Genomic DNA, 115,343 nt, shown 5'->3' on the forward strand with positions numbered 1-115,343 from the left:
GCGGGAGGGGATGGCGCGGGCCGATCTGGCCCAGCTCATCCAGGAGCTCAACGACCAGATGCTGGCCGCCGCGCGGGAGTTGCAGTTCGAGCTGGCCGCCCGGATCCGCGACGAGGTCGCCGACCTCAAGAAGGAGTTGCGGGGGATGGACGCGGCCGGCGTGAAGTGACCGTCGGGCCCTTCCGGGGCCTCGGATTCCGTTGCCGTAAGCAAGCGAGGTATTGCAGCGAGTGATCGATCTGCGTACTCTCCGTCCTGGGGAGGCGGGGATGCCGTTGCCAACGAGTCCGGTGATTCGACGGGCGCGACTCGGAGCCGAGTTGCGCCAGCTGCGCAGGCGGGAGGAGCTGACGCTGGAGCAGGTCTGTGACCGGCTGGGTTGGGCGTCCACCTCCAAGCTGTCCCGCATCGAGCTGGGGCAGAGCCGGCCGGATCTCGCCGACGTGCTCGACCTGCTGGACGTCTACCGGGTCGCGCCGGACGAGCGTGACGCGCTGATCGTCATCGCCCGGGACGCGGCGACGGGCCGCGGCTGGTGGAAGACGCTCGGCGGGATGGGGGAGCGGCAACGCGCATACGCCGAGCTGGAGGCCGGGGCCGCCACCGTGGTGGAATACCAGCCCGCCGTGGTGCCCGGGCTGTTGCAGACCCCGGCGTACGCGCGGCTGCGGCTCGGGGTCGCCCGGCTGCTGCATCCCGACGTGGACGTGGAGGCCGACGTGCGGGCCCGGCTGGTCCGGCAGGAGGTGCTGCACCGGGCGGAGCCACCCCGCTACACGGCGCTGCTGGAGCTTGCGGCCTGTGATCCGGGCGGCGTGCCCGACGGCATCTGGCGTGAGCAGCTGCGCCACCTGGTCACCCTGGCGGGCCGGCCGAACGTGACGATCCGGGTGGTCCCGCCCGGCGTGACGGCCGGCGGCGCGCACCCGCTGACCCCGTTCACCCGATACTCGTTCCCCGACCCGGCCGACCCGCGCACGGTGATGCTGGAAGCCCTGACCACCGACGTGCGGCTCGTCTCCCCGTCGGACCTCGGCTGGTACGACGCGGTGATCGACCGGCTGCTCGACGCCGCGCTCCCGGCGACGGAGACGGCGGCGTTGCTGGCCCGGCTCGCCGACGACCCGTCGTTGCCGGCTGCGGCCGACCTCGGCGGTCAGCCGTCGGTGGGGGCCCGGCCGGAGGGTGCCGTGTTGCCCCGTCCCCGCCTGCCGCAGGACTGACCTCGCCCCCGGGGCCGACCCGCCGCACCGCGCCGGCCGGTGCCCGCACCGGCGGCGGGCGGGGTCACCGGTACCGGTTGAAGCCGCCCTCGGAGTCGATGACCTGACCGGTGATCCACCGGGCGTCGGCGGAGCACAGGAAGCGGACGAGCCGGGCGGCGTCCTCGGGGGTCCCCCAGCGGCCGCCGGGGAAGAGCCGCGCCACGAGGGCATGGGCGCCGGGCTCGGCGTACCCGGTGTCGGTGGGGCCGGGGTTGACGCAGTTGACCGTGATGCCCTTCGGCATGAGCAGCGGGCTGAGCTGGACGGTCAGGTTCTCCAGGGCCGCCTTGCTCGCCGCGTACGCGAGCTCGGTGGGCATCGGGCCCAGCCGCTGCCCGCTGGAGAAGAGCACCAGCCGGCCGCCGTCGGTGTCGCTACCGGCGGCGAACCCGGCGGCGAACGCCTCCGCCAGCAGCAGGGTGGCCCGGACGTTGACCAGCAGGTGCCGGTCGATCTCGGTGGCGTCGAGGCCGCCCAGCGGGGTCTGCGTCGAGTACGTGTGCGCCGCCACCACCGTGTCGAGGCGGCCGAACCGGTGGACGGCCTCGCCGACGAGGGCGGCCGGTGCGGACGGGTCGAGCAGGTCGGCCCGGACGTGGGCCGCGCGGTCGCCCAGCTCGGCGAGCAGCGCCGGCACGCCCTCGGGGTCGCCGCCGTAGGGCTGCGTGTCGTCGTAGTCGGGCAGGCCGGTCAACAGCAGCCGGTGGCCTGCCGAGGCCAGGGCGCGGGCGACCGCGGCTCCGATGCCGGCGCGCCGGCTGACGCCGGTCACGAGAGCGATGCGTTCCGTCATGGCTGACAAGCCAAGCCCGCAGAGGTGAGGACCGCCAGCGATTATCGCCGCGCGGCCACCGGGCCCGGCAACCCCGAGCCCGCCGGGACCGGTGGCCGCGCGCGCGAGCGCACCATAGCCGGGGGGTACGACACTCTCGGCACGACGGGGCGGGGACCGGCCGGGGCCGGGGCGTCGACCGAGGCGGCGACGCCGGCTCGGACGTGCCGGTTCAGGGGCGCCGGCTCAGGCCGGGACGTCGACGAAGTGCTCGACCAGCGGCGGGCCGGCGAAGTGCGGGCCGATCAGCGCCCGCCACTGCTGGAACCGCTCGGTCTCGCGGAAGTTCTCCTCGTGGGCGGCGACGGAATCCCACTCGACCAGCAGCACGAACCGCGTCGGCGACTCGACGCCCCGGGTCATCCGCACGGAGCGGCAGCCGGGCGTGCCGGCCAGGATCTCGTGCCCCCGCGCGTACGCGGCGGCGAAGTCGTCCTCGTGTCCGGGCGTCACGTCGATGAGCGCAACCTCAAGCACCATGCCCAGAGCCTCGCACGGTGCCGGCTGAGGCCGGGCCGCCGGGGTGGCCGTGTCCACCGCCGGCGTGGAGATCAGCGCCGGCACGACGCGGGATGGTCTCCTAGGAAGCCGGACGCGCGGAGAGATCCGTCACTGGAAGCCCGCTGAGAGCCCCCCGGGTGAAAGCAGGAGATGCGCTCCGGCCTCGCGATGGTGAACAATGGGTCGCGAAGGAGGGGAGTATTCCCCCGCGACGGAGTCGTCAGCACGGTCGACCGCCCCCGGCGGCGCGACCCGGCTCCGTAGGTTGTCGGCCCGCCCGCGGGTCGGCGACGGAAGAGACCTCCGACAGCCACCAGTGTCCGCGTCGCCACACCCACCCGCCCCGGCGGGCGTACGGTGTGCCCGACGCCGTGTGTCTGCCGGAGGATGGGATTGAACGTGTCCGGATTGGTGTGGGCGGGGACCCTCGTCGCACTGACAGCGGTTCTCGTCGTCGACCTGCTGATCATCGGCCGACGACCACACGAGCCGAGCGTCCGCGAGTCGAGCCTGTGGGTCGGCTTCTACGTCGGGCTGGCCCTGCTCTTCGGCGCCGGGTTGTGGGTCTTCTCCGGCCCCGGGGTGGCCGGTGAGTTCTACACCGGCTGGCTCACCGAGTACAGCCTCTCGGTGGACAACCTGTTCGTCTTCGTGATCATCATGGCCCGCTTCGGGGTGCCCCGGCAGTACCAGCAGAAGGTGCTGCTCATCGGCATCGTGCTGGCGCTGCTCATGCGCGGCGGGTTCATCGCCGCCGGTGCGGCCCTGATCACCCAGTTCTCCTGGGTCTTCTACATCTTCGGCGCGTTCCTCATCTACACGGCGGTCAACCTGGCCCGCCAGGGCGAGCCGGACGAGGACGAGTTCAGCGAGAACCTGCTGATCCGGTGGAGCCGCAAGGCGCTGCCGATCTCCAGGGACTACGACGGCGCGAAGATGACCACGCACGAGGCCGGCCGCCGGCTGTTCACCCCGATGCTGATCGTCATGATCGCCATCGGCACCACCGACCTGATCTTCGCGCTGGACTCGATCCCGGCGATCTTCGGTATCACCCAGGAGCCGTACCTGGTCTTCACTGCGAACGTCTTCGCGCTGATGGGCCTGCGCCAGCTCTACTTCCTGCTCGGCGGGCTGCTGGACCGGCTGATCTACCTCAGCTACGGCCTGGCGGTGGTGCTCGGCTTCATCGGCGTCAAGCTGGTGCTGGAGGCACTGGCCGACAACAACCTGCCGTTCGTCAACGGCGGCGACCCGGTGGCCTGGGCCCCGCACATCCCGATCTGGCTGTCCCTGACGGTCATCCTCGGCACCCTCTCGGTGGCGACCGTGGCCAGCCTGATCAAGTCGGCCCGGGACCGACGGCGAGAGCTGGCGTCGGCGCGCGGCTGATCCGACCACGGCAACGGGGGCGCTTCCGGCACCGGGAGCGCCCCTTCGGCGTGGTCGGGCGGCTCAGACCCGGTGCGCGCCGACCAGGGTGGCGGTCCGGTCGGCCGGCATCGCCTCCTCCAGGACCCGACGGTGCCGGTAGCAGGCGTGCAGGATGCGCCGGTCGGCGTCGCCGTCCGGGGCGGCGCTGACGAAGCCGATGTGGTGGATCTGTCGGCCCGGCCGGGCGAAGAAGTAGAGGTCGCCGACGCGTTCCGTGCCCAGGGGCAGCGGGGTGGTCGCGCCGGCCTGGTCGGCGGCGTCGCGGGGCAGCACCACGCCGAACCGCCGCCAGGCCAGGTGCACCAGGCCGGAGCAGTCGATCCCGTACGCCGACACCCCGCCCCACACGTAGGCCACGTCGCGCAGCCGGGCGGCGACGGTCAGCACGTCCGCCGGGGACGGGGGTGCGGTGGGCGGCGGCACGAGGTGCGCGTCGGGCAGCCAGAGCGGCCGGTCCTGGCCGGGGGCGTGCACCGGCCGCCAGCCGTCCACCGGGGGGCCGGCCAGGGTCAGTCGGGTGCCGAGGATGACCCCGGCGACGACCGGCTCGCCGGCCGGGGCGGCGTGCAGGGCGGTGACGGTCGCGTCGACGACCCAGGAGCCGACCGGGGCCCCCTGGTTGTCGGCCGGGGCGGGCGCGGCGTGGGCCGGCCGCGGGGTGAGCTGGGCTGCCGGGAGCCAGCCGGGGTAGCCGCGCGGGTCGAGCCGGGCCGCCGGTTGCTCGACGGCCACGACGTGCGCCCAGCCGTCCGGGCGCAGGGCGGTGACCAGCACCCGCTCGCCGAGCAGCAGCTGACTCAACACGCACTCGCCGACCTGCTGGTCGGCGTCCATGCCGGAGATCCAGGCGGCGACGTCGGCGGGCGCGTCGAGGGCGGGACGGTCGACGGGGCGTACCGCCTCGGGGCGGGACCAGAGGGTCGCGACCGCGACCCGGACGACGGCCTCGCGGCCCGGTTGCAGCTTCACGTCCACCCCCCAGTTCGCGGCGTCCCTGTCGCGACCCTATGAAAGAAAGCGCCACCTATCAACCAGTCGGTTGAATCTTTGCTTCAGACACGGAGTCGATGCCGAGGCCGGGCGCGTCCGGCAGCACGACGGTCGCCCCGTCGTACCGGATGCCGCCCCGCACCGGCGACCAGGCCAGCCACCAAGCGGCGTCGAGGTCGGAGACGGCGCTGGTCCCGTGGGCGGCGACCAGGCTGGCCGCGGCGCCGAGCCCGACCTGGCTCTCCATCATCGAGCCGACGACCGTGCCGACGCCGTGCTCGGCGGCGAGGTCCAGCAGCGTGCGGGCGGCGTGCAGGCCGCCGCACTTGGCCAGCTTGACGTTGACCATGTCGGCGGCCCGGCGGCGGATCACCTCGACCAGGTCACGCACGCCGAACACCGACTCGTCGGCGAGGACCGGCACGCCCACCCGGTCGCTGACCCAGGCCAGCCCGTCGAGGTCCCAGCGGGACACCGGCTGCTCCACCAGCTCGACGCCGAGGCCGGCGTCCTCGATGCCGCGGATCACCCGGACCGCCTCGCGGGGGGTCCAGCCCTGGTTGGCGTCGAGCCGGATGCGCACGTCGGGGCCGACGGCCGCCCGGACCGCCCGGACCCGTTCCAGGTCGCCGGCCGCGTCGGTGCCGACCTTCAGCTTGAGCACGGAGAACCCCTCGCCGCGCCGCTGCCGTGCGGCGGCGGCCAGGTCGGTGGCGTCGCCCGCGGCGAGGGTGACGTCCGTGGGCACGCGTAGGGCCGCGCCGCCGAGCAACCGCACCAGGGGTACGCCGAGCCGGCGCGCGGCCAGGTCGTGCAGGGCGGTGTCCACCGCCGCCTTGGCGGCCTCGTTGCCGGCCACCGCCCGGCGCACCTCGGCGCACCGGGCCACGAGGTCGTCGGCGTCCCGGCCGACCAGCCCCGGTGCCAGCATCTCCCGCACGCACGCCTCGGCCCCGGCCAGCGACGCCCCGGTCACCTGCCACACCTGCGGGGCCTCGCCGAAGCCGGAGCGCCCGTCGTCGTCGACGAGTTCCACGATCAGCGTGTCGGTGGTGGTGGTGCGGCGCAGCGCGGTGACGAACGGGGTGTGCAGGGGCGCGGAAAGCCGATGGGTGCGTACCGCGGTGATCGTCATGTGCGGCACCCTATAGGTGACCCGGCGACGACAGGGGAGGCCGAATGGGCGGGCGGGACTGGGAGCTGGTGGGGGCGCCGAACGCGCGCGACCTCGGTGGCATGGTGGGGCTCGACGGCCGCCGGGTGCGGGCCGGCCGGCTGGTCCGGACCCCGGCGCTGGGCCGGTTGACCGACGAGGACCTGCCGGTGCTGGGCAAGATCGCCCCGGCCTGCGTGGTGGACCTGCGCGACGATTCGGAGATCGCGGCGGCGCCGCCGAACCGGTTGCCCGGCGAGCCCCGGGTGGTGCGCCTGCCGGTGTACGACCCGGCGCACCCGGTCTTCACGGCCGTGTCGGAGGTGCTGCTCGGGCACGACCTGCGCGCGGAGACGGCGCTGGCCCTGCAGGGCAGCCCGGCGGCGATGGCGGAGATCTACCGCTGGTTCGTCACGGGCGAGGCGGCCCGCGCGGGCTTCGGCGGGGCGGCCCGGCTGGCCGCCGACGCGGGCAACCTGCCGCTGCTGTTCCACTGCTCGGCCGGCAAGGACCGCACGGGCTGGCTGTCGGTCGTGCTGCTCACCGCGCTGGGGGTGGACGAGGCGGCGATCCGGGCGGACTACCTGCGGACCAACGCGCAGACGGAGAGCCTCAAGGAGGTCGTCCTGGCCGCGATGCGGGCCCGGCAGCCGGATCTGGCGGAGGCGGCGATCCGGCCGCTGATGGAGGTGCGCGAGGAATACCTGGACGCCGCGTACGCGGAGGTCCGGCGGGTGCACGGCTCGTTCGACGCGTACCTGCGCGACGGGCTGGGGCTGACGCGGGCGCACCTGGCGGCGCTGCGGGACAACCTGCTGGACTGAGCCCCGTCGCTGCGGGGTGCCCGGCCGGCCGCTGTTGCCCGGCCCGCCGTTCGCTGGTTACGTGCGGTGACGACTGCGGGAGGCGAGACCGATTGCGGCCAATCTTTACTCTGCGTCAGGTCCCTGCGACCCGAACAGACCTTATGCGCTCCCTTTGCTCTGCACCCATCGACGCAACACATCGTTGAGCTGGGGAAAGCCTGGCGTGGAGGCGGCGGGCGGGAGCGGCGGTCCGATGCGCTGCGTGACTGCTGCGTCCGTGGGTGCAGAGCAAAGGGCGTGCGGCAGGTCGTCTCGACGTGCCGCGGCATTTCCCAGAGTTACCTGCCGACGCCGTGCCCGGCCCTCGGCTCGGTGCCGCGCCCGGCCACCGGCCCGGCTCGGCACCGGGCCGAGCCGAGGCCCTCAGGCCGCTGCGGCCGGGCGCAGGTCGTGGCGGGCCGCCCAGACCCGGGCGGAGATGTCGGCGAGGAGCCGGCAGGCGTCCCCGTCCGCCGCGCCGCCGCCGGCCGGGTCGCCGGTGGTGCAGACGACCAGCACGTACGGCGGGGCGTCGGCCGGGTGGACCACGCCGGCGCCGTGGCGCACGCCGCGTACCCAGCCGTTCTTGTGGGCGATGCGGACGCCGTCGGGCAGGCCGGCGGCGAGGTCCTCGCGGAACTCCTGCGCGAACAGGACGTCGAGCATGGCGGCGCAGCCGGCGGGGGAGGCGAGGGGGCCGGGGCGGGTCGCGCCGGCGGTCAGCCCGCCGAGCAGGGCGGCCAGGTCGGCCGCGGTGACCAGGTTGGTGATGCCGGCCTCGCGGGCGGCGAAGTCCTCGATGCCGCGCCCGGTGACGCTGTGCCGGGCGCCGGCGGCCGCCCACGCGTCGGCGACGGCGGGCAGACCGACGTGGCGCAGACAGAGGTTGGTGGCCAGGTTGCTGGAGCGCACGATCATCCGCTCGGCCAGCCAACGCAGGGGCGCGTGGCCGCCCTCCCGCTCCCAGACGGCCTCGTCGTTGTCGTAGTGCCGGGCGCAGGCGAACCGGGGGGCGTCGGGCAGGGCGGAGTCGAACTCGTTGCGCACGTCGACGGGGGCGTCGAGGTCGAGCGTGCCGGCCTCGGCGGCCCGGTGCAGGGCCAGCAGCACGGCGACCTTCATGGTGCTGGCCGCGTAGTGGGTGGCGTCGGGGTGCCGGGTCCAGCTCGCCGGGGCGTCGACCCGGCCCGCGTACGCCGAGACGGTGCCCGGCAGTGCGTCCAGGCGGGCGTCGAGCTCGTCCCAGATCATGCGGGTGACGGTAGCCGATCCGGCCCCCGGTCGTCCGGGGGCCGGCGGCAGGGGTCAGCCGGCGTGCTTGCGGCGGGCCGTGGCGCGGGCGCGCTGGGTCTGGTCGAGCACGACCTTGCGGATGCGGACGGCGGCGGGGGTGACCTCGACGCACTCGTCCTCGCGGCAGAACTCCAGGGCCTGCTCCAGCGACAGCTTGCGCGGCGGGATCAGCTTCTCGGTCTCGTCGGAGGTCGAGGCTCGCATGTTGGTGAGCTTCTTCTCCTTGGTGATGTTGACGTCCATGTCGTCGGAGCGGGAGTTCTCCCCGACGATCATGCCCTCGTACACCTCGGTGGTGGGCTCGACGAAGAGCTGACCGCGCTCCTGGAGGTTGATCATCGCGAAGGAGGTGACCGCGCCGGCCCGGTCGGCGACCAGCGAGCCGTTGTTGCGGGTACGCAGCTCGCCGAACCACGGCTCGTAGGACTCGAAGACGTGGTGCAGGATGCCGGTGCCCCGGGTGTCGGTGAGGAACTCGGTGCGGAAGCCGATCAGGCCGCGCGCCGGGACCAGCCACTCCATCCGGATCCAGCCGGTGCCGTGGTTGACCAGCTGCTCCATCCGGCCCTTGCGGGTGGCCAGGAGCTGGGTGATCGCGCCCAGGTACTCGTCGGGGGCGTCGATGGTCAGCCGCTCGACCGGCTCGCAGATCTTGCCGTCGATCTCCCGGGTGACGACCTGCGGCTTGCCGACGGTCAGCTCGTAGGACTCGCGGCGCATCTGCTCGACGAGGATGGCCAGGGCCAGCTCGCCGCGCCCCTGCACCTCCCAGGCGTCGGGGCGCTCGGTGGGCAGGACCCGCAGCGAGACGTTGCCGACCAGCTCCTTGTCGAGGCGGTCCTTGACCATCCGGGCGGTGACCTTGGCACCCTTGACGCGGCCGACCAGCGGCGAGGTGTTGGTGCCGATGGTCATCGAGATCGCCGGCTCGTCGACGGTGATCAGCGGCAGCGGGATCGGGTTCTCGGCGTCGGCCAGCGTCTCGCCGATCATGATCTCGGGGATGCCGGCGACGGCGATGATGTCACCGGGGCCGGCCGAGTCGGCGGGCTTGCGCTCCAGGCCCTCGGTCATCAGCAGCTCGGAGATGCGGACCCGCTGGGTGCTGCCGTCGGTGCGGCACCAGGCGACGGTCTGGCCCTTGGCGATGGTGCCCTGCCGGACCCGGCACAGCGCCAGCCGGCCGAGGAACGGCGACGCGTCGAGGTTGGTGACGTGGGCCTGCAGCGGCGCGTCCTGCTCGTAGGCGGGCGGCGGGATGGTGTCGAGCAGGGCGCGGAACAGCGGCTCCAGGCTCGTGCTGTCCTGTGGGACGGAGCCGTCGGCGGGCTGGGTGAGCGAGGCGATGCCGTCGCGGGCGCAGGCGTAGACGATCGGGAAGTCGATCTGCTCCTCGTCGGCGTCCAGGTCGAGGAAGAGCTCGTAGGTGTCGTCCACGACCTCCTTGATCCGGGCGTCGGGGCGGTCCACCTTGTTGATCACCAGGATGATCGGCATCCGGGCGCGCAGCGCCTTGCGCAGCACGAAGCGGGTCTGCGGCAGCGGGCCCTCGCTGGCGTCGACCAGCAGCACCACGCCGTCGACCATGGTGAGGCCGCGCTCGACCTCGCCGCCGAAGTCGGCGTGGCCCGGGGTGTCGATGATGTTGATGGTGACCGGCTCCGACCCGTCCGCCGGCAGGTAGCGCACGCCGGTGTTCTTGGCCAGGATGGTGATGCCCTTCTCCCTTTCGAGGTCCATCGAGTCCATCACCCGCTCGGTCGTCTCGCCGCGGGCGCCGTAGGCGCCGGCCTGCCGCAACATGGCGTCGACCAGGGTGGTCTTGCCGTGGTCGACGTGAGCGATGATGGCGACGTTGCGGAGGTCGGTGCGAAGCTGCATGGGCTCCATCCTCCCGCCTGCGCGGATCAGGCGCCGCGTCGGGGTCGCCCCCCGGCCGCCGGCCGGATCCGGTGGGTGCGTGGCTGTCGGTGCCGGCGGCCCGGCTGTCATGCTGGCCGCGTGAGCCGGGGGCCGTCGTGCACGATCTGCTGAACTCGGTGCAGGGCCTGCCGCCCCTGCTGGTCTACCTGGTCGCCGCGGCGATCGTGGCCGGCGAGACGGCGGTGATCGTCGGGCTGCTGGTGCCGGGCGAGGCGACGCTGCTGCTGGTCGGCTTCCTCACGTACACCGGCGCGCTGCGGCTCGGCCCCGCCCTGCTGGTGATGATTGTCGCAGCCGTGACCGGGGACACGTTGGCGTTCCGCGCGGGCCGCCGCTACGGTCCCCGGCTGCGCGCGTCCGGCTTCGGGGCGCGGGTGGGCCCGCACCGGTGGCGGCGCGCCGACGCGCTGCTGGAGCGGCTCGGCGGGCGGGGGGTCCTCACCGCCCGCTGGGTGGCGTTCGCCCGCACCCTCGCGCCCCGCCTGGCGGGGGCGGCCGGCATGCCGTACCGCCGGTTCGCGCCGTGGAATCTCGCCGGCGTGGTGACCTGGGTGGGCGGGTCGGTGCTGGCGGGCAACCTGGCCGGGGAGTCGTACGAGACGGTGTCGCGGCTGCTGGGCCGGGCCACCGGCGCGGTGCTGGTGCTGCTCGGCGGGGTGCTCGCCGTGGTGCTGGTGGGCCGCTGGCTGGGCCGCCACCCGGATCCGGCACGGGCGCTGCTGGCCCGGGCGGCGGCGCTGCCGCCGCTGCGCTGGCTCGCCGCCCGGTACGGGGTGCTGTTCTTCCTGCTGGCGATGCGCGTCGGCCCCGGCTGGACGCTGCTGATCAACCTGGCCGCGGGGCTGGTGCTGCTGTTCGTGGCCGGCGTGGCCATCGCCTGGCTGCTCGGGGCGGCGATGCGGTGGAGCGGGCTGGCGGTGGTCGACGACGCGATCGCCGGCTGGTTCGCCGACCGGCGTACCCCGGGCGCGGCGGAGGTCGCGCTGACCGTGGTGTCCGTGTCGCGCGGCTCGGTGCTGATCGCGCTGGTGGCGGTGGTGGCCGCCGGTCGGGCGTGGCGGCAGCGTCCGTGCCCGGGTCGCGGCGGGGCGCTGCCGCGGGCCGAGCTGCTCGACGTGGTGGGCACCGTCGGCGCGTTCCTGCCGCTGGTGGTGCTCGCCGTGGTCGCCGAGGTGGTGGCGCCGGGCCGGCTCGCCTCCGGCGAGGAGGGGGTCCTGTTCGCGACGCAGAACGCGGTGATGGCGGCGAGCCTGTGCACCCTGGCCTGGCTGCTGTCGCGGGGCTCGCCCTGGCCGGTGACGGTGGCGGCGTGGACGGCCGCGGCGGCCGGGGTGGCGGCGATCGGCGGCGCGCGGCTCTATCTGGGGCAGGGCACCGCCAGCAGCACGATCACCTCGGTGCTGCTCGGGGTGGCCTGGACGGCGCTGTTCATGGTCGCCTGGGCGACGCGGGACCGGGCGGTCGGCGCGGGCGGCCCGACCGACGGCCGGGCCGCCCCGGGGGCGCCGGGGTGAGCAGCGGGCCGGGTCCGTCGGCCCGGCGCGCTGCCCGGACCGGCGCGCGGGCGGCGGCGGTGGTCCCGTCCCCGCCGCCGCCCGCGCGGTCCTCAGCTCCGGGCCGCCGCCGGCTCGGCCCCGTCGCGCCCCGCCCGCCCCGCGTCGCCGGCGTCGGGTGCGTCGCCGTCGGGTGCGTCGCCGGTGGGTGCCGGCGGGATCCGGCCGGGCCACCAGAAGCGGTCGCCGAGCAGGAACACCAGCGCCGGCACGAGGACCGTGCGCACCAGCAGCGTGTCGAGCAGCACGCCGATGCAGACGATGACCCCGATCTGGGTCAGCAGGATCAGCGGCAGCACGCCGAGGACGGCGAAGACCGCCGCGAGCAGCACCCCCGCGCTGGTGATCACGCCGCCGGTGACGCGCAGGGCCGAGAGCATGCCGTCGCGGGTGCCGGTGCGGCGGGCGTCCTCGCGGGCCCGGGTGACGAGGAAGATGTTGTAGTCGACGCCGAGGGCCACGAGGAAGACGAAGGCGAGCAGCAGGACGCCGCTGTCGAGCGCCGGGAACCCGAGGACGAGGTCGAACAGCAGCCACGCCGCGCCGAGGCTGGCGAAGAACGAGGCGACGACGGTGAGCACGAGCAGGGCCGGGGCGACCAGGCCGCGCAGCAGCAGCACGAGCACCGCGGCGACGAGCAGCAGGATGATCGGAAGAATCAGCCGCAGGTCCCTGCCGTCGGCCTCCTTGGAGTCGTACGTGGCGGCGACCGTGCCGCCGACGACGGCGCCGTCGAACCGCTCGACGCCGTCGACGGCGGGCGGGGCGGAGCCGGGAACCGCGGCGACGGCGGCGCGCAGCGCCTCGATCGCGCGGTCCGAGTCGGCGCTGCCCGGCTCGGCCTCGAGCACCACGTCGACCTGGGCGACGGCGGTGCCGGCGTCCCCGGGGCGGGCGGAGGCCACCCCGGGTACGGCGGTGGCGGCCGCCACCACGGCCGGCGTCGCCGCCGGGGTGGTCAGGACGGCGACCGGCTGCGTCGTGCCGGCGGGGAAGGCCCGGGCGAGGGTTTCCGCGCCGGCGACGGCCTCGGGCTTCACCCGGAACTGTTCGGTCTCGGACAGGCCGGTGCGGATGCCGAGCCCGCCGAGGGCGAGGCCGGCGAGCAGCAGCGTCGCGAGCGCCGCGACCGGCAGCGGGCGGCGGACGACGGCGGTGCCGAGCCGGCCCCACAGCCGGCCCTCACGCGCGGGGCCGCCGACCCGGGGCACGAACGGCCAGAACAGCCCCCGGCCGAAGAGCACCAGCGCGGCGGGGAGGACGAACAGCGCCGACAGCATGGCGAACACGATGCCGGTGGCGCAGGCCACGGCGAGGGCCCGGTTGTTCTCCTGCTCCGACAGCAGCAGGGTGAGCACACCGAGCACGACGGTGCCGCCGCTGGCGAGGATGGGTTCGGCGGTGCGGCGCAGGGCGGCGCGCATCGCGGCGAAGCGGTCGGCCTCGCGGCGCAGTTCCTCCCGGTAGCGGGCGATGAGCAGCAGGGCGTAGTCGGTGGCGGCGCCGAAGACGAGGACGCTGGCGATGCCGGTGACCGCGCCCTCCTGGAGGTGGATGCCGAGGGCGGGGACGATGGTGTCGACGGCCCGCAGCGTGAGCTGTTCGGTGGCCCCGACGACGACGAGCGGCACGATCCACAGGAACGGGCTGCGGTAGGTGACGAGCAGCAGCAGCGCGACGACGCCCGCGGTGACGGCGAGCAGCGTGACGTCCGCGCCCTCGAAGACCTGCGTCAGGTCGGCGGTGAACGCGGGGGCGCCGGTGACCTGCGCGGTGAGGCCGGTGGGCAGGCCGTCGAGGGCCGCGCGCAGGTCGGCCACCGCGTCGGCGACGGCCGTCTGGCCGTCGGCGGTGGACATCGGTACGGCGAGCAGCGCCACCGTGCCGTCGGGTGAGGTCTGCGGCGGGCTGACCCGACCGCCGACGGCGAAGCGGCCCAGCTCGCCGGCGCGGGCGGTGATCGCCGCTCGGTCCGGCTCGGTGAGGGGGGCGCCGTCGGCGCGGCTGACGACGACGATCGCGGGTTGGACGTCGCGGGAGGGCAGCTCGTCCTGGAGCCGTTCGACCTGGGTGGACTGCCACTGCACGGACAGCCCGGTGGACGAGACGGAGGCGGGGTTGTCGGGCTTCGGGAGCCCGAAGACGACCGCGCTGAGGACGATCGCGGCGGCCACGGTGAGCCAGGCGGCGAGCCGGCCGCGGGCGACGCGGGTGAACACAGACATCGGGTTCCCTCGTGGTTGTCGGGGTGGGGCGCGGGGCACCGGTGGGCGGGCTCGGCCGGCGATCGCGAAGGACCCGATTGTCGCGCCTGCCGAGTATCTTGATAAGCGAGATTATCGACAGCTCGACTATGCTGCAACCGGCACGCACGGGGGGAGGGGAAGCGACGTCGTGGCAACGCACGGCATGTACCGGAGACGGGAAACGCGACGCGAGCAGCTCGTCGCCGACATCACCAACGATCTGCGGCGCTACTCGTCCGACGCCCAGCACATCGGGCACGCCTTCGCCGGCCTGCACGGCCTCAACGGCACCGACCTGCACGCGCTCATCGCCGTCATGGACGCCGAACTCGCCGGCGCCCCGATCACCCCGGGCCGGCTGGGGGAGAAGCTCAACCTGTCCTCCGGCTCGGTGACCGCCCTGATCGACCGGCTGGAGCGCGCCGGCCACGTCCGCCGTGACCGCGACACCGGCGACCGCCGCAAGGTCTTCCTGCGCTACGCCGACCGGGGCGCCGCGCTGGCCATGGAGTTCTTCCAGCCGCTCGGCCACCGCACCGACGCCGCGATGGCCGGCTTCAGCGACGACGAGCTGGAGGTGGTGCGCCGCTTCATGACGGTCATGGTGGCCACCATGCGGGAGCACCTCGACCAGGTCCGGGCGACCCGCCCGGAGCCGGCGCACCGCGAACCGCGCTGACCCGCCCGCCCGGCCGGCGGGCGACCGGGGCGGGTGACGTGCCCGCCGCCGGCAACGGAACTGCCTGGCAGAACAGAGAAAACGCCCGCCGCGCGGCGGAGTACGCCGGGCGCGGCGGGCGCGGGTGCGCTGCGGCGACGGCCGGGATCGTCGACCCGACCGCCGTCACCGGCACGGAGCTACATCGCGCGGACGTTGTCCGCCTGCGGGCCCTTCTGCCCCTGGGTCACCTCGAACTCGACCTTCTGGCCCTCGTTGAGTTCCCGGTAGCCGCTCGACGCGATGGCCGAGTAGTGGACGAACACGTCCGGACCTCCGCCGTCCTGCTCGATGAAGCCGAAGCCCTTTTCCGAGTTGAACCACTTGACCGTGCCGGTAGCCATGCATCTCTCCCTGTTCAAAGCGGGTGAGCACCGACCGCTGGTCGATGATCGCCCTGTACCTCCCCGAGAGTAACCGGCAAAACCCGGATCTGCTGGACGAAGTGCCGCAGGGCGTATCCGAAAATGCCCGCGCCCCGGGCGCAGCCCTGGGAAAACCCGCCCGGCGGCGCCCCGCCTGCGGCATGCTTGCCCCGATGACAAGTCCCGCAGCCACCGCGCTGGCCGTGCTGGAGCGGGAGATCGACGTGCCCGGCGAAGGGCTGGACCGGCTGCGGCTCGTCGCCACCCCCTTCGTGCCCGAGGTGCGGCTGCACCTCGCCGAGGACGCCATCGTCTGGTGGGCCCGGATGGAGGCCGCCGCCGGCCACGCCCTGCCGCCGCCGTACTGGGCCTCGGCCTGGGCCGGCGGCCAGGCCCTGGCCCGGCACCTGCTCGACCACCCCGAGCTGGCCGCCGGCCGCCGGGTGCTCGACCTGGCCGCCGGCTCGGGGCTCGTCGCGATCGCCGCCGCGCTGGCCGGCGCGGCCCGGGTCGTGGCCAACGACATCGACCCGTACGCCGTCGCGGCGGTCACCGTCAACGCCCGCGCCAACCGGGTCGCCGTCGCCGCGATGGGCGAGGACCTGCTCGACTCCGACGCGCCGGACGCGGACCTGCTCGTCGCCGGGGACGTCTTCTACGACCGGGAGATGGCGGGCCGGATGCTGCCGTTCCTGCGTCGCGCCGTGGCCCGGGGCGCGCGGGTGCTGGTGGGCGACCCCGGCCGGGGGCACCTGCCCCGCGACCTGCTGGACCCGGTGGCCAGCTACCGGGTGCCCACCACCGAGCCGGCCGTCGACTCCCCGGTGCGCCGGGTGGAGGTGCTGCGGCCCCGGGCCGGCGGGCCTGACCCCGAGACGGGATCAGGGTCGGCTGGGGGATCAAACCCGATGCCGGACGTGGCGGACCGGCCGTAGCGTACGGACCATGGCGGAATGGACGCACCAGGTCGGGGAGCTGCCCACCATCCTGTTGGTGGGGGTGCTCGGGGTGGTGATGCTCTTCGACGCCGTACCGCTGGTGGGGGTGCTGGTCCCCGGCGACGTCGCGGTCCTCGCCGCGGTCGGCGTCGGGCGGCCGGCCACCGCCGCGAGCACCGTCGCCGCCGTGGTCGCCGGCTGCGTGGCCGGCTGGTCGCTGAGCTTCCTCGTCGGCCGGCGCTACGGCGACCGGCTGCGGCACAGCCGCGTCGGCGGCTGGATCGGGGAGTCCCGCTGGGCGGCGGCCGAGTCCGTCCTGCGTCGGGGCGGCGGCCGGATGGTGCTGGTCGCGCCCTTCCTGCCGGTGTTCAACGCGCTGCTGCCGCTGGCCGCGGGCGGCCTGCGGATGTCGTACCGCAGGTTCCTGGCCTGCGCGAGCGTCGGGGCCGCGCTCTGGGCCGGCCTCTACGTGGCCCTCGGCACGCTGTCCCGCTCGCTGGCCGGGCTGCTGCCGGTGGACGTCTCGCCGCTGCTGGTCACCATGGCGGTGGGTCTGCTGCTGGCCGGCGTGGTGCTGCTCGTCACGCGCCGCGGGCTGCGCGGCGCCGTCCCCGCCGCCCCGGCGGCCTGAGCCCCGGGCGGGCGACGGCGCCGCCGCCGGTCACCAGCCGCGGGCCCGCCACTGCGGCAGCGACGGGCGCTCCGCGCCGAGGGTGCTGTCCCGGCCGTGCCCCGGGTAGAACCAGGTCTCGTCGGGCAGCCGGTCGAACAGCCGGTGCTCGACGTCGTCGACGAGCTGACCGAACCGCTGCGGGTCCCGGTCGGTGTTGCCGACCCCGCCGGGGAAGAGGCTGTCGCCGGTGAACAGGTGCGGCACGCCCGCCGGGTCGCGGTAGAGCAGGGCGATCGAGCCCGGCGTGTGCCCCCGCAGGTGGATCACCTCCAGCTCGCGGTCGCCGACGGCCACCGTGTCGCCGTCGGTCAGCGGCTGCGCCGGGATCGGCAGGCCCGCGGCGTCGTCGGCGTGCACCAGCGCCCGCGCGCCGGTCTTCGCGACGACCTCCTCCAGCGCGACCCAGTGGTCCATGTGCTGGTGGGTGGTGACCACGGTGGCCAGGCCGGCGTCGCCGACCAGCTCCAGCAGCCGGGGCGCCTCGTTGGCCGCGTCGATCAGCAGCTGCTCGCCGGTGTCGCGGCACCGCAGCAGGTAGGCGTTGTTGTCCATCGGCCCCACCGACACCTTGGTGATGGTGAGCCCGTCGAGCTCGCGTACGGCCGGCGCGCCGCCGGGGCTGACGTCTCCGCTGTAGGTCATGCGTCCTTACATCCATTCCGGTGGGGTCGGCAGGGGACCGTCGGGGGTGACGGCGAGCGTGTCGGCGCCGCCGCGGCCGGTCAGCCAGGCGGCGAGCCCGTGGGCGGGGCCGGTGACGGTGGGTGCGCCGTCGGGATCGCCGACGACCACCTCGTGGCTGCTGCCGTCGAAGCGCAGCACCAGCGCCGGGGCGTCGTCCCGGCCGGCGAGGCCGGCGGTGACCTCGTGCAGCAGCCGCTGGGCGAACGCCTCCGGCCAGTCGGCCGGCGTGTAGCCGGCGGCTAGGTCGACGTGGTGCACCTCGACCTCCCGCAGCCGCCCCCAGACCAGCATGGCCGCCGGCCACGGGCCGCGCCGGGTCTCCACGGTCGCCGCCCACGCCTGCACGGGCATCGCGGCGACCGCCTCGGCGAACCGCTCGGCCGAGCGGCGCAGGTCGTCCAGGAGCGCGGCGGGCGTTCGGGCCGCCCCGGTGGCGATGTCGGCGGCGCGGGCCGCGGTGCTGGCGTACATCGGGATCCGCTCGCCGGTGCGGGCGGAGGTGAGCAGGTTGACGAACCCGTCGGCGTTGCGGGCCAGGTGGGTCAGCACGTGCGCCCGGGTCCAGCCGGGCAGCAGCGACGGCGCGGCGACGTCCGCGTCGTCGAGGGCCGCGGCGGTGCGCAGCAGCCGGGCCGTGGCGTCGTCGAGGTCACCGGTCAGCAGCAGCGGGTCCGCGGTCACGCACCGAACCCTAGCCGCCCGCGGCCCCGGCGTCGCCGTGGAAATCGCTTTCGGCGCGTCGGCGCGGCCCCTACCGTCGGCGGTGCAACGCGACACCGGGGACTCGGAGGAGGTGGTGCCCATGCCGGTCGAAGCACGCGTGTCGCCCCACCGTATCCACCGACCCTGAAGAGGTTGCCATGTCCATCGAACTGACCGCCCTCGGCTGGGACGCCGAACGGGCGGCCCACGCCCGCACCCGCGCCGGCCGGACTCCGGGCCGGGTGGCCCGCGTCGACCGGGGCGTGTGCACCGTGCTCGGCGCGGACGGGCCGGTCCGCGCCACCCTCGGCGCGGCGGTGCTCGCCGACGCGGCCCGCGACCTGACCCGGCTGCCCTGCGCCGGCGACTGGGTGCTGCTGCACGCCTGGCCCGACGGGCCGGTCACCGTCGAGTCCGTGCTGCCCCGGCGCACGGCGCTGGTGCGTCGCACCGCCGGCAAGGACGCCAGCGGGCAGGTGCTCGCCGCCAACCTCGACGCCGCGGCCGTCGTCGAGCCGGTGCACCCCGAGCCGGACGTCGCCCGCATCGAGCGGCTGCTGTCCCTGGCGCACGAGTCCGGGGCCACGCCACTGGTGGTGCTCACCAAGGCCGACCTCGCCGCCGACCCGGCGGCGATCGCCCGGCAGCTCGCCGGCGTCGCGCCCGGGGTGCCGGTGCTGCCGGTCAGCGCCGAGCGCGGCGACGGCCTCGACGCGCTGCGCCCGCACGTCGCCCCGGGCCGCACCCTCGCCCTGCTCGGCCCGTCCGGGGCCGGCAAGTCGAGCCTGGTCAACGCACTGGCCGGGGCGGTGGTGATGCCGACCCAGGCGATCCGCCGGGTCGACGGCAAGGGCCGGCACACCACCACCTGGCGGGCGCTGGTGCCGGTGCCGGGCGGCGGCGCGGTGCTGGACACCCCGGGGGTACGCGCGGTCGGCCTGCTCGACGGCGCGGCGGGCCTGGACCGGGCCTTCGCCGACATCGCCGCGCTGGCCACGGGCTGCCGGTACGGCGACTGCGCGCACGACGCCGAGCCGGGCTGCGCCGTGCGCGACGCCCTCGCCGCCGGGGAGCTGGCCGTCCGGCGGTACGACAGCTGGCGCCGGTTGCAGCGGGAGGTCGCCTTCGAGAGCCGGCGTCGGGAGGCCCGGCTGGCCGCCGAGCGCCGGGGCGGCTGGCGCGGCGGGCGGCGACGGACGGCCCGGCCGTGACTGTCGGTGTTGCCGGGGTAGCGGGGAGCTGACCGCGGCGGCGGCCGGTCGCCGGGGTGTCGGTGCCGGGCGAGGGCGGTGGGCCGGGGCCGTGACGGGGCCCGGCGCGACCGGGTTGAGCTGGGGGAATGTGCGGGCGCGGAAAGTTGTCGTACCTCGGGGCTAGAGTTGCCGAGGCGCTTCTTCTGCGCCCGCACGACCGTTCGGGGCCGTCCCGGAAGCCTCCCGGCCGCCCCGAGCGCCCAGATCCTCCTCGCCTTCTTCACCGGGAGTACACGGACAGTGGCCGACCGACTGATCATCCGTGGCGCGCGCGAGCACAACCTGCGTGACGTCAGTCTCGACCTGCCCCGGGACGCCCTGATCGTCTTTACCGGGCTCTCCGGGTCCGGCAAGTCGAGCCTGGCCTTCGACACCATCTTCGCCGAGGGGCAGCGCCGCTACGTCGAGTCGCTGTCGTCGTACGCCCGGCAGTTCCTCGGCCAGATGGACAAGCCGGACGTCGACTTCATCGAGGGCCTCAGCCCCGCCGTCTCCATCGACCAGAAGTCCACCTCGCGCAACCCGCGCTCGACCGTCGGCACGATCACCGAGGTCTACGACTACCTGCGGCTGCTCTACGCGCGGGTCGGCGAGCCGCACTGCCCGGTCTGCGGCGAGCGGATCTCCCGGCAGAGCCCGCAGCAGATCGTCGACCGGGTCCTCGCGATGGCCGAGGGCACCCGGTTCATGGTGCTCGCCCCGGTGGTGCGCGGCCGCAAGGGCGAGTACGTCGACCTCTTCGCCGAGCTCCAGGGCAAGGGCTACGCGCGGGCCCGGGTCGACGGCGTGGTGCATCCGCTGACCGAGCCGCCGAAGCTCAAGAAGCAGGAGAAGCACACCATCGAGGTGGTGATCGACCGGCTCACCGTCAAGCCCAGCGCCAAGCAGCGGCTGACCGACTCGGTCGAGGCGGCGCTCGGCCTCTCCGGCGGCCTGGTCCTGCTCGACTTCGTCGACCTCGCCGAGGACGACCCCGACCGGGAACGCCGCTACTCCGAGCACCTGGCCTGCCCCAACGACCACCCCCTCGCGATCGAGGACCTGGAGCCCCGGGTCTTCTCGTTCAACGCGCCCTACGGCGCGTGCCCCGAGTGCACCGGCCTGGGCACCAAGAAGGAGGTCGACCCGGAGCTGGTCGTCCCCGACCCGGAGCGCACCCTGCGCGAGGGCGCGATCCAGCCCTGGTCGTCCGGGCACAACCTGGAATACTTCCTGCGCCTGCTGGAGGCGCTGGGCGAGGCCGAGCACTTCGACGTCGACACCCCGTGGCGGGCGCTGCCGGCGCGGGCGCAGAAGACGATCCTGCACGGCTCCGGCGACCAGGTGCACGTGCGCTACCGCAACAAGTTCGGCCGCGAGCGTTCCTACTACACCGGCTTCGAGGGCGTGGTGCAGTGGATCGAGCGCCGGCACACCGACACCGAGAGCGAGTGGTCGCGGGAGAAGTACGAGGGCTACATGCGCGACGTGCCCTGCGCGGCCTGCGGCGGCGCGCGGCTCAAGCCCGAGGTCCTCGCGGTCACCCTGGCCGGCAAGAGCATCGCCGAGGTGTGCAACCTGTCGGTGGGCGAGTGCGCCGAGCTGCTGGCCGGCATCGAGCTGACCGACCGGCAGAAGATGATCGCCGAGCGGGTGCTCAAGGAGATCAACGCCCGGCTGCGGTTCCTGCTCGACGTCGGGCTGGACTACCTCTCCCTGGACCGCCCGGCCGGCACCCTGTCCGGCGGCGAGGCGCAGCGCATCCGGCTGGCCACCCAGATCGGCTCCGGCCTGGTCGGCGTGCTCTACGTGCTCGACGAGCCGTCCATCGGCCTGCACCAGCGCGACAACCACCGGCTCATCGAGACGCTGGTGCGGCTGCGCGGGCTGGGCAACACCCTGATCGTCGTCGAGCACGACGAGGACACCATCCGCACCGCCGACTGGATCGTCGACATCGGGCCGGGCGCGGGCGAGCACGGCGGGCGCATCGTGCACTCCGGGTCGGTGCCGGACCTGCTGGCCAACCCGGAGTCGGTGACCGGGGCGTACCTGTCGGGCCGGCGGGAGATCCCGACGCCGACGGGCCGCCGGCCGCAGACCCCGGGCCGGGAGCTGGTGGTGCACGGCGCGCGGGAGCACAACCTGCGCAACCTGACCGTGTCGTTCCCGCTGGGCCAGCTCATCGCGGTCACCGGGGTCAGCGGCTCGGGCAAGTCGACGCTGGTCAACGACATCCTGCACGCGGTGCTGGCCAACCAGATCAACGGGGCGCGGCACGTGCCGGGCCGGCACACCCGGGTCAGCGGCCTGGAGCACGTGGACAAGGTCGTCGGCGTCGACCAGTCGCCGATCGGCCGCACGCCCCGGTCCAACCCGGCGACGTACACGGGGGTCTGGGACCACGTCCGCAAGCTGTTCGCCGAGACCACCGAGGCCAAGGTCCGGGGGTACGGTCCGGGCCGGTTCTCGTTCAACGTCAAGGGCGGCCGGTGCGAGGCGTGCTCCGGCGACGGCACCATCAAGATCGAGATGAACTTCCTGCCCGACGTCTACGTCCCGTGCGAGGTGTGCAAGGGGGCCCGGTACAACCGGGAGACCCTGGAGGTGCACTACAAGGGCAAGACGGTCTCCGACGTGCTGGAGATGCCGATCGAGGAGGCGGCGGAGTTCTTCTCCGCGATCCCGGCCATCCACCGGCACCTGAAGACGCTTGTCGACGTCGGCCTGGGCTACGTCCGGCTGGGCCAGCCCGCGCCGACGCTCTCCGGCGGCGAGGCGCAGCGGGTCAAGCTCGCCTCCGAGCTGCAGAAGCGTTCCACCGGCCGCACGGTCTACGTGCTGGACGAGCCGACCACCGGCCTGCACTTCGAGGACATCCGCAAGTTGCTGATGGTGCTGGAGGGGCTGGTCGACAAGGGCAACACGGTGATCACCATCGAGCACAACCTCGACGTGATCAAGACGGCCGACTGGCTGATCGACATGGGCCCCGAGGGCGGCCACCGGGGCGGCACGGTGCTGGCCACCGGCACCCCCGAGGAGGTCGCCGAGGTGCCCGAGAGCCACACCGGCCGGTTCCTGCGCCCGGTGCTCGGGCTCGACGGGGAGGCCCGGGGCGCGAAGGCGGCCACCGGGCGGGCCGCGAAGGCCAACGGCGCCCCGGCCCGCCCCCGGGCCCGCAAGGTCGCGGCGGCGGCCCGCTGAGGCTGCCGCGCACGCCGACAAGGGGCGTCCCGGTTCGTCCGGGGCGCCCCTTCGCGTCGCCGCCGCCCTGCTCCTGCTCCGAGCCCGCCCCGGCCGGCCCGTGGGCCCGCCGCCAAACGATCACTGTGGTCGATTTGTTGAACCTTCAGGCACAGTGATCCGTGGACCCCAACGAGGCCCGGGCCCCCTTCGGACCGGGCAGTCGACAGAGAGGCCAGACATGAGTGACGAGCAGGTGCAGACCGGGCCGGCCACGCAGACGCGGCGCGCCCTCCTCGCCGGTGCCGGCGCGCTGGGCGCGGCGGTCGTCCTGTCGGCGTGCGGCGACGACTCCGACGACTCCGCCGGCGGCGACCCCGCCCCGAGCGGCGGCGCGGCGGCGACCGGCGGCGCCGGCGACTCCGGCGCGCTGGCCAGCACCGCCGACGTCCCGGTCGGCGGCGGCCTGATCCTGGCCGCGAAGGGCGTGGTGATCACCCAGCCCGAGGCCGGCACGTTCAAGGGCTTCGACCCGATCTGCACCCACCAGGGCTGCCCGGTGTCGAACGTCGACGGCGGCACCATCAACTGCACCTGCCACATGAGCAAGTTCTCCATCACCGACGGCTCGGTGACGTCGGGCCCGGCGACGACGCCCCTCGCGGCCAAGGAGCTCAAGGTCGACGGCGACCAGATCACCCTCGCCTGAACGGCGGCGGCCGGCCCGGGTCACCCCGGACCGGCCGCCGCCGTCGTCGCCCGTCAGCGGGCGTAGACCGACATCTCCCACAGCGAGAAGCCGTAGGTCGTGGCCCGGGTCAGGCCCCGCATCCGCACGTACCGCGCGGTCTCGACCGGAAACGCGACCACGTCGGTGCCGCCGTCGCCGGCCGTGGTGGACCACACCGTGCGCCAGGTCGTGCCGTCGGCGGAGACCTCGATCCGGTACGACTTCGCGTACGCCGACTCCCAGGCCAGCGCGACCCGGCCCACCGACCGGGCCGAGCCCAGGTCGACGGTCAGCGTCTGGTCGTCGGCCCAGGAGCTGGCCCACCGGGTGCCCAGGTCCCCGTCGACGGCCTTGCCGGCGGCGTAGCCGAGCTGGGCGCTCGACGCGGTCACCGCCTTGCCGGCGGCGAGGTTCGACACGTCGTCGCCGCGCCGGGCCGGGAACGACACCACCTGCTGGTAGGTGGGCCGGTTCTGCCAGGCGATCGTGGCGTGCTTGATCCCGCCCAGCGGCGACTGGACGATCGCGTCGGCGCACCACTGGTCCCCGGCGGAGCAGGTGGAGTCGCCCGGGTACGTGGTGGTGGCCGGGGTCGCGGCGGCCGCCTTCAGCGTGTCGAGCAGGATCTGCCGGCAGCCGGCGAGGGCGCCGCCGCCGCAGTAGGTGCGGCCGAGGCCCCCGGCGACGGGGTCGCCGAGGACCGCCCGCAGGTCCTTGTCGACGTACCCCCACCAGCCGTACTGGAACGACGAGCCCTTGTGCGCCTGGGCCTCGTTGGCGGACGTGGGCAGGTTCGACTTGTCGCCCTGCTGGTGGCCGGAGGGGGACTCGTTGATCTGGAGGGCGTTGATCAGCGCCTGGTAGAGGTCGGGGCCGAGCTGGTCGCGGAACACGCCCCGCACCAGCAGCGGCCACCAGGCGTCGAAGGTGCGGATGGCGTCGGCGTGCTGGTACACCTTCGAGCCCTTGGCCGTCTCCACCCGCAGCGCGCCGGCCTGCCGCCACGCCTTCAGCTTCGCGATCTCGGCGGCCAGGGTGGCGTCGCCGACGGGCTGGCTCTCCAGCACCCGGATCAGCTCGTCGAGCACCTCGACCCCGCGCAGGTCGGTCAGGCCGGCCCGCTCCACCAGCTCGGTCAGCGTCGCCCGGTCGTACTTCTTCCCGGCGGCGATGCCGGCCTTCAGCGGCTTGTCCAGCAGGTCGCCCCGGTGCACCGCGCCGAAGCTGAAGTTGCCGTCGGCCCCGCCGAAGTCCTTGGCCTGCTTGTTGTTCCAGCTGACGTAGTAGTCCTGGTCCACGGAGTTGGGGTGGGCCGAGCGCGGCGCGTAGCTGGCGGTGTTCGTGTCGGGCTGGAAACCCTGCCACTCGTACGCGGGCTCGGCCTTCATCGGCAGGTTCGGGTTGGACCCGGCGGCCCGCAGCGGGTTGAGCCCGGAGTTGAAGTACGCCGACTGGGTGGAGTTGACGTAGAACCAGTTGAACGCGTACTCGACGTTGCCCGCCGAGGCGACGAAGGCGTCGGCGGTGCCCATCTGCGTCGGGTCGTTGAACATCTGGAAGCCGATCGCGGAGTCCGCCTCGTGCCGGTAGGTGGAGCGGAGCTGGGTGAAGGCGTGCGGCTTGCCGCCGACGGTGCCGCGCCAGGCGACCAGGCCCAGCTTGGTGCGCCACGCCACCAGCTTGTACGACCCGGCGGGCGTGGTGTCGGCCGCCGTCGGCTTCCACTTGTTGGTGTGGGCGAGCTGCTCCATCGCCACGCACTGCCCCCGGAACAGGTAGTGGTCGCTGGCCAGCGTCGGCGCGCTGCCGTCGGTGGTGCACAGCGGCACCGCGTACGTGTCGGTGATGTCGTGGATCGACGAGGTGGCGCTCCAGGCGTAGTCCTGGCCCCGGCCGAGCAGCACGTAGAGGTTGAGGCCGGCGAACGCCGCGCCCCGGGCGCTGATGCCGGGGCCCTGCAGCTCCTGGATCATCAGCAGCTGGGGGGAGAAGTATCCGGTCTGCGGCCCGAACACCGCCACCGGGTGCCCGGTCGCGGAGTTGGCGGCGGAGACCACGGCCGCGTTGGACATGCCCCGGTGGGCCGGGTCGATGGTCAGCCCGGACAGCGCGGCGGCCAGCTCCGAGCCGGTGCTGCCGGTGGCCCGGCTGGCGGCGGAGCCGGTGGGGTCGGTGAAGATCGGCTCCACCTTGGCCGTGCCGGCGTCGGGCAGCGCCACGCTCGCCGCGTCGGGGGAGGCGGAGCCGTAGGGGAAGCTCTGCCCGTCGTGCAGGGTCAGCACCGTCTCCGGGTCGTTCTGGTTGCGGAAGCCCGCCCACACCTTGTCGCCCTCGGTCGGGCCGTACTTGGCGCGGGCGGCGATGCGGACCAGCGCGGACTGCATCTCGGTGCCGCCACCGCCGCCGAACAGGCCGCCGACGACGCCGGCGATGGCGATGAGGTCGGTCATCGTGAACGGCTCCGGGCCACCCTCGTTGGTGATCGCGTCGAGGTGTCCGGTGAGGACGTACTCGCCGGGGCAGTTGCGGTTGGCCATGCAGAAGCCGATGTAGGCGTTGACGCCCGCGATGTACTCCTGGACGTCGGCGTAGAGCTGCTCGCCGCGCGGGCCCTTGGCGCGCAGCGCCTCGACCTGCGCCGCCAGGTCCGCCTCGGTGTACGGCGAGTTGCGCCAGACGCTCTGCTCCAGCTCCCGGTTGCTGGGGGCCCCGCCGGCGAACGGGGTGAGGGTGCCCCGGCCGACGTGGCGCATCAGGTCCATGGTGAACAGCCGGTCCTCGGCGCCGGCGTAGCCGGCCCCGTACATGGTGCCGCCCCGGGTGGTGCCGGTGACGTGCGGGACGCCGGTGGCCCGGTCGCGCACGATCCGCACGTCGGCGCGGGGCGAGTAGTCCCGCTCGACCTGCCCGGACGGCACGCCGAAGGAGGCGTCGTTGAAGAAGGTGCCGATCTGCTCGGGGCGCAGCCCGGCGTAGCCGTAGACGAGGTCGGCGTACTTGCCGAGCTGGTCGGCGGAGTGCCGGGGCAGCGTGCCGAGGGTCTGGTTGGCGAGGATCTCGACGAGGGTGGCGCTGCCGTTCTGGCCGGGCGGGACGATGTCGCCGCACTCGCCGAGGCAGTAGTCGTTGGCGGCGAAGGTGCTGGCGGCTGCCTTCGCGGCGGCGGCGCTCGCGGGCGTCGTGGTCGGGGTGGGGGTGGCGACGAGCAGGGCGGCGACGCCGACGGCGGCGGTCGCGCCGGCCAGCAGGCGACGCGGGGCGGTGGGACGGGGCATGGTGATCCTCCGAGCGGTGGGGATCATGACGGGGGGGTGACGATCATTACATGAAGAACATTCAGTTACCGGATGGTAGGCGTCCCGCCGCGAGATTGGAAGACGTCAATCAGCATGTCGCGCGCCGGTTACCCGCGAGTATTGAACCGGCCGGGTTCCTTGGATAACCTTCGATCCCCCGGGCTGGTGCCGGCCACACCGGACCACACTGTCTGGAAGGGACGTCGGATGAGACCCACCCGCCTGCTCGCGTCCGCGGCGCTGCTGGCCGCCCTGCTGCCCCCGGCCGCGCCCGCCGTCGCTGCCCCCGCCGGGGCCGCGCCCGCCCCCACCGCCGTCGCCTCGGGCGGCTTCTCGGTGCTCACCTACAACGTCGCCGGCCTGCCCGAGCCACTGTCCAGCGGCAACCCGGCGACCAACACCCGGCCCATCGGCGAACGGGTCAACGGCTACGACATCGTGCACGTCCAGGAGGACTTCAACTACCACGCCGACCTGTACGCCACCGACCGGCACCCGTACCGCACCGCCACCAGCGGGGGCGTGCCCTTCGGCGACGGCCTCAACACGATGTCCAACTACCCGGTGTCGGACTTCGTCCGGGTGCGCTGGGACGACTGCCACGGCACCGACTGCCTCACCCCGAAGGGCTTCAGCCGGTCCCGGATCCGGCTCGCCGAGGGCGTCTACGTCGACTTCTACGACGTGCACACCAACGCCGGCAGCGACGAGCCCGACCTCGCCGCCCGGCGGTCCAACATCGACCAGCTCTCCGCGTACGTGCAGGCGAACTCCGCCGGCAACGCGGTGATCGTGGCCGGCGACCTCAACGTCCGCTACACCCGCACCGGCGACAACATCCGCGATCTCGTGGCCGCCAACGGCCTCACCGACGTGTGGGTGCAGCAGGAGCGGGGCGGGGTGCCCCCGGCCGCCGGCAGCCCGGCGCTGACCTGCGACCCGGCCAACGTCACCAACGCCTGCGAGGTCGTCGACAAGATCCTCTACCGGGGCAACCGGCTGATCGACCTCGACCTCGACCGCTACCGCAACGAGCACGCCGCGTTCCTCGACCCGGTTGGCGCGCCGCTGTCCGACCACTACCCGCACGCCGCCTGGTTCACCTGGACCCTCGCCGACGGGCTGCGCGCCAGCGACACCTGGGGCGGCCCGCACGGCACCCCGTTCACCGACCTCGACGCCGTCGGCCCCCGGGTCACCGCCGTCTCGCTGCGCGCCGGCTCCCGCCTCGACCAGATCGGCGTACGCCTCGCCGACGGCGCGAGCCCCACCCACGGCGGCACGGGCGGCACCCCGGCCACCCTGACCCTGGCCGACGGCGAGTACGTCGACCAGGTCACCCTCACCCAGGGCAAGAAGGACGGCCGGACCCGGATCTTCTCCGCCCGGCTCACCACCAACCTCGGCCGCACCCTGGCCGGGGGCACCCCGACCGCGGACGCGGTGACCTTCACCGCCCCGTCCGGCGGCCGGCTCGCCGGGTTCTTCGGCCGCAGCGGCAGCGAGGTGGACCAGCTCGGCGTGCTCTGGAGTGTCGGGGCCGGCGGCTAGTCTTCGGAGCGTGGCTGACCCCTCGACCTACCGCCCCGCACCCGGCACCATCCCCGAGGCCCCGGGGGTCTACCGGTTCCGCGACGGCACCGGCCGGGTGATCTACGTCGGCAAGGCGAAGAACCTGCGCAGCAGGCTCAACTCCTACTTCGCCGACCTGTGGGGGCTGCACCAGCGCACCCAGCAGATGGTCACCACGGCCGAGTCGGTCGACTGGGTCACCGTGGGCACCGAGGTCGAGGCCCTCCAGCTCGAATACACCTGGATCAAGCAGTACGACCCCCGGTTCAACGTCCGCTACCGCGACGACAAGTCGTATCCGTACCTCGCCGTCACCCTCGACGAGGAGTTCCCCCGGCTCCAGGTGATGCGCGGGGCCAAACGCAAGGGCGTGCGCTACTTCGGGCCCTACTCGCACGCCTGGGCCATCCGCGAGACGCTCGACCTGCTGCTGCGGGTCTTCCCGGCGCGGACCTGCTCGGCCGGCGTGTTCAAGCGGGCCGGGCAGGTCGGCCGTCCCTGCCTGCTGGGCTACATCGGCAAGTGCTCCGCACCCTGCGTCGGCAGCGTCACGGCCGAGGAGCACCGGGGGATCGTCGACGGCTTCTGCGAGTTCATGGCCGGGCGCACCGACACCATGGTCCGCAAGCTCGAACGCGAGATGACCGAGGCCAGCGAGGCGCTGGAGTTCGAGAAGGCCGCCCGGCTGCGCGACGATGTCGCGGCGCTGCGCCGGGCCATGGAGAAGCAGACCGTGGTGCTCGGCGACGGCACCGACGCCGACGTGGTCGCGTTCGCCGACGACCCCCTGGAGGCCGCCGTCCAGGTCTTCCACGTCCGCGACGGCCGGGTGCGCGGCCAGCGCGGCTGGGTGGTGGAGAAGACCGAGGACCTGAGCCCCGGCGACCTGGTGCACCACTTCTGCACCCAGGTCTACGGCGGCGAGCAGGGCGAGGCCGACGTGCCCCGCGAGCTGCTGGTGCCCGCCCTGCCCGCCGACGCCGACGCGCTCGCCGACTGGCTGACCGGCCGCCGGGGCAGCCGGGTGTCGCTGCGGGTGCCGCAGCGCGGCGACAAGCGCTCCCTGCTGGAGACGGTGGAGCGCAACGCGAAGGACGCCCTGGCCCGGCACAAGCTCAAGCGCGGCAGCGACCTGACCACCCGGGGCAAGGCCCTCGACGAGATCAGCGACGCGCTGGGCATGCGCACCTCGCCGCTGCGCATCGAGTGCTACGACGTCTCCCAGATCCAGGGCACCGACGTGGTGGCCAGCATGGTCGTCTTCGAGGACGGCCTGCCCCGCAAGAGCGAATACCGCCGGTTCATCGTCCGGGGGGCCACCGACGACCTGTCCGCCATGTCGGAGGTGCTGCGCCGCCGCTTCGCCCGCTACCTGGAGGCCCGCGCCGAGACCGGGGAGCTGGGGGAGGAGACCGCCGCCGACCCCGACCGGCCGGGCATCGACCCGACGACGGGCCGGCCGCGCCGGTTCGCGTACCCCCCGCAGTTGGTGGTGGTCGACGGCGGCGCGCCGCAGGTCGCGGCGGCGGCCCAGGCGCTCGCGGAGCTGGGGGTCGACGACGTGGCGTTGTGCGGGCTGGCCAAGCGGTTGGAGGAGGTGTGGCTGCCCGACGACGAGTTCCCGGTCATCCTGCCGCGCACCTCCGAGGGGCTCTACCTGCTGCAACGGGTGCGCGACGAGGCGCACCGGTTCGCCATCACCTTCCACCGGCAGCGCCGCTCCAAGCGGATGACGGAGTCGGCCCTCGACTCGGTGCCCGGCCTCGGCGAGGTGCGGCGCAAGGCCCTGCTGCGCCACTTCGGCTCGCTCAAGCGGCTCGCGGCGGCCTCGACCGAGGAGATCACCGAGGTCCCCGGCGTCGGCCGGCGCACCGCCGAGGCGATCACGGCCGCCCTCAACCCCGGGGCGGACGCCCGGCCCGCCGGCTCCGACGCGGCCGACGGCAATTAGCACCCGCCGCAAATAATTGACGTCCATCTATGGCGTAGCGGGTGTCCGTGTGTCCATGATGTCGGCGGTACGGCCGTCCGCGCGTGCGCCCGACCCGTCGCCCGACGCGTGACGGGCCCAGGGCGCGTCGCGCATGTCGTCAGGGGAGGCACCATGACACCGGCAGGACGCCGCAGGACCTCCCTGCTCGGCACCGTGGCCGCAGCGACCCTGCTGGCCCTCACCGCGGCAGCCCCGGCGGTCGCCGCCCCGGCCGAGGGCGAGATCCTCGCCGCCGGCGGCCCGGACGCCGTTCCCGGCTCCTACGTCGTCGTGCTGCGCGACGCCGCCGTCACGGCCGACGCCGTGCCCGCCACCGCCCGCCGCCTCGCCTCCCGGCAGGGCGGCCACGTCGGCCTGGTCTACCGGCACGCCCTGCGCGGCTTCGAGGCCCGGCTCTCCGAGCGGGGCGCACGCCGGCTCGCCGCCGACCCGGCCGTGGCCTCCGTGACGCAGAACCGCACGGTGTCCGCGTCCGACGTGCAGACCCCGACCGCGTCCTGGGGCCTCGACCGGATCGACCAGCGCGCGCTGCCGCTCGACAACTCGTTCACCTACCCCCGCGCCACGGCGGCCGTGCGGGCCTACGTGATCGACTCGGGCATCAACCTCACCCACGGCGAGTTCGCCGGCCGGGCGGTGTCCGGCTGGGACTTCATGGACAACGACGCCGACGCCACCGACTGCCAGGGCCACGGCACCCACGTGGCCGGCACGCTCGGCGGGTCCACCTTCGGGGTGGCCAAGCACGTGCAACTGGTCGCCGTGCGCGTGCTGAGCTGCACCGGCGGCGCCTGGGCCTCCCAGGTCATCGCCGGGGTCGACTGGGTCACCGGCGACCACGACCCCGGAGAGCTGGCCGTGGCCAACATGAGCCTCGGCGGCGCGGCGTACGCGCCCATGGTCGAGGCCGTGCGGCGGTCCATCGCCGACGGCGTCACCTACGCGGTGGCCGCGGGCAACGAGAACGGCGCCGACGCGTGCACGACCACCCCGGCCTCCGTGCCGGAGGCGATCACGGTGGCCGCCACCGGGGCCAACGACGCGCGCGCCTCGTTCTCCAACATCGGCACCTGCGTGGACCTGTTCGCGCCGGGCGTCGACATCACCTCGGCGTACATCGGCGGCACCGCCACCACCCGCACGGCCTCCGGGACGTCGATGGCCAGCCCGCACGTCGCCGGGGCCGCCGCGCTGATCCTGGCCGAACACCCGACCTACACGCCGGCCCAGGTGACCCAGGCGCTCCTGGCCGACGCAGGCGTCGGGGTGGTGACCGACGCGGGCGTCGGCACGCCGAACCGGCTGCTGCACGTCGATCCCACCACCCCGGCCAACGACTTCACCCTGACCGCCACCCCGGCCAGCGTCACCGTCACCGCCGGTGGCACCGTCACCACCACCATCGCCGGCAGCGTCACCAGGGGCGCGTCCCAGCCGGTCGCGCTGGCGGTCCGGGGCCTGCCGGCGGGCGTCACGGCCACGTTCCAGTCCGCCAGCATCTCCTCGAACGCCGGCACCACGCTCACGGTCGGCACCGCGTCGACGACGCTGGCCGGCACGTACACCGTCACGGTGATCGGCACCGGGACCGCCGCGACCCGCGCGGTGGCCGTCCAGCTGCGCATCGACGACCCGGCCGCCTGCGTCCGCTCCGACGGCACCGACCGGGCGATCACCGACTTCCAGAACCTCTACGCCCCGATCACCGTCACCGGCTGCCCCGGCAACGCCGCCCGCAACAGCACGGTGGAGGTGCACATCGAGCACGCCGTGATCGGGGAGCTCGACGTGCGGCTGATCTCGCCCCGCGGCACCTGGTACTTCCTCATGGACCACACCGGCGGCGACAGCGACCGCATCGACTACACGTTCACCTACGACCTGTCGGCCGAGCCGGCGAACGGCACCTGGAACCTGTACGTCAGCGACAACCTGGCCCAGGGCACCGGGTTCCTCGACTCGTGGAAGATCAACGTGGCGGGCGCGGACCTGCCCGCGCCCGCGTGCGGCGGGGTCGCCACCGCCGACGTGCGGATCCCGGCCTCCGGCACGGTCGAGTCGCCGATCAGCGTGCCCGACTGCGGCCGGGCCCCGTCGACCACCAGCTACGTCGAGGTCAGCATCGCGCACCAGTTCGGCCGCGACCTCCAGATCTCCCTCGTCGCGCCCGGCGGGCAGGTGGTGCTGCTCAAGGAGAGCCCCGTGGGGTCGTACAAGGCGAACGCCCGCGAGGCCTACATCGCCGACCTGTCGGGCAGGCCGACCCTCGGCACCTGGAAGCTGCGGGTCGAGAACGTAGCCGGCTACGAGGGCCTGATCGAGGGCTGGAAGCTGACCCTCTGACGGCGCTTCAACGATGGCTGCTAGTCGCCGTCGCCCCAGCACAGCCCGCCGATGCCGGCCGCGCTGTGGAAGCCGGGGTGCCCGGTGACGTCCAGGCAGACCTCGCCGTCGGGGCCGATCCGGCCGCAGAACACCGGCTCGACGTGGTTCCAGGCGTCGGCCCGGGACAGCAGCGCGGCGCTCGCGGGCAGCTCGGGGCGCAGGATCGTCAGGCCCTCCGTGTAGACGACGGCCTGGTCGCGGGCCTCCCGCAGGTCGGGCGCCGGGTAGGACAGGTGCAGCGTCCACCGGCGGTGCATCTCGTACGCCCCGGCGGGCGGCCGGTTGCGCCCCGAGCCCCGCTCGCGGTCCGTCGTATAGCGGTTGACCAGGGAATTGACGTACGACGAGAGGGCGTCCGGCTTCGTCAGCGCGTGCGCGACGGCGGCCCGGACCCGCTCGGACACGTCGGCCCCGTCGAGCATGGCCGCCAGGTCACGATGAAAGTCGGACTCGGGCCACTGCGACGCTTGATCGTCAGTCACTGTCATGTACCTCTCCGTAATGGGTGAGTAGCAAGAGACTGACTCATCGGGCTCGGAAACGCAACGTCGCATTTTCATCCGTCGCGTTCTTGATCTGTGGTCGCCCTCGGGTGAGAATCGGTTACCCGCAGTGGAGGTGGTGTTGGCGATGGCGCAGGTGCCGAGTCCGACGATCAGAGCCCGTCGTCTGCGCCGCGAGCTGCGTCGCCTGCGGGACCGCACCGGGCGCACCGCTGAGGATGTGGCCAAGCTTCTGGGCTGGCATCGCACCAAGATCATCCGCTTCGAACTCGGGCACTCCCGGGTGATGCCCAAGGACCTGCCGCCGTTGCTCGACCTCTACGACGCCTCCGAGGAGGAACGGGAGTCGCTGACCGCGCTGCTGCGGCAGTCGCGCCAGAAGGGCTGGTGGAGCGCGTACGGCGACGTGCTGCCGGACGACTACGTCGGCTTCGAAGCGGAGGCGACGTCGATCAGCGCGTTCGAGAGCCTGTACGTGCCCGGCCTGTTGCAGACGGAGGAGTACGTCCGCGCCATCGTCAAGGCGGGCCGCAGCACCGCCGACCAGGACGAGACGGACCGGCGGGTGGCCGCTCGACTCGGCCGCAAGGCCCTGCTGTCGCGAGATGTGCCGCCGAGGTTGTGGATGGTTCTTGACGAAGCGGCCGTGCGCCGAGTGGTGGGCGGACCGAAGGTCATGCAGGCGCAGATCGCTCGCCTCATCGAGGCGTGCGGGCTGCCCACCGTAGAGATCCAGATCCTGCCCTTCGCGGCTGGGGCACATGCAGCCATGGGCGGCCCGTTCACCCTGCTCGACTACTCCGATCCGATCTTGGACCCCACCGTCGTCTATCTCGACAACGACTCCAGCACGCTTCTCTTGGAAGAGGAGAGACACGTGGCCCGATATAGACTCATGTTCGATCACCTCATGGCCAAGGCGCTCGACCCTGACGAGTCGGCCGGCTTCCTGGCTCGGGTGGCTGATGAGTATTGACTTCACCTGAGGGGCTTGACGATGACCGCTCCGGACGTTCACGCGGGGAAGTGGCGCAAGAGCGGCCGGAGCAGCGCGAGCGGTTCCAACTGCGTCGAGGTGGCCGAACTCTCTGACGCGTTGGCGGTGCGGGACTCCAAGGACCCGGGTGGCCCTGCACTCCGCTTCGACCGGGACGCCTGGTCGTCGTTCGTCGTCGGCCTGCGGCACGGCCTGCGCGGCTGATCCCTCGCCGAGTTGGTCGCCGCCCTGATGCCGGCGGCATCACCCACGCCCGGTTAGATGACCGGATGGCGGTGAGCATCGACATCGAAGCCCTGCGTGACGCGGCCGGTTCCGTGGCCTGCGCAGCGGCGGACACGTTGCGGGCAGCGGGTCAACCGGCGGAGTTCGTGCCGGCCGGCGGGGGAGCGTCCGGCGTGATCCGGGAGGCCGGGGAGCCGGCGTACGAGGTCTGGGTGGGCATCACGGCGGACGGCTTCACCGCCGAGTGCGACTGCCCGGACGGCGCTGGGCTGTGCGCGCACGCGGTGGCCCTCACCCTCGTCGCCCTGGAAGACGACCTGCCGTGGTCCTCGGCGGCCACCCCACCGTCAGTCCTGAGCATCGACGCCAAGGTCGCCGAGTTGGCGGAGGTCGCGCGCGGCATCCCCGCGCGTCGGCTCACGATGCTGGTCGCCGAGTGGGCGGCCACGGATCGCGTGCTGGAGAGCGCGCTGTTGGCGCGCGCCGGCCGGCTCGCGCCCCCGAGCGCCGCAGAACTCGACGACCTCCGCCGTACGATCGACGGCCTGGCCCACGATGCGGCCGACGACCGGTACTGGGATCTGCACGACGTGGAGAAGGCCGGCCGGGCGATGGTCGAGGAGATCGAGGTGCTCGCCCAACGGCCGGCGACCCCGGAGGCGCTGCTGGTGGTCGAGGAGGCGGCCCGCGCCTGGGACCGCATCGTCCCGCCGCTGCTGGACGCCCCGGAGACGTACGAGGAGGAAGTGGCCGAGATCGGCGGCGCGCTACGGGCGGCCCATGTCCGGCTCTGCGAGCAGGCGCAGCCGGATCCCGACGAGCTGGCCGCCCGGCTGACCGAGATCATCGAGGCGGCCGAAATCGACTCCTGCCTCGACGAGCCGTGGGACTACCTCGCCGTGCTGGGCCGCCAGCGGGTCAAGGCGCTGCGGCAGCTCCACTGACGACCGCCGCGCCCAACGCTGCCGCCGCCGTGCGTTCTTGTTAGGAAGGGCCCCCTGTACAACAGAATGCGTTAACAAGGGGCCCTTTCTTGCACTCAGGCCCAGGGGGCGAGCGGGTACCAGGGGATGATCTCGCGGCGGGCGAGCAGCCGGACGTCCCAGTAGAGGAACGTGAACGCCCCGGCGACGATGAACGCGACCGCCGTCAGCACCGCCAGCCGGCTCGGCCGCTCGGCGAACCACCGTTGCAGGCGGGAGCCGGCGAGCCAGGCCAGCAGCAGGAACAGCACCGCCATGATGACGATGTTGCCGAGGGACTGGAGCGTGAACGCCGCCGCACCGTACAACGGGTTGCCGCTCTCGGCGGCGTCGCGGAACATCTGCCGGAACAGCGGGAAGGGCCGCCCGATCAGGAAGCCCGCGATCAGCGCGCCCATGAAGACCATGGGTGCGTTGGGGAACCGGCGGGCGATCCGGGCGAACGGGTCCGCGACGATGCCGAGCGAGGCCAGGCCGAGGTAGACCATCACCAGGCCGATCAGGCCGAAGACGACCATCGACTGGATGCTGCGCGGCGACAGCCCGCCGGGCGTGGTCGGGGCCGTGGAGAACTGCGGCATGGCGGTGCCGACGAGGCCGACGATCGCACCGTACGTCGCCGACACCGCGATCATTCCGACGGACATCCAGCCCAGCGGTTTCAGCGGCTGGCCGAAGCGGTGCAGGCGGCTCCCGGCGGTGGTGCCGGTGAGCGGGGCGATAGCACCGAAGGCGGCGATGTTGCAGGCGGTGAACGTGCCCGCGATGCCGGAGACGAAGGCGAACACGATGCCCGCCGCGATGCCCTGGATGGGCGTCTCCTTGGCGTCGTGGCCCAGCAGCGTGTTGGCGACGTTGTCGCCGATGGTCTGGTCCACGAACTCGGCCGACCAGACCACGGTCAGCAGGAAGCCGCCGAGCACGCTGAGCAGGACGATCAGTGCGCGCCGCCGGGGGAAGTGCCCGTTGACGAAGGTGGACGTTCCCGCGCCTGCGCGGTCGGGCCGGAGGTCCACGGGGGATCGGGACGAACGATGGGTCTGCGTCACGCTGCGCTCCTCATGCCGAGGGGGACGAGACCCCGGCGGGGGCGCGTCGGCGACGCCGACGACGACGCCCGGACCGGGAGGCCGGCACCGCCGGCCGGGTGGACATCGCCCGCCACCGATATTCATCGAGTTGGGTCGATGTCCAACCGCAGTATGGCGTCGGGTCGACCGACCGACTTCTCCGATCGTGCCCAATCCCACCCCCCTTTCCGCCCCACTCACACCCTCACCCCCGGTTCCGCCCCCGCTCCGCCCTCCCCGCCCGGTTCCGTCTCGACCCCTCGGCGTTCGTGGACAGTTCCTGTCCGGAGGGAACGCCAACTGTCCAAGAATCGAAGAGCTGCCCCGTCCCCGCCCGGCCCGTGCCGCCCGCATCCTCGCGATCTTGCACTTGGGGCCCGGGCGAAAGGGATGCATGGGGCGAGTCGGAGGCCGCAAGTGCAAGATCGGCGGGGCAGGTCGGTGGGCCGGGCGGGCGGCGGGAGGGGCGGGAGCGCGAGGCGCGGCGGGAGGTGGTGGAGGCGCGGCGGGGGAGCGGCGGCAGGGGTGAGGGGTGGCGCGGCGGGGACGGGCGGCGGGGTGGTTGCCGGATCCTGAGGGCCGGGCGGGATAGAGTTCTAGGTCGGCCACCGCGGTCAGGTCGGCCGTGCGTCATCCGTGGGGAGTAGGCAGTGAACGAGGCGCGGACGCCCGAGGTTCCGGCCGGCGACGGCCCGACAGCGGCGGCGGGGGCGGCCACGGAATCGCTGCCGGTGGCCGCGGAGGCGGCGACCCGGGCGGCGACGGAGTCGGAGACCACCCTGGTAGTGGTGACCGGCGTGTCCGGCGGCGGGCGCAGCACGGTGGCCCGGGCCCTGGAGAACGTCGGCTACTACGTCGTCGACAACCTGCCGCAGGCGCTCATGCTCGACATGGCCGAGCTGGCCGTCAAGGCCGGCGGCGCGGCCCGGCGTACGGCGATGGTGCTGGACGTGCGCTCCCGTGCCTTCTCCACGGACCTGGCCGGGGCGATCCGGGAGCTGAAGGACCGGGGCTTCTCCCCGCGCGTGGTCTTCGTGGACGCCGACGACGAGGTGCTGATCCGCCGGTTCGAGAGCGTCCGGCGCTCGCACCCGTTGCAGGGCGAGGGGCGGCTGGCCGACGGCATCGCCGTGGAGCGGGGCCTGCTGGAGGAGGCCCGCGACCAGGCCGACGTGATCATCGACACCAGCCACCTGAACGTCAACCAGCTGCGTCGCCGGATCGAGGAGCTGTTCGGCGGCGAGGACGCCCGCCGGCTGCGGATCACCGTGCTCTCCTTCGGCTTCAAGTACGGCCTGCCGCCGGACGCCGACTTCGTCCTCGACGCCCGGTTCCTGCCGAACCCGTACTGGGTGCCCGAGCTGCGGGAGCACACCGGGCGGGAGGAAGCGGTCAGCGCGTACGTGCTGGGCCAGGAGGGCGCGGACGCCTTCGTCGGGACGTACGCGGACCTGGTCAACGCCACCACCGTCGGGTTCGAGCGGGAGGGCAAGCGGTACCTGACCGTGGCGGTCGGCTGCACCGGCGGCAAGCACCGCAGCGTGGCCATCGCCGAGGAGCTGGCCGCCCGGCTGCGCCACGCCGGGCTGGCGGCCAACGCGCAACACCGCGACCTGGGACGCGAATGACGCCGCCGGCGGAGCCCCCGGGCGGGGGCGGCGGGCGGGGCGACGGGCGGCGTACCCGGGTGGTCGCCTTCGGCGGCGGGCACGGCCTGTCGGTGTCCCTGCGGGCGCTGCGCCGGTGCGTGCCCGAGCTGGACCTGGACATCACCGCCGTGGTCACCGTCGGCGACGACGGCGGCTCCAGCGGCCGGCTGCGCGCCCGCCGGGGCGGCCTGCCCCCGGGCGACCTGCGTCAGGCGCTGGTGGCCCTCGCCGGGGACCATCCGGCCACCCGACGCACCGCCGGGCTGTTCCAGCACCGCTTCGCCGACACCCCCGGCGACCCGGTCGGCACCGACGACGGGCTGGCCGGGCACGCCGTGGGCAACCTGGTGCTCTGCGGGCTGATCGAGCTGCTCGGCGACCCGGTGGCCGCCCTGGAGCACGCCGGGGCGATGCTCGGCGCGGTGGGCCGGGTGCTGCCGATGTCCCGCCAGCCGGTCGGCATCGAGGCGCGGGTGCGCGGGGCCGACCCGGCGTACCCGGACGAGGTGCGCACGGTGCGCGGGCAGCACCAGGTGGCGGTCACCGGGGGGCGGGTGGAGTCGCTGCGGCTGACCCCGACGACCCCGGCGGCCTGCGCGGAGGCGGTGGCGGCGACGGCCGAGGCGGACTGGTTGATCTTCGGGCCCGGCAGCTGGTACACGAGCGTGCTGCCGCACCTGCTGGTGCCGGGGCTGGCCGCCGCGATCGTGGCGAGCCCGGCCCGCCGGCTGGTCACCCTCAACCTCGCGGCGGAGAAGGAGACCCTCGGGCTCTCCCTCGCCGACCACCTGGCCACCCTGCGGCACTATCTGCCCGAGCTGGCGGTGGACCTGGTGCTGGCGGACTCCAAGGCGGTGGGCGATCCCGCGCCGGTCGAGCGTGCGGCAGAATCGCTGGGTGCCCGGCTGGTCCTCGCCCCGGTCGCCGTCACCGACGGCGAACCCCGTCACGATCCGGCCGCCCTGGGTGCCGCCCTGGTGCCTGTCCTGGGCGCCGATCGTTAAGCACGTACGTAATCTCCGGCGACACGCCGGAACCGGTCCGTGAGGGGGCGCACAATGGCGATGACGGCTGCGGTCAAGGACGAGCTGAGCCGGGTCGACGTGCCCAAGCCCTGCTGCCGGCGGGCGGAGATGGCGGCGCTGCTGCGCTTCGCCGGCGGGCTGCACATCGTCTCCGGCCGGGTGGTGGTCGAGGCCGAGCTGGACACCGGGGCGGTGGCCCGGCGGCTGCGCCGGGAGATCGCGGAGGTGTACGGCTACTCCAGCGAGATCCACGTGCTCGCCTCCGGCGGGCTGCGCAAGGGCAGCCACTTCATCGTCCGGGTGGTCAAGGACGGCGAGGCGCTGGCCCGGCAGACCGGGCTGCTGGACGTGCGGGGCCGTCCGGTGCGCGGCCTGCCGCCGCACGTGGTGGCCGCGAACGTCTGCTGCGCGGTCTCCGCGTGGCGGGGGGCGTTCATGGCGCACGGCTCGCTGACCGAGCCCGGCCGCTCCAGTGCGTTGGAGATCACCTGCCCGGGCCCGGAGTCGGCGCTGGCGCTGGTCGGCGCGGCCCGGCGCATCGGCATCACCGCGAAGAACCGCGAGGTGCGCGGGGTCGACCGGGTGGTGGTCAAGGACGGCGACGCCATCGCGGCGCTGCTCACCCGCATAGGAGCACACTCCAGCGTGCTGGCCTGGGAGGAGCGCCGGGTGCGCCGCGAGGTGCGGGCCACCGCCAACCGGCTGGCCAACTTCGACGACGCCAACCTGCGCCGCTCGGCGCGGGCGGCCGTGGCCGCCGCCGCCCGGGTGACGCGGGCGCTGGAGATCCTCGCCGACGACGCGCCGAACCATCTCACCTCCGCCGGCCGGCTGCGCCTGGAGCACCGGCAGGCGTCCCTGGAGGAGTTGGGCGCGCTCGCCGATCCGCCGCTGACCAAGGACGCCATCGCCGGGCGGATCCGCCGGCTGCTGGCCCTGGCCGACAAGCGGGCCCGTGACCTGGGCATCCCGGATACGGAAGCGGCCGTCACGCCCGACATGCTCGTGGTCTGATAGGACGGTGGCGGTGGGCGCGCGGCGGCCCGTCCCGCAGCGCGTCACCGCGGGCGCGTGCCCGGCCCCGGGAGCGCGCAGCGGATCACCACCCGGCGCACCGCGCCGCCACGCGCTCGGATAGGGTCGTTGCGTACGGCAAGGGGGCCGGCACCGGCACTCTCGCCGTGCACACCGCCTCCGGCGGTCAGGTTCTCTCGGGCCGCGGCGGGGTGGCCGACACGAACTGTCAACGGCCGACTCCAACGGTCGGCGCACACCACTTCGCCGGTCCGATTCCACGCCGGCGGATAAGAACGCGAGGAGATGGGACCTGTGACCATCCGGGTTGGCATCAACGGCTTCGGCCGCATCGGCCGTAACTTCTTCCGGGCCGTGCTGGCGTCCGGCGCGGACATCGAGGTCGTGGCCGTCAACGACCTGACCGACAACGCGACGCTCGCCCACCTGCTCAAGTACGACAGCATCCTGGGTCGCCTCCCGCACGAGGTCAAGGCGACGGCCGACGAGATCACCGTCGGCGGCAAGACCATCAAGGCGTTCGCCGAGCGCGACCCGGCCAAGCTGGCGTGGGGCGAGGTCGGGGCCGACGTGGTCATCGAGTCGACCGGCTTCTTCACCGACGGCACCAAGGCGAAGGCGCACGTCGACGGCGGGGCCAAGAAGGTCATCATCTCCGCCCCGGCGAAGAACGAGGACGTCACGGTCGTCATGGGCGTCAACCACGACCAGTACGACCCGGCCAAGCACACGATCATCTCGAACGCCTCCTGCACCACCAACTGCCTGGCGCCGATGGCGAAGGTGCTGCACGACACGTTCGGCATCACCAAGGGTCTGATGACCACCATCCACGCGTACACCCAGGACCAGAACCTCCAGGACGCGCCGCACAAGGACCTGCGCCGCGCCCGGGCCGCCGCGCTGAACATCGTCCCGACCTCGACGGGCGCCGCGAAGGCCATCGGCCTGGTGCTGCCGGAGCTGAAGGGCAAGCTCGACGGGTACGCGCTGCGGGTGCCGATCCCCACCGGCTCGGCCACCGACCTCACCGTCGAGGTGGGCCGGGAGACCTCGGTCGACGAGGTCAACGCCGCGCTGAAGGCCGCCGCCGAGGGCCCGCTCAAGGGCGTCCTGGTCTACAACGAGGACCCGATCGTCTCCGCCGACATCGTCACCGACCCGGCGTCGTGCATCTTCGACGCGCCGCTGACCAAGGTCATCGGCAACCAGGTCAAGGTCGTCGGCTGGTACGACAACGAGTGGGGCTACTCGAACCGCCTGGTGGACCTGGTCAAGCTGGTGGGTCAGTCGCTGTGACCATCCGCAACCTCGACGACCTGCTCGCCGAGGGGGTGTCGGGTCGGCGCGTGCTCGTGCGCGCCGACCTGAACGTCCCGCTCGACAAGCAGACCGGCGCGATCACCGACGACGGCCGCATCCGCGCGGTGCTGCCGACGTTGACCGCCCTGACCGGGGCGGGCGCGAAGGTCGTGGTCTTCTCGCACCTGGGCCGCCCGAAGGGCGCGCCCGACCCGCAGTTCAGCCTGCGTCCGGTCGCGGCCCGCCTCGGCGAGCTGCTCGGCGCGCAGGTGCGGTTCGCCGAGGACACCGTCGGCGAGTCCGCCCGGTCCACGGTCGACGCGCTCGCCGACGGCGAGGTCGCCCTGCTGGAGAACCTGCGCTTCAACAAGGGCGAGACCAGCAAGGACGAGGCGGAGCGCGGCGCGTTCGCCGACCAGCTCGCCGCGCTCGGCGAGGCGTACGTCGACGACGCGTTCGGCGCGGTGCACCGCAAGCACGCCAGCGTCTTCGACGTGCCGGCCCGGCTGCCGCACGTCGCGGGCCGCCTGGTGCTGCGCGAGGTGGAGGTGCTGGCCAAGCTGACCGGCGAGCCGGAGCGCCCGTACGTGGTGGTGCTCGGCGGCTCGAAGGTCTCCGACAAGCTCGCGGTGATCGAGGCGCTGCTGCCGAAGGTCGACCGGCTGCTCATCGGCGGCGGGATGTGCTTCACGTTCCTCAAGGCCCAGGGCCACGAGGTGGGCACGTCGCTGCTGGAGGAGGAGATGGTCGAGACCTGCCGCAACCTCCTGGAGCGCGCCGGGGGCAAGATCCTGCTCCCGGTCGACGTGGTGGCGGCGGACGCCTTCGCCCCCGACGCGGCGCACGACACGGTCCGCGCGGACGCCATCCCGAGTCACCGGCTCGGGCTGGACATCGGCCCGGAGACGGTGGCCGGCTTCGCCGCCGCCCTCGCCGACGCGAAGACGATCTTCTGGAACGGCCCGATGGGCGTGTTCGAGATGGCGGCGTTCGCGAACGGCACCCAGGGCGTGGCCGAGGCGATCACCAAGGCCGACGCGTTCAGCGTGGTCGGCGGCGGCGACAGCGCGGCGGCGGTCCGCGCGCTGGGGCTGGACGAGTCGTCGTTCGGGCACATCTCCACCGGCGGCGGCGCGTCGCTGGAATACCTGGAGGGCAAGACCCTCCCCGGCATCGCGGCGCTGGAGGACTGATGGCGGCGATCACCCGCCGGCCGCTGATGGCCGGCAACTGGAAGATGAACCTCAACCACCTCGAGGCCAACCTGCTGGTGCAGAAGCTGGCCGCGAGCCTCACTGCGCAGCAGCTCACCGACGTCGAGTGCGTCGTGCTGCCGCCCTTCACCGACCTGCGCACCGTGCAGACCGCGATCGAGGGCGACAAGCTGCTCATCGGCTACGGCGGGCAGGACCTGTCGCCGTACCCGTCGGGGGCGTACACCGGGGACATCTCCGGGGCGATGCTGGCGAAGCTCGGCTGCACGTACGTGGTGGTCGGCCACTCCGAGCGGCGGCAGTACCACCACGAGGACGACGCGCTGGTCAACGACAAGGTGACCGCCGCGCTGTCCCACGGGCTCACCCCGATCCTGTGCATCGGGGAGGGCCTGGAGGTGCGCGAGCAGCTGCGGCACGTGCCGCACTGCTGCGACCAGCTCGACGGGGCGCTGCGGGGGCTCACCCCGGAGCAGGTCACCAAGGTCGTCGTGGCGTACGAGCCGGTCTGGGCGATCGGGACGGGCAAGACCGCCACCCCGGAGGACGCCCAGGAGGTGTGCGGTGAGGTGCGCAAGCGCCTCGTCGAGACCTACGACCAGGCGACCGCCGACCAGGTGCGCATCCTCTACGGCGGCTCGGTGAAGTCCTCGAACGTGGCCTCGATCATGGCCCAGCCGGACGTGGACGGGGCCCTGGTCGGCGGCGCGAGCCTCGACGCCGAGGAATTCGCGAAGATCTGCCGGTTCCCGGAGCACATCAGCCGCTGAAGGCTCGCTATCCTTGACTCCGCCCGTCCACCGGCCGGTGCCGCAGTGCCCGACCTGTCCGGGCGAGGATCGCTACGAGAGGACTGACCCCAGCCATGCCGATCTGGTTCGCATACACGTTGATCGTGTTGCTGACGATCACGAGCATCATGCTCACCATGCTGATCCTGCTGCACCGCGGCAAGGGCGGCGGTATGTCGAGCATGTTCGGCGGCGGGGTCAGCTCCAGCCTTGCCGGCTCCTCCGTGGCCGAGAAGAACCTCGACCGCTACACGGTCCTGGTGGGCATCGTCTGGTTCGCCTGCATCGTCGGGCTGGGGCTCTGGTTGCGCCTCCAGGTCGGCAGCGGCAGCGGGGCCTGAGAGCGAGCCCGCCGAGTCGTACAATCTGCGCGCGGTCCGTCACCGACGGACCGCGCGCAGTTGTTTGTGTGCTGCACCGCGTCGCCGCCGCCCGCCCGCGCGGCGGTCCCCTCCGACGACAGGAGCGAGCAGCGTGACGAGTGGCAACGTCATCCGGGGCACCCGGGTCGGGTCAGGGCCGGAGCGTTTCGGCGAGCGGCACGTGCCCGCCCCGCGCCGGCCGGTCAGCTACTGGTGCCGCAACGACCACCGGGTCGACGTGCCCATCGCGGCCGATGCGGCGCCGCCGACGCTGTGGGACTGCCCGCGCTGCGGGCTCCCCGCCGGTCAGGATCCGGCGGACCCGCCGGGCCGCGCCCGCCCCGAGCCCTACAAGACCCACCTGGCGTACGTGAAGGAGCGGCGCACCCCCGAGCAGGGGGAGGCGCTGCTGGCGGAGGCCCTGGCCGCCCTGCGCCGCCGCAGGGGCGGTGCCTGAGCGGGGTCCCGCGGCCCGGCCGGTTGCCGGGCCGGGAGCGTTGAGAAGGCCCCCTGCCATGCGGAAAGCGTCAGCAGGGGGCCCTTCCGCACCGCCTCAGCGGAGGCTGCGCAGGCGCGGCGGCACCTCGGCCGCCGCCGCCCGGTCCAGCAGCCACAGGGTGCGGCTGACGCCCTGCACCCCGGCCGCCGGGAGCTGCACCGGGCCGGCCCCGGCCAGCGCCATGCCCACCGCGCGGGCCTTGTCCGCGCCGCTGGCGACCAGCCAGACCTCCTCGGCCGTGTTGATCGTCGGCAGGGTCAGCGTGGTGCGCACCGGCGGCGGCTTGGGGCTGCCCCGCACGGCGCTCACCGGCCGCGTGTCGTGGTGCACCGGGTGCTCGGGGAAGACCGAGGCGACGTGCCCGTCCTCGCCCACCCCGAGCATCAGCACGTCGAAGTGGGGGAGCGCGGCGTGCCCCGGGCGGGCCGCGCGGGCCAGCTCGTCGGCATAGGCGGCGGCCCCGGCCTCCGGGTCGTCGCCGGTCGGGCCGTCCGAGGCGGGCATCGGGTGCACCCGGGCCGGGTCCAGCGGCAGCGTGTCCAGCAGCGCCGCGCGGGCCTGCGTCTCGTTGCGCTCCGGGTCGCCGGCGGGCAGGAACCGCTCGTCGCCCCACCAGACGTCGACGCGGGACCAGTCGACCGCGTCCCGGGCCGGCAGCGCGGCCACCGCGCGGTAGACGGCCGCGGCGATCCGCCCGCCGGTCAGCACCATCGACGCCTGGCCCCGTTCCGCCTGCGCGTCGAGCAGCCTCACCACCAGCCGGGCCGCCACCGCCTGCGCCAGCAGGTCGGCATCGGCGTGCACGGCGACACTCGCCTCACTCATCTATGTGCCTTCGCCTCCCGACCGCCCTCGCGGTCCGTCGTGCCCTCGGGCCGCACGGCCCTCCGTCGCGTCAGCGGCGGCGTGGCCCGGGCCGACCGCCGTGGTCGACCCGGGCCACCCCGTCACTCGTTGGTGCTCGTGCCGGCGTGGGCGGTGACGCCCGCCTCGGCCCGCTTCGCCGTCGCCGGGTCCTTCCAGACGTGCACCCGCTGGGCGGGTCGCTGCTGCAGCCCCCGGAGGCCGGCCATCGCCCCCAGCGCCTCGGCGTAGACCTGGTCGGCGTCCAGCCGGCGCAGCTCCTCGGCCAGCTCGTCGCCGAGCGGCCGGCGGGTCAGCGGCAGCTGCCGGTCGTCCTGCCCGGTGCGCCGGAAGGTCGCCACGCTGTCGTCCCGGCTGAGGGTCAGCTCGTCGCCGTTGGCGCAACTGAGCTGCACCTCGCGCATCCTGGGTGCCTCCGGCGCGGGCTCCCAGCGCGGGGCGATGCCGAGCCGGCTGTTCAGCCAGCCGCACATCAGCGCCGCCGTCGGGTCGGTCGGCGGGGCCACCACCCGGGCCTGGGTCACCCGCGCCTCGGTGGTGTCGAACGCCCCCGCGACCAGGGTGCGCCACGGGGTGATCCGGGTCCACGCCAGGTCCGTGTCGCCCGGCGCGTAGTCGCGGGCCCGCTGGCGCAGCGCCGCGATCGGGTCGTCGGCCTGCGCCGAGTCGGTGATCCGCCGGTCGGCGACCACGCCGAGGAAGTCCGTCGCGATCTCGGCCGGCGGCTCGCCGTGCCACCACGTCACCACGGGCACGTCCGGCACCAGCAGCGGCATCACCACCGACTCGGCGTGCAGCGCCAGCCGGCCGTACATCCGGGTGACCACGGCCTCGCACGGGCCGAGCCGCCCACCGACGACGATCTCCGCGTCGAGGCGGTTGCGGTCCCGCTCGACGTCGGAGCGGACCACCACGAGCAGCCGGCACGGGTGGGCGGCGGCGGCGATGGTCGCCGCCGCCTCCGCCTCGCGGACCCGCTTCTCGTCGACCACCACGATCAGGGTGAGCGCCATGCCGCTGGCCACCCCGCCCGCGCTGCGCCGCTCGGCGGCGAGCGCCTTGACCACCTCGTTGCCGGTGGTGTCCCACAGCCCGATCAATGGAGCCTCCTGGTCTGCTCGCTGTGCTCGCTCACGCTCTGCGCCAAGCCCGGCCCTCGCGGGCCAGCATCTCGTCGGCGGCGCGCGGACCCCACTCACCGGACCGGTACGGCTCCGGCTTCGTGCCCTCCCAGGCGTGCTCCAGCGGGTCCACCACCGCCCAGCTCTGCTCGACCTCGGCGGCGTCCGGGAAGAGGGTACGGTCGCCGATCAGCACGTCCAGCACCAGCCGCTCGTACGCCTCGGGGCTGGACTCGGTGAACGCCTCGCCGTACTGGAAGTCCATCGCGATGTCGCGGACCTCCATCGTGGTGCCGGGCACCTTGGAGCCGAACTTGAGCACCACGCCCTCGTCGGGCTGCACCCGGATGACGAGCTGGTTGGGGCCGAGGGACTCCATGTCGGCCGGGTTGAACGGCAGGTGCGGGGCCTTCTTGAACATGATGGCGACCTCGGTGACCCGCCGGGGCAGCCGCTTGCCGGCCCGGATGTAGAACGGCACCCCGGCCCAGCGCCGGTTCTGGATGCCCAGCTCCACGGCCACGTACGTCTCGGTGGTCGAGTCGGCCGGCACGCCGTCCTCGTCGAGGTAGCCGACGGCCCGCTGGCCGCCCACCCAGCCGGGCAGGTACTGGCCGCGCACGGTGCCCCGCGAGACGTCCTTCGGCAGGGTGATCGCCTTGAGCACCTTCAGCTTCTCGGCGCGGATCTCGTCGGCGTCGAAGCTGGTCGGTTCCTCCATCGCCACCAGCGCGAGAAGCTGGAGCAGGTGGTTCTGGAGCACGTCGCGGGCCGTGCCGACCGAGTCGTAGAAGCCGGCCCGGCTGCCGATGCCGACGTCCTCGGCCATCGTGATCTGCACCGAGTCGACGTACTTGGAGTTCCACAGCGGCTCGAACAGGCTGTTGGCGAACCGCAGGGCCAGGATGTTCTGGACCGTCTCCTTGCCCAGGTAGTGGTCGATCCGGAAGACGTCCTGCCGGGTGAAGACGTCGTCGACGAGGTCGTTGAGCTCCTTGGCCGACGGCAGGTCGTGCCCGAACGGCTTCTCCACCACCACCCGACGCCAGCCGCCGCACTTCTCGTTGTCGGCCATCCCGGTGCGGGCGAGCTGCTTGAGCACCACGGGGAACGCCGCCGGGGGGATCGAGAAGTAGAACGCCGCGTTGCCGTGGATGCCGTGGCTGTCGCGCAGGTCGTTCAGGGTCTGGGCGAGCTTGTCGAAGGCGGCGTCGTCGTCGAACGAGCCGCCGACGAACTTGATGTTGCCGGCCAGCCGGCCCCAGACCTCCTCCCGCCACGGTGTCCGGGCGTGTTCCTTCGCCGCGTCGTGGGCCAGCGACTCGAAGTCGCCGTCGCACCAGTCGCGCCGGGCGAAGCCCAGCACCACGAAGCCGGGCGGCAGCAGCCCTCGGTTCGCCAGGTCGTAGACCGCCGGCAGCAGCTTCTTCCGCGCCAGGTCACCGGTCACGCCGAAGATCACCAGAGCGCAGGGCTCCGGGATCCGCGGCAGCCGCCGGTCCTGTGGGTCGCGCAGCGGGTTCACCGGACCACCTCCGGACCCACCAGGGTCACCTCGGTCCGCGACTGCGGGGCTCGCAAGACCGGCCCACTCCTCGCACGCACGGTGCCTCCTAGCTCCGCTGATTCCACATCGTCCATCGTCACGCTCACAGTTGCCGGGCCGCGTCGAGCAGCTGGGCCACCCCTGCCGACCGGTCGGTCAGGTGCAGCCGCAGCACCGGGCGGCCCCGGCGGGCCAGGGCCCGCCGATCGCCGGCGGCCTGGGCTTCCTGGAGCCTCCCGAGGGAGTACGGTTTTCCGGGCACCGGCAGATCATCCCCGACCGTACCGGTCAACTGAAGGAAACTCCCTACCTGTGGACCACCCTTGTGGTACTGGCCGGTGGCGTGCAGGTAGCGCGGCCCCCAACCGAACGTCACCGGCCGGGCGGTCAGCCCGGCGAGCAACGGTCGCAGCCCGGCGACGTCGGCGTCGCCGATCCGGTCCAGGTACGCCAGGACCGCCAGGTATCCGCCGGCATCGATCCCGTCGACGAGCTGGCGCAGCGCGCCGGCCAGGTCGGCCGGGCCGCCCGCCGGGGCGTACACCTCGATCGCGCCCTCGGTCGACGACGGCGGCCGGGCCGGCGCGGCCGAGGCGAGGAACCGCTCGACCTGCTCCGCGCTCTCGGCGGCGTCCGGCTGGTCGAACGGGTTCACCCCGAGCGTCACCCCGGCGATCGCCGTGGCGTACTCCCAGGTCAGGAACTGGGCGCCCAGCGGGCCGTTGACCGCCACGTCGGGCGCGCGGCCCCCGCCGGGCACCGCGCCGGGGGTCAGCGACCCGCCGTAGCTGACGGTGAGCACGTCGGGCCCCGCGCCGCCGGGGGCGGTGGGGGACTCCAGCACCACCGGCAGGAGGCCGAGCCCCGCCTTGCCGGTCGACTCGGCGAGGAGCTGCTCGATCCAGTCGCCGAGCCCGTCGAGCCCCGTGCCGTCGGGCACGAGGGCCACCTTGTCCCGCCCTGCGGTGGCCGCCGCGCCGAGGGCGGCGCCGAGCGCCAGCCCGGGGTTGTCGGCGTCGCGGCCCAGCGCCCCGGCGAGCGCCCCGGCCTGCTCCAGCAGCTCGTCGACGGCCACGCCGGCCAGCGCCGCCGGCACCAGCCCGAACGCGGTCAGCGCCGCGTACCGGCCGCCCACCCGCGGGTCCGCGGGCACGGTGACCGCGCCCAGCTCGGCGGCCACCGCCTCCAGCGGGGAACCCGGGTCGGTGACCACCACGAAGTGCCGGCCGGCCTCCGCCGCGGTCAGCCCGGAATCCAGGAACGCCTGCCGGTAGACCCGCCAGTGGCTGTCGGTCTCCACGGTGCGGCCGGACTTGCCGGCCAGCACCACCACCGTGCGGTCGAGGCGGTCGGTCAGCGCCCGGCGGACCTGGCCCGCGTCGGTGGTGTCGAGCACGGTCAGCGGCCGGCCCAGGGCCCGGGTGACCACCTCGGCGGCCAGCGAGGAGCCGCCCATCCCGGCGACCACCACGTGGTCGAGGTCGCCCAGCTCGGCGGTCAGCTCGGCGAGCTGGGGCAGCAGCTCGACGCTGCGCCGGTGGGTGTCCAGCCAGCCGAGCCGGGTCCGCGCCGTCGCCTCGGCCGCCGGCCCCCACAGCGTGGGGTCCTGCGCCGCCAGCCGCGCCGGCACGCCCCCGGCGACGAGGGCCTGCCGGACGGACGCGGGCGCGGACCGGTCGACCGGGTCCGCGCCGTGCACGACCAGCCCGGCGGACGCGTCCGCCGGGCCGGTCAGCGCGTCGCTCACGTCGCCACCCCGGCCCACCACGGGCACGCTGGGGGAGGGCCGCCGGGGCGACCCGGAGGGGGCGGGTCGACGGCGCGGGACGCCCCGGGGTGGTGCCCCGGGGCGTCGCCACGACCGTCGGTCACGCGTTGCCCCCCACCTTCTGTGCCTTGTCCGCGTTGCCCTGGGCGGCCTGGCCGGGCCGCCCGGTGCCCTGGCCCGCCGCGACGAGCGACTTGCGCACGCCGTCGAGCAGCTCCTGCCAGCTCGCCTCGAACTTCTCCACGCCCTCGCGCTCCAGGACGGCGATCACGTCGGACATGTCGACGCCGACCGACTCCAGGTCGGTGAAGACCTGGCGGGCGGCGTCGTACGCCCCGGTGACGGTGTCCCCGCGCGTCTCGCCGTGGTCGGCGTACGCGTGGATCACCGACTCCGGCATCGTGTTGACCGTGCCGGGGGCGATCAGCTCCTCGACGTAGATGACGTCCCGGTAGTCCGGGTTCTTCGTCGAGGTGGACGCCCACAGCGGGCGCTGCGGGTGCGCCCCGGCGTCGGCGAGGGCCCGCCACCGGTCGGAGGAGAACACCTCGCTGTAGCGCTCGTAGGCGAGCTGGGCGTTGGCCACGGCGGCCTTGCCGCGCAGCGCCTTGGCCTCGTCGGAGCCGAGCTTCTCCAGCCGCTTGTCGACCTCGCTGTCGACGCGGGAGACGAAGAACGACGCCACCGAGCCGATCTTCGACAGGTCGTGGCCGTTGGCCTTCGCCTGCTCCAGGCCGGCGAGGAACGCCTCCATCACCTGCGAGTAGCGGTCCAGGCCGAAGATCAGCGTGACGTTGACGCTGATCCCCTCGGCCAGGGTCGCGGTGATCGCCGGCAGGCCCGCCTCGGTGGCCGGGATCTTGATGAAGAGGTTGGGCCGGTCGACCAGCCACCACAGGGCCTTGGCCTCGGCGACCGTCTTCTCCGTCTCGTGCGCCAGCCGCGGGTCCACCTCGATGGAGACCCGGCCGTCGACGCCCTGGCTGCCGTCGTACGACGGGCGCATCACGTCGCACGCCCACCGCACGTCGTACGTGGTGAGCATGCGCACCGCCTCCTCCACCTCCACCCCACGGGTGGCGAGGTCGCGCAGCTGCCCGTCGTAGGTGTCGGCGTCGGCGAGCGCCTTCGCGAAGATCGTCGGGTTGGTGGTGACCCCGGCCACGTGCTGCTCCCGGCGGAGCTGGTCCAGCCCGCCGGAGCTCAGCCGCACGCGGGAGAGGTCGTCGAGCCAGACCGCCACCCCGGCGGCGGTGAGTTCGCTGAGCCTGTCCGTCATGTCGTCCTCGCTCCCCTTCAGTTGCCGGTCGTGAAACCGGTGATGTCGCCCACCCGGGTGAGCGCCGCGTGCGCGGCGGCCACGATCCGGTCGGGGGTGAAGCCGAACTGCTCGAAGAGCACGGTGTGCGGGGCGCTCGCGCCGTAGTGCTCGATGCTGACGCTCTCGCCGGAGTCGCCGACGATGCCGCGCCAGGACATCGCGATGCCCGCCTCCACGCTCACCCGGGCCTTTACCCCGCGCGGCAGGACCGACTCGCGGTACGCCTCGTCCTGCTCGTAGAACCACTCCTGGCACGGCATCGACACCACCCGGGTGGGGGTGCCGTCGGCCTCCAGCCGCTCCCGGGCGGTGAGGCAGAGCTGCACCTCCGAGCCGGTGCCGATGATGATCACCTGCGGCTTGCCGTTGGACGCCTCGGCCAGCACGTAGCCGCCCTTGGCGACGCCCTCGGCGCCGGCCAGGGTCGACCGGTCCAGCGTCGGCAGGGCCTGCCGGCTCAGCGCCAGCGCGGTCGGCCGGTCGGTGTGCTCCAGGGCCTGCCGCCACGCCCACGCGGTCTCGTTGGCGTCGGCCGGGCGGACCACGTCCAGGCCGGGGATGGCGCGCAGCGCGGTCAGGTGCTCGACCGGCTGGTGGGTCGGGCCGTCCTCGCCGAGGCCGATCGAGTCGTGCGTCCAGACGTAGACCACCGGCAGCTTCATCAGCGCGGCGAGCCGCACCGACGGGCGCATGTAGTCGCTGAACACCAGGAACGTGCCGCCGTACGGGCGGGTCCCGCCGTGCAGGGCGATGCCGTTGAGGATCGCGCCCATCGCGTGCTCACGGATGCCGAAGTGCAGCGTGCGGCCGTACTCGTGGCCCGGGAAGTCCTTGGTGGCGTGCACCGCCGGGACGAACGACGGCTCGCCCTTCATGGTGGTGTTGTTGCTCTCGGCCAGGTCGGCCGAGCCGCCCCACAGCTCCGGCAGCACCGGGGCGAGGGCCTCCAGCACCTTGCCGGACGCGGCCCGGGTGGCCACGCCCTTGGCGTCGGCCGGGAACGTCGGCAGCGCCTCGGTCCAGCCCTCCGGCAGCGCCCGCTGCGACATCCGGTCCCACAGCGCCTTGCGCTCCGGGTTGGCCTTGGCCCAGCCCTCGTACGCCCGCTCCCACTCCTGCTGCGCCGCCGCGCCGCGCTCCAGGACCCGGCGGGCCTGCCCGAGGACGTCCTCGTCGACCTGGAAGCTCTGCGCCGGGTCGAAGCCGAGCAGCTCCTTGGTGGCGGCCACCTCGCTCGCGCCGAGCGCCGAGCCGTGGATCTTGCCGGTGTTCTTCTTGTTCGGCGCGGGCCAGCCGATGATGGTGCGCAGCGCGATGAAGGAGGGCCGGCCGGTCTCGGCCTTCGCCGCCAGCAGCGCCCGGTGCAGCGCCTCGACGTCCTCGTGGTAGTCGCCCTGGTCGGCGTCGCCGGCCCGCCAGTCGACGGTCTGCACGTGCCAGCCGTACGCCTCGTAGCGGGCCGCGACGTCCTCGCTCTTGGCGATGCGGGTGTCGTCCTCGATCGAGATCTCGTTGTCGTCGTAGATCACGCAGAGGTTGCCGAGCTGCTGGTGCCCCGCGAGGGCGCTGGCCTCGTGGGTGATGCCCTCCTCGATGTCGCCGTCGGAGGCGATGCACCACACGTCGTGGTCGAAGACCGACGCGCCCGGCTCGGTCTCCGGGTCGAACAGGCCGCGCTCGCGGCGGGCGGCCATGGCCATGCCGACCGCGTTGCCCAGGCCCTGGCCGAGCGGGCCGGTGGTGGTCTCCACGCCCGGGGTGTGCCCGTGCTCGGGGTGGCCCGGGGTGAGCGAGCCCCACTGCCGCAGCGACTTGAGGTCGTCCAGGGCCAGCGGGTAGCCGGCGAGGAAGAGCTGGATGTAGAGGGTGAGGCTGGAGTGGCCGGCGGAGAGCACGAACCGGTCCCGGCCGGGCCAGTTCGGGTCGGCCGGGTTGTGCCGCATCACCCGGTTGAAGAGGAGGTACGCCGCGGGCGCGAGGCTCATCGCGGTGCCCGGGTGACCGTTGCCGGACTTCTCCACGGCGTCCATGGCCAGCACGCGGACGAGGTCCACGGCCCGGCGGTCGAGGTCGGACCAGTTGAGTGCGGGTTGCTCGGGTCGGTTGGCAGCCACGATGTGTTGTGCTCCTCGGCAGTTGGGCGGAACCCTCTCGGATGACCCTATCGAGCGGGGGTAAACCCCCGCCCCGGGATCTGTGCATGCTCTTCTTTACGCGGTTGGGCGTTTCCGCCGTTCAACCGGGGGTGTGACGGTCCGCACCGTGGTCGGGTCGCGCGGGCAGCGAAAACGACGACGCGTAGTGTGTGGGGACGGTGTGTGGGCCCCGACGGGTCCGACCGACCCGACTCCCCCTGCCGACGCCGGAAGGTGGCAATCCGTGAGCATGATCACCGAGCGCCCCGTCAGCAACTCTGCCGGGCAACCGCCGGTGCGCACGGTGACCGGCGCCCCGGTGGCGCCCCGGCGGGACGTCCGGGCGGTGGTCTCGGCGTACGTCTCGCTGACCAAGCCGCGGATCGTCGAGCTGCTGCTGGTGACCACCGTCCCGGCGATGATGCTCGCCGAGGGCGGCCTGCCGTCGCTGTGGCTGATGGCGGTGGTCCTGGTGGGCGGCTCGCTCGCCGCCGGTGCGGCCAGCGTGCTCAACTGCTACATCGACCGGGACATCGACCAGCTCATGCGGCGCACCAAGCGGCGTCCGCTGCCGACGCACACGGTGTCCCCGCGCAACGCGCTGGTCTTCGGCCTGGTGCTCGCGGTGGTCTCGGTGACGCTGATGGCGGTGTTCACCAACCTGCTGGCCGCGGGGCTCACCCTGGCCGCGATCGCCTACTACGACCTGGTCTACACGCTGTGGTTGAAGCGGACCACGCCGCAGAACACCTTCTGGGGCGGCGCGTGCGGGGCCGCACCGGTGCTGATCGGCTGGGCGGCGGTGACCGGCTCGTTGGCCCCGGCGGCGTGGGCGCTGTTCGCGGTGGTCTTCTTCTGGCAGATGCCGCACTTCTACCCGCTCGCGATGAAGTACAAGGCCGACTACGCCCGCGCCGGCATCCCGATGCTGCCGGTGGTGGCCTCGGCCCGCCGGGTCAACGCCGAGATCATCGGCTTCGCCTGGCTGACGCTGCTCTCCTCGCTGGCCGTCTGGCCGCTCGGGATGAGCGCGATCTACGGCGTGACCGCGCTGCTGTCGGGCGGGGTCTTCGTGTACGAGGCGCACCGGCTGTGCCGCCAGGTGGCCCGGGGCGGGGCGGTCCGCCCGATGCGGCTGTTCCACTGGTCGTACGTCTACCTGACCATCCTGTTCGCGGCCGTCGCCGTCGACGCGCTGGTCTGATCCATCGATCCGGGGCGACATTCCCGACTTGTGTCGGGCGCGCGCGAGTTGTGACGATCGTGTAACTTCGCCCGGCCGCTTTGGTGCCCTGAGTCCTCATATAACCGGGCAAATCACCTGTGGTTCTCCTTAAACGCAGGGGTAATTGGCATCACAAATAGTTCATGGTTCTCGCACGTCCGGATGCAACTCTGCTTAGGCTTCGCGTCATGGCAGATGGTTCCGATACGACGCTGACGGCTCAGCAGACCGTCGCCGACCAGACCCCTGACGGCCTGGTCGCGGGCATCAAGTCGTTCGCCGCCGGGCACGGCGGGGCGAAGGCGGTCATCGAGTACGTCGGCAAGCGCGGCGCGCGCATCGTCCTCGTCGGGTCCGACGGGGCCTGGGGCGACCAGTTCGCGGACGACACCGTCGTCGCGCGGGAGGCGTGCGCCAAGGCGGGAGTCACCGTCGAGAACGCCTGGGAGCGCGAGCTGATGGACCAGATGCGCCCGAGCAACGACCTCTGGCGGTCGATGGCCCGGCGCACGATGGCCCGTTGACCGACAACTTGACCGACCACCACCAGTCGACCCGGGGGGAACCCCGGGTCGCCATCGTCACCTGCGCCGACCTGCCCGACCTGGAGCCCGACGACCGGCTGCTGCTGGCCCCGCTGGCCGCCCGGGGGATCGCGGCCACCGTCGCCGCCTGGGACGACCCGGCGGTCGACTGGGCCGCGTACGACCTGGTCGTGCTCCGTTCGCCCTGGGACTACGCGTTGCGCCGCGACGAGTTCGTGGCCTGGGCCGACACCGTCCCCCGGCTGGTCAACCCGGCCGACGTGGTGCGCTGGAACACCGACAAGCGCTACCTCGACGAGCTGTCGGCCGCCCAGGTGCCCACGGTGCCGACCGGCTGGGTGGCGCCGGGGCAGCCCTGGACGCCGCCCGCCACCGGCGGCGAACACGTGATCAAGCCGGCGGTCAGCGCCGGCAGCCAGGACACCGGCCGCTACGACCTCGCCGACCCGGAGCACCGCGAGCTGGCCCTGGCCCACCTGCGCCGCCTGTCGGACGCCGGCCGGGTCGCCATGGTCCAGCCGTACCTGAGCGCGGTGGACACCGCCGGGGAGACGGCCCTGCTGTTCCTGGCCGGCCCGGACGGGCTCGCCTTCAGCCACGCGATCCGCAAGGGCCCGATGCTCACCGGCCCCGACCTCGGCCCCGACGGGCTCTACAAGGCCGAGGAGATCACCCCCCGCACGGCCACCCCCGCGCAGCTCGCCGTCGCCGAGCGGGTGCTCGCGGCGGTCCCGGGCGGCACGCGGCGGCTGCTCTACGCCCGGGTGGACCTGATCCCGGGCCCGGACGGCACGCCCGTCCTGGTCGAGCTGGAGCTGACCGAGCCGTCGCTGTTCCTCGGGTACGCCGACGGGGCCCCCGAGCGGCTCGCCGACGCCGTCGTCACCCACCTGGCCCGCCTGCCCCGTCCCCGCTGAGCGCGGCCGGGGCCGGGGCGTCAGGCGCCGACCGGGACGGGGACCTCGGCCGGCGGCGTCGCGGTCTCCCACGCCGGCTGGACCGGCCGGCGCTCCCGGGTCGACCACTGCACGGCGAGGGTGGCCAGCAGGACCAGGCACGAGCCGAGCATGTGCGCGCCGACCAGCACGGCGGGCAGGTGGGTGAAGTACTGCACGAAGCCGATCACGCCCTGCCCCAGCTCCACGGCGACCAGCACGACGGCGGCCCGTTCCGCCCGGCGCGCGCCGACCGCGCGGAACGCGAAGACCAGCGCCACCGACAGCCCGACCAGCAGGAACACCCCGTCGGCGTGCACCTGCGAGATCGCCTCCGGGTCGAGGCCGTTGCGGGCCGCGCCGTGGTCGCCCGCGTGCGGGCCGCTGCCGGTGACCCAGGTGCCGATCACCAGCACCGCGGCGCTGACGACGGTGGTGACCAGCGCCAGCGCCCGCAGCGGCCCCGGCACGGTGGGCACCACGGGGCCGTCCGGCTCGCCGACGCGCCGCCAGAGCGCGTACGCGGCCGCGATCACCACCATCGAGGCGAGGAAGTGCAGCCCGACCACCCACGGGTTGAGGTTGGTCAGCACGGTGATCCCGCCGATCACCGCCTGCAACGGGATGCCGAACAGCACCGCGACCGCGAGCGGCAGCAGCTCCCGCCGCCGCGCGCCGTGCAGCAGCACCCCCACCACCACGGCGAGGGCGATGAGGCCCACGGCGAAGGTGAGCAGCCGGTTGCCGAACTCGATCACCCCGTGCACGCCCATCTCCGGCGTCGTGGTGTACGACGCGTCGGTGCACCGGGGCCAGGTGGGGCAGCCGAGGCCGGAGGCGGTCAGCCGGACCGCCCCGCCGGTGACCACGATGGCCACGTTCGCGATGATCGAGGCGAGCGCGAGGCGGCGCAGCAGGGTGGCGGAGACCGGGAACCGGACGGATCGCTTCACGGAGCGAATCCTACGCACCGTAGTGGAACCCGATCGGGTGACTCCGGCGCTGCGGTGGTTCGGATCACCGGCACCCGGGTTTGCGACCCCCCGGCGAATTACGTAACGTGGGCGTTGTGAAAAACGCGGCGGCGCTCTCCGGGCGGCAGCCGGCGGCCGGACCGGTCGCCGGTGCGTCCGCGTCCGCCCACCCGGAGTCCGCTCCGCCCGCGCCCGCGGCCGGTTCCGCCGCGGCCGACCTGTCGACCCGGGACCGGGTCACCCAGCTGCTGCTGGAGCGCGGGGCGACCACCGCCGGGCAGCTCGGCTCGGCGCTGGGCCTGAGCCCGGCGGCGATCCGCCGGCACCTCGACGCGATGCTCGCCGACGGCGACGTGGTCGCCCGCGAGCAGACCGTCCGGGGCAGCCGGGGGCGGGGCCGCCCGGCGAAGGTCTTCGTGCTGACCGACGCGGCCCGGGGCCGCTGCGGCACCCACCACTACGACAACATCGCCACCGCCGCGCTGCGCTGGATCTCCCGCAACGGCGGCTCGGCGGCGGTGGAGGCGTTCGCCGCCGACCAGGTCGCCGCCCTGGAGGACCGCTGCCGCGCGGCCATGGAGGACGCCGGCGACGATCCCCTGGCGCGGGCCGAGGCGCTCGCCGGGGCGCTGACCGCCGAGGGCTACGCTGCCAACGCGTCCACGATCGCCTCCGGTGGCCAGCTCTGCCAGCACCACTGCCCGGTGGCGCACGTGGCCGCCGAGTTCCCCCAGCTGTGCGAGGCCGAGACGGCGGTGATCTCCCGCCTGGTCGGCACCCACGTGCAGCGCCTGGCCACCATCGCGCACGGCGACGGGGTGTGCACCACGCACATCCCGGCCCAGTCCCGTAACACCGTCACCACTGTGAGGACAGATAGATGACCGAGCAGATCGTCCAGCCCCTGACCCAGGAGGAGCAGCTCGCCGCCCTCGGTCGCTACGAGTACGGCTGGGCCGACCCCGACGTCGCCGGGGCCGCTGCCCAGCGCGGCCTCAACGAGGCGGTGGTGCGGGACATCTCGGCGAAGAAGAACGAGCCCGCCTGGATGCTCGACCTGCGCCTGAAGGGCCTGCGGCTGTTCGGCCGCAAGCCGATGCCGGCGTGGGGGGCCGACCTCACCGGGATCGACTTCGACAACATCAAGTACTTCGTCCGCTCCACGGAGAAGCAGGCCACCAGCTGGGAGGACCTGCCCGAGGACATCAAGAACACCTACGACCGGCTGGGCATCCCCGAGGCGGAGAAGCAGCGGCTGGTCGCCGGCGTCGCGGCGCAGTACGAGTCCGAGGTCGTCTACCACAAGATCCGCGAGGACCTGGAGGAGCAGGGCGTTCTCTTCCTGGACACCGACACGGCGCTGCGCGAGCACGAGGACGTCTTCAAGGAGTACTTCGGCACGGTGATCCCGGTCGGCGACAACAAGTTCGCCGCGCTGAACACGTCCGTGTGGTCCGGCGGCTCGTTCATCTACGTGCCGAAGGGCGTGCACGTGGAGATCCCGCTGCAGGCGTACTTCCGGATCAACACCGAGAACATGGGCCAGTTCGAGCGGACCCTGATCATCGTCGACGAGGGCGCGTACGTGCACTACGTCGAGGGCTGCACCGCGCCGCTCTACTCCTCCGACTCGCTGCACAGCGCGGTCGTGGAGATCATCGTCAAGAAGAACGCCCGGTGCCGCTACACGACCATCCAGAACTGGTCGAACAACGTCTACAACCTGGTCACCAAGCGCGCCGTGTGCCACGAGGGCGCGACGATGGAGTGGGTCGACGGCAACATCGGCTCCAAGGTCACCATGAAGTACCCGGCGGTCTACATGACCGGCGAGCACGCCAAGGGCGAGGTGCTCTCGGTGGCCATGGCCGGTGAGGGCCAGCACCAGGACGCGGGCGCCAAGATGGTGCACGCCGCGCCGCACACCAGCAGCACCATCGTGTCGAAGTCGATCGCCCGGGGCGGCGGCCGCACCTCGTACCGGGGCCTGGTGCAGGTGCTGGAGGGCTCGCACAGCAGCCGCAGCACGGTCAAGTGCGACGCGCTGCTGGTCGACACCATCTCCCGCTCCGACACCTACCCGTACGTCGACATCCGCGAGGACGACGTGTCGATGGGGCACGAGGCGACCGTCTCCAAGATCAGCGACGACCAGCTCTTCTACCTGATGAGCCGGGGCCTGAGCGAGGACGAGGCGATGGCGATGATCGTCCGTGGCTTCATCGAGCCGATCGCCAAGGAACTCCCGATGGAGTACGCCCTGGAGCTCAACCGCCTGATCGAGCTCCAGATGGAGGGCGCGGTCGGCTGACGCCGCCGCCCAGTCAGACACCGTCGCCGTAGAACAGACCAAGGAAGAGATGACTACCCAGGCTTCCGCGCCGCCCAGCACCAAGTCGCAGGCGCTCCGCTCGTACGACGTCGCCGACTTCCCGGCCCTGACGGGCCTGGAGGAGGAGTGGCGCTTCACCCCGCTCAAGCGCCTGCGTGGCCTGGTCGGCGGCGACGCGCAGGCCGCCACCGGCGCCGTCCGGCACGAGCACGGCGACCTGCCGGCCGGGGTCACCGTCTCCCGGGCCGGCTCCGACGACCCCCGGGTGGGCAGCGTGCTCACCCCGGTCGACCGGGTCAGCGCCCTGGCGTACGGCGGGGCCGGGCAGGCGCTGCTGGTCGAGGTCGCCCGCGAGGCGGTCGTCGCCGAGCCGGTGCGCCTGCGGGTGGTCGGCGACTCCGCCGAGGGGCTCGCGTTCGGCCACACCTTCGTCGAGGTCGGCCGGTTCGCCGAGGTGACCCTGGTGCTGGAGCACGCCGGCTCGGCCACCTTGGCCGACAACGTCGAGGTGTCGGTGGCCGACGGCGCGAAGCTGACCCTGGTCACGGTGGCCGACTGGGCCGCCGACGCCGTGCAGGCCCAGCACCTGAAGATCCGGCTGGGCCGGGACGCCAAGGTCGTGCACGTCCAGGTCAGCCTCGGCGGCGACCTGGTCCGGCAGTACACCTCGGTGGAGTACACGGGCCGGGGCGGCGAGGCCGAGCTGTACGGGCTCTACTTCGCCGACGGCGGTCAGCACCTGGAGCACCGCCAGCTCGTCGACCACAACGTGCCCGACTGCCGCAGCTACGTCGGCTACCGGGGCGCGTTGCAGGGCGCCGACGCGCACACCGTCTGGGTGGGCGACGTGCTGATCCGCGCCGAGGCGACCGGCACCGACACGTACGAGATCAACCGGAACCTGCTGCTCAGCGACGGTGCCCGGGCCGACTCCGTGCCGAACCTGGAGATCGAGACCGGCGAGATCGCCGGTGCCGGGCACGCGAGCGCGACCGGCCGCTTCGACGACGAGCAGCTGTTCTACCTGATGGCGCGCGGCATCCCGGAGACCGAGGCCCGCCGCCTCGTGGTCCGCGGCTTCTTCGCCGAGCTGATCAACAAGATCCCGGTCGAGGAGCTGCGCGACCGGCTCGGCGACGCCATCGAGGCCAGGCTCGCGAAGGCGGGCTCCTGATGATCAGGATCTGTGCGGCCGACGACGTGCCGAAGGGCAGCGTGGTCAGCGCCGACGTCGACGGCACCCCGATCGCGCTGGTGCACGGCGAGGACGGTGAGTTCTACGCCGCGTACGACGAGTGCTCGCACGCCGCCGTGGCCCTCTCCGAGGGCGAGGTCGAGGGCTGCACGCTGGAGTGCTGGCTGCACGGCTCCCGCTTCGACCTGCGCACCGGCGAGCCCACCGGGCTGCCCGCCACCGAACCCGTTCCGGTCTATGCCGTCGAGGTCCGCGACGGCGACATCTACCTTCCCGTGGGCGCCGACGGCCGCCCGACGCCGAGCAATGGAGTGACCCGATAATGAGCACCCTGGAGATCCGCGACCTGAAGGTGTCGGTCAAGCTGCCCGAGGGTGAGCTCAAGCCGATCCTGTCCGGCGTCGACCTGACCGTGCGGTCGGGGGAGACCCACGCGATCATGGGCCCCAACGGCTCCGGCAAGTCCACCCTGGCCTACTCGATCGCCGGGCACCCGAAGTACGAGATCACCGGCGGTTCGGTGACCCTCGACGGCGTCGACGTGCTGGCCATGTCCGTCGACGAGCGGGCCCGCGCCGGCCTCTTCCTGGCCATGCAGTACCCGGTCGAGGTGCCCGGCGTGTCGGTGGCCAACTTCCTGCGTACCGCCAAGACCGCGATCGACGGCGAGGCGCCGAAGCTGCGCACCTGGGGCGGCGAGCTGCGCGGCGCGATGCAGCGCCTCCAGATGGACCCGGCCTTCGCCCAGCGCAACGTCAACGAGGGCTTCTCCGGCGGCGAGAAGAAGCGGCACGAGATCGTGCAGCTGGAGCTGCTCAAGCCGAAGATCGCGATCCTCGACGAGACCGACTCGGGCCTCGACGTCGACGCGCTGCGCGTGGTCAGCGAGGGCGTCAACCGGGTCCGCGACACCGGCGACACCGGCCTGCTGCTGATCACCCACTACACCCGCATCCTGCGCTACATCAAGCCCGACTTCGTGCACGTCTTCGTCGCCGGGCGGATCGTCGAGCAGGGCGGCCCGGAGCTGGCCGACAAGCTCGAGGACGAGGGCTACGAGCGGTACGTCGCCGGGGCCGGCGCGGCGCGGGCCTGACCGACGATGTCCTCTCTCACCATCCCGGCCGGCATGCCGCAGTTCGACGACGTGCCGCGCTTCGACGTGGCGGCGGTGCGCGCGGACTTCCCGATCCTCGACCGGGAGGTCAACGGGCACCCGCTGGTCTACCTCGACAGCGCGAACACCTCGCACAAGCCGCGGCAGGTGCTCGACGTGCTCGCCGAGCACTACGCGCGGCACAACGCCAACGTGTCGCGCTCGGTGCACACCCTGGGCACCGAGGCGACGGAGGCGTACGAGGGAGCCCGGGCGAAGATCGCCCGGTTCGTCAACGCGCCCAGCGTGGACGAGGTGGTGTTCACCAAGAACTCGACCGAGGCGATCAACCTCGTGGCGTACGCGTTCTCCAACGCCTCGCTGCGCGCGGACGCCGACCCCCGGTTCCGGCTGGGCCCCGGCGACGAGATCGTGATCTCCGAGATGGAGCACCACTCCAACATCGTCCCGTGGCAGCTCCTCGCGGAGCGCACCGGCGCGACCCTGCGCTGGTTCCCGCTCACCGACGCCGGGCGGCTCGACGAGTCCGGGCTGGACGACCTGGTCACCGAGCGGACGAAGATCGTCTCGCTGGTGCACATGTCCAACATCCTCGGCACCGTCAACGCCACCGCCCGGATCACCGCCCGGGTGCGCGAGGTGGGCGCGCTGCTGCTGCTGGACTGCTCGCAGTCCGTGCCGCACCTGCCCATCGACGTGGTCGACCTCGACGCCGACTTCGTCGTCTTCACCGGGCACAAGATGTGCGGCCCGACCGGCATCGGGGTGCTGTGGGGCCGCGGCGAGCTGCTCGCGGCGATGCCCCCGGTCATGGGCGGCGGCTCGATGATCGAGACGGTCACCATGGCCCGGTCGACGTTCGCCGCGCCGCCGGCCCGGTTCGAGGCGGGCACCCCGCCGATCGCCGAGGCGGTGGCGCTCGGCGCGGCGGTGGACTACCTCACCGGCCTGGACATGCGGGCCGTCCAGTGGCACGAGAAGGAGCTGACGGCGTACGCGCTGGACGCCCTCGCCACCGTGCCCGGCCTGCGGATCTTCGGGCCGACCGTGCCGGTGGGCCGGGGCGGGACGATCTCGTTCGCGCTCGGCGACATCCACCCGCACGACGTCGGGCAGGTCCTCGACTCGCTCGGCGTGCAGGTGCGGGTCGGGCACCACTGCGCGAAGCCGGTGTGCAGCCGGTTCGGCGTGCCGGCCATGACGCGGGCCTCGTTCTACCTCTACACCACCACCAGCGAGATCGACGCCCTGGTGGGCGGCCTGGAGCAGGTGCGGAAGGTGTTCGACTGATGCAGCTCGACCAGCTCTACCAGGAGATCATCCTGGACCACTACAAGCGCCCCCACGGCCGTGGCCTGCGCGACGCCGACGACCCGACGGACCGGGTCGCCGAGGCGCACCACGTCAACCCGACCTGCGGCGACGAGGTGACCGTCCGGGTCGCCACCGACGGCGTCGTGCTGCACGACGTCTCGTACGACGGCATGGGCTGCTCGATCAGCCAGGCGTCGGCGAGCGTGCTGCACGAGCTGCTGCGCGGCCGGGAGGCGGGGGAGGCGTTCGCCGTGCACGAGGCGTTCGTCGAGTTGATGTCCGGCCGTGGCCAGGTCACGCCGGACGAGGACGTGCTCGGTGACGGGGTGGCGTTCGCGGGTGTCGCGCGCTACCCCGCCCGGGTCAAGTGCGCGCTGCTGCCGTGGATGGCGTTCAAGGACGCGGCGGCACGCGCCGGGGTGGGCGCGAGCCCGGAGGTGAAGGCATGAGTTCTGACCAGACCGCCGGCGCGCCGCAGGACGGCGCCGTGGCGACCGACGCCGCGGTCCCGGCCACCGAGGGCACGGCCCCGTCGGCCACCGGCAGCGTCGGCGACGCCGGCAGCGGCGCGGGCGGGAAGGCCGCCGTCGCCGACGTCGAGGAGGCGATGAAGGACGTCGTCGACCCCGAGCTGGGCATCAACGTGGTCGACCTCGGCCTGGTGTACGGCGTGCACGTCGACGACGACAACGTCGCCACCCTGGACATGACGCTGACCTCGGCGGCCTGCCCGCTGACCGACGTGATCGAGGACCAGGCCCGGCAGGCGCTGACCACCGGCCCCGGCGGGGGACTGGTGAACGACATCCGGATCAACTGGGTCTGGCTGCCGCCGTGGGGCCCTGACAAGATCACCGACGAGGGTCGCGACCAGCTCCGGTCCCTCGGCTTCAACGTCTGACGCTTCCCGTCGAGCGCGGCATCCGTTCCCGGGTGCCGCGCTCGGCCGCTTTCTGCCGCTTTCGGCCGCGACTTCCCCAAGATCGTGCTCGATCGCGGATCGAGTGGTCTGTGATCGCGCGCGAGGCCACTCGATCCAGGATCGAGCGCGACCGGCCCGTCCCGCGAGAAACCCGGTGGTCAGGCGGCGGGTGGGGACGCACCATGGGCGGGTGATCGAGACGTACCGGATGATGCCTGCCCCTGTCCCCACGGCCGTGGCCGGCGGGCGACAGCGGGCGATGCCGCCGGCCGCCCCGGTCCTGCGCCGACCGTCGTGACCGGGGCGTTCCTGGCCGGTCTCGCGGCCGGGTACGGCGTCGCCGTGCCCGTGGGCGCGATCGCCGTGCTGATCATGGGGCTCAGCGCGCGGACCTCGTTCCGGGTCGGTGCCGCCGCCGCCCTCGGGGTGGCGACCGCCGACGGCGTCTACGCGGCCGTGGCCACCCTCGGCGGGGCGGCGGTCGCCGGCCTCGTCGCCCCGGTCGGCGGGCCGCTGCGGCTGGTGGCGGCGGCCGTGCTGCTCGCCATCGCGGTGCGGGGCGCGTGGCAGGCGCTGCATCCCCGCCCGGTGCGTGAGGCGGGTCGGCGGCGCGGCCTGGAGAGCCCGGGCCGGGCCTTCGCCGGGTTGCTGGCGCTGACCATGCTCAATCCGGCGACCGTGGTCTACTTCGCCGCGCTCGTGCTCGCCCGCAACGACGGCCACGGGGTCGGTCCGGCAGCGGCGGTCGCCTTCGTGGCCGGTGCCTTCCTCGCCTCGGCGAGCTGGCAGCTGCTGGTCGCCGGTGGTGGCAGCGTGGTCGGCCGGGCCCTCACGGGCCCGCGCGGTCGCCGGGTGACCGGCCTGGTGTCCAGCGCGATCATCGCCGCGCTGGCGGTCGCCGTCCTGCTGACCGCCTGACTCTCCCCGCTGGCCCCGCCCGCCGCGCCGGTTCCGCCGGCTGCGCCGTCGTGCTGACGCCGTCGGCTGCGCCGCCGCGCTGGCCTGATGGTCCGGACCTTGGACAGTTGACTCCGAGCGCGGAACAGTAGATGTCCAAGGTCCGCAGCGGGCGGGGCGGACGGCCGGCTGCCGGTGCCGTAGGTTCGGGGCCATGAGCAGCAGACCGGCGGCCGGCGGCGGACGCTGGGTCGAGGTGGCACCGGCCCGCGTCGACCGCTGGGTGGACGGCTTCGCCGACCGGCACGGCCCACCCACCGCGACTGCCCAGGAGTACGGCCTGCTGCTCACCGCCCCGGACGGGGCCACCGCCGCCCTGCACACCCCGCCGGGCGCGCCGCCCGGGGCCGACGTGCCCGGGTTCGTGGCCGCCGCCCGCGCGCCGCGCCGGATCGGCCTGCTGCTCGCTCGCAAGGGCGCGGTGGCCGTCGGTGTCGCCGAGGGGGAGAAGCTGGTCGTGTCGAAGGTGGACACCCGCTACGTGCAGGGCCGCACCGCTGCCGGCGGGTGGTCCCAGCAGCGGTTCGCCCGGCGGCGGGACAACCAGGCGAAGGCGGCCCTCGGCGATGCGGCCGAGCTGGCCGTCCGGCTGCTGCTGCCGGAGGCGGCACACCTCGCCGCCGTGGTCTGCGGTGGCGACCGCCGGGCGGTGGAGGGCGTGCTGGCCGACCGGCGGCTCGCCCCGCTCGCCGAGCTGCGCGCCGACCGCCTCCTCGACGTCCCCGAGCCCCGCCTCGCGGTGCTGGTCGACGCGATCGCCGCCGCCCGCGCCGTCCGAATCCTGGTCCGGGGGTAAGCAAGGGCACCGCAGGAGGGGCCCCTGCAATCACCCCGGGATCTGCTGGGGTCAGCGGGAGGAGGGCTTCCCACCCGGGCCAACGGGAACGGCCCGGGCGGGAAGCTCCAGGGTCAACCGGTGGTGCAGGAACGGATCTGTGGCCTGGCGCTGCTGTTGCCGTTCATCATCGTGGTGAAGCCGAAGGTGTTGCCGCTGCCGTTGGACCGCATCGTCATCACGTAGCCGGTGCTGTCCCAGCTGGGGGTGCCGTTCCAGGTGGTGCTGATGCGCTGCGGCGCGGTCACCGCCACGACCACCGTCCAGTTGCTGGCCCCCTGGACCGTCACCGAGGTGTTGTACCGGTCGCCCCAGACGTTGGGGAAGGTCGCCGTCGCGGTGCATCCGCCGCCGGGCGGCGGCGTGGTCGGGGAGCCGGTCGGCGGCGGGGTGGTCGGCGGCGGGGTGCCGTCGGGGGCCACCGCCCGGCCGGTGCTCGGGGAGATCATTCCGGGGCAGAGGCCGCGGCTGTTCAGGTTGGCCATGATCTGCGGGATCGCGTCGCGGGTGTTCTGGATGCCGTCGTGCATCAGGATGACCTGGCCGTCCTGGAGCCGGCTGGCGTTGGAGACGATCTGGCTGACGCTGGCGCCGTTCCAGTCCTGGGAGTCGACGTCCCAGATCACCTGGCGCAGGCCGAGCGAGGTGGCGACCGACTGGAGGGTCGAGTTGGTCTCCCCGTAGGGCGGGCGGAACAACTGCGGCCGGACGCCGGTCGCCGACTGGATCGCCGAGTTGGTCTGGGAGAGGTCCGACTGCATCTGACTCTGGCTCATCGAGGTCATGTGGGCGTGGTTCCAACTGTGGTTGGCGACCCACATGCCGGCGTCGACCTGGGCCCGCGCGGCGGACGGATTGCCCTGCACGTTCTGCCCGACGTTGAACATGGTCGCCCGGACGTTGTTGGCCCGGAGCACGGACAGCAGGGCGTTGGTGCTGCCCGTCGGCCCGTCGTCGAAGGTGAGGCCGACGTAGCCGTTGCAGGCTGCGGCGCTGGACGGGGTGGCGGCGACCGCGAGACCGGTCGCTGCCAGGGCCACGGCGGCGGTGGCGAGCACCGCCAGCCGGCGGGCGTGGCGCGCTGCTCGGGGTGGGGACGGGCGGCGGGGGCCGCTGATGCTGGCGAACATGCGCAGGTCCTCCCGGGGGCGGTGACGTTCGACGATGCCCGACATCAATAGGCGTAGATGGATGTCGTGGTGGCACGGAGTATTGCAGCGGCATTTCGAACGGGTCAACGAATTCCGGAAGTTTTCGGAAACTTTTCGAACGGGGCGATCCTGAGGGAGCCCCGGCCGGCGACGGCTGCCGGCCGGGGCGTGCGGGTCGGGCTACGCTGCGGTCGCTTGCCGGGTGCGAGGGTCAGGCGCCGCCGCCGAAGGTGTCGCACTGCTTCGGGTCGCCGGTGTCGTACCCCTTGGTGAACCACTGCCGGCGCTGCTCGGAGGTGCCGTGGGTGAACTCGTCCGGGTTGACGGGGCGTCCCGAGCGCTGCTGGATGGCGTCGTCGCCGATCTTCTCGGCGGTGTCGATGGCCTGTCGGACGTCCTGCTCCGAGATGCTCTTGAAGATCTTCTGGCCCTGCTCGTCGGCGGTGCCGGTGGCGTTGCGCGCCCAGGCCCCGGCGTAGCAGTCGGCCTGGAGCTCCAGCTTCACCGACAGGGCGTTGGCGTTGGCCGGGTCGCGCTGCTGCTGGCGGCGCATCTGCGCCTCGGTGCCGAGCAGGTCCTGCACGTGGTGGCCGTACTCGTGGGCCAGCACGTACGGCTGGGCGAACTCGCCCTTGGCCCCGAGCTGGTCGGCGAGCAGGTTGTAGAAGGTCAGGTCGATGTAGACCAGGTCGTCGGCCGGGCAGTAGAACGGGCCGACGCCCGAGTCGGCCTGGCCGCAGGCGGTGTTGACGCCCTGGCTGAAGAAGACGGTCTTCGACGGCTGATACTGCTCGCCGAAGGTCTCCGGCAGGGCCGTGCGCCAGTACGCCTGGATCGAGTTGACGTAGAGGGTGTTGCGGCAGTCGAGCTGCTTGAGGGCGTCGTCGGCGGAGCACTTCTGCTCCAGCGAGGTGTTGTCGCCCTGCCCGGACCCGTCGCCGTCGAAGGCCGCGTTCAGGCCGAAGCCGCCGCCGACCAGGGCGACCAGCACGGCGACGATGATGCCGACGATGCCGCCGCGTCCCCCGCCGATCGGGATCGGGATCCCGCCCAGGCCGCCGCCTCCGCCGGACCCCCGCCGGTCGTCCACCTGGCTGGTGTCGATCCGCGCGTTCTCGTTGAGCTCCATGTTGACCCCGATCACCGATTCGTCACGTGTGGTGGTTGCGGTGCCGGACCGGGTCCGGACGACGCCTCCGTACCCGGTGATCTTGACTGGTAATCCGGGCGGCGCGCATCGGGCGGCCCGGTACACTTGCCCCGTGCTGCGCTGCGAAGGCTGAACCGCCCCGCGCCGACGGGAACCATCGACCCGCCGGCGCTTTCGCGTGCCCTGAGTCAGCCCTTCCAGACCCCGAGAGCGAGTCCCCGACATGATCACTGCCACCGGCCTGGAGTTGCGCGCCGGCGCCCGGATCCTGCTGTCCGACACCACGCTGCGGGTGCAGCCGGGCGACCGCATCGGCCTCGTCGGCCGCAACGGCGCCGGCAAGACCACCACGCTGAAGGTGCTCGCGGGGGAGGGGCAGCCCTACGCCGGGCAGATCGACCGGCGCAGCGCCATCGGCTACCTCCCGCAGGACCCGCGCACGGGCGACCTGGAGGTCACCGGCCGCGACCGGGTGCTCTCCGCCCGCGGGCTGGACGTGCTGATGGCCCAGATGAAGGAGGTCGAGGCCCAGCTCGCCGAGAACGCCGACGACCGGCTGGTCCGCCGCTACGGCGCGCTGGAGGACCAGTTCGCCGCCCTCGGCGGGTACGCGGCCGAGGCCGAGGCCGCCCGCATCTGCGCCAACCTCGGCCTGCCCGACCGGGCCCTCGCCCAGACCATCGGCACCCTCTCCGGCGGCCAGCGCCGCCGCGTCGAGCTGGCTCGGATCCTGTTCCGCGACGCCGGCGAGAACGGCGGCGGCATCCTGCTGCTCGACGAGCCCACCAACCACCTCGACGCCGACTCGATCACCTGGCTGCGCGGGTTTCTCGCCAACCACAAGGGCGGGCTGATCGTGATCTCCCACGACGGTTCGCTGCTGGAGTCGGTGGTCAACAAGGTCTGGTTCCTCGACGCGACCCGCTCGGTGGTCGACGTCTACAACCTGGGCTGGAAGGCGTACCTGGAGGCGCGGGAGACCGACGAGCGCCGCCGCCGCCGGGAGCGGGCCAACGCCGAGAAGAAGGCCGGCGCGCTGATGGCCCAGGCCGACAAGATGCGGGCCAAGGCCACCAAGACCGTCGCCGCGCAGAACATGGCCCGCCGCGCCGAGAAGCTGATCTCCGGGCTGGAGGAGGTCCGGGTCTCGGACAAGGTGGCCAAGGTCCGCTTCCCGAACCCGGCGCCGTGCGGCAAGACGCCGCTCACGGCGACCGGCCTGTCCAAGTCGTACGGGTCGCTGGAGATCTTCACCGACGTCAACGTGGCGGTGGACCGGGGGTCGCGGGTGGCCATCCTCGGCCTCAACGGCGCGGGCAAGACCACCCTGCTGCGGATGCTCGGCGGCCTGCTGGAGCCGGACACCGGCGAGGTGCACGCCGGGCACGGGCTGCGGCTGGGCTACTACGCCCAGGAGCACGAGACCCTGGACGTGGAGCGGACGGTGCTGGAGAACATGCGGGCCGCCGCGATCGAGCAGACCGACACCGAGCTGCGGAAGATCCTCGGCGCGTTCCTCTTCTCCGGCGAGGACGTCGACAAGCCGGCCGGCGTGCTCTCGGGCGGGGAGAAGACCCGGCTGGCCCTGTCCACCCTCGTCTGCTCCGGCGCCAACGTGCTGCTGCTCGACGAGCCGACCAACAACCTCGACCCCGTGAGCCGGGAGCAGGTGCTGGACGCGATCGCCCGCTATCCGGGGGCGATCGTCCTGGTCACCCACGACCCGGGCGCGGTGCTGGCGCTCAAGCCGGACCGGGCGATCCTGCTGCCCGACGGCGACGAGGACGCCTGGAGCGACGACCTGCTCGAACTGGTCGAGCTGGCCTGACCAAGGCTCGGCGGGCGCCTTCGGCACGGTGGCCGCGGGGCTCTGGGTGAAATGGGAATTTCCGCGCCTTTTGCGGTGGGCCGTCACTCTCTGCACCGTGCGCGCCCTCGGCGCGCTCAACCGAGCACGCCACCCAGCCGGGTGAGGAGCCCGGAGGTGACCAGGATCAGCCCGCCGATCGCGACGAAGACGACCGGGACCAGCCAGTGGCCGACCCGGCCGACCCACCGGACCACGGCCGGGTGGCCGCCGAGGCCGGCGGCGACGGCGCACCAAAGGCCGACCAGTGCCGCGAACACCACCAGCCAGACCAGGGCGTCGGCCGGGGCGAGGGAGCGGAACACCGGCACGTAGACGGCGATGTTGTCGGCGCCGTTGGCGATGGTCACCCCGGCCACGCCGAGCAGCCCGCCCACCACGGCGGGCGGCCCGTCGTCGTCCGAGCGGGCCAGCAGGGCGCGCACGCCGAGCGCGATCGGGAGCAGGCCGAGCAGCCCGGTCCACGGATCGGGCACCACGAGCAGCCCGGCGGCGGCGACCGCGGCGGCGGCGACCAGGGCGCCGATGCCCAGGTACTGCCCGGCGACGATGTGCCCGGGGCGGGGTCGGCCGGTGCTCCGGGCGGCCACGAACAGCACGGTCAGCACCACGACGTCGTCGATGTTGGTGGCGGCGAACACCAGCGCCGCGCCGGCGGCGGTCGCGATCAGGTCGGTCACGCCAGGCAGGGTACGGCCGCCGCGCCCGCCGCCCCGGCCCGCCCGAACGGGGTACGGCGACCGGCCGACGTCACCCTATCGGGTAGCTGACAATGCATAGCGTGTCGGTTGGCGAATAGTTGATATCTGGCGCATGATCGTTCGAGGCGGTCTAATAGGTGGGACCGTATCCGAACCGCACAGTCTGGGACGTGAGGAATCAGCATGGCAGCCACTGGCACAGCCACCAGCACTGAGAAGGGTCGCCGGATCGTCGGAGCCGAGCGTCAGACGCTCGCCAAGGACCTGGTAAAGCGGTACACCGGCGGAGAGAGCATCCGGGCGCTCGCGGCCTCCACCGGCCGTTCCTACGGGTTCATCCACCGGGTGCTCACCGAGTCCGGCGTGCAGCTGCGTCAGCGCGGCGGCGCGCGGCGCCGCAAGAAGGCGTGACCCGCCCACCGACGTCGTCCATCAGCGCCGTCCCCCGGGCCGCCCGGTGACCCCTGGCGCGGTCGGGGTACGACTCGACTGCGACGGGCCGGTGGCGACGGTGACGTTGTGCCGGCCCGACGTGCTCAACGCGCAGACCCCGGCGATGTGGCGCGCGATGAGCGACTTCTCCCGTGACCTGCCCGGCGACGTGCGCGTCGTCGTGGTGCGCGGCGAGGGGCGGGCCTTCTCCGCCGGCCTCGACCTGTCGGTGGCCGGCGCGTCCGGCCCCGGCTCGTTCGCCGAGCTGGCGACCCTGCCCGAGCAGGAGTGCGCCGACCGGATCGCCGACTTCCAGGCCGGCTTCACCTGGCTGCACCGGCCCGACGTGGTGTCGGTGGCCGCCGTGCAGGGCCACGCCATCGGCGCCGGCTTCCAGCTCGCGCTCGCCTGCGACCTGCGGGTGCTGGCGACCGACGCCAAGCTCTCCATGGCCGAGGTGACCCTCGGCCTGGTTCCCGACCTGGCCGGCACGAAGCGCCTCGTCGAGCTGGTCGGCTATGCCCGCGCCCTGGAGATCTGCGCCACCGGCCGGCGGATGGACGCCGCCGAGGCCGACCGGCTGGGCCTGGCCACCCTGGTGGTGCCCAACGCCGAGCTGGACGCCACGGTGCGCGACCTGACCGCGGGGCTGCTCGCCCACCCCCGCGACGCGGTGGTGGAGATCAAGGCGCTGCTCGCCGGTGCCGCCGGCCGGTCCCACGCCGAGCAGCAGCGGGCCGAGCGCGAGGCGCAGACCCGCCGGCTCCGTGACCTCGCCGGCCGGGGCGAATAGCCGGCCCCTCGGCAGCGGCACCAACCGGACCCTCGGCAGGGGGACAGCCGGACCGTCGGCCAGCGGGCCGGCCCACCACCCGGTGGGGAGAACGGTAAGGACTTTCCGGGAAGAACCGGCTTACGGCCAAGGTTGTCGTAGCCGTCGGGACAATCGACCTGACGGCACGAGCCGACCACGACCCGGAGGTGACGCGTGATGTCCGACGGTGGCATGGCCGGCTGGAGCATGATCCGGTCGATGCGCAACCAGGACGAGGTCTCCGCCCACCGGCTCAGCCGCGGCACCGCCCGGCGGATCGTCGAGTTCGCCCGGCCCTACCGCCGCGACATCGTCGTCTTCCTGGTCACGGTGGTGATCGCCGCGGTGATCGGCGTGGCCACCCCGGTGCTCGCCGGCGACGTGATCAACGCGATCAGCCGGGGCGGTGCGGAGGCCGGGTCGACCGTGGTCCGCCTCGCCCTGGTCATCGCCGTCCTCGCTGTCGCCGACGCGCTGTTCTCGCTGGCCCAGCGGTGGTATTCGGCGCGCATCGGCGAGGGCATCATCCTCGACCTGCGCACCCGGGTCTACGACCACGTGCAGCGGATGCCGTTGCAGTTCTTCACCCGCACCCAGACCGGCGCGCTGGTCAGCCGGCTCAACAACGACGTGATGGGCGCGCAGCGGGCGTTCACCTCCACCCTGTCCGGGGTGGTCAGCAACGTCATCCAGCTCGTGCTCACCGCCGGGGTGATGCTCACCCTTTCCTGGCAGATCACCGTGCTGTCGCTGGTCATGCTGCCGATCTTCATCGTCCCGGCCCGCCGGGTCGGCCGGCGGCTGGCCGACATCACCCGCGAGTCGTACAACCTCAACGCCAACATGAACGCCACCATGACCGAGCGGTTCGGGGTCGCCGGGGCGCTGCTGGTCAAGCTGTTCGGCGCGCCCGAGGTGGAGGCGCGCCGGTTCGCCGGCCGGGCCGAGCGGGTCCGCGACATCGGCATCCAGTCCGCGATGTACTCGCGGACGTTCTTCGTGGCCATGCTGCTGGTCGCGTCCCTGGCCCAGGCGCTGACCTACGGCCTCGGCGGCTGGCTCGCGGTCACCGGCAGCGTCAGCGCCGGCACCGTGGTCACCCTCGCCCTGCTGCTCACCCGGCTGTACGGCCCGCTGACCGCGTTGTCCAACGTCCGGGTGGACGTGATGAGCGCGCTGGTCTCCTTCGACCGGGTCTTCGAGGTGCTCGACCTGCGTCCCGGCATCGCGGAGAAGCCGGACGCCGTCGCCGTGCCGCGCGGCAACGGCCGGGTGGAGTTCCGCGACGTGCGGTTCCGCTACCCCGCCGCCGCCGAGGTGTCCCTCGCCTCGCTGGAGGAGGTCACCACCCTCGACCGCACCGTCAACGAGCCGGTGCTGCGGGGGGTCTCGTTCGCCGTCGAGCCCGGGCAGATGATCGCCCTGGTCGGCCCGTCCGGGGCGGGCAAGTCCACCCTGTCCATGCTGATCCCCCGGGTCTACGACGTCACCGACGGCCAGGTGCTCGTCGGCGGCGTCGACGTGCGCGACGCCACGCTCGCCTCCCTGCGCGACGAGATCGGTGTGGTCACCCAGGATTCCCACCTGTTCCACGAGACGATCGCCGAGAACCTGCGCTACGCCAAGCCGGACGCCACCGACGACGAGATCTGGGCGGCCCTCGCCGGCGCGCAGGTCGCCGACCTGGTGCGGTCCCTGCCCGACGGGCTCGACACGACCGTCGGCGAGCGGGGCTACCGCTTCTCCGGCGGGGAGAAGCAGCGCATCGCGATCGCCCGGCTGCTGCTGAAGGCCCCGTCGATCGTGATCCTCGACGAGGCGACCGCGCACCTGGACTCGGAGAGCGAGGCGGCGGTGCAGCGGGCCCTGGCGGTGGCGCTGACGGGGCGTACGGCGCTGGTCATCGCGCACCGGCTCTCCACCGTCCGCGACGCCGACCAGATCCTCGTCCTCGACGAGGGGCGGATCGTCGAGCGGGGCCGGCACGAGGAGCTGGTCGCCGTGGGCGGCCTCTACGCCGAGCTGTACCGCACCCAGTTCGCGGTGGCCGACTCGCCCACCCCGTACGTGGACGCGACCGGCCCCGAGACCGTGATCACCATGCCGATGGCCACCTACGTCGCCGACGAGGCGCTGCCCCCGGCCGCCGCGAACTGACCCCGGGTGGCCGGCGCGCCCACGCCGGTCAGGCCGGCGCGGCGGTGGCGGCGCGCAGCTCGCCGAACGCCGCGCCCAGCGTCTCGGCGGTGAAGTGGGCGTTGAGCCCGCTCGGGTTGGGCAGCACCCACAGCCGGGCGTCGTCGAGCAGCTCCGGCTGCGGCCCGAAGGCCGCCTTCGGCCGGCCGAACCCGATCCGGTACGCGGTCACCCCGACCACCGCCACCCACGCCGGCCGGTGCCGGCGCACCTTCGCCGTCAGGATCCGCGCGCCCTCGACCAGCTCGTCCGCGGTCAGCTCGTCGGCCCGGGCGCTGGCCCGCGCCACCATGTTGGTGATGCCCAGCCCATACCCGGGCAGCGCGTCCTGCTCGCTCGGGTGCAGCTGGTGGGGGGTGAAGCCGCCCCGGTGCAGGGCCGGCCAGAACCGGTTGCCCGGCCGGGCGAAGTGCCACCCGGTGGCCGCCGACCACAGCCCCGGGTTGATGCCGACGAAGAGCACGGTCAGCCCCGGCCCGATGACGTCCGGGATGGTCCGCTCCGCCGCCGCGGCCAGCTCCTCGCGCGTCGGCCGGCGCCGCTCCGGCCCGCCGGTCAGCCCGGCTCGTGTGTCGAGGCGGTCCGCCGCGCCGGGACCACCCGTCGGGGCGGCCATCACAGGCCGCGCAGCGCGCCGCCGTCGACCGGGAGGGTGATCCCGGTCAGGTAGCCGGCGGCGGGGGAGAGGACGAACGCGGCGACCCGGCCGAACTCGGCGGGCTCGCCGATGCGGCGCAGCGGGATGCCCGCCTCGGCCTCGGCCCGGGCCCGCTCGGCGTCCCCGGAGGCGGCCAGGAGCTGCCGGTTGCGGTCGGTCATGATCCGCCCCGGGAGCAGCCCGAGCACCCGTACGCCGCGCGGGCCGTACTCGTCGGCCATGTCCTTGGCCACCCCGGCCAGGCCGGGGCGCAGCCCGTTGGAGATGCCCAGCCCGGCCAGCGGGGCGCGGGCCGAGGTGGACAGGACCAGCCCGATCGCGCCGCCGTCGGTCAGCGCCTCGGCGACCGTGCGGGCGGTGCGGACGGTGCCGAGGAAGACGGTCTCGAAGGACTCCCGCCACTGCGCGTCGGTCGTACCCGCCGCGGTGCCCGGCGGCGGCCCGCCGACGGAGACCAGCGCGCCGTCGAGCCGGCCGAACTGCTCCCGGGCGGCGGCGACCAGTCGCTGCGGAGTGGCCGGGTCGCTCAGGTCGCCGGCCAGCCCGATCGCCCGCCCGGGGCCGCCGAGCCGCCGCACCGCCTCCGCCACCTGCTCGGGGGCCCGGGCGGAGACGACCACCCGCGCCCCGTCGGCGACGAGGCATTCGGCGGTGGCGAAGCCCAACCCCCGGGAGGCCCCGGTCAGCACGTACACCCGGTCGGTGAGTCCCAGATCCATGCGCCGATCCTGCCGTACGCCGGTGGGGGCGGCCACCGGTGGGCCGGGCGGCTACCGGCGGGCCGGACGCAGCAGGCGTACCCGGCCGGCGAGCCGCACCGCGACGGCGCCGCCGGCGCGGGCCAGGGCCGGCAGGCGTCGCGGTCGCGGCGGTGTCGCGCCGTCGTAGCGGCTGGCCGCCTCCCGCACCGCCAGCTCCTCCGCGCCCAGCGGCGGCAGCTCGCCCCGGCGATGCAGCTCGCGGGCCAGGTCCCAGCCGTCGCGCAGCGAACCGTTGGTGGGCCGGCCGGCGGCCCAGTCGGCGAACGTCGCCGGCCAGGCGTCGCCGAGGCCGGCGGCCAGCAGCGGCCAGTGCCGGGCCACGTCGCCGGCCCGCTTGCGCAGCAGGGCGCGGCGGGCGGCGTCGACGGGGGCCGGGGCGAACCCGGCCGGCAGCGGCCCGCCCGCGACCAGCGCCGCCACCAGCTCCGCCTGCCGGGCGGCCAGGTCGCCGCCGCCGGCGCCGGGTGCGATCACGTCGCCGCCGGAACCGGGCGTGCCCACCTCACCATCGGCCCCGGGCGCGCTCACGTCACCGCCGGGTATCCGGACGCCGCGGCGATCGCGTCCAGCTCGGCCCGCAGCGCCGACGCGGGCGGCCAGCGGCCGTCGCGTTCCAACAGGAGCGCGGGCGGGCGGTGCCGGGCGCACAGCTCGCCGATCAGGTCGAGCACGGCCGGTGGCACCGGGTCGGTGTGCGTGTCGTGGTAGAAGCCGCCCTGCTCGGCGCCCCCGGCGACGTGCACGTACGCCACCCGGTCCAACGGCAGCCGGTCCAGCAGGGCGAGCGGGTCGGCGCCCCGGTTGCGGGCGTTGGCGTGCACGTTGGCGACGTCCAGCAGCAGCGTCGCGCCGGTCGCGTCGAGGATCTCGGTAAGGAAGTCGGCCTCGTCCAGCTCGTCGTCGGGCCAGTCGAACAGCGCCGCGATCGGCTCCAGCGCCAGCGGCACCGGCAGGTCGGCCTGGGCGCGGCGCACGTTGGCCACCACTGCCGCGACGGCCTCCCGGCTGCGCGGCAGCGGCAGCAGGTGCCCCGCCTCCAGGCCGCCGGCCCGCACGAACGCGATGTGCTCGCTGACCAGCGGCGCGTCGACCAGCTCGGCCACCCGCGCGAGGTGGGCCACCCGGGCCGGGTCGACCGGCTCCGCGCCGCCGAGGGAGAGCTTCACCCCGTGCGGTACGACGGTGACCCCGCGCTCGACCAGGGCGGCGAGGCCGGGCGGCGGTGGCCCGTGCGGGGCGACGGCCTCGGCCACCACCTCGACGAACCGCAGCCCCGGCAGCTCGGCCACGAACCCTGCGATCTCGGGCCGCCAGCCGATGCCGACGCCGGTGGGACCCGGGCCGGTCATCCGCCGCAGCCCCCGCCGCAGCCCCCGCCACCGCAGGAGCTGCCCCCGCTGCACGAGCTGCCGCTGCAGGAGCTGCCGCTGTCCGACGAGCCGCTGCTGCACCCGCCGACCGAGGTGCTGCCGGTGCCGGACAGCGCCTGCCGCTGGATCTCGGCCTGCTCCGCGAAGCCCGGGTCCATGGCCCACAGGGTGGCGGTGCCGAACAGTGCCACGCCCATCGCCGCGCCGGCCGCCCCGTAGGTCGCGTACGCCGGGCCGGAGGCGGGGGCGAGGTGCACGTTGGTGCGGCGCAGCTCGCGCAGGGCCCGCTCGGCCGCCCTGGTCCGCCACGGCACCCGGGCCAGCAGCGCGGAGGCGATGGCGAGGGGGATCACGGCGAGCACCAGGAAGGCGACCGGCCGGCCGTTGGACAGCCCCGCGAAGATCCGGAACCCGCCGAGCAGGACGAGGAGGAACACCGGGAAGGACCCGCGCTGGGCGGAGTGGCGCCGGGCCGCGCTCAGCGCGAGGCCCTGCTGCTCGAGGCCCTGGCGCAGCTGGTCGAGGGCCTGCTGCACCCAGCGGTCGCGGCCCAGCTCGCGGGCGTACAGGCCCTGGTTGGCGGCGTGGTGGACCGCCCGGTCCAGCGGGGTCACCCCCGCCGGCAGGGAACCGCCGACGGCGAGCCGCCGGTCGGCGCGTACGCCGACGACGCCGGTGCCGCGCAGCCCGCCCAGCGCGGTCCAGATCGCGAGCTGGTTGCCGCCGTTGAGGTAGGCCACCTGCTGGGGGCCGAGCTGGGCGCCGCCGACGGACGACGGGCCGGCGAGGACCCGCCGCCGGTGGACGATCGCGCCGATCACGACGACGAGGCCGGCCAACAGGTAGAAACCGAGGAAGGTGGGCCCGGGGATGCCCCAGGTGTCACCGGGCGCCGCGAGGACTCTCATGCTGCTGCTCCTGTCGCGCGAGGGGGTCGCGGGCCCATTGTGGGACAGGCCCGCCACGCGGTCGTCAGCGGCGGCGGACGGCCTCCTCGACCAGGTCGAGCACCGGGCCGAGGTCGCCGGCCGGGCGGCCCATCGCCAGGTGCAGCACCAGGCCGTCGTAGGCGAGTTCGAGGAACCGGGCCAGCACGTCGATGGGTACGTCCTCGCGGAGCACCCCGGCCTCCCGCTGCCTCGCCAGGCGGTCCCGGGTGGCCTCGGCGATGGCGGCGGAGCGTTCGGCCCAGCGGCGGGCGAACGCCGGGTCGGTGCGCAGTCGCCGGGAGACCTCCAGTTGGCTGCCCAGCCAGCCGGTGGTGTCCGGGGAGACGGCGCGGGCCAGCAGGTCCCGCATCACCTGGACCAGGCCGTTGCGGGCGACCGTCTCCACCATGGCCGCCGCGTCGTCCTCGGCGACGGCGAGGAACAGCGAGTCCTTGTCCCGGAAGTGGTGGAAGATCGCGCCCCGGGACAGGCCGGTGGCCTCCTCCAGCCGCCGCACGGTGGCGCCCTCGTAGCCGTGCCGGGCGAAACAGGCCCGCGCCGCGGCGAGGATCTCCTGCCGGCGGGCGTCGAGCTGGTCCTGACTTACTCTGGGCACGGCACGATCGTGTCAGGTGGCCCGCCGTCATGCAAACCGTACGTACGGCTTGTAACGTGCCGGCAACGTGGCCGTGCCCGACCGCAGGGCGCTGGCCCCGGCGCTGGCTCTGCCGTGGCCCGGCGCTGGCCACGGCTGGTGCCGGCGGGGACCCGATGCGTGATCGGCCGACGGGCGGCCGGCTACCATCGCCCGGTGACGCCGTGCCTGCCGGCCCTGTCGGCCGGCGGCCCGTCTCCCTTAAGGTGCCCGAGTGCCGCTGCTCCTGCTGGATCTGGACAACACCCTGCTCGACCGGGCCGGGTCGTTCCGTGCCTGGGGTGAGCGCTTCCTGGACGGCATCGGCGCGCCGGCCACCGACATCGACTGGCTGGTGTCGATCGACGCCGACGGGCTGACCGACCGGTGGGACGTGGCGGACGCGATCCGCGACCGGTACGGGCTGCTCATCTCCTCCCTGGACCTGGTGGAGGAACTGCACGACGGGGTGGTGGTCAACAGCCGGCTCGACCCGCTGGTGGCCTGCGCCCTGCGGATCGCCGACGACGCCGGCTGGGTGCCGGTGGTGGTGAGCAACGGCAGTGTCCGCCAGCAGGACGCGAAGATCCGCCGCACGGGCCTGGACCGGTACGTGGCCGACTGGGTCATCTCCGAGGAGGCCGGGGTCAGCAAGCCCAACCCGAGGATCTTCGCGCTGGCGGCCCGGCGGGTCCGGATGCCGCTGCGCGGCGCGTGGGTGGTGGGGGACAGCCCGGAGGCCGACATCGGCGGTGCGGCGGCAGTGGGCCTGCCCAGCGTCTGGCTGCACCGGGGACGGGTCTGGACGGACACCCGGTTCGCCCCCACCTTCACCGTCGACGGGCTGATCGCCGCCGTAGCCACCGTCCTCGCCGCCTGACCCACCCCACCCCCCCACCCCCCACCCCCCACTCCTCACCCCCACCCACGCCGGCCCGGGCTCACGCCCGGCCCGCTTCGGTGATCAAGAGGTTTGCGTCATCGTAGAGATCAACTCTGACGCTTTTCTCTTGATCACCGATGCCGGCGGGGAGCGGGGGTTAATTGGTTGCGGGGTGGGGGTGGGTGGGTCAGCATGGTGCCGCGCGTCGGGCGCAGCCGGGTCGTCCCGGTCGAGGAGGGGAGGTCGGTCATGGCCGTCTTCGCAGGGCTCTTCCACCTGCCTTCACCAGCCTCGATCAAGGGATCACCAGCACAGTGCGTGACGACGACTTCCCGGCGCGCGGGCGCCGTGGCCGCGGCAAGGGCCGCTTCGACGACGACGAACCCCAGTTCCTGAAGCGTGGCCGGCCCGCCGAGCCGGTCCTGACCGACCCGGACCCGGGTCCGGACGACGACGCCCCCGGCGGCGACGCCTGGTCCACCTGGGATCAGGCCGTGCACGGCCCCGATCCGCATCCCGCCTGGCTCGTCACCGAGCTGGCCGCCCGGGACACCGACCTCGGGGTGCTCAAGACCGGCAAGGAGGCGGACGTCCACCTGGTCCGCCGGGCTGTGCCGGACACCGACCGGTCGTGCCTGCTGGCGGTCAAGCGCTACCGCGACGCCCAGCACCGGCTGTTCCACCGCGACGCCGGCTACCTGGAGGGCCGGCGGGTGCGCCGGTCCCGGGAGAACCGGGCGATGGCCGGGCGCACCGCCTTCGGCCGGCAGATGATCGCCGGGCAGTGGGCGGCCGCCGAGTTCGCCGCTCTCTCCCGGCTCTGGGAGATCGGCGCGGAGCACGGCCGCATCGCCGTGCCGTACCCCGTGCAACTGCTCGGCACCGAGCTGATGCTGGAGTTCGTCGGCGACCCCGACGAAGGGCTGGCCGCGCCCCGGCTGGCCCAGTGCCGGCCCGAGCCGGCCGAGCTGCGCTCGCTGTGGGAGCAACTGGTCGACGCCCTGGTGGTGCTGGCCCGGGCCGGCTACGCCCACGGTGACCTGTCGCCGTACAACCTGCTGGTGCACGCGGGGCGGCTGGTCATGATCGACCTGCCGCAGGTGGTCGACGTGGTGGCCAACCCGCAGGGCCCCGAGTTCCTGGCCCGCGACGTGCGGGTGGTGGGGGCCTGGTTCACCGCGCGTGGCCTGCCGGCCGACGACAGCGACCCGGCGGCGCTGACCGCGCTGCTGCTGCGCGAGGCCGGCATCCGCTGAGCCGCGTCGGTGTGGGCACCGGGCCGGTCCCGGTGCCCACCCGGCTCGGCCGCCCGGGGGCACCGGGCCCGGGGCGGCCCGCAGTCGCCGGCCGCCCCGCCGTCACTGGAGGTAGCGCTCCACCTCCGGCACGGGGCGTACGCCCTGGGCCTCGGGGTCGCCGTGGGCCTGGCGGGCGGCCCGCCGCCGGCGCAGCAGGTCCCAGCACTGGTCCAGGGACTCCTCCAACTCGCGCAGCCGATCCTGCTCGTCGGCGGTGCCGGACTCCTTCGTCTGCGCGGCCGCGCGGAGCCGGTGCTCCTCGTCGACCAGTTCGGAGATCCGGTTCAGGATGGTCTTGTCGTCCATGCCCCTGAGCCTGGCACAGCGGGTCGGGCCGCGCCCGCTTCTCCCGCGCGTCGGGCCGGCGGACGGGGTCGCGGAGCCCGGAACGTTGCGGTACGTTGCCACGCGATGACGCTGACCGTACGGCCGTTCGCCGACGCCGATGCCGACGCCGTGAGCGAGGTGCTGCGGGCGGGCCTGCCGCACCTGCTGGCCACCCCGGAGCTGCTGCGCTGGCAGGCCGCCCGGGCGCTGGGCCCCGAGCGGTTCGGCGCGCTGGTGGCCGAGGTCGACGGCGTGCCGGCCGGGGTGGCCCGCACCGGGCTGCTGCACGAGAGCGCGGAGCCGGGGCTGGGCTTCGTCAACCTGACGGTCCGGCCGGAGCGGCGCGGCCGGGGCGCGGGGGCGGCCCTGCTCGCCGCCGCCGAGCAGCGGCTCGCGGGGCTCGGCGCGACCACGGCGTACGCGATGGTCGACGACACCCCGGCGGACCTGGCCTTCGCCGAGCGGCACGGCTACCGGCGGGGCCGGCGGTCCCTGCTGCTGCGGTGCGACCTGGCCGCAGCGCCGCCGCCCCCGGAGCCGGAGCCCGGCGTCCGGCTGCTCGCCGCCGCCGACCTGCCCGACCCGCGCCTGCTCTACGAGGCCGATCTGGACGTCTCGCGCGACGAGCCGGGCGAGGTCGGCATGGACGAGATCGGGTACGCGGACTGGCTGGCGGCGTACTGGCACCGCCCGGACCTGGACCGGGAGCTGACCACGGTGGCCATGGTGGACGGCGAGGTGGCCGCGTTCACGGTGGGGCTGACCGACAGCCGCCACGACCACCGGTGCGGGATGACCGGCACCCGGCGGCCGCACCGCCGGCGGGGCCTGGCCCGGCTGGTCAAGCAGGCCGCCCTGGGGCGGGCGGCGGCGGCCGGGTTCCGGCACTCGGTGACCGTGAACGACGCCGGCAACGCCGCGATGCTCGGCCTCAACGCCACGCTCGGTTACCGGACGATCGCGGCGCAGTGGCGGTACCGGCGGGATCTGCCCAGGTAGGAGGCCCGCGACGGGTCCCTTGTGGCGGCGGGGAATGTCGCTCGCGAAAATTATTCCTCTCTCCCCTGGAGAAGTTGACCTGCTCAATGGCATGCTCGGGCGGGACCGTTACTTTCCACGGTCGTTCCGCGACGCACAGTTGATCAGGGGAGTGCACCACACGTGGTAACCCCACACCCGGCCCCCACCCGTGCTCGGCGAGCGAGATCCGTTCCGCTGCGGCACGTCGCGCCCGGCCTGCTCCGCGACCCCGTCCGCGCTCTCGTCGGGTTCGGCGAGCGGGCCGACGGCGAGGTGGTCCGGCTCAACGTCGGCGCGTTCCGGCCCTACCTGGTCACCGACCCCGACCACGTGCAGCAGGTGCTGGGCGACCGGGCCGACAACTTCGGCCGGTCCGGCGACGGCGCGTTCTGGGGCCCGCTGCGCCGGCTGTTCGGCGACGGCATCCTCGGTGACGGTCCCGTGTGGTCGGACAGCCGGCGCATCCTCCAGCCGCTGTTCACCGCCCGGCGGGTCGAGTCGGTGCTGCACCGGATGGCCGCCACGATCGCCGACGCGGTCGCCGAGCTGGACGCGCCGGCCCACGCCGGCCGGCCCGTCGACATCGGCGCCGAGCAGACCCGGATCGTGTGCCGGGCGATCATGGAGACGTTCTTCGGCGACCGGATCTCGGTCGCCGACGCGCTGCGCCTCATCCGGGCGCAGGACGCGATCGCCACCTCGGTGATCCCCCGCGTGCTGGCGCCGTTCGTCCCGCTGGCGCTGCCGATGCCCGGCGACCGGGCGTTCCGCGACGCCGCCCGGCGCATCGACGACGTGCTGGTGCCGATCGTCCGGTCGGCGCGGGGCAGCGACGGCGACGACGTCATCGCCACGCTGTGGCGCGGCAGCACCGCCGACGGCCGACCGCTGGACGAGCGGCAGGTCCGCAACGACACCGTGGCCATGGTCGCCGTGACCACCGAGACGACCGTCAACGTGCTGACCTGGCTCTGGCCGCACCTGGCCCGCTCGCCCGAGGTCGCGGCCCGGTTGCAGGAGGAGATCGACTCGGTGGCGGGCGGCCATCCGGTCGGCCCCGAGCACCTGCCGCGGCTGCGCTACACCCGGATGGTGCTCGACGAGCTGATCCGGCTCTACCCGGTGGCCTGGCTGGCGCCCCGACAGGTGCTGCGGCCGACGACGCTCGGCGGCGTACGCCTACCGGCCGGGGCGACGGTGCTGGTCAGCCCGCTGGTCACCCATCGGCTGGCCCGCTACTGGGACGACCCCGGCACCTTCGACCCGGAGCGGTTCACCCCGGATCGGGTCCGGGCCCGGCACCGCTACGCCTTCTTCCCCTTCGGCGGCGGCCCGCACCAGTGCCTGGGGATGCACCTGTTCTATCTGGAGGCGCAACTCATCGTGGCGAACCTGTTGGCCCGCTACCGGCTGCGGGTGCGCAGCCCTCGGCTGCCCGCCGTGCAGCTCGCCGCCGCGCTGCGCACGCGGGACCGCGTGGAGCTGGACGTGCGCCCCGCCCGCACCGGGGCCGTCGCGTGAACGTCGTCACGCCACCGTCCACGGTGCTGCCCGACCAGCTCTCCGCCGCCGCCGAGCAGGGCCGCATCTGCGCGCTCGCCGCGCAGGGGCAGCGCGACCTGCAACGGCAGGCGGCCCGCTACCCGGACCTGTTCGCCGGCCGGGCCTTCGACGCCGCGCTGTTCAGCAACATCGCCCTGGCCATCGCCTTCGGCGCACCCTGGTGCACCGCCGAGCAGCTGCGGCTGACCAACCGGATGGTGCTCTGGGGCTTCGCCCTCGACTGGCGGATCGACTACCTGGCGAAGTCCCGGGCGGACGTCGACCGGGTGGTGGCCGGGGCCCTCGCGGTCGCCGAGGGGGCCAGTCCCGACGCCGACGACCCGCTCGGCCGCCTGCTCGCCGAGCTGCGCGACGACCTCGCGGCGGTGCCGGCCTTCGCCGAGCTGGGCGACGCCTGGCGGGCGGCGGTGCGCCGCACCGTGACGGCGATGGCCCGGGAGTGGGACTGGAAGACCGCCCGGGAGCGCGACGGCGCGCCGCTGCCGGGCTTCACCGAATACCTCGCCAACGCCGACAACCTCGCCTGCACCGTGGTCAACGTCGCGCACTGGATCTGGACGGGCGACGCGGAGACCCACCGGCGGCTGGACCGGCTGGTGACCGTCAGCGACGAGGTGCAGCGGGTGCTGCGGCTCGTCAACGACCTCGCCACCTACGAGCGGGACCTCGAATGGGGCGACCTGAACGCGCTGCTGCTGGTCGACGACCGCGCCGAGGTCGACCAGCGCATCGTCGAGCTGGTCGAGCGGTGCACCGAGCTGCTGGCCCCGCTGGCGGGCGGCTGCCCGCTCCAGGCGGCGTACCTGGCCCGGCAGATCGGCTTCAGCAGCGGCTTCTACCGCTCCGCCGACTTCTGGGGGCAGCGGTGACGATCTTCCGGGGGCAGCGGTGACCCTCGTCCGCCAGCGGGCCGCCGCGTGCGGCCGCGCCGACCGGCCGACCCGGGACCCGGAGTCCGCCGCGGACGCCCGCGAGCTGGTCGCCGCGATGACCCTCACCCCGGGCGGGCAGTCCTCCGCGTCGGTGTACGAGACGGCGCGCCTGGTCAGCCTCGCGCCGTGGCTGACGCACCACGCCGAGCGGGTCGCGTACCTGCTCGCCGGCCAGCGCCCCGACGGCGCGTGGGGCGGCCCGCAGGGGTACGCCCTGGTGCCGACGCTGAGCGCCACCGAGGCACTGCTGACCGCGCTGCGCCGGGGTGACGCCGACCGGCTCGCGGGCACCCGCGTCGCCGAGCGGCTGGGCCGGGCCGTCGACGGCGGGCTGCGCGCCCTGCACCGGTGGCTCGCCGGCCCGGCCGCGTTCTCGCCGCCCGACCTGCCGGCCACCGACCTGACCGTCCCGGCACTGGTCGGCTCGGTCGCCGCGCACCTCGACGCGGTGCGCGCCGACCCGCCGCCCGGCCTCGCCACCTGGCGCGACGCCGGCCCGCTGCCCCTGCCGTCCGGGCTGGACGACGCCCGGCTCGACCGGGTCCGCGCGCTGGTCGCCTCCGGCGGCCCGCTGCCGGAGAAGCTGCTGCACGCCCTGGAGGTGGCCGGCCCGGCGGCCCGGCGGGCCGCCGGGGTGACCCCGGTGGGGCCCGGCACCGTGGGCGCGTCCCCGGCGGCGACGGCCGCCTGGCTCGGCGGGCCCGGGCCGGGGCCCGGTGCCGCCGCCGCGATGTCCTACCTGGAGGACGTCGCCCGCCAGCAGGGCGGCCCGGTGCCGTGCGCGACCGGGATCACCGTCTTCGAACGGGCCTGGTCGCTGAGCACCCTGAGCCGGGCGGGCATGACGCTGCCCGTGCCGCCCCGGCTGCTCGCCGGGCTCGCGGCCACCGTCGGCCCCGCCGGCACCGCCACCGCGCCCGGCCTGCCCGCCGACGCCGACACCACGGCGGTGACCCTCTACGCGCTGGCCCGCCTCGGCCGCCCCGTCGACCCGGCCAGCCTCTGGGGGTACGACACCGGTGAGCACTTCTGCACCTGGCCGGGGGAGGACGGCGCGTCGGTCACCACCAACGCCCACGTGCTCGACGCGTTCGGCTGGCACCTGGCCCACCGCGCGCCGGCCGACGCCCGGCTCACCGCCGTGACGCGGCGGCTCACCCGCTGGCTCGCCGACCGGCAGTCGTCCGACGGGGCGTGGACCGACCGCTGGCACGCCTCGCCCTACTACGCCACGAGCTGCGCGGTGCTCGCCCTGGCCGGTCACGGCCGGGGCCCGGCCGCCGTGGGCGCGGTGACCCGGGCCGCCGACTGGGTGCTCGCCGGGCAGCGCGCCGACGGCTCCTGGGGACGGTGGGGCGGCACGGTCGAGGAGACCGCGTACGCGGTGCAGGTCCTGCGCGCCGCCCGGTCCGCCGCGCCGGCCGCCGTCGAGGCGGCGCTGGGGCGGGCACGGCGCTACCTGGCCACGATGGAGGGACGCGACGGCGCGCCCGCGCTCTGGCACGACAAGGACCTCTACCGCCCCGTCGTGATCGTCCGCGCCGCCGTCGCCGCGGCCCGTCATCTCGTCCGCGCCGGGGCCTCTGGTGACGCCTTCACCGGGCCCGGGTACGGCAGGACCCCCTTGATCAGTGCCGCTTGAGTGAACAAACCGACACTGCTAGCGTGCGCGCGTGGTCGACGGTGTACCGGCCACACGCGCTCCGGCAGCCCCCCGAACAGCCGGCCAGGACGGTGTGATGCGTTCCCGCAGTACGAATCTCCGTACGAAAATCGTCGCTCTGCTGGCGTCGCTCGTCGCGCTCTGGGCCTTCGCGGCGTGGGTGACCCTGCGGGACGGCGCCAACCTGCTCGGGGTGCAGGCGCTCAACGAGTCGGTGTCCGAGCCGAGCGAGGCGCTGGTGCTCCAGCTCCAGCGGGAACGGAAGCTGTCGCTGGCCTACCTGGGGCGGCCGGACGAGACGCGGCGGGAGGCGCTCGGCGCGGAACGGCGGCGCACCGACGAGCTGGCGTCGACGTTCCGCGAGTCGTCCACCAGCTGGCGGGCCACCGTCGCCGCCAGCGACACGCTGAAGCAGCGCCTCGACGCGGTCTACGGGCAGCTGTCCCGGCTGGGCGAGACCCGCTCCGGGGTGGACGCCCGCAGCGTCGACCGGTCGTCGACCCTCGCCGCGTACGGGCAGGTGGTGCGGTCCATCTTCGACGTCTACTCGGCCCTCGGCCTCCTCGACGACCAGCAGGTGGGCGAGGACACCACCGCCCTGATCGAGCTCAACCGCGCCCGTGAGCTGCTGTCCCAGGAGGACGCCATGCTCACCGGCGCGCTCTCGGCGGGGCGGATGACCGCGGCGGAACGGTCCCAGCTCGCCCAGCTCATCGGCGCGCAGCGGTTCGCGGCCGACCTGGCGGTGAGCCGGCTGCCCGCCGCCGACCGGGAACGCTACGACGCGATGGTCGGCGGCGAGGCGTTCGAGAACCTGCGCGACCTGGAGGACGGCATCCTGGAGGGCCGGGGCGCCGACCCCCGGCTGGGCTTCGAGGCCACCGACTGGGACGCGGCGGTGGCACCCGCGTTGGCCCAGTGGAGCCAGGTCGTGATCGCCGGCGGCGACGACGTGGTGGAGCGGGCCACTCCGGTCGCCGTCACGGTGATCATCCGCCTGGTGCTCGCCACGGGCCTGGGCCTGCTCGCCGTCGTCGCGTCGATCATCGTGTCGATCACCACGGCCCGGGTGCTGCTGCGGCAGCTGGAGCGGCTGCGCGACGCGGCGTTCACCCTGGCCAACGACCGGCTGCCCAGCGTGGTGGAGCGGCTCGGTCACGGCGAGGACGTGGACGTGGCCCGGGAGGCCCCACCGCTGGAGTTCGGCGACGACGAGGTCGGCCAGGTGGGCAAGGCGTTCAACGCGGTCCAGGAGACCGCGCTGCGCACCGCCGTCGAGCAGGCGGAGCTGCGCCGCAACGTCCGCGAGGTCTTCCTCAGCCTGGCCCGGCGCACCCAGGCGCTGGTGCACCGCCAGCTCACCCTGCTCGACGCGATGGAGCGCCGGGAACAGGACGCCGAGGAACTGGAGGACCTGTTCCGGGTCGACCACCTCGCCACCCGGATGCGGCGCAACGCCGAGAACCTGATCGTGCTCTCCGGCTCCACGCCGGGCCGGGCCTGGCGGCGCAACGTCCCGATGGTCGACGTGGTCCGCGGCGCGGTCGCCGAGGTGGAGGACTACACCCGGGTCAACGTGCTGCCGCTGGGCAACGTCTCGCTGGCGGGCCGGGCGGTCGGCGACATCATCCACCTGCTGGCCGAGCTGATCGAGAACGGGCTGTCGTTCTCGCCGCCGCACACCACCGTGGAGGTGCGCGGCCAGGCGGTGGCCAACGGCTTCGTCATCGAGATCGAGGACCGGGGCCTCGGCATGAGCGAAGAGGACCTCGCCGCCGCGAACCACCGGATCGTGGACCGCTCCGAACTCAACCTGGCCAACGCCGCCCGGCTCGGCCTCTACGTGGTCAGCCGCCTCACCGACCGGCACGGCGTGCGGGTGCAGCTGAAGGAGTCGGCGTACGGGGGCACCACCGCGGTCGTGCTGATTCCGGCGGAGCTGGTGACCGACTCCGGCGGGGCCGGCGGACCCGGGCGCACCGGCAGGACCGACCCGTCCGCGCCGGTCGTGGCGGCCCGGCCGGGCCCGTCGGGCGACCGGCCGGCGGCCCGCCCGGTCGCACCGGTGGCCCTGGCGGAGGCCCCGACGGCCCCGGCCGCCGGGCCGTCCGTCGAGGACGACGGCACGCCGGGCCTGCCCACCCGCGCCCGGCCCCGCACCGCCGGCCCGGCACCGGCCGCCCCGGGCGGGGAGACCGAGCTTCCGGTACGCTCCCGGCGTCCCGCCGGGCAGTCGGCGCTGGACGCGCCGACCGTGCCGACCGGGCTCCCGATCACCACGCCCCGGCCGGCCGGCGGCGGTGCGGCACCGGGCTCCACGGTGGAGCGCCCGGAGCCGGCCGAGCGGCCCGCCGGGACCACCACCGACGGTGAGACCGCGCCCGACGCCCCCGCCCCGGCGCCCGCGCCGGTGCAGCGGACCGGCTCCGGGCTGCCGGTGCGCGTGCGACAGGCCAACATCGTGCCGGAGTTGCGCGAGGACCCGGCCGCGCAGCCCGACGAGGAGGAGGACACGGTCCGGGTGCCGGAGCAGGTCCTCAAGATGATGAGCTCCTACCAGCGCGGCACCCGACGGGGCCGCACCGACGCGGCCCGCCTGCTCGGTGGGGCCGGCGGCGCGGAGCCCACCGGCGGTTCCGGCGACGACGCCGACGGGCACGAGGCGACCTGAGGACGAGCACGAGGCTACGTGAGGCGGCGCGGACGACCCGCGCCCGTGGCGGGACGGCAGGTCCCAGACGACAAACGGCGACACCAGCCGGGGGAGAAGAGGACGACGAGTGGGGCAGAAGACGGCTTCGAGTGCCGATCTGACGTGGTTGCTGGATGATCTGGTCGGCCGGGTGAAGCAGGCCGAGCACGCGGTCGCGCTCTCCACAGACGGCCTGCTGATGGCCTCGTCGCAGGGCCTGAGCCGGGACGACGGGGAGCACCTCGCCGCGATGGCGGCCGGCATCCAGAGCCTGGCCCGGGGCGCGGGGAAGCGGTTCGGCGGCGGCCAGGTGCAGCAGACCATCATCGAGATGCAGTCGTCGTTCCTGTTCGTCACCGCCGCCGGCCGCAACGCGTGCCTCGCGGTGCTGGCCTCCGAGGACGCCGACGTCGGCCTCATCGCCTACGAGATGGCCATGCTGGTGACCCGGGTCGGCAAGTACGTGGCCTCCCCGACCCGGCTTCCCGAGCAGCCGGTCGGCGAGAAGTAGCCGCCATGACGGTGCCGGGGGAGTCCACGGAGGAACGGTGGGTCGACGACCACGCCGGGCCGGTGGTCCGACCGTACGCGGTGACCGGTGGCCGGGCGCGCCCGGTCACCGGCACGTTCGACCTGATCTCCCTGGTGACGGCCACCCGGTCGGAGGTGTCACCGGAGGTCGGGCTGGGCCCGGAGCACCTGGCCATCGTCGCGCTCTGCCAGCGGATCCAGTCCGTGGCGGAGGTCGCCGCCCACCTGGACCTGCCGGTGGGTACGATCCGGGTTCTGCTCGGCGACCTGATGGCGCGCGACCTCGTGCAGGTACGCGAGCCGCGGACGACTGCGGGCCTTCCCGACGACAGCATCTTCGAGGCGGTTATCAATGGACTACGGGCCCTCTGAGCGGCCGGCGGGAGCCGTGCCGCTGCCCACCGCGATCAAGATCCTGGTCGCGGGCGGCTTCGGCGTCGGCAAGACCACGATGGTCGGTGCGGTCAGCGAGACGCGACCGTTGCGGACGGAGGAGGTGCTCACCGAGACCGGGGTCGGCATCGACGACCTGTCCGGGGTGGAGGGCAAGACGACCACCACCGTCGCGATGGACTTCGGCCGGATCACGATCAGCGACGACCTGGTGCTCTACCTGTTCGGCACGCCGGGTCAGGACCGGTTCTGGTTCGTCTGGGACGAGCTGGCGCTCGGCGCGCTCGGCGCGGTGGTGCTCGCCGACACCCGACGGCTGGCCGACTGCTTCCCGTCGATCGACTACTTCGAGGGGCGCGGCACCCCGTTCGTGGTCGCGGTGAACTGCTTCGAGGGCGCCCGCCGCTACCGGCTCGACGAGGTGCAGGCCGCCCTCAACCTCGACCCGGGGGTGCCGGTGCTGCTCTGTGACGCGCGGCAGCGGGAGTCGAGCAAGGAGGTGCTCATCACGCTGATGGAGCACGCGCTGAAGATCCGGGAGTCCCGCCGCCGCGCCGCCGGCGGCTGAGCCCCGACACGCAAAGGGCCCCTTGCCGACGGACATCCGCCGGCAAGGGGCCCTTTCTTGCGCTCAGCTGGCGATCATGCGGCGCAGGACGTACTGCAGGATGCCGCCGTGGCGGTAGTAGTCCGCCTCGCCCGGGGTGTCGATGCGGACCACCGCGTCGAACTCGACGCCGGTGTCGGTGCTGACCTTCACCGTGCGCGGGGTCTCGCCGTCGTTCAGCGCGGTCACGCCGCTGATCGAGAACGTCTCCGTGCCGGTCAGGCCCAGCGACTCGGCGGTGGTGTCCACCGGGAACTGCAGCGGCAGGACGCCCATGCCGATCAGGTTCGACCGGTGGATCCGCTCGTACGACTCGGCGATGACCGCCTTCACGCCGAGCAGCATGGTGCCCTTGGCCGCCCAGTCCCGCGACGAGCCGGAGCCGTATTCCTTGCCGGCCAGGATGACCAGCGGGACGCCCGCCTCCTGGTAGGCGGTGGAGGCGTCGTAGATGGTGGTCTGCTCGCCGGTGAGGTGGTTGACGGTGAAGCCGCCCTCGACGCCCGGCACGAGCTGGTTGCGCAGCCGGATGTTGGCGAAGGTGCCCCGGATCATCACCTCGTGGTTGCCCCGGCGGGAGCCGTACGAGTTGAACTCGTGGCGCGGCACGCCGTGCTCGGCCAGGTACTTCCCGGCGGGGGAGTCGGCCTTGATCGAGCCGGCCGGGGAGATGTGGTCGGTGGTGACCGAGTCGCCCAGCTTGGCCAGCACGCGGGCCCCGGCGATGTCGGCCACCGGCTGCGGGTCCTTCGCCATGCCCTCGAAGTACGGGGGCTTGCGGACGTAGGTGCTCTCGCCCTCCCAGGCGAACGTGTCGCCGGTCGGGGTCGGCAGCGACTGCCACCGCTCGTCGCCGGCGAACACGTCGGCGTACGCGGCGCTGAAGCCGGTCGCGCCGATCGCCTGGGCGATGACGTCCTGGATCTCGGCGCTGTTGGGCCAGATGTCGCGCAGGTAGACGGGCTCGCCCGCGCTGTCCTCGCCGATCGGCTCGTTGGCCAGGTCGATGTCCATCGTGCCGGCCAGCGCGTACGCCACCACCAGCGGCGGGGACGCCAGGTAGTTCATCTTCACGTCCGGGTTGATCCGGCCCTCGAAGTTGCGGTTGCCGGACAGCACCGAGACGACGGCGAGGTCGCCCTCGTTGACGGCGGCGGAGACCTCCTCCGGCAGCGGGCCGGAGTTGCCGATGCAGGTGGTGCAGCCGTACCCGACCAGGTTGAAGCCGAGCTTGTCCAGGTAGGGGGTGAGGCCGGCGCGGTCGTAGTAGTCCATGACGACCTTCGAGCCCGGCGCGAGGGTGGTCTTCACCCACGGCTTGCGGGCCAGGCCCTTGTCGACGGCGTTGCGGGCCAGCAGCGCCGCCCCGATCATCACCTGCGGGTTGGAGGTGTTGGTGCAGGAGGTGATCGCGGCGATCACCACCGCGCCGTGGTCCAGCTCGTACTCCACGCCGTCGGTGCCGGTGACCTGGACCGGGTTGCTGGCCCGGCCACCCGCGCCCACGGCGGCGGTGACCAGGTCGCGCGGCGCGTCGGCCGGGTCGTTGACCCCGTTGGCCGGGGAGTCGCTGGCCGGGAAGGACTCGGCGGACGCCTCGTCGGCCGGGCCGTCGGTGCCGAACGGCTTCTCCTGCTGCGGCACGCCGGGCTTGCGGCCGGCGTCGCCGCCGGTGGCGTCGGCGGCGACGTAGTCGGTCAGCGCCGAGCGGAACAGCGTCTTGGCGCTGCCCAGCGGCACCCGGTCCTGCGGGCGCTTCGGGCCGGCCAGGGACGGCTCGATGGTGCCCAGGTCCAGCTCCAGGCGCTCCGAGTAGTCCGGTTCGGCGGCCGGGTCGTGCCAGAGGCCCTGCTCCTTGGCGTACGCCTCGACGAGCGCTACCTGCTGCGGGTCGCGCCCGGTCAGCTCCAGGTAGCGGACGGTCTCGGCGTCGATCGGGAAGATCGCCACGGTGGAGCCGTACTCCGGCGACATGTTGCCGATGGTGGCCCGGTTGGCCAGCGGCACGGCGCTCACGCCGGGGCCGTAGAACTCGACGAACTTGCCGACGACGCCGTGCTTGCGCAGCATCTCGGTGATGGTGAGCACCAGGTCGGTGGCGGTGGTGCCGGCGGGCATCTCGCCGTGCAGCTTGAAGCCGACGACCCGGGGGATCAGCATGCTGACCGGCTGGCCGAGCATCGCGGCCTCGGCCTCGATGCCGCCGACGCCCCAGCCCAGGACGCCCAGGCCGTTGACCATCGTGGTGTGCGAGTCGGTGCCGACCACGGTGTCCGGGTACGCCTGGCCGCCGCGCTCCATGATGGTGCGGGCCAGGTACTCGATGTTGACCTGGTGCACGATGCCGGTGCCCGGCGGGACGACCTTGAACTCGTTGAACGCGGTCTGGCCCCAGCGCAGGAACTGGTAGCGCTCCTTGTTGCGCTCGTACTCCAGCTCGACGTTGCGCTCGAAGGCGTCCTCACGGCCGAACAGGTCGGCGATGACCGAGTGGTCGATGACCAGCTCGGCGGGCGCGAGGGGGTTGACCTTGGTGGCGTCGCCGCCGAGGTCGCGGACCGCCTCGCGCATGGTGGCCAGGTCGACCACGCAGGGTACGCCCGTGAAGTCCTGCATCAGCACCCGCGCCGGGGTGAACTGGATCTCCACGCTCGGGTCGGCGGTCGCGTCCCAGCCGCCGAGCTGGCGGATGTGGTCGGCGGTGATGTTCGCGCCGTCCTCGGTCCGCAGCAGGTTCTCCAGCAGGATCTTCAGGCTGTAGGGGAGCCGTTCGTGCCCCTCCACCTTGCTGATCTTGAAAATCTCGTAGCTCGCGTCTCCGACGCGTAGCTGGGTCTTCGCACCGAAGGTGTCGAGGCTCGCCACGTCGTACTCCTTCACACCAGCGACCGTGAGTAGTCCTGAGCAGTCTGTCGCACCGGCCGGGGCGACGCCCCGGTTAGGTGACACTTACCGCGATTCCCGTTGCAACAAAACCGTACGTCCGTCTTGCTAGTCGCGCAACCTCGCGCCAGGCTTCGGGACGCGCCCGCACCGCCCGCCCGGGTGGCCCGGCGGCGGAGGGGCCGCCGCGCCCCGGCAACCCGGGTAGGGTTCGAGGCCGGACCTGAAGGGATGCGCCGTGGTCGACGTACAGCACTGGCTGACCGCGCTGCCCCCGGTCGCGGTCTACCTGATCGTCTCCGGGGTGATCGGCGTGGAGAGCATGGGCGTCCCGCTGCCCGGCGAGATCGTCCTGGTCAGCTCCGCCCTGCTCGCCGCCACCGGCGTCGTGCAACCCGAGTGGGTGGCCGTCGCCGCGGCGTTCGGCGCGATCGTCGGCGACTCCATCGGGTATGCGGTGGGCCGCCGGGGCGGCCGACCCCTGCTCGCCCGGCTGGGCCGGCGCTTTCCGAAACACCTCGGCCCCGCGCAGCTCGCCCGCGCCGAGCAGAGCTTCGCCCGGCACGGCGTGTGGGCCGTCTTCTTCGGCCGGTTCGTGGCGCTGCTGCGCATCCTCGCCGGCCCCCTGGCCGGCGCGCTGCACGTGCCGTACCGGCGGTTCCTGCTGGCCAACGCGGCCGGCGGCCTGGTCTGGGCCTTCGGCACCACCTACCTGCTCTACAGCGTCGGCCGGGCCGCCGAGCACTGGCTCAAGGACATCTCCTGGGCGGGGCTGGTCCTCGCCGTGCTCGCCGGCCTCGGCAGCACCTGGTGGCTGCGGCGGCGGGCCCGCCGCCTGGAGCAGGCGGACGCCTCCGGCGGGGCCGAGCCGGTCGGCGCGACCGCCGGCGACCGCTGACGCGGCGGCCGGTCACCGGCCCAGCAGGGGCGCGACCACGTCGATCCGGTTGGTCCACACCCCGCCCGTCCAGCCCGCCGGGATCGCGTCGACGTCGTCGGGGTCGTCGAAGCCCTCCGAGAACTCGCCCGACCCGTTCACCACGATCACCCGCGTGTCCGCCTCCCGCATCCGGGACACGAACCGGTTCGGCCAGCCCCACATCAGCCGCCCGTAGCGCTGCGGCAGGTGCAACTGCCGGTGGCGGCAGGCGTCGGGGACGTGCCCCGTCCAGCCGATGGCCAGGTACGCCACCATGCAGTCCTGCATGATCTTCTTCGAGGTGACCCGGACGTCGGGCAGCCGGGCGGCGAACGCGGCCACCGCCAGGTCGCCGCCGTACACGGTGAGGGTGTCGCGCCGCTGCTGCGGCAGCGGCGCCAGGAGGTCGGCCAGCGCCTCGCCCTCGGCGGCCCCCTCGACCTTCAGGTGGATCAGCAGCTCCCGGCCGGGGAACTCGGCCAGCACCTCCTCGACCGTCGGGAGCAGCCCGACCCCCCTGCCCCGGAACGGGAACGTCTTCCCGCCGTCGCTGGTGTAGCCGTAGCCGAGGTCGAGCCCGCGCAGCTCGGCGAGCGTGTGGTCGCCGACCGTCCCGGTGCCGTCGGTGCGGCACTGCAACGTGGCATCGTGGAAGACCGCCAGGCGGCCGTCGCGGGTGACCTGCACGTCGAACTCCACCAGGTCGGCGTCCGCCGCGAACGCCGCCCGCATCGACGCGAGCGTGTTCTCCAGGTACGGGTGCTGCGGCGGGTGGATGCGCTCGGCGGTGCAGGTGTCGTTGGTGACGCCGGCCAGGTCGTAGGTCTGGGCCAGCCCCCGGTGCGCCAGCAGGAACGGCCCGCCCGGTGGCCGACCGGCCAGTGTGGAGCTGTTGCCGACGTACAGGCCGGCGGCGGCCAGCAGCACGACGGCCAGCGCGATCGCGAGCCGGCGTCGCCACCGCCGACCCCGGCCCGGCCGCTCGCCCCCGGGCGCGCTGTCACTTGCGGCAGATCCCGTTCCCCGTTCTGTCACCGAAGCAGCCTGCCAGCGGGCACCAGCCACCGGCAAGCGGCCCAGCCCACGCCCGCCACGCCTCCATGGCCCCACCCACCCGGTGCACAGATCTTGCAGTTTGGGCCCCTCAAATGGGCTCTTCGCCCCTTTTGCTGGGGCCGAAACTGCAAGATCGCCGGAGCTGCCCGCGTCGATGCGGCGCGCGCTCCCGAACCCAGCCCGGGCCGGGCCGGGACCGATCATGCCCGCGATCTGCGGGTCGCCCGCCGCGCCCTCCGGGCCTGCTCCGCCAGCCGCTCCACCGTCGCCGGGTCCGCCAGATACAGCGTGGCCAGCCTCCGCAGGTCGCTGACGCTGATCCCGACCGCGCCCAGCTCCACCCGGCGCAGTTTCGACGTCGACCAGTCCATCCGCTCGGCAGCCACCTCAAGCGACAGGCCGTGCTCCTCGCGCATCCGGGTCAGCTCATGCCGGTAGGTGCGCAGGCTCTGGCCCGGCCACACCCGGGGCACCCGTTGAGCCTGCTCGGCCAGCGCGCGGACCCGGTCCGCGTCGCCCGGTGCCGTCAGCGCTACCAACTCGGCGACCACCTGGTCCAGCGTGGCAAGTTCGCGTACGTCCGCGTGCTCGGTCATCGCGCCACTCCGGTGGCCTCCGCCAGCGCGAGCAGGTGTGGATCCGGCCGGCTCGCGGCGGCCAGCGCACCGGCCAGCGCGGTCCGCCCGGCGGGCCTGATCCGCACCTCGGCGGGCACCAGGCGGTCCGCGTGCAGCAGCGCCCCGCCCGCCCCGGCCGCGTCGCCAACACGCAGGTACGCGCCGGTCACGTCGACCAGGTGCGCGGCCCGGTGCTCGATCGGCAGCCGTTGCCAGCCCGGGTCACCGACCAAGGCTTCGTGAGCGACGACCGCGCGCCGGCCGTCCCCAAGCATCGATGCGGTCGCGACCCGGGCGGCGTCGACTGCTGCCCGCTCCGGCCCGCCCGGCTCGATGACCGCTGCGGCGTCGTCGAGCATCTCGTTCGCCGTCGATCGGTCGCCGGCCTCAGCGGCGGCCAGCGCGGCCTGGAGCAACGCCGCCGCGCACGCCGCCCGCTCGGCGGCAGTGCCCCCGCCCGGCTCCAGCGGGGCGACCTGGTGCGCGGCGACGATGGTCGTCTCGAACGCGGCCTGCTGCCGGCCGGCTGCGCGCAGGGCCTGGCCGAGCGGGACGGCGGCGAGCGCCGCCAGCACCGGATCGTCGCCAGCAACGGCCAGCGCCCGGTCGGCGGCCAGCCAGGCCAGCTCGGCAGCGCCGAGCTTCACCAGCACGAACGCGATGAGCCGGTACGCCTGGAGGAGCTGCTCGGCCTGCCCGCCACCGGCGAGCCGGTGCCCGTCGACGAGCAGGGCGGGGGCGAGCCGGAGCAGATCGACGTACCGGCCGTGCCCGTAGGTCGCACCCGCGTGCGCCACCCGCGCCCGGTAGACGACCGGATCGGTCGGGGCGGCCGTTGCGCGTAGCAGGCCCGGATGGCGCGTGAGTGCGGCCCGGACCACCTCGACGCCATCGGCAGCCGGCTCACGCTCGGGCCCGACGGCCCCGTCGCGGGCGATCAGCAGATCCGGGTCGATACGCAGCACTGCGGCGACCTCCCGCAGGGTCGACACCCTGTCCAGGGCGCGGACGCCCCGCTCGACCTTGTCCACCCACGACTTCGACCTGCCCAGCCGGTCGGCGAACACCTGCTGCGACATGTTGCGCCGGCCCCGCCAGTACGCCACCCGGCGACCCACCGGCAGCTCATCCACCCTGCACCAGCCGAGCCACGATGCGCGCCGAGTTGGCGTTCGCCCACGGCCAGCACCGCTTCCGGGTGCCGCAGACCGGGCACCGGCCGTCGCGCTGCCGGTGGGCGTCCAGGTCCCGCTGCCACCACGGCGCCTCCAGGTCGCTGACGACCTGACTCACCGGTCGGCCCTGCCGTCGTTGGACTCGTGGCCGAGAGTCACGGTCGGGACGACCTCGGTCGGTTGGCAGTGCTGCGGGGTGGTGCGCGCGGCCTGGGCGTCGGTGAGGAGCTGCCGACGGGCGACCGCCTGCTCGGCAGCCTGGATGCGCTGCCCGGTCCCGGGCGGCGGGGGCGGGTCAGATCGTCGTAGTAGCCATCGCACGCTGCTTCGCAGCTCCGACCAGATCGCCATACCGCCACCTAACGCCTTCCGGGTTTGTGGCAGCGGCTGCTCATGTGGAAGGACCGGCCGCCGCCGCGCTTCTGGGGGCGGCCTGTCACCTGGGAAGCAACAGCGCCCGCTCTACCTCGCTGGACACGGCGCGGCTGGTTCCCGTGCTGTGGCCGCGCCATCACAGAAAGTAGGCGGCTCCACGCCATTCACGTATTGCTACCGGTTATGCGGTGATAGTGATGTCCAGGCGTCGGGCGAGAACCCTGAGTTCCTTCGACACGGCCCGTCGGCGGGCCCGGCGGACCATTGCCGACACCGCGTCCCGAGCGAGCGGGTTCAGGATGAACAGCGACGGGGCGATGTGTTCTGCCCGGGTGAAGGCAACCTCCGCCTCCCGGTCCTTGCGGCCGGACTGCGCAAGGGCCCGCCCGAGGTCCATCCAGTACGCCTGCCGGCGATTGGCGATCGGTAGCGCATCCACGTTGACGGTCCGGGCCAGATCGATCACTTCCGCGTGGTCACCGGACTCTCCGGCGATGGCCATTCGCCACAGCACGACGTTGGTCGGCCCGAAGCACATGGTGTTGAACCCCCCGTCCCGTGGGGGGTCACCGAGGGTCGCCGCCTCCCGCTCCGCTTCGGACAGGTGGTCGGCTGCGGTGCTGGTCTGCCCGTCGACCGCAGAACGCAGCGCAGCGGCCAGGTGTAGTTGCCCGAGGACCTGCCGCACGTCCCGGTCCGTGGCGTGTGGTTGCAGGTCGGTCATGGTCCGGCCGGCGGCGCGCGCGGCGACTCCGGCTGCTTCGACGGGCAGGGCCTGCGCGTATGCGAACCGGGCCGCGCCCCGCCACGCGTGGTGCTCGACGTCCTCGGCGGCGGCCTGGGCGATGCGGGCCGCGTCGACGGCCAGGTGCCGGTGCCCGAGGTGCCGCAGGCAGGTCGACGTCAGGTAGGCCGCTTCGGCGAGCAGGACTCCGCCATGGGCGGAGGCTTCCGCGAGGAGCCCGGGGAGGGTCCGGGCCATGCGAATGTAGTCGGCGCTGAGGCGCAGGTTGTTTGTGGCATGGAGGGACGCGACAGTCTGTTCCCGGCTGTCGGCGGGCTTGCGCCGGTCACCGTCGCTGATCTCCAGCAGGGCAGCCCAGATGGCGGGTACCGCGTCTGCGGCACCGGTCTTCGCCGGGTCGGTCGGATCGCCGGGCTGGTCGAGCAGGTCGGCGACCGTGACCTGTAGGGCAGAAGCGATGGCGATCAGCGTGGACCGGCTGTCGATGCTGCGATGCCCGGCTTCGATCTGCGAAATGTACGGCTGTGAAAGGCCGGCGAGGCCGGCGAGTACAGCTTGGGTCATGCCACCCCGGCGTGCCCGCCAATACTTGATGCGCGTGCCGATGGTGTCGGTCGACATTCTGGCACCTCTCCCCAGGTAGCGGTCTGGGCAGTGAGCCGTCGACCCGCTACCACCGGCGGCTCCACCGTCTGCAACGGTACGCCCCCGTACGGTTACCCGGCTCGATGCGAGTGAGGCAGTCGTGGCCCACGGACTGTGGGCGCGCCGCCAACCGGAGACCGAGCGGCATCCGGGGGAGCGCCGTCAACCGGGACGACCCGGCCAAGGTCGTGCTCGATCCTGGATCGAGTGGCCTCCCATTCCGGACGTTGCCACTCTTTCCGTGATCGAGCGTGACCTTGTTCCGCTGGTCAGGCGGGCCCGTCGGTCAGGCCGGTCCGTCGGTCAGGCCGGGTTGTCGGGCGGCGGGGTGCCGACCGCGCCGGTGGCGGTGGCCTCCGCGTGCCGGTCGCGCAGCCGGGCCCGGATCTCCTCCGGGGTGTACGCCCGTCGCCGCCGCTCGGCGCGGGCCACGACCACGCCGGTCGCGGCGACACCCGCGAGACCGGCCAGCCCGAGCCACTTCCACCACTGCATCCGTTGCCGCATGCGCCTAGGGTAGACGTTCATGAGCAAGCAGAACGGCGGGGCGACGGCATGAGCATCGGCCTGGACGAGGCCGTGGAGCTGACCCGCACCGGCGACGTGTGGGTGTTCCGGGGTCGCAGCGTGCCCGACCGCGCCATCCAGTTCACCACCAACAGCCCGGTCAACCATGTCGGCATGGCGGTGGTCCTGGACGACCTGCCGCCGCTGATGTGGCACGCCGAGCTGGGCCGGTCGCTGCCGGACATGTGGACCGGCACCCACCATCGCGGGGTGCAGCTGCACGACCTGCGGGACGCGGTCTGCGTCTGGGCCAACCGGTACGGCCAGCGGGCCTGGCTGCGCCAGCTCGAACCGCCCGCCGACGCGACGATGGAGCAGGCGGTGCTGCGCACCGTCGCCCGCCTCGACGGCACGCCGTTCCCGTCGACCGCCCAGCTCGCCTGGCGCTGGGCGCGGGGCCGGGTGCCGCAGGTGCGGCTGCCGCTGCCGCTGCCCGGCCGGCGGGACCGGGCGGCCGACCCGCAGGACCGGGCGGCCGAACCGGCGGAGCGGGGGACCGGCCCGGCGGAGCGGCCGGGCGGGGTCGCGGTGCGGGACCGGGCGCTGGAGACGGCGTACTGCGCCGAGGTGGTCGCGGTGACGTACGAGGCGATGGGCCTGCTGCCGGCGGGCCGCCGGCCGAACTGGTACGACCCGGGCCGGTTCTGGAGCGGAGACGACCTGGGGTTGACCGGCGGGGCGCAGCTCGGCGCCGAGATCGAGGTGCGGATCCCGCCACGGTGAGCGACCGGGGCGGCGCGCTGCGCGGTGCCGCCGCCGACGGGGTTTGTCGGGGCGGACGCCCGGCAACTGACAGTCCCCGTGACAGCATCCACCGATCTCGACGCGCTGACCGACTTCTTCAACCGGTACGGCGTGGCCCTGACCACCGGCGACGTGGCGGCGGTCGCCGCCTGCTACGCCCTGCCGGGGCTGGTCGTCGCCGACACCTACAGTTTCTCGTTCGCGTCCCCGGCGGCGGTGGCGCTGTCGTTCGTCGGCGCGGCCCCCGACTACCACGAGCGTGAGCTGGTGGCGGCGCACGCGGTGATCGGGGACGTGCAGCCGGTCTCCGCGCTGTTGACCGAGGTCGCGGTGGAGTGGGAGTTCCTGGACGGCCGGGGACAGCGCGTTCCTGGCGAGCGGTACCGTTACCTGCTACGGAGTACCGACGACGGCCCCGCCATCTGTACGGTGATCCGCACCGCCTGACCGCGTCGCGGCGACCTTCGGGGTGCCCGCGGCATCGCCGGAACCGGGCTCACTGGACTGTTAGGACGGTTCAGTGGGCTCCGGCCCTTTCCGACATTGCCGTAGATCGCTACGCTCTCCCGGCGGGACCGATGAGGGAGGGACATGTCGGGCACACGTCGCGCGCAACCCACCCCTGGGACCAACGCCGCCATCGCCAGTTCACCCTGGATCGTGGTCTCGGTCGGGGTGGTGGTGATGGTGGTGCTGCTGTTCGTGGCGCTCGGCACGTACCGCAGCCGGGGTCCCGTCGGTGAGGCGTTCCCGGCCCCCGAGTGGACGATGCCGCTGCCGACGCTGCCGCCGACGGTGAGCCGGTCGGTGACCGAGCCGCCCGCGCCGGTGGTGCCGGGTCTCTCCCCGCGCTCGACCCTGTCGCCCAGCGGGGCGCAGCCCGCCGGGCAGGCCGTGGCGACGACCCCGGTCGGCGAGGGCGGCGCCGGCCCGCTGCCGGCGGAGCCGGCCGCCCCGCCGCCCGCCGCCCCGCCCGCGCCCGAACCCGAGCCGCCCGCCCCGACCACCCCGGCCAGGCCGCCCGCGTCGCCGTCGGTCAGCGGCGCGTACCGGGTGATGAACTCCTACGACGGCGCGTTCATCGGCGAGGTGCTGGTGCGCAACGAGTCCCGGTCGCAGCGGGGCTGGACGGTCCGGATGACCTTCCCCGGTGCGCACCTGGTGACCGCCTGGATCGAGGGCGCCCCGCAGGGCCGGATCAGCCGCTCGGGCGACACGTGGACCTTCACCAGCGGCGTCGACCTGACCCCGGGTGCGTCGGTGCCGCTGCGGTTCCACTTCGACCAGACGCGGGCCACCCGCCCGACGACCTGCACCGTCGATGGGGCCGGCTGCTCCGGCCTGCGCTGACCGACCCCCTCGATCGTCACCGGCCGTGGCCGGCTCCTTCCTGTGCCGTGCGCACGCGGCTGCCCGTCCCCCAGGGCCCGCGTGCGCGTTGCCGTGCGCAGGCGCTTGCAAGATGACTGCTTTGTTGCGACTCCGTTTGCAAGGTATTGCAGAACGTTTCGGCAAGAGCTAGCGTGCGGGCCAATCACGACCATAGGAAGGCCGTCGATGAAACCCCCGCCTATGCCCCGTAAGGCGATGCTCGCCTTGGTCTCCGCCCTCACCCTCGCCCTCGTCGGCACGCCCGTCGCCGTGCGCCAGCTCGGCGGCGACGCCGCCGACGGCGGCACCCGCGCCGACCCTCTCGCCGCCGCCGGCGCGGTGCAGTGGCGCGCCGAGCCCTCCACCGAGGCCCTGCTCGCCGCCGGCAACGACGACACCCGGGCCGAGCAGTTCTACTTCGTCCTGCCCGACCGGTTCGCCAACGGCGACCCCCGCAACGACGCCGGCGGCCTCACCGGCGACCGGCTGTCCACCGGCCTCGACCCCACCGACAAGGGCTTCTACCACGGCGGCGACCTCAAGGGCGTCATCGACAAGCTCGACTACATCCAGGGGCTGGGCACGACGGCCATCTGGCTCGCCCCGGTGTTCAAGAACCGGCCCGTGCAGGGCACCGGCGACGACGTCTCCGCCGGCTACCACGGCTACTGGATCACCGACTTCACCCAGGTCGACCCGCACTTCGGCACCAACGAGGAGCTGAAGAAGCTGGTGCAGCTGGCGCACCGGCGGGGCATCAAGGTCTACCTCGACGTCATCGTCAACCACACCGCCGACGTCATCAAGTACGCCGAGGACAAGTACGCCTACATCGACAAGAAGACCGCGCCGTACACCGACGCGCAGGGGCGCGCCTTCGAGGACCGCAACTACGCCGACGGCACCCGGGGCTTCCCCAAGGTGAACGCCGACTCGTTCCCGTACACCCCGACCTTCGACAGCCCGGCCGACGCGGAGGTCAAGGTCCCGGCGTGGCTCAACGACGCCACCATGTACCACAACCGGGGCGACTCGACCTTCGCCGGCGAGAACAGCGAGTACGGCGACTTCTTCGGCCTGGACGACCTGTGGACCGAGCGCCCCGAGGTCGTCGCGGGGCTCACCAAGGTCTACGGCGACTGGATCGGCGCGACCGGCGTCGACGGGTTCCGGCTCGACACCGTCAAGCATGCCAACCTGGAGTTCTGGCCCCAGTTCAGCCGTGGCATCGAGCGCGCGGCCGAGAAGGCGGGCAAGAAGGACTTCTTCATGTTCGGCGAGGTCTACAGCGCCGACCCGGAGATCACCTCCACCTACGTGCGGCGCGGCGGCCTGCCCGCCACCCTCGACTTCGCCTTCCAGGAGGCCGCGCGCGGCTACACCGCCGCCGGCGGCTCCGCGAAGGCCCTCGCCGACGTGTACGCCCGCGACGACCTGTACGCCGCCCGCGACACCGACGCCAACCGGCTGACCACCTTCCTCGGCAACCACGACATGGGCCGGATCGGCTCCTTCGTCGCCGCGGCCGGCGGGGACGACGCCGCGCAGCTGCGCCGCACCACGCTCGCCCACGAGCTGATGTTCCTCACCCGGGGGCAGCCGGTGGTCTACTCCGGCGACGAGCAGGGCTTCACCGGCCCCGGCGGCGACAAGGACGCCCGGCAGGACATGTTCGCCTCGAAGACGGCCGACTACCTCGACGACGACCTGATCGGCACCGACCGCACCCACGCCGCCGACCAGTACGACCCGACGCACCCGCTCTACCGCACCATCGCCGGGCTGGGCGCGCTGCGCCAGGCCCACCCGGCGCTGCGCGACGGCGTGCAGGTCACCCGGTACGCCGCCGACGGCCCCGGCGTCTTCGCGTTCTCCCGCATCGACCCCCGCCAGCGCGTCGAGTACGTCGTCGCCGTCAACAACGCCGACACCGCGCAGACCGTCACCGTGGACACCTGGTCGCCCGGCACCGCGTTCGCCGGCATCCACGGCGGCACCGGCACGCCGACCGCCGGGGCGGACGGCAAGCTCACCCTCACCGTGCCGGCCATGTCCGCCGTGGTGTACCGGGCCGCCAGGGCCATCCCACAGGCCGCCGCGAAGCCGACGATCACCATCACCGCCCCCGCCCCGGGCACGCCCGTCGCCACCCGGGCCGCCGTCACCGCCCAGGTCACCGGCGACCCCCTCGCCACCGTCACCGTCGCCGCCCGGGTCGCCGGCGGCCGGTGGACCCTGCTGGGCAGCGCGCACACCGCCCCGTACACCGTGCACCACGACCTGACCGGCCTGGCCGGCGGCACGAAGGTCGAGTACAAGGCCGTCGTCCGCGACGGCCGGGGCCGCGTCGCCGCCACCCGCTCCACCGCCACGGTCGGCACCCCCGCCCAGAGCGCGTCGCGGGACTGGGTGGTGGTGCACTACCAGCGCCCGGCCGGCGGCTACGCCGACTGGGGCCTGTACGCCTGGGGCGACATCGACCCCGCGTACGTCACCGAGTGGCCCAAGGGGCAGCCGTTCGCGGGTGAGGACTCGTACGGCCGGTTCGCCTGGGTGAAGCTGAAGCCCGGCGCGAAGTCCGTCGGTTTCCTCGTGGTGGACTCCGCCGGCAACAAGGACGTCGCCGCCGACCGCACCGTCGACGTGACGCAGACCGGCGAGGTGTGGGTGAAGCAGGGCGATGCCGCGCTCTACCCGAGCCGGCAGGCGGCCACCGGCGAGCCCGACCCGCCCGTCGCCGAGGACACCGCGCTGATCCACTACCGCCGCGCCGACGGCAACTACGACGGCTGGGGCCTGCACCTGTGGGACGGCGCGGCCAACCCCACCGACTGGTCCAGCCCGCTGAAGCCGGAGAAGGTCGACTCCTTCGGCGCGGTCTTCCGGGTGCCGCTGGCCGCCGGGGCGACCGGCCTGAGCTACATCGTCCACAACGGCGACACCAAGGACCTGCCGGACGACCAGCGGCTCGACTTCGCCACCGCCGGGCGGGAGGTGTGGCTGCTCGCCGCCACGCCGGGCCGGCTACTGCCGACGACCTCGTCCGGGGTATCCAGGGACGTGGACATCACCAAGCAGCGGGCGCAGTGGATCGACCGGTCCACCGTCGCCTGGCAGACCGGCGAAACCGACGGCCGGACGTACGCCCTGGTGGCCGCCCCGACCGGCGGGGTGAGCGTCGTCGACGGGGAGCTGTCCGGGACGTACACCTCGCTGCCGCTGCGGGCCCAGCACAACGGGCTCACCGAGGCCCAGCGCGCGCGGTTCCCGCACCTGTGGGCCTACCGGGCCTTCACCCTCGACCGGGCCGACCTGGCGAAGGTGCCGGCGGCGCTGCGCGGGCAGCTCGTGGTCACCGAGCGGGACGCCGAGGGCGCGCTGCTCGGCGCGACCGGCGTGCAGGTCCCGGGCGTGCTCGACGACGTCTACGCCGCCGCGACCGGCGCCAGGCTCGGCCCCACCTTCGCCGGCCGGGTGCCCACCCTGTCGGTCTGGGCGCCCACCGCCCGGTCGGTGGCGTTGGAGCTGTCCGACACCCCGACCGCCGCGCCACGGGTCGTGGCGATGCGCCGCGACGACCGCACCGGCGTGTGGTCGGTGCGCGGCGAGCCGGGCTGGACCGGCAAGTACTACCGGTACCGGGTGTCCGCGTGGCAGCCGGCCGCGCAGCGGATGGTCACCGCCTCGGTGACCGACCCGTACTCGGTGGCCCTCGCCCCGGACTCCACGCACAGCCAGCTCGTCGACCTGACCGACCCGGCGCTCGCGCCGGCCGGCTGGGCGGGCCTGCGCAAGCCGGCCGCCGTGCCCCCGGCGAAGGCGCAGATCCAGGAGGTCTCCGTGCGGGACTTCTCCGTCGCCGACGCAGGCGTGCCGGCCGAGCGGCGCGGCACCTACCTCGCCTTCACCGACCCGGACACGGCCGGCATGAAGCACCTGCGGTCGCTCGCCGACGCCGGCGTCGACTACCTGCACCTGCTGCCCGCGTTCGACTTCGCCACCATCCCCGAGCGGCGGGCCGACCAGCAGCAGCCGGCGTGCGACCTGGCCGCGCTGCCCCCGGACTCCGACGAGCAGCAGCGTTGCGTCGCGGCCGTCGCCGACACCGACGGCTACAACTGGGGGTACGACCCGCTGCACTACACCGTGCCGGAGGGCGGCTACGCCGTCGACCCGGCCGGGGCGGCGCGCACCGCCGAGTTCCGCCGGATGGTCGCCGGGATCAACGGCGCGGGCCTGCGGGTCGTCATGGACGTCGTCTACAACCACACCTCGGCCGCCGGCACCGACGCGAAGTCGGTGCTCGACCAGGTGGTGCCGGGCTACTACCATCGGCTGCTCGACGACGGGGCCGTCGCCAACTCCACGTGCTGCGCCAACACCGCCCCCGAGCACGCCATGATGGGCAAGCTCGTGGTCGACTCCCTGGTCACCTGGGCCAAGGCGTACAAGGTGGACGGCTTCCGGTTCGACCTGATGGGCCACCACCCGAAGGCGAACATCCTGGCCGTACGCGCCGCCCTGGACAAGCTCACCCTCGCCCGCGACGGCGTCGACGGCCGCAGGATCCTGCTCTACGGCGAGGGCTGGAACTTCGGCGAGGTCGCCGACGACGCCCGGTTCACGCAGGCCACCCAGGCCAACATGGCCGGCACCGGGATCGGCACCTTCAACGACCGGCTGCGTGACGCGGTGCGCGGCGGCGGCCCGTTCGACGCCAACCCGCGCGTGCAGGGCTTCGCCTCCGGCCTGTTCACCGACCCCAACGGCGACCCGGTCAACGGCTCGGCCGCCGAGCAGAAGGCCCGGCTGCTGCACGCCCACGACCTGATCAAGGTGGGGCTCACCGGCAACCTGCGCGGCTACCGGTTCACCGACTCGTCGGGCAGGCAGGTCACCGGCGGCCAGGTCGACTACAACGGCTCGCCGGCCGGCTACACGGCCGCGCCGGGCGAGGCGGTGACCTACGTCGACGCGCACGACAACGAGATCCTGTACGACGCGCTGGCGTACAAGCTGCCGCAGGCCACCTCGGCGACGGACCGGGCCCGGATGCAGGTGCTCGCCCTCGCCACGGTGGTGATGGGGCAGGGCACCGGGTTCGTGACGGCCGGCTCGGAGCGGCTGCGGTCGAAGTCGCTGGACCGCAACTCCTACAACTCCGGCGACTGGTTCAACCAGATCCGCTGGGACTGCGCCCAGGGCAACGGGTTCGGCGCGGGCCTGCCCCCGGCGCAGGACAACCAGGACAAGTGGCCGTACGCGAAGCCGCTGCTGGCGGATCCGAAGCTGGTGCCGGACTGCGCGGCAATCGACCTGGCCGACGCCCGGTACGCGGAGCTGCTGCGCGTGCGCGAGTCGTCGCCGGTGTTCGGGCTGGACACCGCCGAGCAGGTGCAGAAGCGGGTGGCGTTCCCGCTGTCCGGCGCCGCCGAGACGCCGGGCGTGCTCACGATGACCCTCGACGCCCGGGGGCTCGGCGGACAGTGGCGGTCGGTGACCGTCGTGTTCAACGCGACCCCACAGGCGGCGACGCAGACCGTGCCCGGCCTGCGCGGGTCGGACGTGGCGCTGCACCCGGTGCTGCGCGCCTCGGCCGATCCGGTGCTGCGCACCGCTTCGTTCGACCGGGGCAGCGGCACGTTCACGGTGCCGGCGCGCAGCGTGGCGGTCTTCGTGCAGCGCTGACCCCGGCAGGTGTCCGCCCGGCGTACCCCGGACGGACGCGACCGGCCCCCGCCACTTTCGTGGCGGGGGCCGGTCCGTTCGTTGACGCCGCCGAGGTCAGCCGAAGCAGTTGACGATCGGGGTGCCGGGGCCCGCGCAGTTGTCCGGGCTGTTGTGGAACACCTTCGTGGTGGGGTCGAGGGTCACCGCCGTCGCGGCGGCCGCGTTGAAGATCCCACCCCCGGCCACGATCGCCTGGTTGTCGGTGATCGTGGTCCGGGTCGCCGTGACCGTGCCGCTGGCCGCGTTGTAGATGCCGGCGCCGTTCACGGCCTGGTTGCGGGCGATCGTGGTGTCGAACAGCACGAGCGACCCGAGGTTGAGGAAGCCGCCGCCGTTGCCCTGGCCTGCGCTGTTGGCGACGACCTTGGCCTCGTGCACCGTGACCGCGCTGCCCGCGCCGACGAAGACCCCGCCGCCGCCCGCGCCGGGCTGCGTCAGGGCCGGGGCGACCGCGGTGTTCTCGACCAGCTCGACCTTGCGCAGCTGGGCCTGGGTGCCCGTGCCGGTGACGGCGACGCCGCCGCCGGAGATGGTGGCGATGTTGAGCTTGAACTCGGTCTCGGCGACGTCGGCGCTGCCGCCGGCGACGTTCAGCCCGCCCCCGAGGCCGCCGGCCGCGTTGCCGACGAACTTGCTCTTCACGATGGTCACCGACCCGCTCACGCTGTCGATGCCGCCGCCACCGTCGGTCGGCGAGCCGGCCTTGTTCGCCTCGAACAGGCTGTCCTCGACGACGAGGCGGCCGGTGTTGTGGATCGCGCCGCCCCCGGTGAACGCGTTGTTCACGGTGAACGCGCTGTGCTTCACCACCGTGCTGCCCGCGTTCTCGATCGCCCCGCCCGTCGCGGGCGTGGTCGTGGTGGTCCCGATGACGTTGTTGCCGGTCAGGGTGCTCTTCTCGACCAGCAGCCGGCCGCCCGCGTCGACCAGGATCGCCCCGCCGGACGCGGGGGTGACCCCGACGGCCGCCGTGAGGCCGTTGCGCAGCGTCACGTCGTACAGCCGCAGGGAGCCGCCGTTGCCGACCCGGAACAGCCGGAACGCGGTCGCGCCGGCGTTGGGCAGGTTGTAGGCGCGCTCGATGGTCGACCGCTCGCCGATGATGTTGATCTCGCTGGTGATGGTCGGCAGGCCGGTCGCGTTCGGCCCGGTCAGCAGGCTGTACCGGCACTCCTTGGCCAGCTTGAGCGTGGCGCCGCTGTGCTCGGCGTTGGCCCGGACGATGGCCGCGATCAGCCGGTTCGGGTCGCACGGGATCTCCTGGGCCCGGCCGAGGGCGTCCTCGCCCTTGCGGTCCTCACCCTTGCGTTCCTCGCCCTTGCCGTCGTGGCCCTGCTGCCCGCCACGGTCGTCCCGGGCGTAGCCGCCCTCGTCGCTGGCGCGCGCCGCCGCGACGCGCGGGGCAGCCGTCGCGTCGGACGTGCCCGCGGTGGCGACGCCGAACGCGGCGAGGCCGACGACCCCGGTCAGGCCGGCGGCACCGGTGGCGAGCCAGGTCCGGCGGCGCAGGGCGCGCCCCGGCCGCCCGGCCGGCGTCTTCCTCGGTGATGTGCTGGACATGTAGGCCCTCTGCTCTCATCTCGTACCGGATCGGGTCGGCGACGTCCTGCACGACCCGATCCGCTTCAAACGGAAGGATCTGGTACGAACCAAGCTATGAGAGCTTTCCTCGCCATATGGCCGTATTAGAAGAAACTACGCATTCGGGTAAACGGACTCCGGCCCCGTCGGGGCGACCAAGGTCGCCCCGACGGGGCCGGAGGGTGGCGGCGACCTTCTCGAAGGCCGCCGTTGCGCCGGGTGTCAGCCGAAGCAGTTGGTGACGGTGCCGGTGCAGTTGTTGGGTCGGTTGGCGGCGATGACGGTGGTGGGGTCGACGGTGGTGATGGTGACGTTGGTGTTGATGCCGCCGCCGCCGTTGGGTGCGAGGGCGGTGTTGTTGATGATCTTGGCGTTGGTCAGGGTGACGGTGCCGTTGATGTTGCGGATGCCGCCGCCGAACGTGGCCTTGTTCTTGACGATCTCGCTGTTGCGGACGGTGAGGCTGGCGGTGCCGCCGAGGGCCGGGGTGAGGTCGACGTTGAGGATGCCGCCTCCGCCGAGGCCGTCGGTGAAGTTTTCGGTGATCTTGCTGTCGTCGATGGTGACGGTGCTGGACAGCAGGAGGCCCGAGGTGTTGGCGATGCCGCCGCCTCCGCCGACGGAGGCGTTGCGGGCGACGGTGCTGTGGCGCAGGTTGAGCTGGCCGTTGAGTACGCCGATGCCGCCGCCGGTGACGCCGGTGGTGTTGTCGGTGACCTCGGTTTCCTTGAGGTCGACGATGCCGCCTTCGGTGGCGATGCCGCCGCCCGCGCCGATGGACCGGTTGCCGGTGACAGCGGTCTTGGTGATGGTGACCGTGCCGGCGAGGTTGTTGATGGCGCCGCCGGCGGCGCCGGCGTTGTTGCCGGCCAGCCGGGACTCGTGGATCTTGAGCAGGCCGGTGTTGCTGATGCCGCCGCCGGCCAGGATGGCCGTGTTGTTGGTGACGATGGTCTGGTCGAGGGTGGTGGTGCCGTCGTTCTCGATGGCACCGCCCGCGGCCAGGGCGTCGTTGTTGACGAGCTTCGACTTGGTGATGTCGGCGGCGCCGCCGCGCTGGACCCAGATGGCTCCGCCGGCGAGGCCGTTGCCGCCGGTGAGGGTCAGGTCGGCCAGGCGCAGGTGGCCGCCGGAGGCGACCTGGAAGAAGCGGAACGGGGTCGCGTTGGCGGCGCGGACGAGGGTGGAGCCCTCGCCCTTGATGGTGATGTTCTGGGTGATCGGCGGCAGTCCGTTGCCGCCGAGGCCGCTGTTGACGGTGAGGGTGTAGGTGCAGCCCCGGGCCAGCTTCAGGGTGCCGCCGTTGTCGGCGTTGGCCCGGGTGATCGCCGCGATCAACCGGTCCGGGTCACACGGCACCTCCTGCACCCGACCCCACTCGTCCGACCGGGACTCCTCGCCCCGGTAGTCCTTCTTGCCGCGGTCCTCGCCGTCGGTGCCGCGCTGGCCGCGTTCGTCCTGCCCGTGGCCGCCGTCCTTGGCGACCTGCTCCGCCGTGGACCACTTCAGGTTCGTCAGCCGATCCATGCCGGCCGCGCCGGCGCTGCCGGCGACGCCGATCCCGGCGAGGCTGACCACGCCGGTCAGGCCGGCCACGCCGGAGGCGAGCCACACCTTCCGGCGGCGCGTCTTGAAGGTGGTCCGCTGGGCGGTGTCGTCGTTCTTCCGAAGGTAGTTGGACATCGGAGTTCTCTGCCCTCTCCTCGTATCAGACAAGGGCGCACCGCCACGGCGAGGCGCCCTTCGCTACAAATCGGTTGTAGCCCGTGAACAACACCGTATGAGAATCTTCTTCGTGAGGCGCTCGTATAAGAAGAAAGCCCACATTAGGGGCAGGCGGCTCCCGGCGGGGGATGGTCGGGCCGCTTCGCCGCACGGGACGCAGCCGGGTCGAGTCGGGCCCGGGGTGGCACCGCCGGGCACGCCGGTGACGGGCCCGCCGGCCTCCGGACGTGTCGCGGCCCCTCCCGCTGACCACGGGAGGGGCCCGACCGCTATGTGTCTCAGCCGAAGCAGTTGGTGACGGTGCCGGTGCCGGCGCAGTTGTTGGGCCGGTTGCCGACGATGACCGTGGTGGGGTCGACGGCGGTGATGTTGGTGTTGGTGTTGATGCCGCCGCCGCCGTTGGGTGCGAGGGCGGTGTTGTTGATGATCTTGGCGTTGGTCAGGGTGACGGTGCCGTTGATGTTGCGGATGCCGCCGCCGAACGTGGCCTTGTTCTTGACGATCTCGCTGTTGCGGACGGTGAGGCTGGCGGTGCCGCCGAGGGCCGGGGTGAGGTCGACGTTGAGGATGCCGCCTCCGCCGAGGCCGTCGGTGAAGTTTTCGGTGATCTTGCTGTCGTCGATGGTGACGGTGCTGGACAGCAGGAGGCCCGAGGTGTTGGCGATGCCGCCGCCTCCGCCGACGGAGGCGTTGCGGGCGACGGTGCTGTGGCGCAGGTTGAGCTGGCCGTTGAGTACGCCGATGCCGCCGCCGGTGACGCCGGTGGTGTTGTCGGTGACCTCGGTCTCGTCGAGGTCGACGATGCCGCCTTCGCTGGCGATGCCGCCGCCCGCGCCGACGGACCGGTTGCCCGTGATCGCGGTCTTGTGGACCACGACGGTGCCGGTGAAGTTGTTGATGGCGCCGCCGGCCGCGCCGGCGACGTTGCCGGCGATCTTCGACTCGGCGATCTTGAGCAGGCCGGTGTTGTTGATCGCGCCGCCGGCCAGGATGGCGGTGTTGTTGGTGAGGACGCTGTGGTCGAGGACGGTGGTGCCCTCGTTCTCGATGGCACCGCCGGCGGCCAGGGCGTCGTTGTTGACGAGCCGGGACTTGGCGATCTCGGCGCTGCCGCCGCGCTCGACCAGGATGGCTCCGCCGGTGAGGCCGTTGCCGCCGGTCAGGGTCAGGTCGCTCAGGCGCAGGTGGCCGCCGGAGACGACGTCGAAGAAGCGGAACGGGGTGGCGCTGGCGGCGCGGACGAGGGTGGAGCCCTCGCCCTTGATGGTGATGTTCTGGGTGATCGGCGGCAGTCCGTTGCCGCCGAGGCCGCTGTTGACGGTGAGGGTGTAGGTGCAGCCCCGGGCCAGCTTCAGGGTGCCGCCGTTGTCGGCGTTGGCCCGGGTGATCGCCGCGATCAACCGGTCCGGGTTGCACGGCACCTCCTGCACCCGGGCCTGTTCGGCGTCCCTGCGGTCCTCGCCCTTGCCCTCGGGCCGGCCGCCCCCGGCGGACCAGTCGTCCTGCCCGGACCAGTCGTCCTGCTCGCCGGGGTCCTGACCGCCGTGTCGTTCGGCGTCCTCGTCGGCGTTCCTGCCGTCATCCTGCGCCCTGCCGGCGTCGCTGACGTTCTGCCGGGCCGTCGCGGAGTGCTGGTCGGACAGCCGCTGCGCGTCGTCGGACGGGTCGTCGCGGGCGGCCAGCCCGCCGAGCGCCGCCAGGCCGACGACGCCGGTGAGACCGGCCACGCCGGTGGCGACCCAGAGCGCCCGCCGCCTCTTCGCCGGTGCCGGCGGGACGGTGTGCACCCCGCCGTCGGGAATCGTTTCGTCGTGGGACATCAGAGCCTTCCGCCCTTTCCTGCTACCAGACGGGGCCGCACCGCCCGAGGGGGCGCGACCAGCTACAAATCGGTTGCAGCGTTCTGATGCCCACCGTATGAGAAGTTTCCTCGCGAGGGGGTCGTATCCGAGTAAAGCCCGCATTGGCCCCGAAAGGTGCATCAAGCGTGCCGAACGGGCGGGCTGCCATACGGCGACGGGCCCCGCCGGGGGCGCGGCGACGGTCGAACCGTCACCCGCCCCCGACGGGGCCCGTCAGTGGCCGAAACAGGTCAGCCGGGCAGGCGGAAGCCCACCTCGCGCTGCTCGGCGAGCCAGCTCTCCACCTCGTCGGCCCGGCGCGGCAGCCCCGCCGACAGGTTGACCGCGCCGGTCGCCGTGACCAGCACGTCGTCCTCGATCCGGATGCCGATGCCGCGCAGCTCCTCCGGGACCAGGTCGTCCTCGGGCTGGAAGTAGAGCCCCGGCTCCACGGTGAGCACGTAGCCCTCGCCGAGCGCGCCGTCGCGGTACGCCTCCTTGCGGGCGTTCGAGCAGTCGTGCACGTCGATGCCGAGCATGTGCCCGAAGCCGTGCAGCGTCCAGCGGCGGTAGACCGTCGACTTCTCGTCCATCGCCTCGTCCACGCTCACCGGCAGCAGGCCCAGCTCGTGCAGCCCCTCCGCGAGCACTCGCATGCAGGTCAGATGGACGTCCTTGAACTTCACTCCCGGCTTGATGAAGTCGATGCCGGCCTGCTGCGAGGCGTACACGATGTCGTAGACCTGGCGTTGCAGCGGGGTGAACCGGCCGCCGACCGGCAGCACCCGGGTGACGTCGGCGGTGTAGAGGTTGCGGTTCTCCACGCCCATGTCCATCAGCAGCAGCTCGCCCGGCCGGGTGGTGCCGTGGTTGTGCACCCAGTGCAGGATCGTGGCGTGCTCGCCGGCCCCGACGATCGAGCCGTAGCCGACGTCGTTGCCGTCGTGCCGGGCCCGCAGCGCGAAGACGCCCTCCAGCAGCCGCTCCGAGACGCCCCGGTCGGCCGGCAGCACCCGGGCCACGTCCTCGAAGCCGCGCACGGTGGCGTCGATCGCGTCCTGGAGCTGGGCGATCTCCCACTCGTCCTTGACCAGCTTCAGCTCGGAGATCGCGATGGCCAGCTCCCGGTCGCGGGCCGGCTGGCCCTCCTCCCGGGGCCCGTCGTACGGGCGCACGGCCGCGTCGACGCGGGCGTCGAAGCCGCGCAGCACCCGCGTGCGCCCCGGCGCCAGGTCGGCCAGCGCCGCGTCCAGCTCGGCCAGGTCGGCCGTGGGCAGGCCCAGCTCCGTCGACTTCTCCGCGAGGGTGTGCCGCCGGCCCACCCACAGCTCGCCGTGCCGGCTGCGGAAGAACTCGTCGTTGTCCCGCGAGGAGCGGGGCCGCATGTAGAGCACGGGGTCGTGCCCCGAGCCGTTCGGGCGCAGCACGAGCACGCTGTCCGGGTCGTTGTCGCCGGTCAGGTACGCGAAGTCGCTGCCCGGCCGGAACCGGTACTCGGTGTCGTTGGCGCGCGTCTTCTCCCCGCCCGTGGGGATGACCAGCGTCTCGCCCGGGAACGCCGCGGAGAGCGCGGCCCGCCGCTTGGCGTGGTTGGGCACCTCCACCCGGGGGCCGACCGGCAGGGTCGTGTCCCGCCAGCCCTGGCGCATGAACGACAGGAACGCCTCCGGGAAATCCGGGTCGTGCGACTCCGTGCCGTCCGCCGGCTGGCCGTCCGTCCGGTCCTCGCTCATGATCCGCTCCCTCCGCCTCGTCGCTGGTCCAGACGGTACCCCGGCGCAGGCGCGGGCGGAGACCCTGCGGTGCCCGCGACGGCCGCCCGCGTCGCGTGGAAAGATGACCACCATGTGCGGACTTCTGGCCTTCTTCAGCGCTAACGGCAACGCCGCCGCCCACCGCGAACACATCGCGGGGGCGTTGGAATGCCTGCACCACCGCGGACCGGACGAGACCGGGGTCGAGGTGGTCGGCGACGCGAGCGGCCAGTACGCCGACGGGGTCTTCGCGCACAAGCGCCTGGCGATCATCGACGTGGCGTCCAGCCACGAGCCGCTGCCGTACGCGGGCGGGCGCTACCTGCTGACCTTCAACGGCGAGATCTACAACTACATCGAGCTGCGCGACGAGCTGGTGCGCAACTTCGGCGCGCAGTTCGCCACCGCCGGCGACGGCGAGGTGATCGTCGCCGGCTACCACTACTGGGGCGAGCAGGTGCTCACCCGGCTGCGCGGCATGTTCGCCTTCGTCATCTGGGACCGCCAGGAGCGCCGCGCCTTCGGCGCGCGCGACAACTTCGGCATCAAGCCGCTGCACTACCTGGAGACCGCCGACGGGCTCTACCTCGCCTCCGAGAAGAAGGCGCTGCTGCCGTTCGCCCAGTCGGCGTACGCCGGGGACGCCGGCATCGACACGGCCAACCTCAGCCACTACCTGACCCTGCAGTACGTCCCGGAGCCCGGCACCCTGCACCAGGGGATCAGCCGCATCGGGTCGGGGGAATACCTCACCTGGACCCCGGGCGGCCGGATCGACGTGCGCCGGTGGTACCGCCCGGTGTTCCGGCCGACCCCGGTCAGTGACGAACAGCGGCTCTACCACCAGATCCGGGAGACGCTGCGGGAGAGCGTCCGGATGCACATGCGCTCGGACGTGCCGGTCGGCTCGTTCCTGTCCAGCGGCATCGACTCGACCGCCGTGGTGGCCCTGGCCCGCGAGTTCAACCCGCACATCCTCACCTTCACCGTCGGCTACGACGTCCCCGGCTACTCGGAGATCGACGTCGCCCAGGACTCGGCCCGGCACCTCGACGTGACCACGATCCCGACCAAGATCGGGCCGCAGGACATGATCGACGCGCTGCCGAAGATCGTCTGGCACCTCGACGACCCGGTGGCCGACCCGGCGCTCGTGCCGCTGTACTTCGTGGCGAAGAAGGCCGCCGAGCACGTCACCGTGGTCCTCTCCGGCGAGGGCGCCGACGAGTTCTTCGGCGGCTACACCATCTACCGGGAGCCGCTGTCCCTCGGCGCGGTCAACGGCCTGCCCGGCGGAGTGCAGAAGGGCCTGCGCGCGGTCTCCAAGGCCATCCCGCAGGGCGTCAAGGGCAAGAGCTTCCTGGAGCGCGGCACCACCCCGATCGAGCAGCGCTACTACGGCAACGCCCGGATGTTCACCGAGGAGGAGAAGCAGCACCTGCTGCGCCGCTACGACCCCTCGGTGCGCTACACCGACGTCACCGCCCCGATCTACGCCGAGTGCACCGAGCTGGACGACGTCACCAAGATGCAGTACGTCGACCTCTACACCTGGCTGCGCGGCGACATCCTGGTCAAGGCCGACCGGATCTCGATGGCGCACTCGCTGGAGGTCCGGGTGCCGTTCCTCGACAAGGAGGTGTTCGACGTGGCGGCCACCATCCCGGTGGACCTGAAGCTCCCGCCGCGCTCCGACGCCACCAAGTACGCCATGCGTCAGGCGCTGCAGGGCGTCGTGCCGCCGGCCATCGTCAACCGCAGGAAGCTGGGCTT

The 115,343-nt window shown here is 73.5% G+C and carries 99 protein-coding genes and 1 pseudogene (2 of these 100 running past the window's edge); 58 read left to right on the forward strand and 42 right to left on the reverse strand.

The features are described from left to right. Both uvrB and TK50_RS24440 read left to right on the forward strand, forming a co-directional pair. Positions 1–169 carry the 3' end of an excinuclease ABC subunit UvrB gene (gene uvrB, locus TK50_RS24435; protein ID WP_043967459.1) on the forward strand. Its footprint begins 1,940 nt before the window's first position, so only the last 169 of its 2,109 coding nucleotides appear in the window; its start codon lies beyond the left edge, outside the window; the stop codon is at positions 167–169. A 100-nt stretch (positions 170–269) separates the two neighbouring features. Beyond that, the gene (locus TK50_RS24440; RefSeq protein WP_082106547.1) at positions 270–1,223 is read left to right on the forward strand and encodes a helix-turn-helix domain-containing protein; all 954 of its coding nucleotides are present in this window, start codon (positions 270–272) and stop codon (positions 1,221–1,223) included. 64 nt (positions 1,224–1,287) lie between these two features. Here the strand turns inward: TK50_RS24440 and TK50_RS24445 are convergent, their stop codons facing one another. Together TK50_RS24445 and TK50_RS24450 are read right to left on the reverse strand one after the other, a co-directional pair. Next, on the reverse strand, positions 1,288–2,058 hold the full coding sequence (locus tag TK50_RS24445; RefSeq protein WP_043967461.1) for an SDR family oxidoreductase: 771 nt from the start codon (positions 2,056–2,058) through the stop codon (positions 1,288–1,290). Positions 2,059–2,283: 225 nt separating this feature from the next. Next, positions 2,284–2,577 carry an antibiotic biosynthesis monooxygenase family protein gene (locus TK50_RS24450; protein ID WP_043969328.1) on the reverse strand — a complete coding sequence of 98 codons (294 nt, stop codon included), beginning with the start codon at positions 2,575–2,577 and terminating at the stop codon, positions 2,284–2,286. 414 nt (positions 2,578–2,991) lie between these two features. On the opposite strand from TK50_RS24450, the gene TK50_RS24455 reads away from it, so the two are divergent. Next, on the forward strand, positions 2,992–3,990 hold the full coding sequence (locus TK50_RS24455; protein ID WP_043967463.1) for a TerC family protein: 999 nt from the start codon (positions 2,992–2,994) through the stop codon (positions 3,988–3,990). Between the two features lie 63 nt (positions 3,991–4,053). Here TK50_RS24455 and TK50_RS24460 read toward each other — a convergent pair whose 3' ends face one another. Both TK50_RS24460 and TK50_RS24465 read right to left on the reverse strand, forming a co-directional pair. Continuing rightward, positions 4,054–5,001, reverse strand: a complete 948-nt coding sequence (locus TK50_RS24460) for a C40 family peptidase (protein ID WP_043969329.1) — start codon at positions 4,999–5,001, stop codon at positions 4,054–4,056. A 58-nt stretch (positions 5,002–5,059) separates the two neighbouring features. After that, positions 5,060–6,157, reverse strand: a complete 1,098-nt coding sequence (locus TK50_RS24465; protein WP_043967465.1) for a mandelate racemase/muconate lactonizing enzyme family protein — start codon at positions 6,155–6,157, stop codon at positions 5,060–5,062. A gap of 44 nt (positions 6,158–6,201) precedes the next feature. Here TK50_RS24465 and TK50_RS24470 point away from each other — a divergent pair, with 44 nt between their 5' ends. Further along, positions 6,202–6,999 carry a tyrosine-protein phosphatase gene (locus tag TK50_RS24470; RefSeq protein ID WP_043967467.1) on the forward strand — a complete coding sequence of 266 codons (798 nt, stop codon included), beginning with the start codon at positions 6,202–6,204 and terminating at the stop codon, positions 6,997–6,999. A gap of 405 nt (positions 7,000–7,404) precedes the next feature. Here the strand turns inward: TK50_RS24470 and TK50_RS24475 are convergent, their stop codons facing one another. Both TK50_RS24475 and typA read right to left on the reverse strand, forming a co-directional pair. Continuing rightward, the gene (locus TK50_RS24475) at positions 7,405–8,271 is read right to left on the reverse strand and encodes a serine hydrolase (protein ID WP_043967469.1); all 867 of its coding nucleotides are present in this window, start codon (positions 8,269–8,271) and stop codon (positions 7,405–7,407) included. A 54-nt stretch (positions 8,272–8,325) separates the two neighbouring features. Continuing rightward, complete coding sequence (typA, locus tag TK50_RS24480) at positions 8,326–10,194, reverse strand: translational GTPase TypA (protein ID WP_043967470.1); 1,869 nt, start codon at positions 10,192–10,194, stop codon at positions 8,326–8,328. Between the two features lie 137 nt (positions 10,195–10,331). On the opposite strand from typA, the gene TK50_RS24485 reads away from it, so the two are divergent. After that, on the forward strand, positions 10,332–11,750 hold the full coding sequence (locus TK50_RS24485; RefSeq protein WP_043969330.1) for a DedA family protein: 1,419 nt from the start codon (positions 10,332–10,334) through the stop codon (positions 11,748–11,750). A gap of 92 nt (positions 11,751–11,842) precedes the next feature. Here TK50_RS24485 and TK50_RS24490 read toward each other — a convergent pair whose 3' ends face one another. Continuing rightward, the gene (locus TK50_RS24490; RefSeq protein ID WP_082106549.1) at positions 11,843–14,014 is read right to left on the reverse strand and encodes an MMPL family transporter; all 2,172 of its coding nucleotides are present in this window, start codon (positions 14,012–14,014) and stop codon (positions 11,843–11,845) included. A gap of 184 nt (positions 14,015–14,198) precedes the next feature. Here TK50_RS24490 and TK50_RS24495 point away from each other — a divergent pair, with 184 nt between their 5' ends. Then, positions 14,199–14,714, forward strand: a complete 516-nt coding sequence (locus TK50_RS24495; protein WP_043967471.1) for a MarR family winged helix-turn-helix transcriptional regulator — start codon at positions 14,199–14,201, stop codon at positions 14,712–14,714. A gap of 179 nt (positions 14,715–14,893) precedes the next feature. Here TK50_RS24495 and TK50_RS24500 read toward each other — a convergent pair whose 3' ends face one another. After that, entirely contained in the window at positions 14,894–15,097 is a 204-nt protein-coding gene (locus TK50_RS24500) for a cold-shock protein (RefSeq protein ID WP_043967472.1), read from the reverse strand. A 182-nt stretch (positions 15,098–15,279) separates the two neighbouring features. Here TK50_RS24500 and TK50_RS24505 point away from each other — a divergent pair, with 182 nt between their 5' ends. Together TK50_RS24505 and TK50_RS24510 are read left to right on the forward strand one after the other, a co-directional pair. Beyond that, a complete protein-coding gene (locus TK50_RS24505; RefSeq protein WP_043967473.1) occupies positions 15,280–16,053 on the forward strand; it encodes a class I SAM-dependent methyltransferase in 774 nt (257 codons plus the stop codon). Positions 16,054–16,063: 10 nt separating this feature from the next. Further along, positions 16,064–16,687 carry a DedA family protein gene (locus TK50_RS24510; protein ID WP_043967475.1) on the forward strand — a complete coding sequence of 208 codons (624 nt, stop codon included), beginning with the start codon at positions 16,064–16,066 and terminating at the stop codon, positions 16,685–16,687. Positions 16,688–16,717: 30 nt separating this feature from the next. Here the strand turns inward: TK50_RS24510 and TK50_RS24515 are convergent, their stop codons facing one another. Further along, entirely contained in the window at positions 16,718–17,371 is a 654-nt protein-coding gene (locus TK50_RS24515; protein ID WP_043967477.1) for an MBL fold metallo-hydrolase, read from the reverse strand. A gap of 6 nt (positions 17,372–17,377) precedes the next feature. Beyond that, positions 17,378–18,094: a maleylpyruvate isomerase family mycothiol-dependent enzyme gene (locus tag TK50_RS24520; protein ID WP_043967480.1), complete on the reverse strand. Its 717-nt coding sequence runs from the start codon at positions 18,092–18,094 to the stop codon at positions 17,378–17,380. A gap of 179 nt (positions 18,095–18,273) precedes the next feature. On the opposite strand from TK50_RS24520, the gene rsgA reads away from it, so the two are divergent. From rsgA to TK50_RS24535, 3 genes are all read left to right on the forward strand, one after another. After that, complete coding sequence (gene rsgA, locus TK50_RS24525; protein ID WP_043967481.1) at positions 18,274–19,326, forward strand: ribosome small subunit-dependent GTPase A; 1,053 nt, start codon at positions 18,274–18,276, stop codon at positions 19,324–19,326. Positions 19,327–19,608: 282 nt separating this feature from the next. Continuing rightward, a complete protein-coding gene (uvrA, locus tag TK50_RS24530) occupies positions 19,609–22,554 on the forward strand; it encodes an excinuclease ABC subunit UvrA (protein ID WP_043967484.1) in 2,946 nt (981 codons plus the stop codon). 220 nt (positions 22,555–22,774) lie between these two features. Continuing rightward, positions 22,775–23,242, forward strand: coding sequence for a Rieske (2Fe-2S) protein (locus TK50_RS24535; protein WP_043967486.1), 468 nt, complete (start codon positions 22,775–22,777; stop codon positions 23,240–23,242). Positions 23,243–23,295: 53 nt separating this feature from the next. On the opposite strand, the gene TK50_RS24540 is transcribed toward TK50_RS24535, so the two are convergent. Further along, positions 23,296–26,538, reverse strand: coding sequence for a penicillin acylase family protein (locus TK50_RS24540; RefSeq protein ID WP_052503901.1), 3,243 nt, complete (start codon positions 26,536–26,538; stop codon positions 23,296–23,298). A gap of 228 nt (positions 26,539–26,766) precedes the next feature. Between TK50_RS24540 and TK50_RS24545 the strand changes: the two genes are divergently transcribed. The 3 genes from TK50_RS24545 (at position 26,767) to TK50_RS24555 (ending at position 32,467) form a co-directional block, all read left to right on the forward strand. Continuing rightward, positions 26,767–28,110, forward strand: coding sequence for a jacalin-like lectin (locus tag TK50_RS24545; protein WP_043967488.1), 1,344 nt, complete (start codon positions 26,767–26,769; stop codon positions 28,108–28,110). A gap of 10 nt (positions 28,111–28,120) precedes the next feature. Then, entirely contained in the window at positions 28,121–30,082 is a 1,962-nt protein-coding gene (gene uvrC, locus TK50_RS24550) for an excinuclease ABC subunit UvrC (RefSeq protein ID WP_043967491.1), read from the forward strand. A 153-nt stretch (positions 30,083–30,235) separates the two neighbouring features. Beyond that, entirely contained in the window at positions 30,236–32,467 is a 2,232-nt protein-coding gene (locus TK50_RS24555; RefSeq protein ID WP_043967494.1) for a S8 family peptidase, read from the forward strand. Between the two features lie 20 nt (positions 32,468–32,487). Here TK50_RS24555 and TK50_RS24560 read toward each other — a convergent pair whose 3' ends face one another. Then, positions 32,488–32,997: a hypothetical protein gene (locus TK50_RS24560; RefSeq protein WP_241774111.1), complete on the reverse strand. Its 510-nt coding sequence runs from the start codon at positions 32,995–32,997 to the stop codon at positions 32,488–32,490. Positions 32,998–33,139: 142 nt separating this feature from the next. Here TK50_RS24560 and TK50_RS24565 point away from each other — a divergent pair, with 142 nt between their 5' ends. From TK50_RS24565 to TK50_RS24575, 3 genes are all read left to right on the forward strand, one after another. Then, positions 33,140–33,988 (forward strand): helix-turn-helix domain-containing protein, encoded by an 849-nt coding sequence (locus tag TK50_RS24565; RefSeq protein WP_043969333.1) that lies wholly within the window; start codon positions 33,140–33,142, stop codon positions 33,986–33,988. Between the two features lie 21 nt (positions 33,989–34,009). Next, positions 34,010–34,213 (forward strand): DUF397 domain-containing protein, encoded by a 204-nt coding sequence (locus tag TK50_RS24570; protein WP_043967498.1) that lies wholly within the window; start codon positions 34,010–34,012, stop codon positions 34,211–34,213. A 65-nt stretch (positions 34,214–34,278) separates the two neighbouring features. Beyond that, positions 34,279–35,178, forward strand: a complete 900-nt coding sequence (locus TK50_RS24575) for an SWIM zinc finger family protein (RefSeq protein ID WP_043967500.1) — start codon at positions 34,279–34,281, stop codon at positions 35,176–35,178. A 95-nt stretch (positions 35,179–35,273) separates the two neighbouring features. Here TK50_RS24575 and TK50_RS24580 read toward each other — a convergent pair whose 3' ends face one another. Further along, positions 35,274–36,266, reverse strand: coding sequence for a hypothetical protein (locus TK50_RS24580; protein WP_043967501.1), 993 nt, complete (start codon positions 36,264–36,266; stop codon positions 35,274–35,276). 746 nt (positions 36,267–37,012) lie between these two features. On the opposite strand from TK50_RS24580, the gene rapZ reads away from it, so the two are divergent. The 8 genes from rapZ (at position 37,013) to TK50_RS24620 (ending at position 44,122) form a co-directional block, all read left to right on the forward strand. Then, on the forward strand, positions 37,013–37,915 hold the full coding sequence (gene rapZ / locus TK50_RS24585) for an RNase adapter RapZ (RefSeq protein WP_043969334.1): 903 nt from the start codon (positions 37,013–37,015) through the stop codon (positions 37,913–37,915). After that, the gene (locus TK50_RS24590) at positions 37,912–38,940 is read left to right on the forward strand and encodes a gluconeogenesis factor YvcK family protein (protein ID WP_043967504.1); all 1,029 of its coding nucleotides are present in this window, start codon (positions 37,912–37,914) and stop codon (positions 38,938–38,940) included. The genes rapZ and TK50_RS24590 overlap by 4 nt, the downstream gene beginning before the upstream one ends. Positions 38,941–38,994: 54 nt before the next feature. Next, a complete protein-coding gene (whiA, locus tag TK50_RS24595; protein WP_043967505.1) occupies positions 38,995–39,975 on the forward strand; it encodes a DNA-binding protein WhiA in 981 nt (326 codons plus the stop codon). A gap of 315 nt (positions 39,976–40,290) precedes the next feature. Continuing rightward, entirely contained in the window at positions 40,291–41,295 is a 1,005-nt protein-coding gene (gap, locus tag TK50_RS24600; protein WP_043967506.1) for a type I glyceraldehyde-3-phosphate dehydrogenase, read from the forward strand. Beyond that, complete coding sequence (locus TK50_RS24605) at positions 41,292–42,491, forward strand: phosphoglycerate kinase (RefSeq protein ID WP_043967507.1); 1,200 nt, start codon at positions 41,292–41,294, stop codon at positions 42,489–42,491. The genes gap and TK50_RS24605 overlap by 4 nt, the downstream gene beginning before the upstream one ends. Next, positions 42,491–43,282, forward strand: a complete 792-nt coding sequence (gene tpiA, locus TK50_RS24610) for a triose-phosphate isomerase (protein WP_043967508.1) — start codon at positions 42,491–42,493, stop codon at positions 43,280–43,282. The genes TK50_RS24605 and tpiA overlap by 1 nt, the downstream gene beginning before the upstream one ends. 95 nt (positions 43,283–43,377) lie before the next feature. Continuing rightward, positions 43,378–43,644, forward strand: coding sequence for a preprotein translocase subunit SecG (gene secG, locus TK50_RS24615; RefSeq protein ID WP_043967510.1), 267 nt, complete (start codon positions 43,378–43,380; stop codon positions 43,642–43,644). 133 nt (positions 43,645–43,777) lie between these two features. Continuing rightward, on the forward strand, positions 43,778–44,122 hold the full coding sequence (locus TK50_RS24620; RefSeq protein WP_043967513.1) for an RNA polymerase-binding protein RbpA: 345 nt from the start codon (positions 43,778–43,780) through the stop codon (positions 44,120–44,122). A 96-nt stretch (positions 44,123–44,218) separates the two neighbouring features. Here TK50_RS24620 and pgl read toward each other — a convergent pair whose 3' ends face one another. The 6 genes from pgl to tkt all read right to left on the reverse strand — a co-directional run bounded on the left by pgl (position 44,219) and on the right by tkt (position 52,898). Continuing rightward, entirely contained in the window at positions 44,219–44,989 is a 771-nt protein-coding gene (gene pgl / locus TK50_RS24625) for a 6-phosphogluconolactonase (protein WP_043967514.1), read from the reverse strand. 122 nt (positions 44,990–45,111) lie between these two features. Further along, positions 45,112–46,128 (reverse strand): glucose-6-phosphate dehydrogenase assembly protein OpcA, encoded by a 1,017-nt coding sequence (locus TK50_RS24630; RefSeq protein WP_043967516.1) that lies wholly within the window; start codon positions 46,126–46,128, stop codon positions 45,112–45,114. Between the two features lie 31 nt (positions 46,129–46,159). Next, entirely contained in the window at positions 46,160–47,674 is a 1,515-nt protein-coding gene (gene zwf, locus TK50_RS24635) for a glucose-6-phosphate dehydrogenase (protein ID WP_043967518.1), read from the reverse strand. A 124-nt stretch (positions 47,675–47,798) separates the two neighbouring features. Beyond that, positions 47,799–49,442: a glucose-6-phosphate isomerase gene (locus TK50_RS24640; RefSeq protein ID WP_043969335.1), complete on the reverse strand. Its 1,644-nt coding sequence runs from the start codon at positions 49,440–49,442 to the stop codon at positions 47,799–47,801. Between the two features lie 121 nt (positions 49,443–49,563). Then, positions 49,564–50,742, reverse strand: a complete 1,179-nt coding sequence (gene tal, locus TK50_RS24645) for a transaldolase (RefSeq protein ID WP_043967520.1) — start codon at positions 50,740–50,742, stop codon at positions 49,564–49,566. A gap of 17 nt (positions 50,743–50,759) precedes the next feature. Continuing rightward, complete coding sequence (gene tkt / locus TK50_RS24650) at positions 50,760–52,898, reverse strand: transketolase (RefSeq protein ID WP_043967522.1); 2,139 nt, start codon at positions 52,896–52,898, stop codon at positions 50,760–50,762. 265 nt (positions 52,899–53,163) lie between these two features. On the opposite strand from tkt, the gene TK50_RS24655 reads away from it, so the two are divergent. From TK50_RS24655 to TK50_RS24665, 3 genes are all read left to right on the forward strand, one after another. Beyond that, positions 53,164–54,123, forward strand: coding sequence for a heme o synthase (locus TK50_RS24655; protein ID WP_043967523.1), 960 nt, complete (start codon positions 53,164–53,166; stop codon positions 54,121–54,123). A gap of 209 nt (positions 54,124–54,332) precedes the next feature. Next, positions 54,333–54,668 (forward strand): hypothetical protein, encoded by a 336-nt coding sequence (locus tag TK50_RS24660; RefSeq protein WP_043967526.1) that lies wholly within the window; start codon positions 54,333–54,335, stop codon positions 54,666–54,668. An 8-nt stretch (positions 54,669–54,676) separates the two neighbouring features. Then, on the forward strand, positions 54,677–55,606 hold the full coding sequence (locus TK50_RS24665; protein WP_043969336.1) for an ATP-grasp domain-containing protein: 930 nt from the start codon (positions 54,677–54,679) through the stop codon (positions 55,604–55,606). 20 nt (positions 55,607–55,626) lie between these two features. Here TK50_RS24665 and TK50_RS24670 read toward each other — a convergent pair whose 3' ends face one another. Continuing rightward, entirely contained in the window at positions 55,627–56,595 is a 969-nt protein-coding gene (locus tag TK50_RS24670) for a COX15/CtaA family protein (protein WP_199486137.1), read from the reverse strand. Positions 56,596–56,693: 98 nt separating this feature from the next. On the opposite strand from TK50_RS24670, the gene TK50_RS24675 reads away from it, so the two are divergent. From TK50_RS24675 to TK50_RS24720, 10 genes are all read left to right on the forward strand, one after another. Continuing rightward, the gene (locus tag TK50_RS24675) at positions 56,694–57,482 is read left to right on the forward strand and encodes a helix-turn-helix transcriptional regulator (RefSeq protein ID WP_043967529.1); all 789 of its coding nucleotides are present in this window, start codon (positions 56,694–56,696) and stop codon (positions 57,480–57,482) included. Continuing rightward, the gene (gene sufB / locus TK50_RS24680; protein ID WP_043967531.1) at positions 57,479–58,909 is read left to right on the forward strand and encodes a Fe-S cluster assembly protein SufB; all 1,431 of its coding nucleotides are present in this window, start codon (positions 57,479–57,481) and stop codon (positions 58,907–58,909) included. Before TK50_RS24675 ends, sufB begins: the two co-directional genes overlap by 4 nt. A 49-nt stretch (positions 58,910–58,958) precedes the next feature. Further along, positions 58,959–60,104: a Fe-S cluster assembly protein SufD gene (gene sufD, locus TK50_RS24685; RefSeq protein ID WP_043967534.1), complete on the forward strand. Its 1,146-nt coding sequence runs from the start codon at positions 58,959–58,961 to the stop codon at positions 60,102–60,104. Beyond that, complete coding sequence (locus TK50_RS24690; RefSeq protein ID WP_043967536.1) at positions 60,104–60,448, forward strand: non-heme iron oxygenase ferredoxin subunit; 345 nt, start codon at positions 60,104–60,106, stop codon at positions 60,446–60,448. The genes sufD and TK50_RS24690 overlap by 1 nt, the downstream gene beginning before the upstream one ends. Further along, positions 60,448–61,221, forward strand: coding sequence for a Fe-S cluster assembly ATPase SufC (gene sufC / locus TK50_RS24695; protein ID WP_043967538.1), 774 nt, complete (start codon positions 60,448–60,450; stop codon positions 61,219–61,221). Before TK50_RS24690 ends, sufC begins: the two co-directional genes overlap by 1 nt. Before the next feature lie 6 nt (positions 61,222–61,227). Then, positions 61,228–62,532 carry a cysteine desulfurase gene (locus TK50_RS24700; protein ID WP_043967540.1) on the forward strand — a complete coding sequence of 435 codons (1,305 nt, stop codon included), beginning with the start codon at positions 61,228–61,230 and terminating at the stop codon, positions 62,530–62,532. Continuing rightward, a complete protein-coding gene (gene sufU / locus TK50_RS24705) occupies positions 62,532–63,005 on the forward strand; it encodes a Fe-S cluster assembly sulfur transfer protein SufU (protein WP_043967542.1) in 474 nt (157 codons plus the stop codon). The genes TK50_RS24700 and sufU overlap by 1 nt, the downstream gene beginning before the upstream one ends. Further along, positions 63,002–63,457, forward strand: coding sequence for a metal-sulfur cluster assembly factor (locus TK50_RS24710; protein WP_043967544.1), 456 nt, complete (start codon positions 63,002–63,004; stop codon positions 63,455–63,457). The genes sufU and TK50_RS24710 overlap by 4 nt, the downstream gene beginning before the upstream one ends. A gap of 315 nt (positions 63,458–63,772) precedes the next feature. Further along, positions 63,773–64,396 carry a LysE family transporter gene (locus tag TK50_RS24715; protein WP_043967546.1) on the forward strand — a complete coding sequence of 208 codons (624 nt, stop codon included), beginning with the start codon at positions 63,773–63,775 and terminating at the stop codon, positions 64,394–64,396. Between the two features lie 193 nt (positions 64,397–64,589). After that, positions 64,590–65,231, forward strand: a complete 642-nt coding sequence (locus tag TK50_RS24720; RefSeq protein ID WP_043967548.1) for an acVLRF1 family peptidyl-tRNA hydrolase — start codon at positions 64,590–64,592, stop codon at positions 65,229–65,231. 113 nt (positions 65,232–65,344) lie between these two features. Here TK50_RS24720 and TK50_RS24725 read toward each other — a convergent pair whose 3' ends face one another. Together TK50_RS24725 and ypfJ are read right to left on the reverse strand one after the other, a co-directional pair. Continuing rightward, positions 65,345–66,400: a polysaccharide deacetylase family protein gene (locus TK50_RS24725; RefSeq protein ID WP_052504050.1), complete on the reverse strand. Its 1,056-nt coding sequence runs from the start codon at positions 66,398–66,400 to the stop codon at positions 65,345–65,347. A 232-nt stretch (positions 66,401–66,632) separates the two neighbouring features. Beyond that, positions 66,633–67,550 carry a KPN_02809 family neutral zinc metallopeptidase gene (gene ypfJ / locus TK50_RS24730; protein WP_043969338.1) on the reverse strand — a complete coding sequence of 306 codons (918 nt, stop codon included), beginning with the start codon at positions 67,548–67,550 and terminating at the stop codon, positions 66,633–66,635. A 244-nt stretch (positions 67,551–67,794) separates the two neighbouring features. On the opposite strand from ypfJ, the gene TK50_RS24735 reads away from it, so the two are divergent. Continuing rightward, positions 67,795–69,399 (forward strand): ABC-F family ATP-binding cassette domain-containing protein, encoded by a 1,605-nt coding sequence (locus tag TK50_RS24735; RefSeq protein WP_043967550.1) that lies wholly within the window; start codon positions 67,795–67,797, stop codon positions 69,397–69,399. 116 nt (positions 69,400–69,515) lie between these two features. Here TK50_RS24735 and TK50_RS24740 read toward each other — a convergent pair whose 3' ends face one another. Then, positions 69,516–70,118, reverse strand: coding sequence for a cadmium resistance transporter (locus TK50_RS24740; RefSeq protein WP_241774112.1), 603 nt, complete (start codon positions 70,116–70,118; stop codon positions 69,516–69,518). Between the two features lie 204 nt (positions 70,119–70,322). On the opposite strand from TK50_RS24740, the gene TK50_RS24745 reads away from it, so the two are divergent. From TK50_RS24745 to TK50_RS24755, 3 genes are all read left to right on the forward strand, one after another. Continuing rightward, positions 70,323–70,550: a helix-turn-helix domain-containing protein gene (locus TK50_RS24745; RefSeq protein WP_007072022.1), complete on the forward strand. Its 228-nt coding sequence runs from the start codon at positions 70,323–70,325 to the stop codon at positions 70,548–70,550. A 46-nt stretch (positions 70,551–70,596) separates the two neighbouring features. Continuing rightward, positions 70,597–71,364, forward strand: a complete 768-nt coding sequence (locus TK50_RS24750; protein WP_043967551.1) for an enoyl-CoA hydratase/isomerase family protein — start codon at positions 70,597–70,599, stop codon at positions 71,362–71,364. Between the two features lie 198 nt (positions 71,365–71,562). Next, positions 71,563–73,542, forward strand: a complete 1,980-nt coding sequence (locus tag TK50_RS24755) for an ABC transporter ATP-binding protein (RefSeq protein ID WP_043967553.1) — start codon at positions 71,563–71,565, stop codon at positions 73,540–73,542. A gap of 28 nt (positions 73,543–73,570) precedes the next feature. Here the strand turns inward: TK50_RS24755 and mug are convergent, their stop codons facing one another. From mug to TK50_RS24785, 6 genes are all read right to left on the reverse strand, one after another. Beyond that, on the reverse strand, positions 73,571–74,197 hold the full coding sequence (gene mug, locus TK50_RS24760; protein ID WP_082106553.1) for a G/U mismatch-specific DNA glycosylase: 627 nt from the start codon (positions 74,195–74,197) through the stop codon (positions 73,571–73,573). Then, the gene (locus tag TK50_RS24765) at positions 74,197–74,958 is read right to left on the reverse strand and encodes an SDR family oxidoreductase (RefSeq protein WP_043967554.1); all 762 of its coding nucleotides are present in this window, start codon (positions 74,956–74,958) and stop codon (positions 74,197–74,199) included. The genes mug and TK50_RS24765 overlap by 1 nt, the downstream gene beginning before the upstream one ends. Before the next feature lie 51 nt (positions 74,959–75,009). Beyond that, entirely contained in the window at positions 75,010–75,501 is a 492-nt protein-coding gene (locus tag TK50_RS24770) for an SCO6045 C-terminal-like domain-containing protein (RefSeq protein WP_043967556.1), read from the reverse strand. A gap of 23 nt (positions 75,502–75,524) precedes the next feature. Beyond that, complete coding sequence (locus tag TK50_RS24775; RefSeq protein ID WP_043969341.1) at positions 75,525–76,349, reverse strand: MbnB/TglH/ChrH family RiPP precursor modification enzyme; 825 nt, start codon at positions 76,347–76,349, stop codon at positions 75,525–75,527. Then, on the reverse strand, positions 76,346–77,278 hold the full coding sequence (locus tag TK50_RS24780; protein WP_043967558.1) for a TIGR04222 domain-containing membrane protein: 933 nt from the start codon (positions 77,276–77,278) through the stop codon (positions 76,346–76,348). Before TK50_RS24780 ends, TK50_RS24775 begins: the two co-directional genes overlap by 4 nt. 64 nt (positions 77,279–77,342) lie before the next feature. Next, positions 77,343–77,915, reverse strand: coding sequence for a TetR/AcrR family transcriptional regulator (locus tag TK50_RS24785; RefSeq protein ID WP_043967560.1), 573 nt, complete (start codon positions 77,913–77,915; stop codon positions 77,343–77,345). A 253-nt stretch (positions 77,916–78,168) separates the two neighbouring features. On the opposite strand from TK50_RS24785, the gene TK50_RS24790 reads away from it, so the two are divergent. Together TK50_RS24790 and TK50_RS24795 are read left to right on the forward strand one after the other, a co-directional pair. Further along, positions 78,169–78,813, forward strand: coding sequence for an HAD family hydrolase (locus TK50_RS24790; protein ID WP_043967562.1), 645 nt, complete (start codon positions 78,169–78,171; stop codon positions 78,811–78,813). A gap of 317 nt (positions 78,814–79,130) precedes the next feature. Beyond that, positions 79,131–80,072 carry a serine protein kinase RIO gene (locus TK50_RS24795; RefSeq protein ID WP_043967564.1) on the forward strand — a complete coding sequence of 314 codons (942 nt, stop codon included), beginning with the start codon at positions 79,131–79,133 and terminating at the stop codon, positions 80,070–80,072. Between the two features lie 102 nt (positions 80,073–80,174). On the opposite strand, the gene TK50_RS24800 is transcribed toward TK50_RS24795, so the two are convergent. After that, the gene (locus tag TK50_RS24800; protein WP_043967566.1) at positions 80,175–80,420 is read right to left on the reverse strand and encodes a DUF2630 family protein; all 246 of its coding nucleotides are present in this window, start codon (positions 80,418–80,420) and stop codon (positions 80,175–80,177) included. 105 nt (positions 80,421–80,525) lie between these two features. On the opposite strand from TK50_RS24800, the gene TK50_RS24805 reads away from it, so the two are divergent. From TK50_RS24805 to TK50_RS24840, 8 genes and pseudogenes are all read left to right on the forward strand, one after another. Beyond that, a complete protein-coding gene (locus TK50_RS24805; protein WP_043967568.1) occupies positions 80,526–81,440 on the forward strand; it encodes a GNAT family N-acetyltransferase in 915 nt (304 codons plus the stop codon). A gap of 162 nt (positions 81,441–81,602) precedes the next feature. Further along, complete coding sequence (locus TK50_RS24810; RefSeq protein ID WP_082106555.1) at positions 81,603–82,982, forward strand: cytochrome P450; 1,380 nt, start codon at positions 81,603–81,605, stop codon at positions 82,980–82,982. Further along, a complete protein-coding gene (locus TK50_RS24815; RefSeq protein WP_229404989.1) occupies positions 82,979–83,893 on the forward strand; it encodes a terpene synthase family protein in 915 nt (304 codons plus the stop codon). The genes TK50_RS24810 and TK50_RS24815 overlap by 4 nt, the downstream gene beginning before the upstream one ends. Then, positions 83,890–85,598: pseudogene (locus tag TK50_RS35630) on the forward strand (prenyltransferase/squalene oxidase repeat-containing protein). Before TK50_RS24815 ends, TK50_RS35630 begins: the two are co-directional and overlap by 4 nt. 97 nt (positions 85,599–85,695) lie before the next feature. Continuing rightward, on the forward strand, positions 85,696–88,290 hold the full coding sequence (locus TK50_RS24825) for a sensor histidine kinase (protein ID WP_043967570.1): 2,595 nt from the start codon (positions 85,696–85,698) through the stop codon (positions 88,288–88,290). A 109-nt stretch (positions 88,291–88,399) separates the two neighbouring features. Next, on the forward strand, positions 88,400–88,822 hold the full coding sequence (locus tag TK50_RS24830) for a roadblock/LC7 domain-containing protein (RefSeq protein WP_007072006.1): 423 nt from the start codon (positions 88,400–88,402) through the stop codon (positions 88,820–88,822). 5 nt (positions 88,823–88,827) lie between these two features. Continuing rightward, positions 88,828–89,214 (forward strand): DUF742 domain-containing protein, encoded by a 387-nt coding sequence (locus TK50_RS24835; RefSeq protein WP_043967572.1) that lies wholly within the window; start codon positions 88,828–88,830, stop codon positions 89,212–89,214. Beyond that, the gene (locus TK50_RS24840; protein ID WP_043967574.1) at positions 89,195–89,803 is read left to right on the forward strand and encodes a GTP-binding protein; all 609 of its coding nucleotides are present in this window, start codon (positions 89,195–89,197) and stop codon (positions 89,801–89,803) included. Before TK50_RS24835 ends, TK50_RS24840 begins: the two co-directional genes overlap by 20 nt. 63 nt (positions 89,804–89,866) lie before the next feature. Here the strand turns inward: TK50_RS24840 and TK50_RS24845 are convergent, their stop codons facing one another. Beyond that, entirely contained in the window at positions 89,867–92,722 is a 2,856-nt protein-coding gene (locus TK50_RS24845; RefSeq protein WP_043967575.1) for an aconitate hydratase, read from the reverse strand. 241 nt (positions 92,723–92,963) lie between these two features. Between TK50_RS24845 and TK50_RS24850 the strand changes: the two genes are divergently transcribed. Further along, positions 92,964–93,623, forward strand: coding sequence for a DedA family protein (locus tag TK50_RS24850; protein ID WP_043967576.1), 660 nt, complete (start codon positions 92,964–92,966; stop codon positions 93,621–93,623). 12 nt (positions 93,624–93,635) lie between these two features. On the opposite strand, the gene TK50_RS24855 is transcribed toward TK50_RS24850, so the two are convergent. The 7 genes from TK50_RS24855 to TK50_RS24880 all read right to left on the reverse strand — a co-directional run bounded on the left by TK50_RS24855 (position 93,636) and on the right by TK50_RS24880 (position 98,764). Beyond that, positions 93,636–94,679, reverse strand: coding sequence for a glycerophosphodiester phosphodiesterase family protein (locus TK50_RS24855; RefSeq protein WP_241774113.1), 1,044 nt, complete (start codon positions 94,677–94,679; stop codon positions 93,636–93,638). 221 nt (positions 94,680–94,900) lie between these two features. After that, positions 94,901–95,296: a helix-turn-helix domain-containing protein gene (locus TK50_RS24860; RefSeq protein ID WP_043967578.1), complete on the reverse strand. Its 396-nt coding sequence runs from the start codon at positions 95,294–95,296 to the stop codon at positions 94,901–94,903. Continuing rightward, positions 95,293–96,450 carry a helix-turn-helix domain-containing protein gene (locus TK50_RS24865; protein WP_043967580.1) on the reverse strand — a complete coding sequence of 386 codons (1,158 nt, stop codon included), beginning with the start codon at positions 96,448–96,450 and terminating at the stop codon, positions 95,293–95,295. Before TK50_RS24865 ends, TK50_RS24860 begins: the two co-directional genes overlap by 4 nt. Beyond that, positions 96,443–96,610 (reverse strand): hypothetical protein, encoded by a 168-nt coding sequence (locus tag TK50_RS34215; protein ID WP_158499192.1) that lies wholly within the window; start codon positions 96,608–96,610, stop codon positions 96,443–96,445. Before TK50_RS34215 ends, TK50_RS24865 begins: the two co-directional genes overlap by 8 nt. Next, entirely contained in the window at positions 96,607–96,843 is a 237-nt protein-coding gene (locus TK50_RS24870; RefSeq protein WP_043967582.1) for a hypothetical protein, read from the reverse strand. Before TK50_RS24870 ends, TK50_RS34215 begins: the two co-directional genes overlap by 4 nt. Before the next feature lie 205 nt (positions 96,844–97,048). Continuing rightward, positions 97,049–98,233: a helix-turn-helix domain-containing protein gene (locus TK50_RS24875; protein WP_043967584.1), complete on the reverse strand. Its 1,185-nt coding sequence runs from the start codon at positions 98,231–98,233 to the stop codon at positions 97,049–97,051. 327 nt (positions 98,234–98,560) lie between these two features. Then, positions 98,561–98,764, reverse strand: a complete 204-nt coding sequence (locus tag TK50_RS24880; RefSeq protein ID WP_229404981.1) for a hypothetical protein — start codon at positions 98,762–98,764, stop codon at positions 98,561–98,563. 48 nt (positions 98,765–98,812) lie between these two features. Here TK50_RS24880 and TK50_RS24885 point away from each other — a divergent pair, with 48 nt between their 5' ends. The 4 genes from TK50_RS24885 (at position 98,813) to pulA (ending at position 106,627) form a co-directional block, all read left to right on the forward strand. Continuing rightward, on the forward strand, positions 98,813–99,547 hold the full coding sequence (locus TK50_RS24885) for a hypothetical protein (RefSeq protein ID WP_043967587.1): 735 nt from the start codon (positions 98,813–98,815) through the stop codon (positions 99,545–99,547). A gap of 78 nt (positions 99,548–99,625) precedes the next feature. Beyond that, positions 99,626–100,015 carry a hypothetical protein gene (locus TK50_RS24890; RefSeq protein WP_043967588.1) on the forward strand — a complete coding sequence of 130 codons (390 nt, stop codon included), beginning with the start codon at positions 99,626–99,628 and terminating at the stop codon, positions 100,013–100,015. Positions 100,016–100,159: 144 nt separating this feature from the next. After that, the gene (locus TK50_RS24895; protein WP_043967590.1) at positions 100,160–100,918 is read left to right on the forward strand and encodes a cellulose binding domain-containing protein; all 759 of its coding nucleotides are present in this window, start codon (positions 100,160–100,162) and stop codon (positions 100,916–100,918) included. A 207-nt stretch (positions 100,919–101,125) separates the two neighbouring features. Next, positions 101,126–106,627 carry a pullulanase-type alpha-1,6-glucosidase gene (gene pulA, locus TK50_RS24900; protein WP_043967592.1) on the forward strand — a complete coding sequence of 1,834 codons (5,502 nt, stop codon included), beginning with the start codon at positions 101,126–101,128 and terminating at the stop codon, positions 106,625–106,627. A 96-nt stretch (positions 106,628–106,723) separates the two neighbouring features. On the opposite strand, the gene TK50_RS24905 is transcribed toward pulA, so the two are convergent. From TK50_RS24905 to TK50_RS24920, 4 genes are all read right to left on the reverse strand, one after another. After that, positions 106,724–108,229 carry a hypothetical protein gene (locus TK50_RS24905; protein WP_043967593.1) on the reverse strand — a complete coding sequence of 502 codons (1,506 nt, stop codon included), beginning with the start codon at positions 108,227–108,229 and terminating at the stop codon, positions 106,724–106,726. A gap of 243 nt (positions 108,230–108,472) precedes the next feature. After that, complete coding sequence (locus tag TK50_RS24910; protein WP_043967595.1) at positions 108,473–109,933, reverse strand: autotransporter outer membrane beta-barrel domain-containing protein; 1,461 nt, start codon at positions 109,931–109,933, stop codon at positions 108,473–108,475. Positions 109,934–110,253: 320 nt separating this feature from the next. Further along, positions 110,254–111,795, reverse strand: a complete 1,542-nt coding sequence (locus TK50_RS24915; protein ID WP_043967597.1) for a hypothetical protein — start codon at positions 111,793–111,795, stop codon at positions 110,254–110,256. 272 nt (positions 111,796–112,067) lie between these two features. Beyond that, a complete protein-coding gene (locus TK50_RS24920) occupies positions 112,068–113,549 on the reverse strand; it encodes an aminopeptidase P family protein (protein ID WP_043967599.1) in 1,482 nt (493 codons plus the stop codon). Positions 113,550–113,661: 112 nt separating this feature from the next. Between TK50_RS24920 and asnB the strand changes: the two genes are divergently transcribed. Further along, on the forward strand, positions 113,662–115,343 hold the 5' portion of the coding sequence (gene asnB / locus TK50_RS24925) for an asparagine synthase (glutamine-hydrolyzing) (protein WP_043969346.1). It continues 280 nt past the right edge of the window; only the first 1,682 of its 1,962 coding nucleotides appear in the window; the start codon lies at positions 113,662–113,664; its stop codon lies off the right edge, out of view.

This window comes from Micromonospora haikouensis, from assembly GCF_000876225.1.
Classification (GTDB): domain Bacteria; phylum Actinomycetota; class Actinomycetes; order Mycobacteriales; family Micromonosporaceae; genus Micromonospora; species Micromonospora haikouensis.

Excerpts from the sequence above, each read along its gene's own strand:
- TK50_RS24440 (WP_082106547.1), top strand. The coding sequence starts at position 270 with ATGCCGTTGCCAACGAGTCCGGTGATTCGACGGGCGCGACTCGGAGCC.
- TK50_RS24445 (WP_043967461.1), bottom strand. The coding sequence starts at position 2,058 with ATGACGGAACGCATCGCTCTCGTGACCGGCGTCAGCCGGCGCGCCGGC.
- TK50_RS24450 (WP_043969328.1), bottom strand. The coding sequence starts at position 2,577 with ATGGTGCTTGAGGTTGCGCTCATCGACGTGACGCCCGGACACGAGGAC.
- TK50_RS24465 (WP_043967465.1), bottom strand. The coding sequence starts at position 6,157 with ATGACGATCACCGCGGTACGCACCCATCGGCTTTCCGCGCCCCTGCAC.
- TK50_RS24470 (WP_043967467.1), top strand. The coding sequence starts at position 6,202 with ATGGGCGGGCGGGACTGGGAGCTGGTGGGGGCGCCGAACGCGCGCGAC.
- TK50_RS24475 (WP_043967469.1), bottom strand. The coding sequence starts at position 8,271 with ATGATCTGGGACGAGCTCGACGCCCGCCTGGACGCACTGCCGGGCACC.
- typA (WP_043967470.1), bottom strand. The coding sequence starts at position 10,194 with ATGCAGCTTCGCACCGACCTCCGCAACGTCGCCATCATCGCTCACGTC.
- TK50_RS24490 (WP_082106549.1), bottom strand. The coding sequence starts at position 14,014 with ATGTCTGTGTTCACCCGCGTCGCCCGCGGCCGGCTCGCCGCCTGGCTC.
- TK50_RS24495 (WP_043967471.1), top strand. The coding sequence starts at position 14,199 with ATGTACCGGAGACGGGAAACGCGACGCGAGCAGCTCGTCGCCGACATC.
- TK50_RS24500 (WP_043967472.1), bottom strand. The coding sequence starts at position 15,097 with ATGGCTACCGGCACGGTCAAGTGGTTCAACTCGGAAAAGGGCTTCGGC.
- TK50_RS24505 (WP_043967473.1), top strand. The coding sequence starts at position 15,280 with ATGCTTGCCCCGATGACAAGTCCCGCAGCCACCGCGCTGGCCGTGCTG.
- TK50_RS24510 (WP_043967475.1), top strand. The coding sequence starts at position 16,064 with ATGGCGGAATGGACGCACCAGGTCGGGGAGCTGCCCACCATCCTGTTG.
- TK50_RS24515 (WP_043967477.1), bottom strand. The coding sequence starts at position 17,371 with ATGACCTACAGCGGAGACGTCAGCCCCGGCGGCGCGCCGGCCGTACGC.
- rsgA (WP_043967481.1), top strand. The coding sequence starts at position 18,274 with ATGTCCATCGAACTGACCGCCCTCGGCTGGGACGCCGAACGGGCGGCC.
- TK50_RS24535 (WP_043967486.1), top strand. The coding sequence starts at position 22,775 with ATGAGTGACGAGCAGGTGCAGACCGGGCCGGCCACGCAGACGCGGCGC.
- TK50_RS24540 (WP_052503901.1), bottom strand. The coding sequence starts at position 26,538 with ATGCCCCGTCCCACCGCCCCGCGTCGCCTGCTGGCCGGCGCGACCGCC.
- TK50_RS24545 (WP_043967488.1), top strand. The coding sequence starts at position 26,767 with ATGAGACCCACCCGCCTGCTCGCGTCCGCGGCGCTGCTGGCCGCCCTG.
- TK50_RS24555 (WP_043967494.1), top strand. The coding sequence starts at position 30,236 with ATGACACCGGCAGGACGCCGCAGGACCTCCCTGCTCGGCACCGTGGCC.
- TK50_RS24560 (WP_241774111.1), bottom strand. The coding sequence starts at position 32,997 with ATGACAGTGACTGACGATCAAGCGTCGCAGTGGCCCGAGTCCGACTTT.
- TK50_RS24565 (WP_043969333.1), top strand. The coding sequence starts at position 33,140 with ATGGCGCAGGTGCCGAGTCCGACGATCAGAGCCCGTCGTCTGCGCCGC.
- TK50_RS24570 (WP_043967498.1), top strand. The coding sequence starts at position 34,010 with ATGACCGCTCCGGACGTTCACGCGGGGAAGTGGCGCAAGAGCGGCCGG.
- TK50_RS24575 (WP_043967500.1), top strand. The coding sequence starts at position 34,279 with ATGGCGGTGAGCATCGACATCGAAGCCCTGCGTGACGCGGCCGGTTCC.
- TK50_RS24590 (WP_043967504.1), top strand. The coding sequence starts at position 37,912 with ATGACGCCGCCGGCGGAGCCCCCGGGCGGGGGCGGCGGGCGGGGCGAC.
- whiA (WP_043967505.1), top strand. The coding sequence starts at position 38,995 with ATGGCGATGACGGCTGCGGTCAAGGACGAGCTGAGCCGGGTCGACGTG.
- tpiA (WP_043967508.1), top strand. The coding sequence starts at position 42,491 with ATGGCGGCGATCACCCGCCGGCCGCTGATGGCCGGCAACTGGAAGATG.
- secG (WP_043967510.1), top strand. The coding sequence starts at position 43,378 with ATGCCGATCTGGTTCGCATACACGTTGATCGTGTTGCTGACGATCACG.
- pgl (WP_043967514.1), bottom strand. The coding sequence starts at position 44,989 with ATGAGTGAGGCGAGTGTCGCCGTGCACGCCGATGCCGACCTGCTGGCG.
- tal (WP_043967520.1), bottom strand. The coding sequence starts at position 50,742 with ATGACGGACAGGCTCAGCGAACTCACCGCCGCCGGGGTGGCGGTCTGG.
- TK50_RS24660 (WP_043967526.1), top strand. The coding sequence starts at position 54,333 with ATGGCAGATGGTTCCGATACGACGCTGACGGCTCAGCAGACCGTCGCC.
- sufB (WP_043967531.1), top strand. The coding sequence starts at position 57,479 with ATGACCGAGCAGATCGTCCAGCCCCTGACCCAGGAGGAGCAGCTCGCC.
- sufD (WP_043967534.1), top strand. The coding sequence starts at position 58,959 with ATGACTACCCAGGCTTCCGCGCCGCCCAGCACCAAGTCGCAGGCGCTC.
- TK50_RS24690 (WP_043967536.1), top strand. The coding sequence starts at position 60,104 with ATGATCAGGATCTGTGCGGCCGACGACGTGCCGAAGGGCAGCGTGGTC.
- sufC (WP_043967538.1), top strand. The coding sequence starts at position 60,448 with ATGAGCACCCTGGAGATCCGCGACCTGAAGGTGTCGGTCAAGCTGCCC.
- TK50_RS24700 (WP_043967540.1), top strand. The coding sequence starts at position 61,228 with ATGTCCTCTCTCACCATCCCGGCCGGCATGCCGCAGTTCGACGACGTG.
- sufU (WP_043967542.1), top strand. The coding sequence starts at position 62,532 with ATGCAGCTCGACCAGCTCTACCAGGAGATCATCCTGGACCACTACAAG.
- TK50_RS24710 (WP_043967544.1), top strand. The coding sequence starts at position 63,002 with ATGAGTTCTGACCAGACCGCCGGCGCGCCGCAGGACGGCGCCGTGGCG.
- TK50_RS24720 (WP_043967548.1), top strand. The coding sequence starts at position 64,590 with ATGAGCAGCAGACCGGCGGCCGGCGGCGGACGCTGGGTCGAGGTGGCA.
- TK50_RS24725 (WP_052504050.1), bottom strand. The coding sequence starts at position 66,400 with ATGTTCGCCAGCATCAGCGGCCCCCGCCGCCCGTCCCCACCCCGAGCA.
- ypfJ (WP_043969338.1), bottom strand. The coding sequence starts at position 67,550 with ATGGAGCTCAACGAGAACGCGCGGATCGACACCAGCCAGGTGGACGAC.
- TK50_RS24735 (WP_043967550.1), top strand. The coding sequence starts at position 67,795 with ATGATCACTGCCACCGGCCTGGAGTTGCGCGCCGGCGCCCGGATCCTG.
- TK50_RS24745 (WP_007072022.1), top strand. The coding sequence starts at position 70,323 with ATGGCAGCCACTGGCACAGCCACCAGCACTGAGAAGGGTCGCCGGATC.
- TK50_RS24755 (WP_043967553.1), top strand. The coding sequence starts at position 71,563 with ATGTCCGACGGTGGCATGGCCGGCTGGAGCATGATCCGGTCGATGCGC.
- mug (WP_082106553.1), bottom strand. The coding sequence starts at position 74,197 with ATGGCCGCCCCGACGGGTGGTCCCGGCGCGGCGGACCGCCTCGACACA.
- TK50_RS24765 (WP_043967554.1), bottom strand. The coding sequence starts at position 74,958 with ATGGATCTGGGACTCACCGACCGGGTGTACGTGCTGACCGGGGCCTCC.
- TK50_RS24775 (WP_043969341.1), bottom strand. The coding sequence starts at position 76,349 with ATGACCGGCCCGGGTCCCACCGGCGTCGGCATCGGCTGGCGGCCCGAG.
- TK50_RS24780 (WP_043967558.1), bottom strand. The coding sequence starts at position 77,278 with ATGAGAGTCCTCGCGGCGCCCGGTGACACCTGGGGCATCCCCGGGCCC.
- TK50_RS24800 (WP_043967566.1), bottom strand. The coding sequence starts at position 80,420 with ATGGACGACAAGACCATCCTGAACCGGATCTCCGAACTGGTCGACGAG.
- TK50_RS24805 (WP_043967568.1), top strand. The coding sequence starts at position 80,526 with ATGACGCTGACCGTACGGCCGTTCGCCGACGCCGATGCCGACGCCGTG.
- TK50_RS24825 (WP_043967570.1), top strand. The coding sequence starts at position 85,696 with ATGCGTTCCCGCAGTACGAATCTCCGTACGAAAATCGTCGCTCTGCTG.
- TK50_RS24835 (WP_043967572.1), top strand. The coding sequence starts at position 88,828 with ATGACGGTGCCGGGGGAGTCCACGGAGGAACGGTGGGTCGACGACCAC.
- TK50_RS24840 (WP_043967574.1), top strand. The coding sequence starts at position 89,195 with ATGGACTACGGGCCCTCTGAGCGGCCGGCGGGAGCCGTGCCGCTGCCC.
- TK50_RS24860 (WP_043967578.1), bottom strand. The coding sequence starts at position 95,296 with ATGACCGAGCACGCGGACGTACGCGAACTTGCCACGCTGGACCAGGTG.
- TK50_RS24870 (WP_043967582.1), bottom strand. The coding sequence starts at position 96,843 with ATGGCGATCTGGTCGGAGCTGCGAAGCAGCGTGCGATGGCTACTACGA.
- TK50_RS24875 (WP_043967584.1), bottom strand. The coding sequence starts at position 98,233 with ATGTCGACCGACACCATCGGCACGCGCATCAAGTATTGGCGGGCACGC.
- TK50_RS24880 (WP_229404981.1), bottom strand. The coding sequence starts at position 98,764 with ATGCGGCAACGGATGCAGTGGTGGAAGTGGCTCGGGCTGGCCGGTCTC.
- TK50_RS24885 (WP_043967587.1), top strand. The coding sequence starts at position 98,813 with ATGAGCATCGGCCTGGACGAGGCCGTGGAGCTGACCCGCACCGGCGAC.
- TK50_RS24895 (WP_043967590.1), top strand. The coding sequence starts at position 100,160 with ATGTCGGGCACACGTCGCGCGCAACCCACCCCTGGGACCAACGCCGCC.
- pulA (WP_043967592.1), top strand. The coding sequence starts at position 101,126 with ATGAAACCCCCGCCTATGCCCCGTAAGGCGATGCTCGCCTTGGTCTCC.
- TK50_RS24905 (WP_043967593.1), bottom strand. The coding sequence starts at position 108,229 with ATGTCCAGCACATCACCGAGGAAGACGCCGGCCGGGCGGCCGGGGCGC.
- TK50_RS24910 (WP_043967595.1), bottom strand. The coding sequence starts at position 109,933 with ATGTCCAACTACCTTCGGAAGAACGACGACACCGCCCAGCGGACCACC.
- TK50_RS24915 (WP_043967597.1), bottom strand. The coding sequence starts at position 111,795 with ATGTCCCACGACGAAACGATTCCCGACGGCGGGGTGCACACCGTCCCG.
- TK50_RS24920 (WP_043967599.1), bottom strand. The coding sequence starts at position 113,549 with ATGAGCGAGGACCGGACGGACGGCCAGCCGGCGGACGGCACGGAGTCG.